At 71.7% G+C, this 114,083-nt stretch carries 98 protein-coding genes and 2 pseudogenes (2 of these 100 cut by a window edge); 57 read left to right on the forward strand and 43 right to left on the reverse strand.

Annotated features, from left to right (window positions below; translation table 11 throughout):
• Both AB0B50_RS27640 and AB0B50_RS27645 read right to left on the reverse strand, forming a co-directional pair.
• On the reverse strand, positions 1–35 hold the beginning of the coding sequence (locus tag AB0B50_RS27640) for a GrpB family protein (RefSeq protein ID WP_362337794.1). 496 nt of this gene lie to the left of the window's left edge; the window shows 35 of its 531 coding nt (coding positions 1–35); it begins with the start codon at positions 33–35; its stop codon lies beyond the left edge, outside the window.
• A gap of 53 nt (positions 36–88) precedes the next feature.
• Entirely contained in the window at positions 89–1,090 is a 1,002-nt protein-coding gene (locus AB0B50_RS27645) for a LacI family DNA-binding transcriptional regulator (RefSeq protein WP_362337427.1), read from the reverse strand.
• A gap of 139 nt (positions 1,091–1,229) precedes the next feature.
• On the opposite strand from AB0B50_RS27645, the gene AB0B50_RS27650 reads away from it, so the two are divergent.
• Complete coding sequence (locus tag AB0B50_RS27650; protein WP_362337430.1) at positions 1,230–2,171, forward strand: carbon-nitrogen hydrolase; 942 nt, start codon at positions 1,230–1,232, stop codon at positions 2,169–2,171.
• A gap of 444 nt (positions 2,172–2,615) precedes the next feature.
• Here the strand turns inward: AB0B50_RS27650 and alaS are convergent, their stop codons facing one another.
• Positions 2,616–5,261, reverse strand: a complete 2,646-nt coding sequence (gene alaS / locus AB0B50_RS27655; RefSeq protein WP_362337433.1) for an alanine--tRNA ligase — start codon at positions 5,259–5,261, stop codon at positions 2,616–2,618.
• 54 nt (positions 5,262–5,315) lie between these two features.
• The gene (gene tsaD, locus AB0B50_RS27660) at positions 5,316–6,377 is read right to left on the reverse strand and encodes a tRNA (adenosine(37)-N6)-threonylcarbamoyltransferase complex transferase subunit TsaD (RefSeq protein ID WP_362337797.1); all 1,062 of its coding nucleotides are present in this window, start codon (positions 6,375–6,377) and stop codon (positions 5,316–5,318) included.
• A gap of 334 nt (positions 6,378–6,711) precedes the next feature.
• Here tsaD and AB0B50_RS27665 point away from each other — a divergent pair, with 334 nt between their 5' ends.
• Positions 6,712–6,900 (forward strand): DUF1272 domain-containing protein, encoded by a 189-nt coding sequence (locus tag AB0B50_RS27665; protein WP_362337436.1) that lies wholly within the window; start codon positions 6,712–6,714, stop codon positions 6,898–6,900.
• Between the two features lie 36 nt (positions 6,901–6,936).
• Here AB0B50_RS27665 and AB0B50_RS27670 read toward each other — a convergent pair whose 3' ends face one another.
• From AB0B50_RS27670 to AB0B50_RS27680, 3 genes are all read right to left on the reverse strand, one after another.
• Positions 6,937–7,830, reverse strand: a complete 894-nt coding sequence (locus AB0B50_RS27670) for an endo alpha-1,4 polygalactosaminidase (protein ID WP_362337439.1) — start codon at positions 7,828–7,830, stop codon at positions 6,937–6,939.
• A gap of 17 nt (positions 7,831–7,847) precedes the next feature.
• Positions 7,848–8,738, reverse strand: coding sequence for an SGNH/GDSL hydrolase family protein (locus tag AB0B50_RS27675; protein ID WP_362337442.1), 891 nt, complete (start codon positions 8,736–8,738; stop codon positions 7,848–7,850).
• Between the two features lie 84 nt (positions 8,739–8,822).
• Positions 8,823–9,353, reverse strand: a complete 531-nt coding sequence (locus tag AB0B50_RS27680; protein WP_362337445.1) for a hypothetical protein — start codon at positions 9,351–9,353, stop codon at positions 8,823–8,825.
• A 190-nt stretch (positions 9,354–9,543) separates the two neighbouring features.
• Between AB0B50_RS27680 and AB0B50_RS27685 the strand changes: the two genes are divergently transcribed.
• Together AB0B50_RS27685 and AB0B50_RS27690 are read left to right on the forward strand one after the other, a co-directional pair.
• Complete coding sequence (locus AB0B50_RS27685) at positions 9,544–10,689, forward strand: hypothetical protein (RefSeq protein WP_362337448.1); 1,146 nt, start codon at positions 9,544–9,546, stop codon at positions 10,687–10,689.
• A 99-nt stretch (positions 10,690–10,788) separates the two neighbouring features.
• The gene (locus tag AB0B50_RS27690; RefSeq protein WP_362337451.1) at positions 10,789–11,211 is read left to right on the forward strand and encodes a hypothetical protein; all 423 of its coding nucleotides are present in this window, start codon (positions 10,789–10,791) and stop codon (positions 11,209–11,211) included.
• Positions 11,212–11,831: 620 nt separating this feature from the next.
• Here the strand turns inward: AB0B50_RS27690 and AB0B50_RS27695 are convergent.
• Positions 11,832–13,685: an ATP-binding cassette domain-containing protein gene (locus AB0B50_RS27695; RefSeq protein ID WP_362337454.1), complete on the reverse strand. Its 1,854-nt coding sequence runs from the start codon at positions 13,683–13,685 to the stop codon at positions 11,832–11,834.
• 212 nt (positions 13,686–13,897) lie between these two features.
• On the opposite strand from AB0B50_RS27695, the gene AB0B50_RS27700 reads away from it, so the two are divergent.
• On the forward strand, positions 13,898–14,668 hold the full coding sequence (locus AB0B50_RS27700) for an SDR family oxidoreductase (RefSeq protein ID WP_362337456.1): 771 nt from the start codon (positions 13,898–13,900) through the stop codon (positions 14,666–14,668).
• A gap of 77 nt (positions 14,669–14,745) precedes the next feature.
• Here the strand turns inward: AB0B50_RS27700 and AB0B50_RS27705 are convergent, their stop codons facing one another.
• A complete protein-coding gene (locus AB0B50_RS27705) occupies positions 14,746–15,645 on the reverse strand; it encodes a LysR family transcriptional regulator (RefSeq protein WP_362337459.1) in 900 nt (299 codons plus the stop codon).
• Between the two features lie 96 nt (positions 15,646–15,741).
• Here AB0B50_RS27705 and AB0B50_RS27710 point away from each other — a divergent pair, with 96 nt between their 5' ends.
• Positions 15,742–16,230 (forward strand): NUDIX domain-containing protein, encoded by a 489-nt coding sequence (locus AB0B50_RS27710; protein ID WP_362337462.1) that lies wholly within the window; start codon positions 15,742–15,744, stop codon positions 16,228–16,230.
• Between the two features lie 54 nt (positions 16,231–16,284).
• Here AB0B50_RS27710 and AB0B50_RS27715 read toward each other — a convergent pair whose 3' ends face one another.
• Complete coding sequence (locus tag AB0B50_RS27715; RefSeq protein WP_362337465.1) at positions 16,285–16,770, reverse strand: cupin domain-containing protein; 486 nt, start codon at positions 16,768–16,770, stop codon at positions 16,285–16,287.
• A gap of 81 nt (positions 16,771–16,851) precedes the next feature.
• Here AB0B50_RS27715 and AB0B50_RS27720 point away from each other — a divergent pair, with 81 nt between their 5' ends.
• On the forward strand, positions 16,852–17,703 hold the full coding sequence (locus AB0B50_RS27720) for a LysR substrate-binding domain-containing protein (RefSeq protein WP_362337468.1): 852 nt from the start codon (positions 16,852–16,854) through the stop codon (positions 17,701–17,703).
• A gap of 20 nt (positions 17,704–17,723) precedes the next feature.
• Here the strand turns inward: AB0B50_RS27720 and AB0B50_RS27725 are convergent, their stop codons facing one another.
• From AB0B50_RS27725 to AB0B50_RS27765, 9 genes are all read right to left on the reverse strand, one after another.
• The gene (locus AB0B50_RS27725; protein ID WP_362337800.1) at positions 17,724–18,875 is read right to left on the reverse strand and encodes a DUF6596 domain-containing protein; all 1,152 of its coding nucleotides are present in this window, start codon (positions 18,873–18,875) and stop codon (positions 17,724–17,726) included.
• Between the two features lie 17 nt (positions 18,876–18,892).
• The gene (locus AB0B50_RS27730) at positions 18,893–19,300 is read right to left on the reverse strand and encodes a YciI family protein (RefSeq protein ID WP_362337471.1); all 408 of its coding nucleotides are present in this window, start codon (positions 19,298–19,300) and stop codon (positions 18,893–18,895) included.
• Positions 19,301–19,424: 124 nt separating this feature from the next.
• Complete coding sequence (locus AB0B50_RS27735) at positions 19,425–21,425, reverse strand: ATP-binding cassette domain-containing protein (protein WP_362337473.1); 2,001 nt, start codon at positions 21,423–21,425, stop codon at positions 19,425–19,427.
• Between the two features lie 91 nt (positions 21,426–21,516).
• A complete protein-coding gene (locus AB0B50_RS27740) occupies positions 21,517–23,313 on the reverse strand; it encodes an ABC transporter ATP-binding protein (RefSeq protein WP_362337476.1) in 1,797 nt (598 codons plus the stop codon).
• 83 nt (positions 23,314–23,396) lie between these two features.
• Positions 23,397–24,575 carry a lanthionine synthetase LanC family protein gene (locus tag AB0B50_RS27745; protein WP_362337479.1) on the reverse strand — a complete coding sequence of 393 codons (1,179 nt, stop codon included), beginning with the start codon at positions 24,573–24,575 and terminating at the stop codon, positions 23,397–23,399.
• A gap of 205 nt (positions 24,576–24,780) precedes the next feature.
• Entirely contained in the window at positions 24,781–24,957 is a 177-nt protein-coding gene (locus tag AB0B50_RS27750; RefSeq protein WP_362337482.1) for a hypothetical protein, read from the reverse strand.
• A 49-nt stretch (positions 24,958–25,006) separates the two neighbouring features.
• A complete protein-coding gene (locus AB0B50_RS27755) occupies positions 25,007–25,252 on the reverse strand; it encodes a hypothetical protein (protein ID WP_362337485.1) in 246 nt (81 codons plus the stop codon).
• Between the two features lie 107 nt (positions 25,253–25,359).
• Positions 25,360–27,981 carry a lantibiotic dehydratase gene (locus AB0B50_RS27760; RefSeq protein WP_362337488.1) on the reverse strand — a complete coding sequence of 874 codons (2,622 nt, stop codon included), beginning with the start codon at positions 27,979–27,981 and terminating at the stop codon, positions 25,360–25,362.
• Between the two features lie 32 nt (positions 27,982–28,013).
• A complete protein-coding gene (locus AB0B50_RS27765; RefSeq protein ID WP_362337491.1) occupies positions 28,014–28,940 on the reverse strand; it encodes a thiopeptide-type bacteriocin biosynthesis protein in 927 nt (308 codons plus the stop codon).
• 184 nt (positions 28,941–29,124) lie between these two features.
• Here AB0B50_RS27765 and AB0B50_RS27770 point away from each other — a divergent pair, with 184 nt between their 5' ends.
• Positions 29,125–29,907 carry a helix-turn-helix transcriptional regulator gene (locus tag AB0B50_RS27770; RefSeq protein WP_362337494.1) on the forward strand — a complete coding sequence of 261 codons (783 nt, stop codon included), beginning with the start codon at positions 29,125–29,127 and terminating at the stop codon, positions 29,905–29,907.
• 65 nt (positions 29,908–29,972) lie between these two features.
• On the opposite strand, the gene AB0B50_RS27775 is transcribed toward AB0B50_RS27770, so the two are convergent.
• Entirely contained in the window at positions 29,973–32,057 is a 2,085-nt protein-coding gene (locus AB0B50_RS27775) for a tetratricopeptide repeat protein (RefSeq protein WP_362337497.1), read from the reverse strand.
• Positions 32,058–32,483: 426 nt separating this feature from the next.
• Between AB0B50_RS27775 and AB0B50_RS27780 the strand changes: the two genes are divergently transcribed.
• Positions 32,484–35,570 carry an AAA family ATPase gene (locus tag AB0B50_RS27780; protein WP_362337500.1) on the forward strand — a complete coding sequence of 1,029 codons (3,087 nt, stop codon included), beginning with the start codon at positions 32,484–32,486 and terminating at the stop codon, positions 35,568–35,570.
• 61 nt (positions 35,571–35,631) lie between these two features.
• Positions 35,632–35,898, forward strand: a complete 267-nt coding sequence (locus AB0B50_RS27785; RefSeq protein WP_362337503.1) for a hypothetical protein — start codon at positions 35,632–35,634, stop codon at positions 35,896–35,898.
• Positions 35,899–36,432: 534 nt separating this feature from the next.
• Here the strand turns inward: AB0B50_RS27785 and AB0B50_RS27790 are convergent.
• Both AB0B50_RS27790 and cynR read right to left on the reverse strand, forming a co-directional pair.
• Positions 36,433–36,948 carry a lytic polysaccharide monooxygenase auxiliary activity family 9 protein gene (locus AB0B50_RS27790; RefSeq protein ID WP_362337506.1) on the reverse strand — a complete coding sequence of 172 codons (516 nt, stop codon included), beginning with the start codon at positions 36,946–36,948 and terminating at the stop codon, positions 36,433–36,435.
• Positions 36,949–37,043: 95 nt separating this feature from the next.
• Complete coding sequence (gene cynR, locus AB0B50_RS27795) at positions 37,044–37,964, reverse strand: transcriptional regulator CynR (protein WP_362337509.1); 921 nt, start codon at positions 37,962–37,964, stop codon at positions 37,044–37,046.
• Positions 37,965–38,100: 136 nt separating this feature from the next.
• On the opposite strand from cynR, the gene AB0B50_RS27800 reads away from it, so the two are divergent.
• From AB0B50_RS27800 to AB0B50_RS27850, 11 genes are all read left to right on the forward strand, one after another.
• Positions 38,101–38,730, forward strand: a complete 630-nt coding sequence (locus tag AB0B50_RS27800) for a carbonic anhydrase (RefSeq protein ID WP_362337512.1) — start codon at positions 38,101–38,103, stop codon at positions 38,728–38,730.
• Between the two features lie 58 nt (positions 38,731–38,788).
• Complete coding sequence (gene cynS / locus AB0B50_RS27805; protein WP_362337515.1) at positions 38,789–39,259, forward strand: cyanase; 471 nt, start codon at positions 38,789–38,791, stop codon at positions 39,257–39,259.
• 119 nt (positions 39,260–39,378) lie between these two features.
• Positions 39,379–40,143, forward strand: coding sequence for an aminoglycoside adenylyltransferase family protein (locus AB0B50_RS27810; RefSeq protein ID WP_362337518.1), 765 nt, complete (start codon positions 39,379–39,381; stop codon positions 40,141–40,143).
• Between the two features lie 235 nt (positions 40,144–40,378).
• Positions 40,379–41,674 (forward strand): extracellular solute-binding protein, encoded by a 1,296-nt coding sequence (locus AB0B50_RS27815; protein ID WP_362337521.1) that lies wholly within the window; start codon positions 40,379–40,381, stop codon positions 41,672–41,674.
• Positions 41,671–42,645: a sugar ABC transporter permease gene (locus tag AB0B50_RS27820; RefSeq protein ID WP_362337524.1), complete on the forward strand. Its 975-nt coding sequence runs from the start codon at positions 41,671–41,673 to the stop codon at positions 42,643–42,645. Before AB0B50_RS27815 ends, AB0B50_RS27820 begins: the two co-directional genes overlap by 4 nt.
• Positions 42,646–42,658: 13 nt before the next feature.
• Positions 42,659–43,471: a carbohydrate ABC transporter permease gene (locus AB0B50_RS27825; RefSeq protein ID WP_362337526.1), complete on the forward strand. Its 813-nt coding sequence runs from the start codon at positions 42,659–42,661 to the stop codon at positions 43,469–43,471.
• Positions 43,472–43,506: 35 nt separating this feature from the next.
• Complete coding sequence (locus tag AB0B50_RS27830; RefSeq protein ID WP_362337529.1) at positions 43,507–46,677, forward strand: alpha-mannosidase; 3,171 nt, start codon at positions 43,507–43,509, stop codon at positions 46,675–46,677.
• Positions 46,678–46,865: 188 nt separating this feature from the next.
• Positions 46,866–48,647, forward strand: coding sequence for a hypothetical protein (locus AB0B50_RS27835; protein ID WP_362337532.1), 1,782 nt, complete (start codon positions 46,866–46,868; stop codon positions 48,645–48,647).
• A complete protein-coding gene (locus AB0B50_RS27840) occupies positions 48,644–49,537 on the forward strand; it encodes an ROK family protein (protein WP_362337535.1) in 894 nt (297 codons plus the stop codon). Before AB0B50_RS27835 ends, AB0B50_RS27840 begins: the two co-directional genes overlap by 4 nt.
• A gap of 127 nt (positions 49,538–49,664) precedes the next feature.
• On the forward strand, positions 49,665–50,738 hold the full coding sequence (locus AB0B50_RS27845) for a LacI family DNA-binding transcriptional regulator (protein ID WP_362337538.1): 1,074 nt from the start codon (positions 49,665–49,667) through the stop codon (positions 50,736–50,738).
• Between the two features lie 303 nt (positions 50,739–51,041).
• The gene (locus AB0B50_RS27850) at positions 51,042–51,944 is read left to right on the forward strand and encodes a Tn3 family transposase (RefSeq protein WP_362337803.1); all 903 of its coding nucleotides are present in this window, start codon (positions 51,042–51,044) and stop codon (positions 51,942–51,944) included.
• 37 nt (positions 51,945–51,981) lie between these two features.
• Here AB0B50_RS27850 and AB0B50_RS27855 read toward each other — a convergent pair whose 3' ends face one another.
• From AB0B50_RS27855 to AB0B50_RS27870, 4 genes are all read right to left on the reverse strand, one after another.
• Positions 51,982–53,196, reverse strand: coding sequence for an aminotransferase class I/II-fold pyridoxal phosphate-dependent enzyme (locus tag AB0B50_RS27855; protein WP_362337541.1), 1,215 nt, complete (start codon positions 53,194–53,196; stop codon positions 51,982–51,984).
• 117 nt (positions 53,197–53,313) lie between these two features.
• A complete protein-coding gene (locus AB0B50_RS27860) occupies positions 53,314–54,573 on the reverse strand; it encodes an FAD-dependent oxidoreductase (RefSeq protein ID WP_362337544.1) in 1,260 nt (419 codons plus the stop codon).
• Between the two features lie 16 nt (positions 54,574–54,589).
• Complete coding sequence (locus AB0B50_RS27865; RefSeq protein ID WP_362337546.1) at positions 54,590–57,712, reverse strand: amino acid adenylation domain-containing SDR family oxidoreductase; 3,123 nt, start codon at positions 57,710–57,712, stop codon at positions 54,590–54,592.
• Between the two features lie 79 nt (positions 57,713–57,791).
• The gene (locus AB0B50_RS27870) at positions 57,792–58,466 is read right to left on the reverse strand and encodes a hypothetical protein (protein WP_362337549.1); all 675 of its coding nucleotides are present in this window, start codon (positions 58,464–58,466) and stop codon (positions 57,792–57,794) included.
• Between the two features lie 696 nt (positions 58,467–59,162).
• Between AB0B50_RS27870 and AB0B50_RS27875 the strand changes: the two genes are divergently transcribed.
• From AB0B50_RS27875 to AB0B50_RS27895, 5 genes are all read left to right on the forward strand, one after another.
• Positions 59,163–59,876: a hypothetical protein gene (locus tag AB0B50_RS27875; protein ID WP_362337552.1), complete on the forward strand. Its 714-nt coding sequence runs from the start codon at positions 59,163–59,165 to the stop codon at positions 59,874–59,876.
• A 184-nt stretch (positions 59,877–60,060) separates the two neighbouring features.
• Positions 60,061–60,432, forward strand: a complete 372-nt coding sequence (locus tag AB0B50_RS27880) for a hypothetical protein (protein WP_362337555.1) — start codon at positions 60,061–60,063, stop codon at positions 60,430–60,432.
• A 100-nt stretch (positions 60,433–60,532) separates the two neighbouring features.
• The gene (gene secD, locus AB0B50_RS27885; protein ID WP_362337558.1) at positions 60,533–62,881 is read left to right on the forward strand and encodes a protein translocase subunit SecD; all 2,349 of its coding nucleotides are present in this window, start codon (positions 60,533–60,535) and stop codon (positions 62,879–62,881) included.
• A gap of 476 nt (positions 62,882–63,357) precedes the next feature.
• Complete coding sequence (locus AB0B50_RS27890) at positions 63,358–63,534, forward strand: hypothetical protein (RefSeq protein ID WP_362337561.1); 177 nt, start codon at positions 63,358–63,360, stop codon at positions 63,532–63,534.
• Positions 63,535–63,656: 122 nt separating this feature from the next.
• Positions 63,657–63,860 carry a hydrophobic protein gene (locus AB0B50_RS27895; RefSeq protein WP_362337563.1) on the forward strand — a complete coding sequence of 68 codons (204 nt, stop codon included), beginning with the start codon at positions 63,657–63,659 and terminating at the stop codon, positions 63,858–63,860.
• 58 nt (positions 63,861–63,918) lie between these two features.
• Here the strand turns inward: AB0B50_RS27895 and AB0B50_RS27900 are convergent, their stop codons facing one another.
• A complete protein-coding gene (locus tag AB0B50_RS27900) occupies positions 63,919–65,403 on the reverse strand; it encodes a pyridoxal phosphate-dependent aminotransferase (protein WP_362337566.1) in 1,485 nt (494 codons plus the stop codon).
• Positions 65,404–65,662: 259 nt separating this feature from the next.
• On the opposite strand from AB0B50_RS27900, the gene AB0B50_RS27905 reads away from it, so the two are divergent.
• Entirely contained in the window at positions 65,663–65,815 is a 153-nt protein-coding gene (locus tag AB0B50_RS27905) for a hypothetical protein (RefSeq protein WP_362337569.1), read from the forward strand.
• Positions 65,816–66,013: 198 nt separating this feature from the next.
• Positions 66,014–66,718: a DUF1326 domain-containing protein gene (locus tag AB0B50_RS27910; RefSeq protein WP_362337572.1), complete on the forward strand. Its 705-nt coding sequence runs from the start codon at positions 66,014–66,016 to the stop codon at positions 66,716–66,718.
• Between the two features lie 160 nt (positions 66,719–66,878).
• On the opposite strand, the pseudogene AB0B50_RS27915 reads toward AB0B50_RS27910, so the two are convergent.
• Positions 66,879–67,520: pseudogene (locus AB0B50_RS27915) on the reverse strand (AfsR/SARP family transcriptional regulator); the annotation flags it as partial.
• Between the two features lie 311 nt (positions 67,521–67,831).
• Here AB0B50_RS27915 and AB0B50_RS27920 point away from each other — a divergent pair.
• Positions 67,832–68,206 (forward strand): hypothetical protein, encoded by a 375-nt coding sequence (locus AB0B50_RS27920; RefSeq protein ID WP_362337575.1) that lies wholly within the window; start codon positions 67,832–67,834, stop codon positions 68,204–68,206.
• A 20-nt stretch (positions 68,207–68,226) separates the two neighbouring features.
• On the opposite strand, the gene AB0B50_RS27925 is transcribed toward AB0B50_RS27920, so the two are convergent.
• Positions 68,227–68,859 (reverse strand): TetR family transcriptional regulator, encoded by a 633-nt coding sequence (locus AB0B50_RS27925; RefSeq protein WP_362337578.1) that lies wholly within the window; start codon positions 68,857–68,859, stop codon positions 68,227–68,229.
• 79 nt (positions 68,860–68,938) lie between these two features.
• On the opposite strand from AB0B50_RS27925, the gene AB0B50_RS27930 reads away from it, so the two are divergent.
• A complete protein-coding gene (locus AB0B50_RS27930) occupies positions 68,939–69,874 on the forward strand; it encodes an oxidoreductase (RefSeq protein WP_362337581.1) in 936 nt (311 codons plus the stop codon).
• Positions 69,875–69,886: 12 nt separating this feature from the next.
• Here the strand turns inward: AB0B50_RS27930 and AB0B50_RS27935 are convergent, their stop codons facing one another.
• From AB0B50_RS27935 to AB0B50_RS27945, 3 genes are all read right to left on the reverse strand, one after another.
• Positions 69,887–70,714: a DUF1206 domain-containing protein gene (locus tag AB0B50_RS27935; protein WP_362337584.1), complete on the reverse strand. Its 828-nt coding sequence runs from the start codon at positions 70,712–70,714 to the stop codon at positions 69,887–69,889.
• Between the two features lie 62 nt (positions 70,715–70,776).
• Positions 70,777–71,238 carry an STAS domain-containing protein gene (locus AB0B50_RS27940; RefSeq protein WP_362337587.1) on the reverse strand — a complete coding sequence of 154 codons (462 nt, stop codon included), beginning with the start codon at positions 71,236–71,238 and terminating at the stop codon, positions 70,777–70,779.
• A 131-nt stretch (positions 71,239–71,369) separates the two neighbouring features.
• A complete protein-coding gene (locus AB0B50_RS27945; protein ID WP_362337590.1) occupies positions 71,370–72,350 on the reverse strand; it encodes a helix-turn-helix domain-containing protein in 981 nt (326 codons plus the stop codon).
• A 70-nt stretch (positions 72,351–72,420) separates the two neighbouring features.
• On the opposite strand from AB0B50_RS27945, the pseudogene AB0B50_RS27950 reads away from it, so the two are divergent.
• Positions 72,421–72,753, forward strand: a pseudogene (locus AB0B50_RS27950) (cupin domain-containing protein); the annotation flags it as partial.
• A 275-nt stretch (positions 72,754–73,028) separates the two neighbouring features.
• On the opposite strand, the gene AB0B50_RS27955 reads toward AB0B50_RS27950, so the two are convergent.
• Positions 73,029–73,598 carry a TetR/AcrR family transcriptional regulator C-terminal domain-containing protein gene (locus tag AB0B50_RS27955; RefSeq protein WP_362337593.1) on the reverse strand — a complete coding sequence of 190 codons (570 nt, stop codon included), beginning with the start codon at positions 73,596–73,598 and terminating at the stop codon, positions 73,029–73,031.
• A 207-nt stretch (positions 73,599–73,805) separates the two neighbouring features.
• Between AB0B50_RS27955 and AB0B50_RS27960 the strand changes: the two genes are divergently transcribed.
• Together AB0B50_RS27960 and AB0B50_RS27965 are read left to right on the forward strand one after the other, a co-directional pair.
• Positions 73,806–74,405, forward strand: a complete 600-nt coding sequence (locus AB0B50_RS27960) for a DUF4389 domain-containing protein (RefSeq protein ID WP_362337596.1) — start codon at positions 73,806–73,808, stop codon at positions 74,403–74,405.
• Positions 74,406–74,774: 369 nt separating this feature from the next.
• The gene (locus AB0B50_RS27965) at positions 74,775–75,323 is read left to right on the forward strand and encodes a DUF1062 domain-containing protein (protein WP_362337599.1); all 549 of its coding nucleotides are present in this window, start codon (positions 74,775–74,777) and stop codon (positions 75,321–75,323) included.
• Between the two features lie 118 nt (positions 75,324–75,441).
• Here AB0B50_RS27965 and AB0B50_RS27970 read toward each other — a convergent pair whose 3' ends face one another.
• The gene (locus tag AB0B50_RS27970; protein ID WP_362337602.1) at positions 75,442–76,221 is read right to left on the reverse strand and encodes an SDR family oxidoreductase; all 780 of its coding nucleotides are present in this window, start codon (positions 76,219–76,221) and stop codon (positions 75,442–75,444) included.
• 81 nt (positions 76,222–76,302) lie between these two features.
• Between AB0B50_RS27970 and AB0B50_RS27975 the strand changes: the two genes are divergently transcribed.
• A complete protein-coding gene (locus AB0B50_RS27975; RefSeq protein ID WP_362337605.1) occupies positions 76,303–76,968 on the forward strand; it encodes a nitroreductase in 666 nt (221 codons plus the stop codon).
• Positions 76,969–76,975: 7 nt separating this feature from the next.
• Here AB0B50_RS27975 and AB0B50_RS27980 read toward each other — a convergent pair whose 3' ends face one another.
• Positions 76,976–77,557: a TetR/AcrR family transcriptional regulator gene (locus AB0B50_RS27980; RefSeq protein WP_362337608.1), complete on the reverse strand. Its 582-nt coding sequence runs from the start codon at positions 77,555–77,557 to the stop codon at positions 76,976–76,978.
• 97 nt (positions 77,558–77,654) lie between these two features.
• On the opposite strand from AB0B50_RS27980, the gene AB0B50_RS27985 reads away from it, so the two are divergent.
• The 3 genes from AB0B50_RS27985 to AB0B50_RS27995 all read left to right on the forward strand — a co-directional run bounded on the left by AB0B50_RS27985 (position 77,655) and on the right by AB0B50_RS27995 (position 80,758).
• Positions 77,655–78,788 (forward strand): alpha/beta hydrolase, encoded by a 1,134-nt coding sequence (locus AB0B50_RS27985; RefSeq protein WP_362337611.1) that lies wholly within the window; start codon positions 77,655–77,657, stop codon positions 78,786–78,788.
• A gap of 17 nt (positions 78,789–78,805) precedes the next feature.
• Positions 78,806–79,543 carry a hypothetical protein gene (locus AB0B50_RS27990; RefSeq protein ID WP_362337614.1) on the forward strand — a complete coding sequence of 246 codons (738 nt, stop codon included), beginning with the start codon at positions 78,806–78,808 and terminating at the stop codon, positions 79,541–79,543.
• A gap of 102 nt (positions 79,544–79,645) precedes the next feature.
• Positions 79,646–80,758, forward strand: coding sequence for an ABC transporter substrate-binding protein (locus AB0B50_RS27995; protein ID WP_362337617.1), 1,113 nt, complete (start codon positions 79,646–79,648; stop codon positions 80,756–80,758).
• Positions 80,759–80,776: 18 nt separating this feature from the next.
• Here AB0B50_RS27995 and AB0B50_RS28000 read toward each other — a convergent pair whose 3' ends face one another.
• Together AB0B50_RS28000 and AB0B50_RS28005 are read right to left on the reverse strand one after the other, a co-directional pair.
• Positions 80,777–81,430, reverse strand: coding sequence for a M23 family metallopeptidase (locus AB0B50_RS28000; protein WP_362337620.1), 654 nt, complete (start codon positions 81,428–81,430; stop codon positions 80,777–80,779).
• 65 nt (positions 81,431–81,495) lie between these two features.
• Positions 81,496–82,440 (reverse strand): beta-ketoacyl-ACP synthase III, encoded by a 945-nt coding sequence (locus AB0B50_RS28005; RefSeq protein ID WP_362337622.1) that lies wholly within the window; start codon positions 82,438–82,440, stop codon positions 81,496–81,498.
• Positions 82,441–82,555: 115 nt separating this feature from the next.
• On the opposite strand from AB0B50_RS28005, the gene AB0B50_RS28010 reads away from it, so the two are divergent.
• The 3 genes from AB0B50_RS28010 (at position 82,556) to AB0B50_RS28020 (ending at position 85,121) form a co-directional block, all read left to right on the forward strand.
• Complete coding sequence (locus tag AB0B50_RS28010; protein WP_362337625.1) at positions 82,556–83,182, forward strand: TetR/AcrR family transcriptional regulator; 627 nt, start codon at positions 82,556–82,558, stop codon at positions 83,180–83,182.
• A gap of 105 nt (positions 83,183–83,287) precedes the next feature.
• Positions 83,288–83,833, forward strand: coding sequence for a hypothetical protein (locus AB0B50_RS28015; RefSeq protein WP_362337628.1), 546 nt, complete (start codon positions 83,288–83,290; stop codon positions 83,831–83,833).
• A 142-nt stretch (positions 83,834–83,975) separates the two neighbouring features.
• Positions 83,976–85,121 carry a hypothetical protein gene (locus AB0B50_RS28020; RefSeq protein WP_362337631.1) on the forward strand — a complete coding sequence of 382 codons (1,146 nt, stop codon included), beginning with the start codon at positions 83,976–83,978 and terminating at the stop codon, positions 85,119–85,121.
• Between the two features lie 41 nt (positions 85,122–85,162).
• Here AB0B50_RS28020 and AB0B50_RS28025 read toward each other — a convergent pair whose 3' ends face one another.
• A complete protein-coding gene (locus tag AB0B50_RS28025) occupies positions 85,163–86,734 on the reverse strand; it encodes a sigma-70 family RNA polymerase sigma factor (RefSeq protein ID WP_362337806.1) in 1,572 nt (523 codons plus the stop codon).
• Between the two features lie 299 nt (positions 86,735–87,033).
• On the opposite strand from AB0B50_RS28025, the gene AB0B50_RS28030 reads away from it, so the two are divergent.
• From AB0B50_RS28030 to AB0B50_RS28070, 9 genes are all read left to right on the forward strand, one after another.
• The gene (locus AB0B50_RS28030; RefSeq protein WP_362337634.1) at positions 87,034–87,429 is read left to right on the forward strand and encodes a hypothetical protein; all 396 of its coding nucleotides are present in this window, start codon (positions 87,034–87,036) and stop codon (positions 87,427–87,429) included.
• A gap of 161 nt (positions 87,430–87,590) precedes the next feature.
• Positions 87,591–89,018, forward strand: a complete 1,428-nt coding sequence (locus AB0B50_RS28035; protein WP_362337637.1) for an MFS transporter — start codon at positions 87,591–87,593, stop codon at positions 89,016–89,018.
• A gap of 113 nt (positions 89,019–89,131) precedes the next feature.
• Entirely contained in the window at positions 89,132–90,724 is a 1,593-nt protein-coding gene (locus AB0B50_RS28040) for an FGGY family carbohydrate kinase (RefSeq protein WP_362337640.1), read from the forward strand.
• A gap of 2 nt (positions 90,725–90,726) precedes the next feature.
• Complete coding sequence (locus AB0B50_RS28045) at positions 90,727–92,400, forward strand: glycerol-3-phosphate dehydrogenase/oxidase (RefSeq protein WP_362337643.1); 1,674 nt, start codon at positions 90,727–90,729, stop codon at positions 92,398–92,400.
• Positions 92,397–93,971, forward strand: coding sequence for an FAD-binding oxidoreductase (locus tag AB0B50_RS28050; RefSeq protein ID WP_362337646.1), 1,575 nt, complete (start codon positions 92,397–92,399; stop codon positions 93,969–93,971). The genes AB0B50_RS28045 and AB0B50_RS28050 overlap by 4 nt, the downstream gene beginning before the upstream one ends.
• Positions 93,972–93,979: 8 nt before the next feature.
• The gene (locus AB0B50_RS28055) at positions 93,980–94,645 is read left to right on the forward strand and encodes a glycerol-3-phosphate responsive antiterminator (RefSeq protein ID WP_362337649.1); all 666 of its coding nucleotides are present in this window, start codon (positions 93,980–93,982) and stop codon (positions 94,643–94,645) included.
• 7 nt (positions 94,646–94,652) lie between these two features.
• Positions 94,653–94,955, forward strand: coding sequence for an antibiotic biosynthesis monooxygenase family protein (locus tag AB0B50_RS28060; protein ID WP_362337652.1), 303 nt, complete (start codon positions 94,653–94,655; stop codon positions 94,953–94,955).
• A complete protein-coding gene (locus tag AB0B50_RS28065) occupies positions 94,952–96,094 on the forward strand; it encodes a zinc-binding dehydrogenase (RefSeq protein ID WP_362337655.1) in 1,143 nt (380 codons plus the stop codon). Before AB0B50_RS28060 ends, AB0B50_RS28065 begins: the two co-directional genes overlap by 4 nt.
• Positions 96,095–96,127: 33 nt before the next feature.
• On the forward strand, positions 96,128–96,751 hold the full coding sequence (locus AB0B50_RS28070) for a hypothetical protein (RefSeq protein ID WP_362337657.1): 624 nt from the start codon (positions 96,128–96,130) through the stop codon (positions 96,749–96,751).
• Between the two features lie 7 nt (positions 96,752–96,758).
• Here AB0B50_RS28070 and AB0B50_RS28075 read toward each other — a convergent pair whose 3' ends face one another.
• Positions 96,759–98,198 carry an SLC13 family permease gene (locus AB0B50_RS28075; protein WP_362337660.1) on the reverse strand — a complete coding sequence of 480 codons (1,440 nt, stop codon included), beginning with the start codon at positions 98,196–98,198 and terminating at the stop codon, positions 96,759–96,761.
• A 207-nt stretch (positions 98,199–98,405) separates the two neighbouring features.
• Positions 98,406–99,260, reverse strand: a complete 855-nt coding sequence (locus AB0B50_RS28080) for an IclR family transcriptional regulator (RefSeq protein ID WP_362337662.1) — start codon at positions 99,258–99,260, stop codon at positions 98,406–98,408.
• Between the two features lie 97 nt (positions 99,261–99,357).
• Between AB0B50_RS28080 and AB0B50_RS28085 the strand changes: the two genes are divergently transcribed.
• Both AB0B50_RS28085 and AB0B50_RS28090 read left to right on the forward strand, forming a co-directional pair.
• Entirely contained in the window at positions 99,358–100,530 is a 1,173-nt protein-coding gene (locus AB0B50_RS28085; protein ID WP_362337665.1) for an aminotransferase class V-fold PLP-dependent enzyme, read from the forward strand.
• Complete coding sequence (locus AB0B50_RS28090) at positions 100,523–103,432, forward strand: FAD-linked oxidase C-terminal domain-containing protein (RefSeq protein ID WP_362337669.1); 2,910 nt, start codon at positions 100,523–100,525, stop codon at positions 103,430–103,432. Before AB0B50_RS28085 ends, AB0B50_RS28090 begins: the two co-directional genes overlap by 8 nt.
• 3 nt (positions 103,433–103,435) lie before the next feature.
• On the opposite strand, the gene AB0B50_RS28095 is transcribed toward AB0B50_RS28090, so the two are convergent.
• Complete coding sequence (locus AB0B50_RS28095) at positions 103,436–104,065, reverse strand: non-oxidative hydroxyarylic acid decarboxylases subunit B (protein ID WP_362337672.1); 630 nt, start codon at positions 104,063–104,065, stop codon at positions 103,436–103,438.
• Between the two features lie 56 nt (positions 104,066–104,121).
• Complete coding sequence (locus AB0B50_RS28100; RefSeq protein WP_362337675.1) at positions 104,122–105,561, reverse strand: UbiD family decarboxylase; 1,440 nt, start codon at positions 105,559–105,561, stop codon at positions 104,122–104,124.
• 106 nt (positions 105,562–105,667) lie between these two features.
• Here AB0B50_RS28100 and AB0B50_RS28105 point away from each other — a divergent pair, with 106 nt between their 5' ends.
• The 4 genes from AB0B50_RS28105 (at position 105,668) to AB0B50_RS28120 (ending at position 110,344) form a co-directional block, all read left to right on the forward strand.
• Positions 105,668–106,549, forward strand: coding sequence for a LysR family transcriptional regulator (locus tag AB0B50_RS28105; protein WP_362337678.1), 882 nt, complete (start codon positions 105,668–105,670; stop codon positions 106,547–106,549).
• A 177-nt stretch (positions 106,550–106,726) separates the two neighbouring features.
• Positions 106,727–108,256 (forward strand): MFS transporter, encoded by a 1,530-nt coding sequence (locus AB0B50_RS28110; protein WP_362337681.1) that lies wholly within the window; start codon positions 106,727–106,729, stop codon positions 108,254–108,256.
• A gap of 150 nt (positions 108,257–108,406) precedes the next feature.
• Complete coding sequence (locus tag AB0B50_RS28115; RefSeq protein ID WP_362337684.1) at positions 108,407–110,032, forward strand: AMP-binding protein; 1,626 nt, start codon at positions 108,407–108,409, stop codon at positions 110,030–110,032.
• A gap of 84 nt (positions 110,033–110,116) precedes the next feature.
• Positions 110,117–110,344: a hypothetical protein gene (locus AB0B50_RS28120; protein ID WP_362337687.1), complete on the forward strand. Its 228-nt coding sequence runs from the start codon at positions 110,117–110,119 to the stop codon at positions 110,342–110,344.
• 75 nt (positions 110,345–110,419) lie between these two features.
• On the opposite strand, the gene AB0B50_RS28125 is transcribed toward AB0B50_RS28120, so the two are convergent.
• Positions 110,420–113,275, reverse strand: coding sequence for an ABC transporter substrate-binding protein (locus AB0B50_RS28125; RefSeq protein WP_362337690.1), 2,856 nt, complete (start codon positions 113,273–113,275; stop codon positions 110,420–110,422).
• 381 nt (positions 113,276–113,656) lie between these two features.
• Between AB0B50_RS28125 and AB0B50_RS28130 the strand changes: the two genes are divergently transcribed.
• On the forward strand, positions 113,657–113,791 hold the full coding sequence (locus AB0B50_RS28130; protein ID WP_362337693.1) for a hypothetical protein: 135 nt from the start codon (positions 113,657–113,659) through the stop codon (positions 113,789–113,791).
• An 87-nt stretch (positions 113,792–113,878) separates the two neighbouring features.
• Positions 113,879–114,083, forward strand: partial view of a hypothetical protein gene (locus tag AB0B50_RS28135; protein ID WP_362337696.1) — the 5' portion only. The gene runs 122 nt beyond the window's last position; the window shows 205 of its 327 coding nt (coding positions 1–205); its start codon is at positions 113,879–113,881; its stop codon lies beyond the right edge, outside the window.

Genomic DNA, 114,083 nt, shown 5'->3' on the forward strand with positions numbered 1-114,083 from the left:
GCCCAGTGCGGGGAGTGGTCGCTGACCACGATCATGTCGCTCACGGCGCAAGTCTCGCACGGGCAACGGAGGTGCCTTGGTGGGGAGTTCAGGCTCCCCCGAGCGTGGAGGCGCGGGCCTGGAGGGACCACTCCTGGTCGCGCACCGTGTCGGGCCCCGCGCGGTCGGCGAGGATGTCGCAGAGGAGTTCCGCGCAGGCCCGGCCGTACGCGGCGGGCCGTAGGTCGACGGCCGTGATCGGCGGGCTGGCGCCACGGGTCGCGGTGCCGTCGACGCAGGAGGCGACGAGGAAGTCCCGCCCCACGGTGCGGCCGAGGGCGGCGGCCGCGTGCAGGACGCCCGGTGCCGCGCCGTCGGGGGCGCAGATCACGGCGTCGATCTCCGGGTCGGCGGCGAGCAGCGCCAGGGTCGTCTCCTCGGCCTCGCGGGCGGTGGCGGCGAAGGAGACCGTGCGCCGGTGCACCGGGGTGCCGTGCGCGCGGCCCCACTCCTCGGCCGTGGCGTTCAGGGCCGCGGCCCAGGCGGAGGTGTCGGCGGGGGCGAGCAGGGCGGGGCGGCGGGCGCCGAGGTCGCGGACGTGGTCGAGCAGCGCGGCCAGCGAGGCGGAGTTGTCGCAGACGACGGCGCCGCTCGGGGCGGGCGCGGGCCCCAGATAGCGCTCGCCGGTCACGACGGGGATCCCGGCGTCGAGCAGCGCGGGCACGGCGGCGTCGCCGACCTCGGGGTCGATGACGAGGAGTCCGTCGACGCGCGAGGTGAGCTGGCCCTGCGCACCGCCTGCCGGGGCCAGGAGCACGACGTCGAGCCCCTCCTCCTGGGCACGGCCGACGGCCCCGAAGGCGAGGTTCATGTAGTAGTCGAGCCGCGTCGCGGTCTGCGGCAGATGCAGCCCGATGGCTCCGGTGCTGGCCCGGCGCAGCCGCCGGGCGGCGCTGTTGGGCCGGTATCCCAGGCGGTCGGCGGCCTCCCTGACCCGGTCCCGGGTGGCCTCCGCCACCCGTCCCGAGCCCTGCAGGGCGTCGGAGACGGTGCTCTTGGAGACCCCGGCGGCGCGGGCGACATCGAGGAGGGTCACGGCTCGGGCGTTCACGTGACGGAAGTCTAGACGTTCGCGCCGGACCTTGCCGGAACGTTCCGGCAAGGTCTACATTCCGTTGTGCCGGAACGTTCCGGCACAACGGCGTGGACCTGCGCCGTGCCGCTGCTCCCCGCACCCGTCTGGAATCCCCATGCGTCTGATCACCGCGTACAACCCGCCCGCGTCCCCGACCCGGACCCGCCCCGCCGAGCGGGCCCCGCTGCGCGTCGCCGCCGTGCAGCAGCGCTGGCACCGCGACCCCGCCGAGCACCGCGCGGCCCTGCGGGAGGGCATCCGCCTCGCGGCGGCCGAGGGCGCGCGGGTGGTGTGCCTGCAGGAGCTGACGCTGTCCCCGTACTTCGCGGTCGTCCGCAAGGCCGACCACCCGGCGCCCGCCGAGCCCGAGGACCTGACGACGGGACCGACGTTCACCTTCGCCGCGGAGGTCGCCCGCGAGTACGGGGTGTACGTCCATGCCTCGCTGTACGAGAAGGCCGCGGCGCCCGGCGGCGAGGACGACGGCCTCGGTTACAACACGGCGATCCTCGTCGCCCCCGACGGCACGCTCGCCCAGCGGACCCGCAAGACCCACATCCCGGTCTCCGAGGGCTACTACGAGGACCACTGGTTCCGCCAGGGCCCGGCCGAGGACGCCTTCCCGCTGGTGAAGGTCGACGAGGCGAACCTCGGCCTGCCGACCTGCTGGGACCAGTGGTTCCCGGAGCTGGCCCGCGCGTACTCGCTGGCGGGCGCCGACGTCCTCGTCTACCCGACCGCCATCGGCTCCGAGCCCGGCCATCCCGGCTTCGACACCCAGCCGATCTGGCAGAAGGTCATCACGGGCAACGCCATCGCCAACGCCACCTTCATGATCGTCCCGAACCGCATCGGCGCCGAGAACGGCCTGACCTTCTACGGCAGCTCGTTCATCGTCGACCCCTACGGCCGCGTCCTCGCCCAGGCCCCGCGCGACGAGCCCGCGGTGCTCGTGGCCGACCTGGACCTCGACGCCCGCCGCGACTGGCTGGAGCTGTTCCCGTTCCTGGCCACCCGCCGCCCCGACGCGTACGCGCCGCTCACGGTGACGGACTGACACGTCCGGAGCGGACTCGGCAGCGGGGGAGGGGAGCGCGTGGCGGCGGCCACGGGCTCCCCTTCGGAGCCGCCCTCTTCGAAGCGGGCGCCCGCCCGGGAAGCGGCTCCGGCCGGTGGCAGGTCGCCCCGTCCGGTGACCGGTGACCGGTGGCCGGTGCCTGGTGGCCGGTGGCCGGTGGTGAAGCGTGCCGGGTCCGTCGCGATCGCCGAGGACCTCCTCGGCGATCGCGACGGCTTCCGCCCGGTCGCACGGTCAGGACCGGGCGGTCCGTGCCGGTGGCGATGCCCGCCGCCGGCTCCCCTCAGTTGGGGTCGCTGCCCGCTTCCGTCAGTCAGGGGCACTGCCGGCTCCCGTCAGTCGGGGCCACTGCCGGCTCCCGTCAGTCGGGGCCACTGCCGGCTCCCCTCGACCGGTGTCACCGCCCGCTCCCCTCAGCCGGTGTCACCGCCCGGCGACGAAACCCGGCAGGTCCGTCAGGATCGCCTTGAGGTCCGCGGGGGCGATGCCGCCGCCCTGGGCGATCTCCGGGGAGCCGCCGCCCCGGCCCGCGAGAAGTCGCTTGACCATCGCGCCGGCGCCCAGGCCCGTCGCGCGGGCCGGGGCGTTGAGGGTCAGGACGAGGCCGCCCGCGGTGGTGGCGACGGCCACCACGCCGGGGCGCTCGTGCGGGAGGCGGTCGCGGACCGCGAGTGCCAGGGCGCGGGCCTCGTCGGCCGCGCCGTCCACGGTCTCGGTGACCACCAGCGTGTCGCCCGCCTCGACGGCCCGGCCCGCCAGGTCGCCCGCGCGGGCCGCCGTGGCGCGGTCCTTGAGGCGGGCGTTCTCCCGGTCGGCGGCCTTGAGCCGGTCGAGCAGGCCCGCGATCCTGTCCGACAGCTCGGCGCGGGGAGCGCCCAACTGCTCGGCGATCCGGGTGACCAGGTCCCGCTCGCGGGCCAGATAGCCGAAGCCCTCGATGCCGACGGCCGCCTCCAGACGGCGCATCCCCGCGCCGACCGAGGACTCGGCGGTCAGGGCGACCGTGCCGATCTGCGCGGCGTGCTCGACGTGGGTGCCGCCGCACAGCTCGCGCGACCAGGCCCCGCCGATCTCGACGACCCGCACCTTCTCGCCGTACGTCTCGTCGAAGAGGGCGAGCGCGCCGATCTCCTTGGCCTCGGGCAGCGTCATCCAGCGCACGCCGACCGGCAGGTCACGGCGCAGCGCGCGGTTGGCGGCCTCCTCGACCTCACTGCGGACGGCCGCGGAGAGGGCGCCGCGCCAGGGGAAGTCCAGGCGGAGGTAGCCGGGCCGGTTGTAGGAGCCGGACTGCAGGGCGGTGGGGCCGAGCACCTCGCGCAGGGCGGCGTGCAGGACGTGGGTGCCGGAGTGGGCCTGCCGTGCGCCGAGCCGCCACTCGGGGGCGACGGCGGCGACCACCGGGTCCCCGACGGCGAGTTCACCCGCGGTCACCCGCACCCGGTGCACCACAAGGCCGGGCAGCGGCCGCTGGACGTCGATGACCTCGGCCTCGCCGGACGCCCCTGAGATCCGGCCCGCGTCGCTGTCCTGGCCGCCCGACTCGGCGTAGAAGGGGGAGCGGTCCAGGACCACGGTGGCGAGCTCGCCCTCGCGCGCCACCGGGACGGCGCCCTCGGCCCCGAGCACGGCGAGGACCGACGACTCGGTCGTCAGCGTCTCCCAGGCACGCCAGTCGGTCGGGCCGTGCGCGTCCAGGACGGAGCGGAGCGCCGACGTGTCCGACGCGCCACCGGACTTGCGGGCGCGGGCGTCGGCGCGGGCCCGCTCCCGCTGCTCGTTCATCAGCGTGGTGAAGCCCTCGCGGTCGACCTCGACGCCCTGCTCGGCGGCCATCTCCAGGGTGAGGTCGATGGGGAAGCCGTAGGTGTCGTGGAGCAGGAACGCCTGCGCGCCCGGCAGCGAACGGCCGCCGTCCGCCTTGACCTCGGCGACGGCCGTGTCCAGCACGGTGGTGCCCTGTTTGAGGGTGGCGCGGAAGGCGTCCTCCTCGCCGTACGCCCGGTCGGCGATGCGGGCGAAGCCGTCGGACACCTCGGGGTAGCTGGGTGCCATGCAGTCCCGCGCCACGGTCAACAGCTCGGGCAGGGCGGGGTCGTGGAAGCCGAGCCGGCGCATGGCCCGCACCGAGCGCCGCAGGATGCGCCGCAGGACGTAGCCGCGCCCCTCGTTGCCCGGAGCGGTGCCGTCGGCGAGCAGCATGAGGGCGGTGCGCACATGGTCGGCGACCACGCGGAGCCGCACGTCGGCCCGCGGATCGGCGCCGTAGCGCACCCCGGCGAGCTCGGCCGCGCGGTCGAGCACGGGGCGCGTCTCGTCGATCTCGTACAGGTTGTCCTTGCCCTGCAGGAGCGTCGCCATCCGCTCCAGGCCCATGCCGGTGTCGATGTTGCGGCGGGGCAGTTCGCCCAGAATCGGATAGCCGGACTTGCCGGGCCCCTCGCCGCGCTCGTACTGCATGAAGACGAGGTTCCAGAACTCCATGTACCGGTCCTCGTCGACCGCGGGCCCGCCCTCGCGGCCGAGCGCGGGGCCGCGGTCGTAGTACAGCTCCGAGCAGGGTCCGCAGGGACCGGGCACCCCCATGGACCAGAAGTTGTCCTCGTCGCCCCGCGCCACGATCCGCTCGTCGGGCAGCCCCGCCACCTCACGCCAGATTGCGCGGGCGTCGGCGTCGGAGTGGTGGACGGTCACCCAGATCCGCTCGGGATCGAGCCCGTAACCGCCGTCGTCCTGCGCCGCGGTGGACAGCTCCCAGGCGTAGGCGATCGCCTCTTCCTTGAAGTAGTCCCCGAGGGAGAAGTTACCGTTCATCTGGAAGAACGAGCCGTGCCGCGTGGTCTTGCCGACCTCTTCGATGTCCAGGGTGCGGATGCATTTCTGCACGCTGGTGGCGCGCGGCCACGGCGCCTGCTGCTCACCGGTGAGATACGGCTTGAACGGCACCATCCCCGCGTTGACGAACAGCAGGGTCGGGTCCGGGGTCGGCAGCGGCGCGCTGGGCACGACCGTGTGGCCGCGCGCGGCGAAGAAGTCGAGGAAGCGGCTGCGGATCTCGGCGGTACGCAAGGTGGGTCTGCTCCGTGGGTCGGCGCTCAGAGAGTGGGTCTCGGCGGGCTGTGCTCAGACGGGGACAGGGGCCGCGGGGCGGGCCAGTGGGGTCAGCGAGGCGTACTCCAGCGGCGCCGACGGGTCGATGGACACGTTCAGCGGCGCGGGTTCGGCACCGGCGCGCACCAGTTGGTCACCGACGGCCGCGATCATCGCGCCGTTGTCGGTGCACAACGTCATGGGCGGCACGCGCAGTTCGAGCCCGGCCGCGGCGCACCGCTCCTCCGCCAGGGCCCGCACCCGCGAGTTCGCCGCCACCCCGCCCACCACGATCAGCGTTTTCACGTCGTACGCGCGGCAGGCCGCGAGGGCCTTGCGGGTCAGTACGTCCGCGACGGCCTCCTGGAGCGCGGCGGCCCCGTCGGCCACGGAGACCTCCTCGCCGCGGAGACGGTGCTGCTCCACCCAGCGGGCCGCGGCCGTCTTGAGCCCGGAGAAGGAGAAGGCGTACGGATCGTCGCCGGGCCGGGTCAACGGGCGGGGGAAAGTCACGGCCTTCGGGTCGCCCTCGCGTGCCGCGCGGTCGATCGCGGGACCGCCCGGGTAGGGCAGGCCGAGGATCCTTGCGACCTTGTCGAAGCACTCGCCGGCCGCGTCGTCGAGCGTGTCGCCCAGGTGCAGGATCGGCTCGCGCACCAGGTCCCGTACGAGAAGCAGCGAGGTGTGACCGCCCGAGACGATCAGCACGACGCACGGCTCGGGCAGCGGGCCGTGTTCGAGGGTGTCCGCGGCGACGTGCCCGGCCAGGTGGTGCACCCCGTACAGCGGGACATCGGCGGCGTAGGCGAGGGTCTTGGCACCGGCCAGGCCGACCTGCAGCGCGCCCGAGAGGCCGGGCCCGGTGGTGACGGCGACCGCGTCGATCTGGGAGAGGCACAGGCCCGCCTGGTCCAGGGCCTGGCGCACGACGGGGTTGAAGGAGTGCAGATGCGCGCGGGCCGCGATCTCCGGCACGACCCCGCCGAACCGTGCGTGCTCGTCCATGCTCGACGCCACCACGTGCGCGAGCAGCTCGCCGTCGCGCACGATCCCCGCGCCGGTCTCGTCGCAGGACGACTCGATTCCCAGGACCACTGGTCCGCCCACTGCACATCTCCTTCTGCGTCATTGCTGCAACTGCAATATATGTGCAATAAGGCCCGGGCCGGGATCCGCATGTCCGTGGAGGGCCATGCGCTCGGCGGACTGATCCTCAACACCGCAGGGAAGGCGTTGAGGCATCGCGCTGTGAGCCGGGCGGGGATCGTGGCCCGATCGTAGGGATCTTTGGCCCTCCAGGGCGCTTCCGGGGAGGCGGCGGCCACGGAGGATGAGGGCGCGGTCGGCCACGGTGCCCCGCGGCGTCGTGGCTCTGTGGCCGCGCGCCTGGCTACGAGTGGCCTCGGGCCTGGACTCGAAAGGACGACGAATGGCTCTGGAGATGCGCGACCGCTGCGAGCGGTGCGAGGAGGCGGCCCTGCCGCACGACGCGCCCGCCCGTATCTGTTCCTACGAGTGCACGTTCTGCGTGCCGTGTGCCGACGCCATGCGGGACGTCTGCCCCAACTGCGGGGGCGAGCTGGTCACCCGCCCCCGCCGAGCGGTGGCCGCCGCCTGAGGGCATCCCGCTGCCGGCCGGTCGGCAGTGCTGGTATCAGCAGTGCCGATACACGTACCCGTCCTCGTCGGCGGGGCGGACGTCGCGGTCGCGCAGGGTGATGGACAGGCCCTTGCCCCAGGTGCGGCAGGCGGTGTCGAAGTCCTTCTTCTCGTACTCGATGTCGAAGACCTTCCCGTCGTACGCCGACGCGAAGTCGGAGCACTCCTTGTAGGCGGCGCACTCCTCGGTCACGGCGAAGTCGAAGCCGATCCGGTCGCGCCGCTCAAGGAGATCGGTGGTGTTCTTCTGGGCGATGGCCAGGCCCTGGTCGTGGGCGCGGCGGGCCAGGAGCTCGGCGAAGGCCGCCGCGTCGTCGGGGGTGAGGCGGTCGTCGGAGCGTTCGTAGGAGTCGAGGTTGTCGGGCTCGACCGCGTCGAAGCCGGCCTTCGCGCAGCCGTCGATCCACTTGCCGACGATCTCGGCGAGCTGCGTGCGCTTCTTGCCGGTGGAGATGTCGAGCAGGGGCTCCTGCCAGTCCTCGTCGACGACCGGCTCCCCCTCGTCGTCGCGCAGGATCAGCGCGGGGTGCTCGCGTTCCCACCAGCGCGCGGCGTCCTTGCCGGGCTGGGCCTGGAAGGCGTTGACGTAACAGATGCTGTAGAGGCCCCGGACGGGATCGGCGGTGCGGTCGCGCGAGACGGCGCGCACCTTGGACGGGGGCGGGTAGGGGCCGCCGAGCTGGTAGTCGAAGGGAGCGTCGACGGGGGGCTGCCGGATGCTCCGGCTCTCGCTCTTCTCCCTGCCGTTGTCCTTGTCCTCTCCCTCGCCGCCGGAAGAGCAGGCGGCGAGGGAGAGGAGCAGCGCGCCGGCGACTCCGGTTCGCGCGATGTCCGTCATCCGCACGGCGCGGTTGTCACTGGTCCTGGTACGCGACTTGATCCCGATCACCTGACCAGGATCGCAGGTCAGGGAAGGTTCAGAACCTTCTCCGTCTGCTCGGCCATCCCCGCCTCACCGGCGGCGTTGGGGTGCACGGGAACGAAGTTCGTGCCGAACAGGACCGGCTCGATCCACCGCTGGTCGGCGGGACGGCAGGCGTCGTGCGCGTCGGAGGCGGCGGCCATGTCGACGAACGTCGCGCCGGTCTCCCCGGCGGCCCGCTGCGCCGCGCCGTTCAAGTGCGCCTGCAGATCGCGCAGGTAGGGGATGTCCCCCTCCGCGACGGGCAGCTTGGCGAAGCAGCCCGGCACGGCCTTGGCGGGAGTGATCCACGGGTAGCCGAGGATCGCGACCTTCGCCTTCGGGGATCTGGCCTTGATCTGGTTGAGGGCGGTCCTGATCGCCGGGTACGTCTTCGACTCGACCTGGTCCTTGAAGGTGTTGCCGTAGATGTTCTTGCACGGGCTTCCCTTGCCACCCGTGACGATGCCGGCGCTTCCGCAGGCGAGGATGGCGCCGATGAAGGTGTTGTTGTCGTTGCCGCCGATGGTGAGCGTCACGAGCTCCGTGTCGTTCTTGAGGGCGTCGAACTGCGGGGCCACGCCCGGGTATTGGGACGTGGTGAAGTCCTTGGTCTGCGCGCCGCCGCAGGTGACGTCCGTGAGCTTCGCGCCGAGCGAGGCGGCGAGGAGGTGCGGGTAGTTCTTCGTCGTACGGGCGCACAGCAGGGGTGCCTGGGGATCCAGGGGGAGCACGCCGGACCCGGCGCTGTAGCTGTCACCGAGGGCGACGTAGCGCAGTGGTTCCGAAGCCTCCGGGGTGTCGGCGGCGGCCGGTCCCGCGCCGAGGCCGAGGGCGGCGATTCCGGTGACGGCGGCAAGGGCCGCCACGGTGCGATGCTGTGCGGGCATCCGCATGAGCGTTCTCCTCCGGGCAGGGTCCGATCGGGCAGGTCTTCGCAGTCGGAGCCTGGGCACCGTAGTTGAGGATTCGACGGCTCACTACGTGTGGGGATGCGTATCCGTGGGGGGAGTTTTGGCATCTGCGTGACAAGGGAGGTCGGTCAGGACCACCATCTGATCGCTCGCGGCGTCGAACCCGAGGACGGGACGACTGCCGTCACCACCCTCGGCATCCATCAGCACCGGCTTGCCCAGTCGTCGGCCGATCGCCGAGAGGAAGCCGCAGAACACGTCGAGTCGTTGCTGGCCCTGGAGTTCCCGCAGGTCGACATCGAAGTCGATCTCCTCGGCCGCGTGGAAACGGAAGATCGCCAGCACATCGGGGGTCGGCCGGACCCGGAGCTGCGGGCACTCGGCGTCGTCCGGCCGGGACAGCACCGACTCCGCCCGAGGCAGCGGAAGCACTGTGTCTCCTTCGGAGTACCGGTACTGCCAGCCGTTGACCTCGACGAGGTCGAGGACGGCCTGCCAGTCGTCCACCGAGGTCTCCGGAACGTACACATCCGGAAGCGTTCCCATCACGTCGGCACAGAAGGCGCACTTGACGTCGTCCCACAACAAATCAGCCACCCCACCATCCTGCCCGCCCCGCTCCCACGGCACGGGCGGGGGCCCTCACCGAGGCCGTGATCATGTCCGTCGCGTCCCGAGACGTGCGTAATGCGTGGAGGGCGTGGGGAAACCGTGGGCGGGGTAGCGCTGTCATCGACAGGTTCACGGACCATACTGGTCGGGCCCCGACCACCGACAGAACGACTCCATGGCCAAGAACAGCTCCTCCACGATCACCGTCCCCGACGCCGTGTGGCTCGGGCGCGGGCGCCACCTCGGGCCCGAGCCCGAGCAGGACGTCCGACGCAACCTGATCGCCCTCAAAGCGGCGGGGGTGCTGGACGACTTCCTGGACCTCGACCCCGTCGAGGCGGCACGGTCCACCGTCCTGCACCCGCGCGACGAGTCCGCCGACCCCGGTCCGACGGCCCGCCGTGTCTTCGAGGCCCGCTGGCGCGTGGCCGACGACGTCACGGTGCGCGCCCAGTTGACCACGTACGACGCGGAGACCCGCCGCAAGGAGGGCGACGGCGTCACCTGGGTCCTCGCCGCCGAGGCGGAGCGGGCCTGGGACGCGCACTGGCCCTCGCCCGCCACCATGTTCTGGCCGGACAGCGACCGCGTCCCCTGGGACCACGACACCGTGCCCGGCGTGCGGATGCGGACGACGAACCATCTGCCCAAGGACGACGACGAACTGCGCCAGCGACTGCGGGACTGCACCCGGCAGAGCTGGTACATCCATGTCGTGGTGCACGAGGCGATGACGCCGGACGCGAAGGGGCAGCAGCCGCTGTCGGCGTTCCTGCCGCCGAGCCTGCGGCACCGGGTGGTCGAGCACCGGGGCACGCCGGAGCAGGCGCAGATCGCCGACTTCGCGATGAAGCGGGTGCTCGGCGTGCGGATGCCGCGCGGCGGCGCCGTCGTCCTGCCCACGGATCCGCAGACGCAGGGGTACGAGGCGGAGCGTTTCACGGTGCGCAGCGTCTTCCTGGACGGCTCGGAACCCACCGAACTCCTCGACAGGATCAAGGAGTTCGCGGCGCTGCCGCGACCCCTGCCGGCCGGCGCCGAGCCGGCCCTGACGCGGCTGCGCCAGGGCTGGCACCTGCTCACCCCGGACGAGGAACTGGCCCACGCCCAGGACATGGTCACCAAGTACGCGGAGGCGCTCGACGCCATGACGAAGTCCCGTGACCTGTACCAGGAGGCAGCCGAGGCGGCCCAGGCGGCGCTGGCCGAGGTGACGGGCGGCGACGGCGTGCCCCCGGCGCCGGGGACGGCCAAGTCGGAGGCCTCACCGCTGAGCGCTCTGACGAAGGCGTTCGGTCGCTTCAGGGACCCGAAGAAGTGAGCCCTGTTCCGTGAGCCGCTCCCCTTCGGGGAAACGCGGTCGTGGAGCACACCGGGTATGGGGGAGAATCTCCAGGTTCACTTGAGTACCAGGAGATTCATGCACAAGCGTCTGCCCCTGCTCACCGCCTGTCTCGCGCTCGCCGCTCTCGGCGCCACGGCATGCGGCTCGTCCGGTGACGGTGGCTCGAGCGCGTCGGAGGCACGGGCTTCCGCGTCCGCCTCCGCGTCCGCCTCGGTGGCCCCGTCAGGGAGCCCGTCGGCGGCCCCCGACGAAGTGCGCGGGCTGACGAAGCTGTCGGCCGCGTTCTATCTCAGGACGATCCGGAAGCACTACCCGGACCTGGACGGCATCGGCGACGACGTGCTCGTCGCTCATGGCGACGCGCTCTGCAGGGCCCGTGGCCAGGCCCTCGTCGACCAGGCCATCAAGACCAAGAAGGAACTCGGCCTCACGGGGAAGCAGGCTTCGCAGATCCTCGGCACGGCGCACGGCGCGTGCGGCAGGAACGCGTTGGGCTGAGGGTCGGCGATGACGGCAGGCGGGGGAGCTGGGGGAGCACGTCGTCACCGAGGTCGTCCCTGAGGGATTCCCCCGTACGTACGCGTCTTTCATGCGTGGACCGTGGAGGAGGACCCGGGACCGCGGCGGACGTGGCGGGAGACGGCCGAGGCCGCAGGTGCGCGGTACCACGCCGAACTGGCGGGCAGAGCGCTCCGGAAGGAAATACTCAGCCCGCCCGTCGGGGATCAGTGGCAGACTCCTGTCGCGGAGGCCGACCCCGCAACCCGGCGGGGCCTGGCGGACATTCTGGCGAGTGCCACAGCCCCGGGCCGGGCGATCTGTTTCAGCCATGAGCTCGCCAGAACCCTCTTCGACGAGAGGCCCGAGGTCCGGAAGTCCGCGCTGCCGGCTCTGGAAGCGGTCCGCATCCACATGGGCGAGGAGTGCGGGGGACCGGAGCACTGGTGGCCGGAAGACCGCACTCGGGTGGTCGGATGCGACTGGGATCTGAGCTCGACCTACGTCGCCTGCTCCGAAGAACTGGCCGCCCGGCTTGTCCGCAGCGACTTCATCGAGGCCCTCAGGGTGGCCCCCCACGGCCCGCGTCGAATGACGGCTGCGGCATCATCAACCCCCTCTCACCGGTCCTTGGCCAGGGCGACCAGTTCCGCGAAGAGGCCGCCGGCGTGCGCCAGGTCCTCGTACGTTCCCTGCTCGATGACGCGGCCCCGGTCCATGACGAGGATGCGGTCGGCGAGGCGTGTGTTCTCCAGTTGGTGGGTGACCACGATCGTCATGCAGGTGGCGGCGATGCGTTTGATCTCCAGGAAGATCTGGTGTTCTCCGCGTGGGTCCATTTGGGAGGTCGGCTCGTCCAGGATCAAGAGAGGGGTTCGGCGGTACAAGGCCCGTGCGCAGACGAGTCGTTGCCACTGGCCCCCGGAGAGCTCGGCGCCGCCGAAGAGTTCACGGGCCAGCAGCGTGTCGAGCTGCTTGGGCAGTTTCTCGATCGCTTCCCGCATCCCGACCGCGTCGACGGCCTTCCACACCAGGTCGTCGTCGAAGGTCTTGGGCTGGCCGAGGGTGATGTTCTCGCGCGTACGCAGCGGCCAGCAGGCATAGTCCTGCGGGACCAGCGCGGTGCGTGACCACACGGAGTCGGGGGAGGCGTCGGCCAGGTCGATGCCGTCCCAGCACACACGCCCCTTGTCGGCCAGCAGGATTCCGGTGATCAGCTTGGCGAGCGTGGACTTCCCTGACCCGTTCTCGCCGACGACGGCCAGGATCTCGCCGCGGCGCAGGGTGAGCGAGACACCGTCGACGGCGGGTTCGTCCTTGCCGGGGTACCTGTAGACGACCTCGTCGAGGCGGATCTCCTCCACCCGCTCGGGGATGGTCGAATCGCCGCGCTGGGGAGCGCGTTCGGTCGCCATGTCCAGGAACGACCGCATGTCGGCGAGGTACAGCGACGTGTGGAACAGCGCGGCGCCGTAGATGACGAACTGCGACAGCGCGGCCAGGGTGGTCTGGACGGCGACCACCGCGGTGGCCGCCACCGGAAGCGCGACACGGCCGGTGGTCGCCAGCCACGCGAGGGTGGCCCAGGTGCAGAGGAGGAAGACCCCGCCGAGGGCACTGGTCGCCAGGACGATGCGCAGCATGCGCGGCGCGGCGGTCAGGGTGCGCTCGTCGATGCGCTCGGACAGGGCCCGGTACCAGTAGATGACGTAGTCGGTCATGCCGTTGGCGCGGACCTCGTCCCCGTGGCGGGGGAAGGTGGCCCACCACCGCATCATGCCGCGTACGTTGCGGTCACCGACGTTGGCGTAGTGGGTCTCGTAGTCGACGCGTGCGGAGAGCACGGCGCCCAGACCTGCCGGGAGTACGGCGAGCAGGAGCAGAGGCAGCATCATCCAGTGCAGCAACGTGATGACACCGCCCGCGGCGATCATGCGGACCAGGGCCGCCATGAACCGCTGGGCGTCCGCGACCATCAGCCGCGTGCGCGTGACACCGACCTCGGCCGCCTCCTGCCGGTCGGAGAATCCGGCCTCCCCGTACGTGGCGGCCTCGACACGGCACACCGCGGAGACGAGGGCGACGTCCGCCTCCGTCATCAGGAGCGGCGTGATCCTTCCGTCGGCGTAGGAGGACAGCGCGCCGCTGATACGGCCCGCGCTCGCGGCCGCGGCGACCACGACCAGGGCGGGCAGCGCGGCGTGCAGACGTTCGGACACCTGCCCGCTGCCCAGGATGTGGGTCATGGCCTTCGCGGTGAACGCGAGGAGCAGGGCGGCCGAGGCACCGGCGAGCGCCTGGCAGGCGAGCAGCAGCGCGGCGGCGGTGCGGTCCACGGTCCATGCCATGCGGGCGGTGTGCCGCAGCACCGAGGGGAGCCGCCCGCACATCTTCTTGAAACTGGCCTCTGCCAGCGGGTTCTTGGCCTGCTTCCCCCCGAAGGAGAGGCGGGCGGGGGGAGGAGGGGGTGGCATCCCCCCGTTCGAGGTCGCGGCGTCAGCAGCAGTCACCTGCATCCCTCCCAGAGGTCGAACCTCGCACACCACGGACGTCGGGGGCGCCCTATAGGGGCTGCTGATATTTCGTCTTTGCCGCGCGTTCTTTTCCGTCCGTACGGTGAAACAGCTCGCCGAGTACTTCTCCGTCGGGCAGTTGACCCTTACGCAATGTTGAGAGGAACGCAGGAATGACCACGATCGAGAACGGTTCCGGGACGCGGGAACTGAAAGGAAAGCGGGCCCTGGTCACGGGTGGCACCCGCGGCATCGGGGCGGCCGTCGTGCGCCAACTCCTGGACGCGGGTGCCGAGGTGCTCACCACCGCACGGTCGGTGGCGGGCGAGGCGCCCGAGGGTGCCGGTTTCGTGGCGGCCGACGTGCGGACCCGGACCGGCGTCGAGGCGCTCGCCCTGGCCGCGCAGGAGCGGCTCGGCGGGGTGGACATCCTGGTCCACAACGCGGGCGGGGCAGGCCCGTTCAAGGGTGCGCTGGCCATCCCCGACGAGGAGTGGCAGAACGCCCTTGATCTGAACTTCCTGGCCTCGGTGCGGCTGGACGCGCTGCTGGCACCGGGGATGCGGGAGAGGGGTTCGGGGGCGGTCGTGCACGTCTCATCGGCGGCGGTGCCCACCGCGGCACCCCCATTCCTGCACTACGTGGCGGCGAAGGCGGCGCTGGAGGCCTACAGCCGGGGAATGGCCGCGGAGTTGGCCCCGTTCGGCATCCGGGTCAACACCGTCTCGCCCGGCCGAACCGCCACCCCTGGCGGTGAGCGGACACGGGAGCAGTGGGCACGCCTGGACCAGGGGCCGGGCCAGGACACCACCACCCCTCCGCTGGGGCGTGACGGCCGGCCCGACGACATCGCCGACGCGGTGTTGTTCCTCCTGTCCGACCGGGCGAGCTGGCTGACCGGGAGCAGCCTCGTCGTGGACGGCGGCGAATTCCCCAGGGGCTGACACCGAAAGGAACAAGGAATTCCGGAGTCCTGGCCTCGACGAATAGGGACCAGTGGGACTCGCCTTCTTCTCGGCCGTCAGGGCTTCGGCGAGAAGGAGGCGGATTTGAACCATGTCTCTTGGCGCAGGAATTCGAGCAGCGTTGTCTCCGCCGGGCCCGCGCCGGGCCGGACCGCGGCGACGACGGGCTGGGAGACGGCCGGGAACACCGGGCGCGCGAGGTGCTCGTGACCGTGCGGGACCGCGGAGGCCGGGACGAGCGTCACCCCGAGGCCGTGCGCGGCCCAGCGCACGGCCGTCGCCGTCTGGGACACGCGGGCGACGGTGGCCGGGGTCAGGCCGTTGTCCCGCAGGACGTCCTGCAGTACGCCGTCGAGTGCGCTGTTGTGGTCGAACCTCACCCACGTCTCCTGGCCCAGAGCGCTCAACTCGACCCGTTCCAGCGCCAGTTGTGGGTGCCCGGACTCAAGGACCACGACGAACTCCTCGTCGCCGAGGTGGTGACCTTCGTAGACGGCTTCCCCGCACGGCCCGGCCATCAGGGCGAAGTCCAGCACGCCCCGGCGCGCGAGGCGCTCGAGCTCGGCGCGGTTCGGCTCCTCGAAGACGGTGACCTCAAGGCGCGGGAAACGGCGGCGCAGCGAACCCAGGGCGCCCGGCAACTGCCGTGTGCCGAGGCCCATCTGCGCCGCGACCACCAGCTCGCCGACCAGTTCGTCGGCACCGGCCCGCGCCGTCGCCCTGGCCCTCCGTGCCGCGCGCACCGCGGTCTCCGCGTCCCGCAGGAACGCGCGGCCGACCGAGGTGGGCACAAGGCCGGTCGGCGTGCGGGCGAAGAGCTCCACGCCGAGTTCGCGCTCCAGGCCGCGGATCTGCTGGGACACCGACGGCTGAGCGACGTGCAGCCGCTCTGCCGCCGCCGTCACCGAGCCCTCCTCGGCAACGGCCAAGGCGTACTCGAACTGGCGAAGGCTCATGGGCTCCCGTCCCCTCCCTGCTGCGGGCCACCCCGTTGTCGTCGTGGCATGAGTAGCAAGAGGCAGGAGGCTCCCGTTATTTCATAGAGTTCGATCATGTCTTCGCTGAAGTTGCGCCACTCGGTTCGTGCGGTCCTCCTGGACGAGGAGGACCGCGTACTGCTGTGCCGGTGTCTGGTCCCTGGCGGCGAGGTCGTCTGGATCACTCCGGGAGGCGGCATCGAGGAGGGGGAGACGGCGCACGCGGCGCTGCGGCGCGAGCTGCACGAGGAGGTCGGGCTCGTCTTCGACGGCCCGCTGCGGCATGTGTGGCATCAAGAGCTCGTCGGACCCGGGTACGCGGAGGGCCACGACGGAGTCATCAACGACTACTTCCTGGTACGCACCACGGCATTCGAGCCGGGCGGCGCCCTGTCGAACAGCGAGCTCGCCGCGGAGAACATCACGGCGTTCCGGTGGTGGCGGACGAGCGAGATCGCCGACTGGCGCGGGCCGGAGCTGTTCGGTCCGCGCGACATGGCGACTGCGCTGAATGCGTTGATTGCCGAGGGAGTTCCCGACCAGCCGCTCCTTCTTGGTCTGTGAGCCTTGGTCTGTGAGCTTGGTCCGTGAGCTTGGTCCGTGTGCCGTGGGCCTCCGTCAGGCGAAGTCGATGGCGGGCTCGGTGGCATAGCGGCTCATCGTCCGGATGTTCGCCTGTGGGGTCATTCTCCCGCCGTCGGCCGTGATGCCCTGCAGATCACGGAAGTACTGCACGTACAGATCCGGCGTGAAGATGCTGAGCATGACGGCCGGTTGGTCGGACGCGTTGGCGAAGGTGTGCGGGGCGCCGGGCGGGACCATCACGAACGTGCCTGCGGGCGCGTCGTGTTCGGAGTCGCCCACAGTGAACCGCACCGTGCCGGAGAGGATGTAGAAGCCCTCGTCGTGCCGTGCGTGACGGTGCTGAGGCGGGCCCGGGGTGCGCGGCGCGAGGACGGACTCGGTGACCCCGAGGCGGTGTTCGGTACTGCTGCCGTCCTCCAGGACGCGCATGCGCGTGGTGCCGAGAAGGATCGTCTCGCCGTCGTCCGGGCCGACCACCGAGACGGCGGGGACTTCGGTCTGTGGTTCATCAGTCGTCATGCGTCGATTCCACCGCCGAGGTGGCTCGGCTGTCCAAGACCCGATCCGCGGCCTCGATACCGTACGGGTATCGTGCGCGCCATGGACCTACGCACGCTGCGCTACTTCGTGGCGGTCGCCGAGGAACTCCACTTCGGACGGGCCGCCGTCCGTCTGCACATGAGCCAGCCGCCGCTGAGCCGGGCCATCAAGCAACTGGAGAAGGAAGTCGGCGCCGCCCTCCTCGACCGGTCATCGGCCGGAGTCGCGCTCACCGCGGTGGGCGCCGTCCTGCTCGACGAGGCGCGCGCCCTGCTCGACCACGCGGACCGGGTACGCGTACGGGTCGCCGCGGCGGCCGGGTCCGCGATCCTCACCGTCGGCATCCTGGGGGACAGCACCGACCCGGACGCGACACGCCTCGCCGACGCCTACCGCCGACGGCGCCCGCACGTCGAGGTCCGCGTCCGCGAGACCGATCTCACCGACCCCACCTGCGGGTTGCACACCGGAGCGGTCGATGTCGCCCTGACCCGGGGGCCGTTCGACGAAACCGGCCTGACCGTGCGGGAGGTGCGCGCCGACCCGGTGGGCGTGCTCCTGCGCTCCGACGATCCGCTGGCGGACAGCGCCGTTCTGAAGTCGGCCGACCTCGCCGACCGCCGCTGGTTCCGCTTCCCGGAAGGCACCGACCCCCTCTGGCAGGCGTATTGGCACGGTGACGAGCCGCGCGAGGGGCCAGTGGTGCGAGCCGTCCAGGAATGTCGGCAGGCCGTTCTCTGGAACGGCACGGTCGGCATGACGCCCCTGGTTCACGAGCCGGTACCAGGGCTCACCGTGGTGCCGCTGACCGACATGCCGCCGAGCCGCGTGGTGGTGGCATGGAACGACGGCGACACGAATCCTCTGGTGCGCTCCTTCGTCCAGAGCGCGATCATCGCCCACCGGCACTGATGGGCGTGGCGTCATGCCCGTCAACGTACCTGTTGCCGACCGGAGTTGATCCGTGCCGCCTGGCGCGTCAGGTGGTCGCGTTCGGCGAGGTTCTGTGCCTTCTGTGCGGCCTCCGCGTACAGCCGTGCTGCCGTCCTCAGGTCGCCGTCGCGCTCGTGGAGGTACGCCGCCGCAGCGGTGTGACGAGGCAGCGACGCGTCCAGTTCCGCCAGCGCCGCCAGGCCCGCGCGCGGTCCGTCGGCCTCGCCGACGGCCACCGCGCGGTTGAGCCGGACGACCGGGCTTTCGGTCAGGCGGGCGAGCTCGTCGTACCACTCGACGATCTGCACCCAGTCGGTCTCCCCGGCGGTGGGTGCGTCCGCGTGGAGCGCCGCGACGGCGGCCTGGGCCTGGAACTCGCCGAGGCGGTCGCGGGCCAGGGCCGCCTGCAGGACGGCGACGCCCTCGGCGATCGATTCCGTGTCCCACCGGCTCCGGTCCTGCTCGGCGAGCGGCACCAGGCACCCGTCGGGCGCGGTCCGCGCGGCGCGCCGGGCGTGGTGGAGCAGCATGAGGGCGAGCAGCCCCGCCACCTCGGGATGGTCGATCGCGGCCGCGAGCTGCCGGGTGAGGCGGATGGCCTCGGCGGCGAGGTCGACGTCGCCGGAGTAGCCCTCGTTGAAGACCAGGTACAGGACGCGCAGCACGGTCGCCACGTCGCCGGGCCGGTCGAAGCGGGCGCCGGAGACCGTGCGCTTGGCGCGGCTGATGCGCTGCGCCATGGTCGCCTCGGGCACCAGGTAGGCCTCGGCGATCTGGCGGGTGGTGAGGCCGCCGACGGCGCGCAGCGTGAGCGCGACCGCGGACGACGGTGTCAGTGACGGGTGCGCGCACAGGAAGTAGAGCTGGAGCGTGTCGTCCGCGGAGGCCGCGGGCCCCGGCGTCGGTTCCTCGTCCACGCGGTCCTCACGCCTGCGCCGCGCGGTGTCCGCACGCGTCGCGTCGAGGAACTTGCGCCAGGCCACGGTGACCAGCCAGCCCTTCGCGTCGCGCGGAGGGTCGGCGGGCCACACGCGGATCGCTTCGACCAGCGCGTCCTGCACGGCGTCCTCGGCCGCCGCGAAGTCGGCTCCGCGGCGGACGAGGACGGTGAGGACGTTCGGGGTGAGGCTCCGGAGCAGGGCCTCGTCCATGGGGGACACGGGTGGGGTCACTCCGTGACGGTGTGCGACGCGGACAGGAAGGGGCGCAGCTCCAGCCACTCGTGGATCGGCTTGCCGCCCGCTCCGGGAGCGGCCGACAGCTCCCCGGCCAGTTCGAGGGCGCGCTCGTAGCTGTCGACGTCGATGACCATCCAGCCGGCGATGAGGTCCTTGGTCTCGGCGAACGGGCCGTCGGTGACCGGCGGGCGGCCCTCGCCGTCGTACCGGACGAACGTCCCCTCGGGAGCGAGCGCCTGGCCGTCGACGTACTCACCGGTCTTCTCGAGCCGGTCCGCGAAATCCCGCATGTACTGGATGTGGGCCGAGATCTCCTCCGGCGTCCACTGGTCCATGGGGGCGTCGTTCACCGCGGTCGGGGCGCCGCGGTAGTGCTTGAGCAGCAGGTACTTGGCCATGGTGTCTCTCCTTGGTGCGGCTGCGACCCATTGTGGTCGCGTTCACCCCTGGGACGGAGCCGGTCGCGGGTTCTCGACATCGCCGCTCAAGATTCTTTCGGTTCGTGCGGACGGCGCCCCTGACTCATGACGCGCTGCCGCGCATACCCAGGCGGTACAGCTCGGCGTACAGGCCGTCGTGGGCGAGCAGCCGGTCGTGGCTTCCCCTCTCGCGGATCGTCCCCCCGTCGAGGACCACGATGAGGTCCGCCATGCGTACGGTCGCGAAGCGGTGGGAGACAAGGACCGTGACGGGCGGGGCGGCCGAGGTGCGGGAAGCCGCCGTGAACCGCGTGAACAGATCGTGCTCGGACGCCGCGTCGAGACTCGCGGTCGGCTCGTCGAGGATCAGCAGCGCGGGCCGCTCCCGCATGGTCGCGCGGCTCATGGCGACCTTCTGCCACTGGCCGGTGGACAGGTCGACGCCGCCGGGGAAGGCCGCGCCGAGCTGGGTGTCCAGGCCCTGCGGGAGCAGGGCGGGGAGCGCCGCGCCGCCGCCACGGCGCAGCGCTCCGTCCACGGCGTGCGGGGCGTCGGCGCGCGGCAGGTCGCCGAGGCCCACCGCGGTGCGCAGGGTGAATTCGAAGCGCTGGAAGTCCTGGAAACAGGCGGTGAGCGCCCGGCGCCAGGCGTGCACGTCGAACGTGGCGATGTCCGTCCCGTCGTACGTGATGGTCCCCGACGTCGGCTCGTACATCCGGCACAGCAGCTTGGCCAGCGTGGTCTTGCCCGCCCCGTTCTCGCCGACGACGGCGAGCGTCGTCCCCGCGGGGACGCGCAGGCACACGTCGCTCAGGACGGGCCGTTCCGCGCCCGGATACGTGAACGACACGTGGTCCAGGACGAGTTCGCCGCCCGGCCGCGGCGCCGTGCGCGCCGATCCCGGCCGGGTGGCCGCGTTCTCCGGGAGCGCCGCGTGGTCGGCGAGCCACAGGAAGTGGCCTGCCGCGCGCAGGGCGTGCTGCAGCCACGAGCCGAGCGCGACCATCCCCGACACGGAACCCAGGAGCTGCGCGCCGAGCACGAGGGTGAGCACCACGTCGCCGGGCGTGCCCTGGTCCCTCGCCACCGCGACGATGGCCAGCAGGACCCCGCCGAGATACCCGGCGGCGAAGACCAGCCAGCCGCCGCCCGACCACACCGCCGCCCGGGTGTCGGCCCTGCCGCGGTGGCGGACGACGTCGTCGTGCAACGCCTCGTGGCGGCGGGCGAGTTCGTCGGCGAGGCCGTAGATCCGTATCTCGCGGGCGGCCTCGGGGGAGCAGGACAGTTCGAGGAGGGTGCGGCGCAGCCGGTCTGCCTCGGCCGTCTCCGCCTCCGCGCGCCCGATGAGTGTGTTGCCCCGCTGGGCCGCGGCGACCGTCGGCAGCGCGAAGAGCGGCAGGGCGAGCAGCGCGGGGTGGACGGTGACGAGCAGCGCCAGGGTGGTGCCGAGGCCGAACAGCGCCCGCAGGTTCTCCACGAGCGCGCCGAAGGCCCCGCCGAGCTGCCCGCGGTGGGCGCGCAGCAGGTCCATGCGGTCGAGGTAGCCGGGGTGCTCGTGGTGGGTGAGGGCGGGGATGCCGCCCGTCAGCCGGATGAGCCGCCGGTCCAGGTGCAGCCCGACCTGCTGCTGGAGGTGGATGCGGAGCGCGGAGACGAACGCGCCCGCCGCGTACGTGGTGACGACCGCGGCGACCAGCAGCGCGGCCGCGGTCAGCGCGGGCCGCAGCTCGTGGCGGAGCGCGGCGTCGGTGGCCTCACGGATGGCGAGACCGCTGACGACGCCGCAGCCGCCGACGACCGGGGCGAGCGCCAGGACGAGGACGGCCCTGCGGGCGTCGGCATGGAACGCGGTGACGATCAGCAGGGCCCCGGCCCGCAGGTGCGTGCGGACCTGACGCAGGGGGCGCTCGTCGGGCGTGGGCGGTGTCTTGGGGGTGGCGCCTTCCTGGGTACGGGGTGTCTTGGGCGTGGGTCCCTCCCGCGTGGGCGGCGTCTCAGGCGTGGTGCCTTGCCGTGTGGGGGGTGTTTTGGGCGTGGCGCCCTCCCGCGTGGGCGGTGTCTTGGGGGTGGCGCCTTCCTGGGTACGGGGTGTCTTGGGCATGGGTCCCTCCCGCGTGGGCGGCGTCTCAGGCGTGGTGCCTTGCCGTGTGGGCGGTGTCGTGGGCGTGGCGTTCTCCCGCGTGCCCGGCGTCTCAGGCATGGGTCCCTCCCGCGTACGCGGCGCTCTGCAGTGCGAACGCCCTTGCGTACGGGCCGTCTTGGGCGACGAGTTCCTCGTGGCTGCCCTGCTCGACGATGCGGCCGCCGTCCAGGTAGCAGATGCGGTCGGCGAGGCGTACGGTCGCGAACCGGTGCGAGATCAGGACGGTCGTGAGCCCTCGGGTGAGGTCCAGGAACCGCTCGTACAGCTCGGCCTCGGCCCGCACGTCCAGGTGCGCGGTGGGCTCGTCCAGGACCAGGACCCGGGCGCCGTGCTCCACCGCGTACAGGGCCCGCGCCAGGGCCAGCCGCTGCCACTGTCCTCCCGACAGGTCCGTGCCGTCGGTGAAGCGCCGGGACAGGGGCGTGTCCCAGGCGAGGGGCAGCCCGGCGAGCACGGGGTGGAGACCCGCGAGGCCCGCGGCACCGGCCAGGGCCGAGTCTCCCCGGGGGCGGTCCACCGCGCCGAACCCGACGTTGTCCCGCGCGGGAAGTTCATAGCGTACGAAGTCCTGGAAGACCACGGCGAGTTGGCGACGCCATGCGTCGACGTCGAAGGCCCGCAGGTCACGGCCGTCGACGGTGACGAGCCCCGCCACCGGGTCGTAGAGCCGGGCGAGCAGCTTGACCAGAGTGGTCTTGCCCGCGCCGTTGCCGCCGACCACGGCCAGCGAACTGCCCGCGGGGAGCCACAGATCGAGCCCGTCGAGCACGGGGGTGCCGGCTCCGGGGTATGCGAACACCGTCCCCTCGAAGCGGATCCCGGCCCGCGGCAGCCCCGCGGCCGGACGCACGCCGCTCACCACCGTGTCCCGCTCCGGGAGCGCGGCCACCTCGAGCGCGGGCGGCACGGCGGCGCTCGCCCGGGTCAGCGTCCACTGCAGATCGCCGAGCCAGCCCAGCGCGGCGGTGCCGACGACGGCCTGGAGGAACACCGTCGTGCGGGCCACCCCGACCTGGCCGTGGGCGGACTCCACGGCGAGCGGCACCAGGACCGCCGCGTGCGCGGAGGCAAGGAGGACGAACGACACCGTGCCGCTCGCCGCCGCCCGGCCCCGCCCCGCGCCCACCTGCCCCACGCCCGTCCGCCACGCGCGCGTGAAGCGGTCCACCAGCCACGGGGTCAGCCCGAAGACGCGGATCTCCTTGGCCGCGGCGCCGCCGAGCGCCACGTTCCGCACGTACTCGGCGTTCCGCAGCTCCGTCGTCGAACCCGCCTGGACGTCCACCGCGCGGCGGACCTCACGGTCCCGCCAGACCCCCGTCAGCGTCCACGCCGCGATCAGCGGAAGCGGCGCCCACCAGTGGAATCCCAGGAGCAGCACGGCCGACGTCGCCCCCGCCAGACGTGCGGAGACGAGTGCCGGGAGTGCCGTCACCGCCTGCGCCACGGGAAGCGTTCCCGTGCTCTGCCCCTGGGCGAGCAGCAGCCGGTCGGCGACCTCCGGGCTTTCGAGTGGCGCGATGCCCGCGGGGCGCAGCGTGCCGCGCAGGACGAGCCGCGCGGTGCTGCCCGCCACCCGTCGGCCGAGCCGGCACGCGGTGAGCTCGACGGCGGGCTCCACCAGGATGCTCGCCACATACACGGCGCTCACCACGGCGAACGCCACCAGCACACCGTGCCCCGCGGCCGAATCGAGCCCGCCCGTGGCATCGGGCAGCCGGCCCACCAGCACCCCGGTGCTCAGCATCAGCGCGGGCGCCAGGGCGGCATCGACGAGCACCAGCGCGAGCAGTGCCGCGGTCAGGGGCAGCGAGGCGTGGGGCAGCAGCCGGAGCAGGGAACGCACGGGCTTCGGCGTCGGCCCAGGTGTCGGTGCTGGCGTCGGTTTCGGTGCCGACGTCGGTGTCCGCGTCGTGGGGCGCATCGCCGTCACCGCAGCCCGAAGGCGGGCAGCCAGGTGCGGTTGCCGGTCTCCAGGGTGAGCAGCGCGGCGCACGCGCCGGTGGCGCCGGTCAGCAGCGTGCCGTCCCGCTCCGCGAGCTCCGCCACCTCTTCGAGCCGCTCCACGAGACGGCCCACCAGACGGTCGCGCAACGCCGCGGCCCCCGGCAGGCGCGCGTGCCGGTCGAAGGCGTCGCACACCAGGGCCAGGCCCGGCAGCCCGTGGCACAGCGTCAGATCGGGCCGGTCGGCCTCCTCGTCGTAGCCGCGCAGGAAGGACGCGGCGACGTGCAGCGCGAACTCCCGCAGCGGCGCGTCGTCCAGGACCCGTCCGGTCTCCCACAGCGCCCACGCGATGCCGGGCGTTCCGTAGCACCAGGTCAGCGGGCGGCTCGGCAGGTGCGCCAGGTCCCCGGCGGGCGGCCACGCGATGACGTTGCGGACCCCCGACTCGTACCGCGTGAGATACCAGGAGGCCAAGTGGTCCAAGGACAGGGTCAGTTCAGGGGTGAGGCCGGTCGCGTCCGCGGCGCGGCACATCGCCAGGGCGACCCCGGCGGCGCCGTGCGCGGCACCCGAGTTGACGCGGCCGTGGTTCCAGCCGCGCATGTCCTCGCCCTTGTACTGGCCGACTCGCAGGCGCGCAAGGCCGACGCCGTCGCACAGCGAGGTCAGGTGCCCGACGGAGTGCGCGAGATCGCCCCGGGTGCACGCGGGATCCGAGGCCAGCGCGAGGACCGTCCCTGCCGTACCGGTCACCAAGTCGTAGTCGTACCAGGCCAGTTCCCGGTCGTGCCAGCGGCCCGCGGAGCCCGCCAGTTCACGGAAGGCGAGGCCCGCGAGACCGCCGAGTCCGGGCCAGACGGCCGCCGCGGTGCGCAGGCCGAGCAGATATCCGCCGAGCCCCCAGCCGAACAGGCCCGGGTGAGTGCAGCCGTGCCGGAGCTGGCGCAGCCAGGCGGCGAGGGCCCGGGACGGGGGCGTCTCCACCGGTGGTGGGCCGCCGCCGGTCGAGGTGGCCGCCGCGGTCAGGGCGGCGAGGACGGCGGGCCCGAAGTCGATGCTGTACTCCTCGCCCTGCTCGCCCTTGGGCGCGAGCGCGGCGAATGCCGTCAGGACATGGGCGGACACGGAAAGGGAGGTCGGTATCCGGTGGGTGGTGGTCATGGGGCGGCGGCCTTTCGCCGTGAGTCTTCGTGAAGCGATCAGGAAAGAGGGAGCGGTGGTGGCGCGAGAGGCGAACACGGCGCGGGCCGCCGAAGCCGATCGGCGTATACGGCTCCGGCGGCCCTTGTGCGGGGTGGGAGCGTCCGCCGGTCACTCCGGCGTGTCCGGCGGACAACCCCGCACGCTTCGCTGGGTCAGCGTGCCGTCACTGGGTGCAGGGGCAGGAGCCGGTGCACTTCGTGGCCGCGGTGCATCCCTGGGTGGTGCCCATGGTGCCGACCTTGAGGAGCTGCGCGTCGTCGAACTGGGTCTCCAGCTGGTCGATGAGCGCGTCGACGTCGTCGAGTACGAAGGAGTCGTTCTCGGTGGCGTTGTTGTCCATTGCTTTCACCTCCTTTCCATGTCCGTCGGGCGGGTGGAGCGTGGCGCCCCTACTGGGTGCACGGACAACTGCCCGTGCAGCCACCGACCTTGGTGCATCCCTGGGTGGTGCCCATGGTGCCGACCTTGAGGAGCTGCGCGTCGTCGAACTGGGTCTCCAGCTGATCGATGAGCGCGTCGACGTCGTCGAGCACGAATGCCTCGGCAGTGGTCACCTCACCGTCCATTGCTTTCACCTCCTTTCCGTACGCGTGGAGTTGTGGGTACTGCCACCGCCAGGACACGACAGAGGTCATGACGGGACAGCGTTCAGGGACCGGTCGCCAGACCGGTGAGTCGCACGTATCGGTGAGCCGCACGGACTGGTGAGCCGCACGGACCCGCGGGCCGCCCGGCCCGCGGATCACACCGACCGATGGATACGGACCAACAGCTCCGCGGTCACCGGCGCACCGGCCGGGTCGGCGAGGTCCGCGACGAGCAGCTCGCTGGGCGAGGGCAGCATCTCCTCGGCCACCGCGGTGCCGCCCGCGGCGAAGGCAAGGTCGCCCGTCCGCTCCAGGACAGACAGCGCGTGCAGGCTCTCCAGGTCGCACGGCAGTGGCGAGTCCGCGCCGCTCGCCGCCGACAGGAAGACCCAGCGGGGCAGGCCCAACCGCTCGCGCAGCCGCGTGAGATGACGGGCCCGGTCCAGCTCATGGGCGGTGGTCGGCGGGAGCGCGGCCACGGGCACGCGCCACTGGGCGGCCGAAAGGACCAGCGAACCCGCGACCGTGATCCTGGGGACGTACTCCCGTTTGGGCAGGGCGCCCAAGGAATGCCGCAGCCGACGGCGCCGGGCCGAGTGCTGTGGCGACGCGCCCAGCAGCAGCGAGGCAACCTGGTCCCAGGGCCGCGGCGCGTTGCGTGCCGAGTGGTACAGGGGGCGGATCGGCCCGGAGCGGTCGCTCACGACGACCCGCGTGCCGTTCCACCGGGCGGTCAGCTCGTCCAGCGGCACGAAGCGCGGCCGCGCGCCCGGCGGCCCCTCGCAGTACCCGGGCAGATCCGGGTCGCCGGTCCAGGAGCCGGTGTACAGGGGCCTGCGCACGGCGTTGGCGGCGAACCGGGACAGGGCCGGGAAGAGCAGTTCGACCGAGGGCACCCCGCTCTCCCGGTCGAGCCGCCGCAGGAACGCGCGGTACGCCTCCACCTGGGGGAGCCGCCCGTGCAGCCGTTCCAGCGCGCCGACGAACCGGGCGTCGTACACGCCCGCGGGCACGGTGACGTCGAGCGCCCAGTTCGGTCCGGGCAGCGGGCGTACGACACAGTCGAGTGGCCAGGCGGGCCGCGCCTCGGGGGCGCCGAAGCGGTCGAGGACGTCCCGTCCGATGTCGATGGAGGCGCCGTCGCACACGTCGTCGATGCGGCTGTCGAGCCAGTCGACGAGTCGCGCGTACCCCGATCCGGGCGTACGGGGCTCCGGCCACTCCGCGGCGGGAACGTGGACGCTCACCGGTGTGTCCCCGGTGGCGGCGAGCCGGTCGCGCAGGATGTTCAGGATCGATCGGTCCTGTCCCGTCACGAAGTCCGGTGCCGCGGCCGGGCCGGTTTCCGCGTCCTCGTCCATGAGCGCGTGCAGGCGAAGGGCCTGCCCGATCGCCGCGCGCAGGGCCATCAGGTCGGTGCCCGGCAGCGCGCCCGGCATGCGGCGGTAGACGTCCAGATAGCCCCCGTCCACGCGCTCGATCGGTGTGTCGTCGGTGTGCTCGGGCGTCGCTGCGTGCCAGGGGCGCCGGCGTTGCCGGGTGGGCGGCCGCAGCTGCAGCACGCCCATCTCCGCAAGTCGGAGCAGGAATTGGCGCAGGACGGCCCGTTGCCCCGCGTCGGCGGACGGCGGCACCAGCGCGGACTCCAGCTCGCCGAGCGGCACGGCGCCGCGCCGCAGCGCCGAGTGCAGACGGTTCACCAAGGGGGTGCGCCGGATGCGTACGGGTGTGAGGAGCGTGTCGTCACCGGGCTCCAGCGCGAGGGCCTCCAGGTGGCCGGACGCCACGCGCAGGAACGGGTTGAAGGACACGCGGGTGGCGGCGTCGAGGAGAGCGGGGGAGCCGGGAGGGGACGCGTCGCCGGGCAAGGCGGGATCCGCGGCGGCGTCTTCGGGCGCTGCGGCTTCAGGCTTGGTGGCTTCGGTCTTGGTGTCTTCGGGCCTGGCGTCCTCGGGCCTGGCGGAGCCGGGATTGGCGGGGTCGGACTCGGCGGGGTCGGGCTCGGCGGAGTCGGCCGAGGCGGCGTCGCCCGAGGCGGCGCCGGAACCACGTACCCCTGCCCCTTCCCGCACCGACCGCTCCTGGAGATTCTCCGTCCAGTCGGTGGCCACGTCGGCGGTGAGCGTGAGCGGACGCGCCGGTCCGGCAGGTCCGTCCGCCACGCCCACCACGGCCACATGGCCCAGCCAGCCACGCGGGGTGACCTTCACCGCGCCGCGGGCGATCATCCGCCACAGGTAGTCCGCGCGTTTGCGCATCTGACGGTCCGTCCAGGGACGTCCCGCGGCGAGTCGTTCGGCGACCTCGGCGCCCACCGGCAGTGTGCCGTCGAGCAGGGCCTGCCGCCCCATCGGTGAACCCCGCAGCAAGGCATAGCCCGCCGGGGCGAGTCGTCGCTTCTCCGCGTCGAGGCGTCGCGCGACGTCCTTCCTGAGCCCCTCCAGCACACCGGCCTCCGCGTGCGCCCCCGTGAGGACCCGGGCCAGCGCCCCCTCGGGCGTCACACGGCGGGCCACGGCGACGAGCCGCCGATGGTCCGCCTCGGCGAGCGGGCGGCCGCGGTGCAGCCGCCGCCGCGCGGACAGCGCGAGACGGCGCTCTGTGACGGTCAGCGCGGGATGGGGGACGAGGGCGGTGCCGATGACGTCGGCGAGACGGGCGCTCATCCGGGTGAAGTCGCCCTCGGTGCGCTCCAGTTCGGAGATGAGGCGGAACAGGTCCGGCGAGCCGCCCGCACACCACAGCCGCATCGGCAGCCCCGCGGTCCGGAGCAGCACGGCGTCGCGGTACGGGCGCGCGCCCCCGCCGCTCACCGCTGTTCACCGCCCGGTCGTGCCGTCAGCGCCTCCGCGATGAGGGTCTGCCGCAGGATGGACAGGCCCGCACGGTTCCAGTGGAAGACGATGACGAACGCGGCCGCCTCGCGCGGCCCGATGAGCGCGTTCCCCGCGGTGAAGTACGTACGGAGCCATTGCTCGCCTGCCTCCGCCACGGCCGTGCGGAACTCCTCGGCCTGCTTCACCGCGCTGTCCGGCAGGCGCGCGGTCAGGGAGTCCGGGTCGGTCCAGCCCGCGCGCAACGCGGCCTCGATCCGGGCCGCTTCGGCCGGCAGCCCCGCGGTGCCCGCTCCGTGCCCGAGCGCGGCGAACCGGCGCCCGGTCTGGCGGCGCAGCCGGTCCCACACGTCGAGGTCCTCCCAGCCGACGATCTCCAGGGCGTCGAGGAGCGCGCGCACCATCAGCAGCGACATGGCCCACGCCGGGCGGGCTCCCGCACCCTCCCGCCCGGCGGGGCGGTCCTCCGGGGCACCGTGAATGCCGGCGCTGTGAAAGCCGAGCCAGGCCAGCGAGTCGGCGGTGAAGACCCGGTGGACGCTGCGCATCGACACCGGACCGCCGAAGAGGAACTCCTCCGGCTCGTACACCCCCGCGTTCCAGTCGGCGACCAGACCCTCCTGGTGCCAGTACGAGAGCCGCTGCCGCAGCAGGGCGTCGACGTGCGCGCGGGACGCCCCCGCCTGGAAGCGCATCCGCACCCCCGGCTGCTTGTGCAGGAAGAAGAACTCTTCGGCCCGCCCGTCGGCCAGCAATTCGCGTGCGGTGCCGAGGAGTTCGGCGTAGAGGTCCATACGACGGCCCCTGGCGGGCGCCACACCGAAGTGCAGCCAAGCGCCCGGATGGCGCCGCGCGACCGGAGTCACGATGTCCGGTGTGCGCAGACAGCCGCTGTCGTCCATGCCCCTCACCCCCGTGAGACGGAACGCGGCTCACTTCCGGCCGCGTTGCCAGACTGCCGTCCCGCAGGCGGCGGGGGTATGCGTACCTCTGCGTAGCGGGTGGCCGGTCCCGGCCCTTGACAGACGAGGCCCGTCTCCTCTAATCCGGTGATGGTGCGGAGAGAGGGGGCTTTCCGTGTCCTGCATGTCAGCGCGCGACTACCAGCGCATGCTCGACCTCACCGTCGCCGTCCTGAACAGCCGCCAGTCCACGCTGCCGTGGCCGCTGGTGCGCGAAGAACTCGGCGACGTCCTCGACAGTCACGCGAAGGTCCTCTTCGCGTCGCGCGACTGGCCGGAGCCGGACACACCGGTACCGTGCCCGCCGTCCACGGCAGCTGTCGACGTGCGGATGCGCACGCTGGACGAGACGCTCCACAAGCACCCGCTCGTACGCCACTACCGGCGCACGGGGGACCGCTCGCCCTTGACCGACCGGGAGTTCGGCGGCGGACGGCCCTGGCCGGACGCGGCGGCGCAGAGCGCCTTCGAGAGGGCGTTCGCGGCGGACCACCACTTGGCGCTCCCGCTGCCCGCGCCCGCAGGCGCCACCCACCTGATCATGCTGGGCAGGTCGGGCGAGTCCTACGGCGACCGCGACGTGGAGTTCGCGGGCCGGATCCAGCCCCTGCTCGCGGCCGTCGTCGAGCATATGACCCATGCCCGGCGGCTGCCCGCGGCGTCCTGGGGCGAGGGGCCCGAGGACACCCTGGACCGGGCTGCCGAGTACGGCCTGACACCGCGCGAGACGGTGGTCCTGACCCTGCTCGCCCAGTCGCTCACCGCGGACACCATCGGGCGCAGGCTCGGCATCTCGCCGCGCACCGCGCACAAGCACCTGGAGAACGTGTACCGCAAGCTCGGCACGGGCGACCGCCTGGCCACCGTGCTGCACGCCCGCGAGGTGGGCCTGCTGCCCGGCCGCTGAGAGGTTCGGCGGCCGAGCGGCAGGGCGACCGGGCGGCAGGGCGACCGGGAAGCCGGGCGGCGGCCTCAGGGGTCGTCGGTCTCGCACTCGGCGAGGCGGGACCTCAGCTCGTCCCGGTCCGCGCCGGGCAGACCCAGCGCCGCGGCGTAGTCGGCGCGTGCCGCGGCCGTCCGTCCGGCTCGCTGATGGACGTACCCGCGGTTGTAGAGCAGATCCGGATCGTCGGCGTCGAGCGCGATGGCGTGCGTCAGGTCGTCGACGGCGGCCCGGTCGTCCCCGGCCTCGTGCGCCAGGGCGGCACGGCCCGCCAGGGCGCTCACGAGCCGGGGATCGGCGGCCAGCGCCCGGTCGAAGTCCGCGCGGGCCCGCGCCTCGTCGCCGCTGTGCAGGGCGAGCAGACCGTGCGCGCACACCAGACGTACGTCATCGGGATGGCGCCGCAGCCCTTCGAGGATGTGGATCCGCGCGCCCGCCGGCTCGCCCTGCTCCAGCAGGAGTCCCGCGAGACTCGCCCGGACGTCGGGCTGGTCGGGGTCGAGATCCGCGGCGTGGCGCAGATCGGTGAGCGCGCCCACGGGGTCCCCCAGCTCCAGGCGTACGTCGCCGCGGTTGAAGTACATCTCCCAGTAGGGAGGTGCCAGATCGATCGCACGGTCGTAGTCGGCAAGCGCGCCGCGCACGTCGCCGACGCGTCGCCGGACGCCGGCCCGGTCGACGTAGTGCTCGGGGTGGTGCGGATCCATCGCGACGACCGCGTCGAAGTCGGTCAGCGCTTCGTCCAGTCGACCCAGAGCGGTGTACACCCTGGCCCGGTTGTGCAGGAGCACCGAGCGGTGCAACAGGTGGCTGCCGTCCGGGAGTTCGCGGCACATCCGCTCCATGCCGCTCTGGATCAGGCGCAGGGCCTCGGCGGGGCGTCCCAGATGGGTCTCGGCGAGCGCGAGGCCGTTCTCCTGGAACGTGGTGTGGAAGGCCCGCTGTTCGGGATGCGGCCACAGGGAGGCGAGGGCGATCGTGTTGTTGAGAAGTGCCTTCGCGGCCAGGTGGTCGAGGCGGCCCGGCGGATGGAAGCGGGTGTGCAGCATGGCCAGTGAGTAGCCGGTGACCAGATGGACGAGTGGATCCGTGGACCGCTCGCGCATGGTCAGATGCAGCCGCTCGGCCTGCTCCGTGTCGCCCAACAGGGTCAGGGCGACGGTGACTTTGGTGTGCAGGCCAAGGCGCAGACCGAGCGGCGCGTCGTCCCCGGCCGCGTCCTGAGCGCGCCGCGCGACGTCGAGCAGCGCGTGATAGGCGCCCAGGTTCAGCGCGTGCTCGGCGGCCGCGAGCAGGACGGGTGCGGCCTTCGCGGGGTCGCTGCCGTGTTCCAGGTGGTAGGGCAGGGCGCCGAGCCCGAGGCTGAACTCCCCCTTGTCCACGAGGCTGTGGAGCTCCGCGGCGCGATCGTCGTGCAGTCGGGCCCGGACGTCCGGGGCGGTCTCCTCGTAGGCGGTCTGTTCTCCGGGATCGTCCGAGACGCCGTCGCGCGCGACGAAGGTCCGGGCGAGGGCGGTCCGCTTCCGCGGGGGGATGAGCTCCGGGGGTGTCGGTGGGACCCGTAGCGCGTAGCGACGCAGTGCCCCCGCCAACTCCGCGGCCGAAGCGTCCAGTTCTGTTCCGGTCGTACGTACGACGATGGTGATGCGCTCGGGATCCGTGCGACGCAGCAGCACCGCGAGGAACTCCTGGTCCGTCGGGTCGGCCGCGTCGACATGTGCGAAGTCCAGGACCAGCGGGCGCCGTCGGTCGAGCCTCGCGAAGGACAGGAGGAGCTCCACCACGCCGTGTGCGAGGCGGCGCGTGCGGGTGCGGGGGTGCAGCCGGGTCCGTTCGGCGGGCGCGGCCCGCGCGGTGAGGGTCTCCGGTGGAGCGGTGACGAGGCCGCGCAGCTCGGGAGCGAGCGCGAGGACCTCCACCTTGTGCCGGTCGAGCAACTCCGGCCGGATCGCGTCGATGTGAGGAGCCAGGGAGCGCAGCAGGCTCCCCGCCCCCGTGTACGGGCCCCGGAGCCGCCGATGGCAGTCGACCGAGACGTCGGGCTCCGTCTCCCGTGTCGTCCCGCTCGTTCCGCCACCGACGCGAGGCCCGGTCAGCCACAGATGTGTGCTCATGACGCCGCGCCTCTCACGGGGCCGTCGGGAGGACGTAGGCGGCGGACGAGGCGATCCGGAGGGTGCCCGGACGGCGTGGAGCTATGAGCTTCATGACAAGAGTTCCTTTTCTGTACCGGGAGCTGCCCCCTCTCCTGCCGATGCCGGAGAGGGGGCAAGGTGCGGAGGCTCCGTCTGCCGACCGCACGCCCCCATGATTCGAGGCGCACCGGCCCCCGGCATGGGGATCCCGCCCCCGCTTTTGTCGGCTGGTACGGACCGCTGAGCTCCGGCGCCGCCGTCGGCGGAATTTTCGGGGGAATTCTCGGGGCGGGCTGAACAAACGGCCGTCGGGGCCCGTATCCACTCAATGGCGTCCGGGCAGCGAGCAGCGGATGCGGCTCGGACGTGGGTCGTACTGGCAGGAAAAACGGGGGACAGGACGCCATGGACGTACGGGACAGGACATCGATCGTCTTCGGACGAGATTGTGAACTCGGTCTGCTCGATCGGGTGTTGGGTGCTGCGCGGGCACGTGAGGGAGGAGCGGTATTCCTGACGGGAGAGGAAGGGGCGGGCAAGTCGAGCCTGGCCGCGGAGGTCGCCGAGCGCGCGTCGGCCCGCGGGATGCGCGTCCTGCGGGGCCGCGCCGGCACGATCGGGCAGCGCGCCGCGTACCGCCCGCTGACCGAGGCCCTCGTGGAACTCTCCCGCGACGGGCGGCTCGACCTGGAAGCGGCGCGTCTGTGCCGCGCGGCCCTCGCGGGGCTGACCGGGCGGTCGGATACCGAGCGGCCGGAGACCGAGGCTGGCTGTGACGCGCCGGGGGCGGGCTCGCTCGTCGTGCTCGGGGAAGCCGTGCTGCGCGCGGTCGCGGCGGCCGGGCGCGGCCGGGGCTGTCTCCTCGTCCTGGAGGATCTCCACGACGCGGACCATCTCACCCCGGCGATCGTCGAGTTCCTCGTCGATCACATCGCGCAGGAGCCCGTCGCCCTTGTGGTGACCCTGCGCGGCGAGCCGTGCCCCGCCCTGGAGCTGGCACGCGCGATCGCGCGCCGGGGCGGCGCGAGCCTCGTCGCGCTCGACCGGCTCGGCCGCTCGGACGTGCGCCGGCTGATCGCGCACCGGCTTTCGGCCCGCCCCGAGGAACTGCCGGAGACACTGACCGGGCACGTCCTGGCGCAGAGCGACGGTAACCCCTGGCTCGTCGAGGAGCTGCTGGCCCATCTGACCGACGCGGGAGCCCTCGCGTACGACACCGAGGGCTGGCGCCTGTCCGACCACCCGGGCACGGCCGAGGTCCCCGACGCGCTGGTCACCAGCATCGGGCGGCGCGTCGAGCGGCTCGGCGCACGGGGGCGCGAGCTGCTGTGCGCGGCGGCGGCCATGGGTACCCGTTTCCCCGCGCCCGTGATCCAGGCGGCCACCGGCATGCCGGACGACGAGGCGCTCGGTCTGCTGCACGCCGCCCTCGCCGCCGGGCTCATCGGAGCCGATGAGCCCGCGCCCGACTGGTTCGCGTTCCGTCACCCGCTGACGGCCCGCGCCCTGTTGCGCACGCTCACCCCGAAACAGCAGGCTCGCACGGCCCGCCAGTGCGCGGGCGCGGTGGAGGACCTGCACCCTCAACTCCCGGCCGAGTGGTGCTTGATGGCCGCGCGGCTGTGGTCCGCCACAGGGGAGCGGATCACGGCCGCCGGGCTGTACGCACGGGCCGGGTCCCGCGCCCTCGCGCAGGGCGCGGCGACGGCGGCGGCCGACGCCCTTGACAGGGCCCGAGCCCTCCTGACCGGGGAGGACCCGGCGGGCGTCGGCCCCGCCGACCCACAGCAGGCGGTTCCTTACGCGCACGTCCTCGACCTGCTCCTGAACGCGCTGACCGAGGCGGGCGAGAGCGAGCGCGCCTGGCGGTTGCACGGGGCGGTGGACGGGGTGTGCCCCGCGGCGGTCGGCGCGGAACGGGCGGCCGGACTGCATCTGCGTCTTGCACGGGTCGCCGCGGCCTGCGGCCGCGAGGAGGCAGGGCGGGCCCAACTGAGCGAGGCCCGCCGCCTGTTGGGCGCCGACCCGGATGCGTACGCGGTCGTCGACGCGGCCGAGGCCGTGCTTGCCCGGCAGGCGGGCGAGGTCTCGGCGCGCGAGGAGGCCCGCGCCCGCCGGGCCGCCGCGACGGCCGAGCGCACCGGGGCCTGGGAGGCGGCCTGCCAGGCCTGGGACGTGCTCGGCGTCCTCGCCAGGTCGCGTGACGTGCAGGAATCGACGGTCTGCTTCGACCGGGTCCGCAATGTCGCGGAGCGGCACGGGTTGCCGTTCTGGCGGCTGCGCTCGCTCTTCAGGCTGGGCGGGGACGACTGGCTCACCGAAGGGGACGTCGCCCGCCTCGAACACGCGCGGCGCGAGGCGGTGCGGCTGGGCGCAGGGGACATCGGGGCGTCGGCGGAGGCGGACCTCGCGCTGTGGCTGGTGCTCAGCGGCCGGTTCGAGACCGCGGCCCAGCTGATCGACGCCTGCTGGACGCGTCCTGACGGACCGCGCGACGAGGACCGTACCCGACAACTCCTGGCCGCTGAGGCGGTGTTGGCGGCGCACCGAGGCAAGCGCGCCAGGATGGACCAGGCCGTCGCGGAGTTCCATCGCAGGGGCGGTGACCGCTCCCCGCTGGCGACGCTCACCGCCGGACTCGCCAGGTCGTTCTGCGCGCTTCTGGAGGAGGACCGGGAGCGGGCCCAGGAGGAGCTGGTCCGCACGGAACTGCGCGGTGCGGGGCACCCGTTGGACGGCCGGCAGGGGCTGCGGCATCTGCTCGACGCGTTGCGTACGGGGGCCGGGGGCGGCGCAGAGGAATCGCGGGGCGGCAGGCGCGGGAGGTCCACCAAGGGGGCGAGTTCCAGGGGAACGCACGCCGAAGTGACCACCCCGCGGCAGCGGCATGAGATGTCGGCACGGCCCGAACTCCCCGACCCGGAAGCCCCGTTGTCCCGCCTGCGCTGGAACCGGCACTTCACGCTCCTCGCCCGCGCCGTCCACCTCGGCAGGGCGGGCCGCCGCGACGAGGCGGAGGCGGCCGTGCGGGCGGCCCGCCACGCGGCTGCCCCGTTCCCGCTGGCCCACCACCTGGGCCTGCGCCTCGTCGCGGAGGCGGCTCTGCGCGACCACTGGGGCGAGCCGACGGCGTGGCTGCACCGGGCCGAGGAGTACTTCCACCAGGCCGAGCTGCCCGTCGTGGCGGGCGCCTGCCGCGGGCTGCTGCGCAGGAACGGCGTGGCGGTGCAACAGCGCCGCAGGGGCGCGGACGCGGTGCCGCGTCCGCTGCGCCAACTCGGCGTCACCGTCCGCGAGTACGAGGTCTTCCGTCTCATGGCGCCCCGCCCCGCCAACCGGGACATCGCCGACCGCCTCTACATCTCACCGCGTACGGTCGAGAAGCACGTGGCCAGCCTCATCCTGAAGACGGGCCGCCCGAGCCGCGCGGCACTGAGCGAGCTGGCCTCGACGGTGCTGCTCGACGACGGGGAGGGCGCGACGGACGGGTGACGGACGCCCCGCTGACCGCCCCGCCGGGAACCGGACCTGGAGTGCGTTCCTGCGAGCTGTAGTGAGCGACTCCGGTGGGCAGTTCCGTCTGGAACAACGGCCGGACCCGGTGGCGGGGCCGGGCGACGCGGTGGTGGGACCGGGTGGCGCGGTGGTGGCACTGGTCGGTGGCGGTGGTCGCGCCGAGCGGATCGCCGTCCCCGCCGATCTCCTGCTTCCGGTCCCGGACCCCCTGTCCTGGCAAGAGGCCGCCGGGTTCCCGGAGGCCTTCGGCACGGTCCACGGCCTGGGACGCCCTGGTGCCCCAGGCTCAGGTGCGCGCCGGTGACCATGTGCTGATCACGGGCGCGGCGGGCGGTGCGGGAACGGCCATGGTGCAGGTCGCCGCCGCCTCCGGTGCGCATGCCGTGGACAGTGTGCGCCGGCCTGCTGCGCAGCCGCGGCAAGGTGCTGATCGTCGGCGTTCAGGCCGGCGCCGCGGTGCCGCTGCGCATGTTCGATCTCACGCTGGTGCGCGGCCAGTTGATCGGAACGACCGTCCGCGGCCGCACACCCGCGGAGAAGGCCGTACTCGCGGACCTCGTCCGCACCTCGTCCGCACCTCGGTCGCTCGCCTGTTCGCCTGCTCGCCGCCGGATGTCTGCGGGTCCCGGTGGACACGGCCGTACCCCTCGACCGGTACGCCGACGCGTACGCCCGGCTCGCGGGACCGGGCGAGTTCGGCAAGATGAACCTGACGCGCGAATGACCGACCGGGCGACTGACCCCGCCCCGTCGGACCATGAATCGGTCCGACGGGGCAGGTGTGGCATCGGCCTCGGTGCATACCGCCGACGTCAGATGCCGAGGTCAGATGCCGAGGTCAGCCTTTGATGTTCACGTCGATACAGGCATAGAAGGCGTTGGCGGTGTCCGCGATGTTCCACACCGCGAGGACCTTCTGCTTGCCGGTGAGGCCGCCGAAGTCGACGGTGTGGGTGACCGTCTCGCCCGGCTGGGCACCGCCGTCGTCGACCTCGGCGATCTTGTTGCCGCCGACGAAGTACTGCCAGGTGCTGGTGCTGTGACGTGCTGTCAGCTTCCAGCTGAACTCCTGGGAGGAGCCGACGTCGGTGACCTGCCAGCCCTTGCTGTCGTCGTCGAGCTCCTTGAACCGGGCGTTGCCGCCGCTGCAGGTCGTCTGGCCCTTGGGGCCCTCGACGCTCTGCGGCTCATGGGTGATCTCGCCGCACGAGACGGTTCCGGCCGCGCACTGGGCCTGGCGGCTCGGGGGTGCGTTGACGTAGCCGTGGGCGCCGGCCGGGGTGACCGAGGCCAGGACCAGCAGCGGCGCGCAGCCCGCGCCGACGACAGCGGCCAGTTTCCGCTTCGAATGCATCTCTGCTCCCTCTGGGTGGGGGGATGAGGGGGAAGAGACAACCGGGCGCCTCGGTCGACTCATTGGCCTAGACCTTACTGATTGTCAGAACTCCGTCAACCCTTCAACTGGTGTTCGTGGGGGAGAAGTTGTTCCCGTGACCACTCGTGGGTCAGCTCCGTGAAGGCCCGAGCCGCGGCGCTCCGGTAGCCGCTCTCCCTGCGCAGCAGCGTGACCGTCCGCGGGGGCGGGGCGGGTTCGAGCGGGACGGTGCGCAGGCCGGGGTGGTCGCGGGTCAGGGCGTCGGGCAGGACGGTGGCCAGCCGGGTGTGCCGGACGATCTCGGTGAGCGCGTTGATCGAGGTGGCCTCCACGGCGACGTCCGGCCGTACCTCGTGTCGGGCGAAGTGTGCGTCGATGTGCACGCGCGTGGCGAAGTCGCCGCTGAGCAGGGCCAGTCGGGTGGTGGCGAGCTCGTCGAGGGGCAGGGGGGCCGACCGGTCCGCGTGCGGATGGAGGTCGCCCACGACGAGGCTGAGCGACTCGGTGAACAGGTCCGTCGCGGACAGGCCCGACAGGTGCGGGCCGTGGAAGGCGATGCCGAGGTCGAGCTCGTCGGCGAGGAGGTCGGGCTCGATGCGGTCCTGCGGCAACTCGCGCAGGTGCAGGGCGATCCCGGGATGGCGCTCGTGCAGCAGGGCGGTGAGCGGCCCGACGAGGTAGGTGGTGAACGTCGGCGTGATGGCCAGGCGCAGGGTGCCGCGCGACAGGTCGGTCACGTCGTGCACGGCGCGCTCGGCCGCGGCCAGGTCCTGCAGGGCGCGGCGCGCGTGGGGGAGATAGGCGGCACCGGCGTCGGTGAGGCGGACCGTGCGGCCGCCGCGGTCCAGGAGCGGGACGCCGACCGCACGCTCCAGCTGACGGATCTGCTGGGAGAGCGTCGGCTGGGAGATGTGCAGCTCCTCGGCCGCCCGCGTGAAGTTGCCGTGCTCGGCGACGGCGAGCAGATACCGCAGATGTCGCAGTTCAGGGGCCATGCCCTCAACTATAGACACAGCTATAGATGGCATCGATAGAAGTCATGGACATTGCGTCTTGGACGCTATACGCGCAGGTCATGCATGGTGGATCTCGTCAGCCCGACAGGGCGGACGCCTACCGAAGGGAGTGACCATGCGAGACCTCGCGGCGGGAGTGCAACGCTTCCAGCAGGACGTCTTCCCGGCCAAGGCCGAGCTGTTCGCACGCCTTGCCACCCGCCACACACCGGACACGCTGTTCATCGGCTGCTCGGACGCCCGCGTCGTCCCCGAGCTGATCACCCAGCGCGAGCCGGGCGAGCTGTTCGTCATCCGCACCGCGGGCAATCTCGTCCCGGCCCATACGCCGTACGCGGAGGGAATCGCCGCGAGCATCGAGTACGCGGTGGCCGTCCTCGGCGTCACCGACATCGTGGTGTGCGGCCACTCGGCCTGCGGGGCGATGACCGCTCTCGCCGAGCGCCGGGACCTGACCGGCGCACCGGCCGTCGCCGACTGGCTGCGCCACGCGGACGCCGCCGTGGCCCGCACGCCCGACTCCGCGACCGGCGCCGAGCGGGTAGCCGCCCTGGTGCGGGACAACGTCCTGGCCCAGCTCAACCACCTGGCCACGCACCCCTCGGTGGCCAGGGCCCTGTCCCGCGGCGCGCTCACGCTGCACGGCTGGGTCTACGACATCGCCACGGGTGCCGTGGAGGACCTCACCGTCAAGGGCGCCGTCGAGGAATTCACTGCCGCCACCACCGCCGCGACCGCGGCCTGAACCACCCCCCCTCGCGGCAGGACCCTTCCTGCCCGTATCCCGAAAGGACACCCCTCTCATGATCCACGCCCAGTTCGACGCCACCGCCCGTCAGGACCTCGCCGTCCGCGCCGTCGAGGCCAAGGTGCGCAAGGACCTGTCCTGGCAGCAGATCGCCGACGCCGCCGGTCTCTCGGTCGCCTTCGTCACCGCCGCGGTCCTCGGCCAGCACGCCCTGCCCGAGCCTGCCGCCAAGGCCGTCGCCGAGCTGCTCGGTCTGGACGACGACGCGGTGACGCTGCTGCAGACGATCCCGACCCGCGGCTCGATCCCCGGCGGCATCCCCACCGACCCGACGATCTACCGCTTCTACGAGATGCTCCAGGTCTACGGCACCACCCTGAAGGCCCTGGTCCACGAGCAGTTCGGCGACGGCATCATCAGCGCCATCAACTTCAAGCTCGACGTCAAGAAGGTCGCCGACCCCGAGGGCGGCGAGCGCGCGGTGATCACCCTGGACGGCAAGTACCTTCCCACCAAGCCGTTCTGACCCAGGTGGCGGCCGGGCCCGGCGTGACGGCCGGGCCCGGCGGGTGTCTACGATGCGTGACTACGTACTGGCGTGACCCGCGGTGCGAGGCACGGGACGTGTGACGAACGGAGCGGCAAGTGACGCAGACCGACGACGTGGTCCGCCTGGTCGGCGACGTGCTCGGCGCGGACGACATCGTGGGCGTCTACCTGCACGGCTCGGCCGTCCTCGGCGGTCTGCGTCCGCACAGCGACATCGACGTCTTCGTCGTGGCCCGGCGGCCCACCACCGCCGGGCAGCGGCAGGCCCTGACCGACGGTCTGCTCGCGATCTCGGGCAGCGGAGCGCCGGGCGAGCCCCTGCGCCCCGTCGAGCTGACCGTCGCCGTCCAGGGCGACATCCGCCCCTGGACGTACCCGCCCCGCTGCGAGTTCCAGTACGGCGAGTGGCTGCGCGACGCGTACCTGCGGGGCGAGACCCCGGAGCCCGAACCGGCCCCCGATCTCGCGCTCCTGGTGACGATGGTGCTGCGGGGCCGCGCCGCCCTGGTGGGACCGGCGCCGGACGAGGTGCTCGACCCGGTCCCGCCCGGGGACGTCACCCGAGCGATGGTCGCCGGCGTCCCCGAGCTGCTCGCCGAACTCGACACCGACACCCGCAACGTCCTGCTCACCCTCGCCCGCATCTGGACGACCCTGGCCACGGGCGACATCAAGTCCAAGGCGGGCGCGGCCGATTGGGTCCTGCGGCGGCTGCCCGCCGAGCACCGGTCGGTGCTGGAGCGCGCCCGCGCCGTCTATCTCGGGGACGAGGAGGAGCGCTGGGACGATCTCCTGCCACAGGTGAAGCCGCACGCCCGGTACGTCGTGCGGGAGATCCAGCGACTGGCGCCGCAGGGCTGAACCCCCGACTGGAACCACCGAGTGAACCACCGGCTGGAATCACCGGCTGGCTCCTCGACTGGAATCACCGGCTGGACCACCCGGCCTTGCAGAGGACTGAACCTCCGTACACGCAAGGGACGTTCGCAACGCGAGCGGTTCGCGACCCATTGACATCCGACTCGGCCGCGGTGATGCTCCATCACGCCCGTGTTAACGATAACAGCGGGCCGAGGCACGCCTGAGGGAGTCATCCATGTCAGGTAGTCGTCCCCGTTCCCTCGATCGCCGCACCCTGCTCCTGGCCGCCACGGGCGCCACCGCCGGCGCCCTCGCGACCGCCTGCGGCACCGCCGAGGGGCAGCCCCGGGGCAAGGTCGCCGTCCTCGGCGACAGCGCGGCGTGGGAGAAGCCCATGGCCGCCGCCGGGTCGGCCATGAAGTCGGTGGCGGCACTGAGCCTGGTGCCTGAAGTCAACCCGTCCCTGGAGTCGTTCGAGCAGATCGTCAAGTCCTCGCTGCGGACCGGCAAGACCCCCGACATGCTCAAGTACTGGTCGGGCTACCGCCTCCAGGACCTCGCCCGTACCGGCGGCATCGTCGACCTGACCCGGCAGTGGGAGGGCGCCGTCGCCAGGGGCTGGGTCGACGCCTCCCTGCGCGGCGCGTTCACCTATCGGCGGCGGGTCTACGGCCTGCCGATGAACCTCGCGTACTGGGTGTTCTTCTACAACCCCGACGTCTTCCGCGAGCACGGCCTGAAAGTCCCGGAGACCTGGGGCGACTTCCTCACCGCCTGCGCACGCCTGAAGAAGGACGGCATCGTCCCGCTGCACGGCACGGCCGACGGGCGCTGGCCCTCCTTCATCTGGTTCCAGGAGATCCTCAGCCGCCAGGACCCGCGGTTCTACGAGGACTTGATGAACGGCCGTGAGCGCTACACCGACCCGCGCGCCGAGCGGGCCCTGCGCACCATCGCGTCCTTCTTCGACAAGGACTGGTTCACGCCCATGGACATGAACCACAACGACGCGGCCGCCGCGATGCTGCGCGGCAAGGTCGGCATGGTGCCCTGCGGCACCTGGCTCGGTTCCACCCTCGCGGCCGCGGGCGGCAAGCCCGGCAAGAACCTCGACGCGTTCGTGCTCCCCACGGCCGACGCGAAGGCCCGCCCCAGCGTCATCTTCGAGTCCAGTGCCCTCGTCGCCACCGTCAAGGGCCCCGACCGCACCGAGGCGTTGAAGGCCACCAGGACCTGGCTGCACCCCGCGGTCATGAAGGCGTTCTCGCACACCCTGCAGGACGGCTGCCCCAACCCCGAGGTCGAGCCCGCCAACCTCGTGATCGCGGGCCTCGCGAAGAAGGTGCGCGGCGACAAGCTGTGGCTGCTCAACCGCTTCTGGGAACAGGGCCCGCCCGAACTGGTCGAGGCGACCGTCGACGACCTCGCCGGATTCCTCCTGAACCCGTCCTCGTACCGCAAGACGCTGCGCACCATGCAGGACCGCGCCGACGAGGCATGGCGCGTGTGGCGGGAGGCGGAGGAGACATGACCGAGACCGTGACCCCCGCGCACGGCGCCGCGAAGCCCGTGCGCGTCCGCCGCAGGGTGCCCACCCGCACCCCGCACCAGGCCGCGAAGGCGGGCGGCGGCAGGCTCGGTGGCCCCCTCGCCGCCCTGCCCTGGGCGCTGCCCGCCTTCGCTTTCGTCGGTGTCCTGCTGGTGTATCCGTTCTTCCGCAGCGTCTACGGCAGCTTTTTCGAGGACAACGGCTTCACCAGCAGCTTCACCGGGTTCGACAACTACGCGCGGCTCGCCGACGACCCGATCTTCGGCCGGTCGGTGCTCAACACCCTGATGTGGGTGGCCGGCACGCTGCTGCTGCCCGTGCTCGCCGGGCTCCTCATCGCGGTTGCCACCCACCGGATGCGGTTCGGCGGCATCGCGCAGCTGATCATCGTGCTGCCGTTCGCGATCTCGGGGGCCGCCACCGCCGTCCTGTGGAACTTCATGCTGACGTCGGACGGTGCGGTCAACCAGGTCCTGCGCGGCATCGGCCTGGACGGCTGGGCGCAGACGTGGCTCCTGGAGTGGCCGCAGAACACCCTCTCGATGATCGTCGCAAGCACCTGGCAGGCGACCGGCCTGAACGTGGTCCTCTTCGCGATCGGGCTGCGCGCCATCCCGCGCGAGACCGTCGAGGCCGCCGAACTGGACGGCGCGAGCGGCTGGCGGATGTTCCGGCACATCACCCTGCCCCAACTGCGCGCCGTGACGGTCGTGGTGGTCGGGATGGCGATCGTGAACAGCCTCAAGGCGTTCGACATGATCTGGATACTCACCAAGGGCGGCCCGTCCCGCTCCTCGGAGACCCTTGCCCTGAGCATGTACCGCGAGGCGTTCCGGCTGTTCCACGTGGGCTACGGCTCGGCCATCGCACTCGTCCTCTCGGTGATCGTCGTCGCCTCGTCCTGGATGTACCTGCGCCGCCAGATGCCCGACACCGGCACGGCCAAGAGCTGAGGAGGGGAGCCCCATGGGACGCGCGGTACGCAACCTCTTCGTCGCCGGATGCGTGGTGCTCTGGCTGGTCCCGCTGTATCTGCTGATCGTCAACGCCCTGACCCCGGCGGCCGAGTACGCGGGCAAGCCCGAGTGGACCCTCCAGGGCTTCGACCTGTGGGAGAACGCGCAGACTGCCTGGGACGTGGCGGGCATCGGCGACAGTTTCCAGGCCTCGCTGCTCTACGCCGTCGTGTGCGGCCTGGTCGCCGTCCTGGTGGCGGCCATGGCGGCGTTCGCCGTCGTCGTGCTGCCCATCCCGAAGCCCGCGTTCTGGTTCTGGCTGATCTACTCCGGCACGCTCTTCCCGCTCCAGATGTTCCTCGCACCGCTCTTCGGCCTGTACGCGGACACCAACCTGTACGACACCAGGCTCGGCCTGATGCTCGTGTACGCGGCCTGGGCCGTGCCGTTCGCCTTCTTCCTGATCCGCAATCAGATGACGACCATGTCCGCCGAGTTGACGGAGGCGGCGCTGATCGACGGCGCATCCTTCCGGCGGATCTTCTGGCGCATCCACGTACCGCTGATGAAGGCGGGGCTCGGCGCGGCGTTCATCTTCCAGTTCACGGCCGTCTGGAACGACCTGCTCCTCGGCATCACCCTCAGCCGCAGCCCCGACGTCCAGCCGGTCATGGCCGCCCTGAGCACCCTCAACAACGCCTACTCCTCGACGGGTCCGCCCGTCATCCTGGCCGGCGCGCTGATCGTGTCCGTGCCGACCCTCCTCCTCTTCCTGGTGTTCCGCGGCCTGTTCCTGCGCGGCATCACCGCATCCGCCCGCTGACCCGACCGCCGCCCCCACCCCCGGGAGAGATCCGCATGACGACACGGGCACTGGTCCGCACCACTGACTGGGACAACGACCGGATCCGCGACAGCCTGCGCTCCGGCGTGGTCTCCGCGGAGGGCAGCCTGCCCGACGGCGCCGTCCTGCGGCTCACCGAGGAACCCCTCCTGCGGCGCGCCGATGACGGCACGCTCCTCCAGTCGCTGCGCGTCGATCCCGTCAACGGCACCGCGATCCCGGACCAGTTGGGTGTACGCACGGAAGCGGGGACGGCGCTGCGCGTCGAGCGCATGGCGGGGCCAGGGCGGTCCGTGCGGCTCCTGCTGCCCGCCGTCGAGGCGGCGACCCGCGTCACCGTCGGCCTCCCGGACGGGCATGACGGCATCGACGTACCCCTGACCCCGCAGCGCCGTTGGACCCTGCACCTGGTCCACCACTCCCACCTGGACATCGGCTACACCGACCCCCAGGGTCGCGTCCTGGCCGAGCACCTGTCCTTCCTCGACTCCTGCCTCGAGCTCACCCGCGCCACCGACGACTGGCCCGAGGAGTCCCGATTCCGCTGGTGCGTCGAGTCGTTGTGGTCCTTTCGGCAGTGGGCCGACGCCCGCCCCGCCGAGCAGGTCGAGGAGTTCGTGCGCCGGGTCCGCGAGGGCCGCATCGAGCTGACCGCGCTGCCCTTCAATCTGCACACCGAGACCTGTTCCACGGACGAGCTCCACGAACTCCTGCGCCTGGCACGCTCCGTGCGCGACGAGCACGGTGTCGACTTCACCTCCGCCATGCAGACCGACGTGCCCGGTGCGGTCGTCGGCCTCGTCGACGCCCTCGCCGCGGCGGGCGTCAAGTACCTGTCCGTGGCGCACAATTGGGCCGGACGCTCCGTACCCCACCTGGTCGGCGGCGAGAAGCTGCCCCGCCTCTTCCGCTGGCGCGCGCCCAGCGGCAACAGCGTCCTGGTCTGGGTCACCGACACCCCGCACGGCCTCGCCTACATGGAAGGCCCGCTGCTCGGCTTCGACACGAACTACGCGGACGTCGACGATCTGCTGCCCGCCTATCTGACCTCCCTCGCCACCAACCCGTACCCCTATCGCGGCGGCATCTTCGGCTGGGCCATGGACCACACCGAGGTCAAGCGCGAGCCCTACCCCTGGGACGTCCTCCACCTGCGCGTCCAGGGCAAGTTCGGCGACAACGCGCCGCCGCGGCGCATCATCGCCGACACCGTCCGCCGCTGGAACGACACCTGGGCCCACCCCCAGCTGCGGCTCTCCCGCAACGAGGACTTCTTCACCGACGCCGAGGCCAGGCTCGGCAGCGAGATCCGAACCTTCGAGGGCGACTGGACCGACTGGTGGGTCGACGGGGTCGGGTCGGGGGCGTTTCCCCTGTCCCTGGCCAGGACCGCCCAGTCCGTGGTCGCCGACGCCCAGACCATCGGCACGTTCGCCGCCCTCCTCGGCGCCACGGGGGCCGAGGAGGACGGCGCGGACGCCGCCGGGGTCTACGAGGCGGTGTCGCTCTTCGACGAGCACACCTGGGGCGCCGGCGACCCGTGGACCCACGGCGACGAGGGCGGCCACTCCGGCGAGCACCAATGGCACTGGAAGTACGGGCAGGCGATGCGCGCCCACGACGACGGCAACGCGCTCCTCGCCCGCGCGAGCGCCCGCCTCGGACAGTGGCTCGCCGCCGCGCCGGACGCCGCCGCGACCTACCACGTCGTGAACACCTGCTCCTGGCCCCGCACCGACGTCGTCCGCGTCTTCCTGCCGGAGAGCACCGTGCCGCTGGAGCGCCGGGTGAGCGTCCGTGACGCCCGCGACGGACGCCGACTCGCCTACGAGGAACAGCCGCAGACCAACGACGACCACCGCGACGCAGGCCGCTTCCTCCTCGTCCGCGTCGACGACGTGCCGCCCGCGGGGACGGTGCGCCTCGACGTCGTCGCCGTGGCCGAGGACACCTCCCCGGACGCGGAAGCCACGACCGTGAAGGCCGCCACCGGCTGGAACCCGACCGGCGGCACCGAACGCGAGGACCCGGCCGAGAGCGCGGCCGAGGCCCTCGCGCATCCCGCTCCGACCCTTCTGGAGAACGAGCACTTCGCCGTCCGCGTCGACCTCGCCCATGCCTGCGTCGCGTCGATCGTCGACAAGCGGACCGGCCGCGAACTCGTCCGCGAGAACGCCGTCGTCGGCTTCAACGGCTACATCCACGACAGCTACACCACCGCCGGAGCCTTCAACCACAACTCCAGCCGCACCACCGCGTCCGAGCGCCTCGAACACCTAGGCGCCCGCGCCGTGGCGCCGCCCGCCGCGCTCATCGCCCGCCGCTCCACCGCCTCCGGCGAGTCGATCACGTACGAGACGCGTCCGGCCGGCGCCAATCGGCTGCGCACTACGCTGACCCTGCCGCACGGCGTGCCCCGCCTCGACATCGAGAACCGCCTCGACAAGGACGCCGTTCTCGGCAAGGAGAGCGCCTACTTCGCCTTTCCCTTCGCCTTCGACGACCCGGTCGTCCGCATGGAGGCCTCCGGCGGGGCCACGGGGAGCGGCCTGCCTGTGGTGCCGGGCTCCGCCCTGCACATGCGGGCGGTGCGGCGCTGGGTGACGCTCCACGACGACGACCTCGCGGTGGCCTGGTCCACGCAGGACGCGCCGCTCGTGCAGTTCGGCAACATCGCCCTGCCGTACGCGCCGTTCCCCAAGACGATGGGCCACGACGAGCCCGCCACCGTCTTCTCCTGGATCCACAACAACCTGTGGGACACCAACTTCCCCAGCCGGCAGGGCTTCGAGTTCACCTTCCGCTACTCCCTCGCCAGCGGCTCCAGTGCCGACGGCCTCGGTCCGCACACGGCCGCGGCCTGGAGCCGCCCGATGCGCGCCGTCCGGGCCAGGGGGATCCCGGGCGGCGCGCGGGAGCGCCACGCCTTCGTCGACGTCGGGGACCGGCGGGTCCGGCTCGTCGGCGCCATCACGCCCGAGCCCGGTCATGTCCTGCTGCGGCTGCAGTCGTTCGCCGAGGAGCCGCTGGCCTGCCCCGTGCGCGCGCACTTCCCGGTCGCCGCGGCGTACCGCGCCGACTACTTCGGTACGGCTGCGGGCGGTCAACTGCCGTGCGTCGATGGCGAGGTGACGGTGGATCTGCCCGCGCTGGGGACGACCGCGGTCCTCTTCGTACGTCCCTGAAGTCCCCTCCGTCCTTGAAGTCCCTCCGTCCTTGAAGTCCCTCCGTCCGTGAAGTCCCCCCGTCCGTGAAGTCCCGGTCCCGTAGTCCCGGTTCTGAAGTCGCCCGTCCCTGAACCACCGGTCGTGAAGTCCGCCTCCGATGACCGCCCCCGAGCGTTGTTCCCGTACGTCCGCACGAAGGAGAACGTGTGTACCGGCTCGACCCGCGCTACGCCCCCGCGCCGGGGGCCGTCCTCGCCACCGGCTGGCAGGCCGTCGCCGCGCAGCTGCCCCAAGGCCCCGCGACCGTCGCCGTGGACGGGCCGCCGACGGTGGACTGGGACGCCCTGGCCGCCCGCCTGACCGAGGGGCTGACCGCGCGCGGCACCGCCGTGCGGACCCTCGACCTGCGCGCCCACCACGCCACGCCCGCCGAGGTGCGCCGACGCACCGAGTCCACGGAAGACGCCCAGGACCCCTACTACTGCCGACTCGCCGAGACCTCGCTGCGCGACCTCTTCGACGACCTCCCGCAGCCGCGGCCGCCGGTGGGGCGCGAACTCCTGCTGGTCGTCGGCCCCGGCGCCGCGCTCGTCCCGCACGACCTGCTCTGGTACGCCGACCTGCCCAAGCGCCACGCCGAGGCCGCCGTGACCGCGGGCACCGGACGCAACCTCGGACTGCCCGCCGGTGAGGGCGACTTGAGGCGCCTCTTCTACATCGACTGGCCCGTCCTCGACCGCCACCGCGACGCCCTCGCGCCCCGCGTGGACGCCTGGCTGGACGTCCAGGACCACGAGAGCCCCACCTCCATCGACGGCGCCGGACTGCGCGCCACCTCGGCCGAGCTCGCCCGCCGCCCGGTGCGCACCCGCCCGTACTTCAACTCCACGCCCTGGGGCGGGCATTGGGGGCAGCGTGCGCTCGGGTTCGCCCCCGGGGCCCGCAACACCGCACTGGGCTATGAACTCATCGCCCCCGAAGCGGGAGTTCTGATCGGCACCCACCCCGGCCAACAGGTCGAGATCCCCTTCCAGTTGCTGTGCGTCCTGCACGCCGACGACCTGCTCGGTCCCCGGGTCCGGGCCCGCTTCGGCACGTCCTTCCCGATCCGCTTCGACTACCTCGACACCGTGGGCGGCGGCAACCTCTCGGTGCACTGCCACCCCAAAGAGCCGTACATGAGGGAGAGGTTCGGCTGGGCCTACACCCAGCACGAGACGTACTACATGACCCTCGGAGGACCCGACACCCGCGTCTTCCTCGGCCTGCGCGAGGACGTCGACCTGGACCTCTTCCGCAAGGAGATCGAGGAGGCCGCGCACGACGGGGTGCCCATGGACCCCGAGGACCACGTCATGACCTTCCCCGCCGAACAGGGCCGCCTCTTCATGATCCCGGCGGGCACCCCGCACGCCAGCGGAGCGGGGAACCTCGTCCTGGAGATCAGCGCCACGCCCTACCTCTACTCCCTGCGCTTCTACGACTGGCTGCGCCCCGACGCCGACGGCAATCCACGCCAACTCCCGTACGAACACGGCCTCGCGAACCTGGAGACCGGGCGCCGAGGAGCGGCCGTCGAGCGGGATCTCGTCCAGGAGCCGCGCACCCTGCGCCGAGGAGAGGGCTGGCGCGAGGAACTCCTGGGCGCGCTGGAGGAGATGTTCTACGAGGTGCGGCGCTACACCCTCGACACGGACGCCGTGGCCGACGACGACACGGCGGGCCGTTTCCACGTGCTGAACGTCGCGGAAGGCGAGGGCGTCGTGCTGTACACGGCGGAGGGGGAGCGGCACACGCTCTCGTACGCGGAGACGCTGACGGTGCCCGCCGCCGTCGGCCCCTACCGCATCGCCGCGGTCGGCGAAGGCGCGGTCAGGGTCGTCAAGGCGCTGGTCCGCTCGGACGAACCCGGAGTCCGCCCCGGCCGCCCCCGAGTCCGTCCCGACCACTCCGGAGTCCGCCCCGGCCACTCCCGAGCGGACGCATGAGGCCCGTCCTGGAGCTCGGCGGCACCCATGTGACCGCGGCGCTCGCGGATCCCGCCACGGCGACCGTGACCCGGCGCGTCCGCCGCCCCCTCGACGCCCGGGGCACCGCCGAACACGTCCTCGGCACGGTCGTGCGCTGCGCCGGGGACCTGGACGCCCCGGCAGGCTGCGTATGGGGAGTCGCGGTGCCGGGCCCCTTCGACTACGACAAGGGCATCGCCCGCTTCCGGGGCGTCGGCAAGTTCGACGACCTCTACGGCATCGACGTACGCGCGGTGCTCCTCGACGGCATCTGGCCGCGCCCCGCGGACGCGGTGTTCCTCAACGACGCGCACGCCTGCCTGCTCGGTGAGTGGCGGGCGGGCGCGGCGCGAGACCACCACCGCTGCGTGGGCATCACCCTCGGGACGGGCGTGGGTTCGGCCTTCCTCGTCGGCGGCGACATCCGGCACGAAGGCACCGGCGTGCCGCCCCAGGGCCGCATCGACCTCGTCGAAGTGGGCGGCAGACCGCTGGAGGACTCGGTGTCGCGGCGAGCCGTCCTCGCGCGCTACGGCCGCGGAACGGACCGCGCCGTGGACCGTGCCCTGGACGTGGACCGTGCCCTGGACGTCGGTGATGTCGCCGCGCGCGCGAGGGCGGGGGAGCGGCATGCGCGGGATGTCCTCGACGAGGCGTTCACCACCCTCGGCGCCGTACTTGCCCCGTTCCTGCGGGACTTCGACGCGACGGCGCTCGTCGTCGGCGGTGGTATGGCCGCCTCCTGGGATCTGCTGCGGCCTGCACTGCGCGCGGGCCTGGGGGATACTCCGGTCACGCTGCGCGCCGCGGCGCTCGGCGAGAACGCGGCGCTCGTGGGGGCGGCGGCGCACACGGCTGCCGCGCGCTGAAGCGGCGTAGGCGTACGAGAACGAGCGCCGCCCGGACAGGCACGATTGCCGAACGGACTCGATTGCCGACCGGACTCGATTGCCGACCGGACACGATGACCGAACGGAACGGAAGGACACCCGCACCATGCCCGGACCGCCGGAGCCGCACAGCGGTCGGCCGCAACGCGACGCCAGGAGCGGCCAGCCCACCCTGCGGGACGTCGCCGAGCGCGCGGGCGTCAGCGCGATGACGGCGTCCCGGGTGCTGCGGGACGACCCGCAGGTGCTGCCCGCCACCCGCGAACGGGTCCGCGCCGCGGCCACGGCGCTCGGCTACCGCCCCAACGAGGTCGCCCGCAGCCTCAGGCTCGGCCGGGGCAGCGGCCTGGTCGGACTCGTCGTCACCAACCTCGCCAACCCCTTCTACTCGCGCCTCGCCCTTGGCGTGGACTCCGTGGTCGCCGAGCACGGTCTGAAGACGGTCATCGGCAACACGGGGCAGGACCTCGACGCCGAACGGGAACTGGTCTCCGACCTCGTGGCCCGCCGCGTCGACGGCATCATCGCCGTGCCCGCGGGCGCCGACCAGCGCCACCTCGCCGCGGCGGCCGCCGACGGAGTGCCGGTGGTGCTCGCCAGCCGCCCGCCCGAGGGCTTCGCCGCGGACTGCGTCCTGGTCGACGACTTCGGGGGCGCGCGCGACGCCACGGCCCGCCTCCTTGGCCGCGGCCATCGCCGCATCGGTTTCCTCGGCTCGCCGCCCGCCGTCTACACCGGTACGGAGCGCGTGCGCGGCTACGCGGCCGCCCTTACCTCGGCGGGCATCTCCTTGGACCCCCGCCTCGTACGCCAGGGCCAGACGGAACCGGACGAGGCCACGCGCGCGGCGTCCGCGCTCCTCGCGCTGCCCGACCCGCCCACAGCGCTGTTCTGCTCCAACAACCGCAACACGATAGGAGCCTTCCGCGCGATCCGCGCCCTGCGCGCGTCCGGCGGTCCGCCCGTCGCGCTCGCAGGGTTCGACGACTTCGAACTCGCCGACGCGCTGGGCCTCGCCCTCACCCTTGTCGCGTACGACAGCGACGAGCTCGGCAGGGCCGCGGGCCGCCTGCTCGCCGACCGCCTGCACGACAGAAGGCGGGGCGTCACCGGAGAGACGGGGCCGAGACCGCCGAGGCATGTGGTGGTGCCCACCAGCCTGGTGGAATACGGAACTTGATCGAGCCCTAGGGGCTTCCTGGGAACCTCCTGAGAACTTCCTGGGAGGCCCTGCGCTCCCGAAGCTGCCGCGAAGCGACAAGTAGCGGTACGTAATGGTGTGGCGAAGGGTGGCGCCTGTTGACGCTCGGGATTCGGGGGTTCTTGAGGGGTGGGGTCCTGGCTCAGAGTGACGGCTGTCATTGGCAGTTGAGGCAGGAGGGGCACATGCGCCAGGAGTGGGAGCCGGAGGGTCTGATCGAGGCCGGGCAGTGGTCGGCGTACGACTGGTCGGGCAGGGCCATCAGCCGTCACCGGATGGAGGATTCGGGCAGCGTACGGGTTCCACGAGTGCACGACGCAGGACCAGGCGGGCCTCGCTGAATGGCCGGCCGCGGAGTTGTGCCCGGTGGAGCTGTCACGGGAGCGGCTGGCGGAGGCGGTGGTGGCACGCTGTCGCAAGAAGTCGATCGAGCCGCCAGCCCCGGCGAAGGTGGCCAGGGTGGTGGGCTCGGCGGTCAGCACTTTCGAGAGCCGGTTCTGCGGGACCACCATGGGGCGGCTGTCTGCGATCACCCGCACCATGCTGGATGAGCTGGTCGCCGAGGACGACAGGGGAGATGGCACCGCGAGTGTGGGCGGCGGGCAGACCTTCTTCAACCGGGCCAACTTGCGCGCCGCCTTGGTGCGGCTGGTGAACGCCACTTTCACCGCACGGGACGAGCGATGGCGGGGGGCGGGCTCGTCATGTGCGTCGGACAGCAAGAAGTTCGGGTCGTGGTCGACGAACCTCATGGATCTGTTCTACGGCAAGGACGGCGACCTGACCGGCGACGACAAGGAGAGCCAGGAGGTCTCCATGCTCGCCCTGCACCTTGTCCGGAGCAGTCTCGTGCACGTCAACACGCTGCTGCTGCAAGAGATCCTGGCCGAGCCCAAGTGGGCCGAGAAGCTCACCGACGTCGACCGGCGGGCCCTGTCCCCGCTGTTTTGGACGCATGTGAATCCGTGCGGCCGGTTCGAGTTGGACATGGGCAACCGGCTCGGCCTGTCCTTTCCGGCCGTGCCTCAGCACGCTCCAGCACGCCGGATTCCCGAACCGGAGAGCGAGGAGAGCTCCGCCACCGAAGTTGAGAATGCCGTCGGCCCCGGTGCTGCCCCACGGCAGGTGCCGAAGCCGACGACACGGGTGGGAGGCCAGCTGAAATGGGTCGGAAGCGTGCCGTAGGAGCGGATGAGCGGTGGGCTGTTCGGCGCTACTGGACTCAGCCACTGGACGCTCGGCCGACAGGTGCAACCTCGACATGATGAGCGACGCGGTGCATGGCTTCCTTGAACTGCTGGGTGTCGGCGAGAGTGGAGAGGCGGATGTGGTCGGTTTCGGTGTGGTGGAATCCTGAGCCGGGGGCGACGAGGACGCCGTGCTCGCGCAGCAGGGTGTGGGCGAATGTGCTGTCGTGTCCGCCCTGGGGGATGCGGGGGAAGAGGTAGAACGCTCCGTGGGGCCGTGTGCAACTGATGCCGGGGATGTCGTGCAGGGCTTCCCAAGCGGCGTCGTGGCGTCGGCGGAGGATGCCGCCTGGTCCGGTGAGATGGGTCTCGGTCTGGTGGATGCGGCTCAGGGCGGGGGCGATGGCGTGCTGGGCCGGTGTGTTGGGACATAGCCGGAGGGACGCGAGCAGGGTGACGGCCTCGCTGTAGGCGCGGGTGGTGGAGTGGGGGCCGCTGAGGGCCATCCAGCCGGCGCGGAATCCGGGCACGCAGTGCGTTTTGGACAGCCCACCGAAGGTGAGGCACGGCAGGTCGGGAGCCAGACCGGCCAGGGTGGTGTGCTGGGTGTCGTACACGATGTGCGCGTAGATCTCGTCGGACAGGAGCAGGAGTTGACGTTGCCTGGCGATGTCCGCGAAGACGTGGAGGATGTCGGCGGGCCAGACGGCGCCGGTGGGGTTGTGCGGGGTGTTGGCCACCAGGGCGACGGTGTGGTCGCTGGTCTTCGCCCGCAGGTCGGCGAGGTCGGGCAGCCAGTCGGCGTGTTCGTCGCAGCGGTAGTGGACGGGGGTGCCGCCGGCCAGGTGGACGGCGGCTGCCCACAGCGGGTATCCGGGGGTAGGCAGCAGGACCTCGTCGCCGGGGTTGAGCAGGGCCTGGAGGGCGAGGAGTATGAGTTCGGAGACGCCGTTGCCGAGGTGGATGTCGCGTGGTTCGAGGGTGGTGAGGCCGCGGTCGCGGTAGTAGGCGGCGACCGCTGCGCGGGCTTCGGGCAGGCCCTGAGCGGGGCCGTAGCCGCAGGATGCCGTGAGGTGGTGGCGCACCGCGTCGGTGACGGCGCGTGGTGCGGTGATGCCGTGTGCGGCGGGATCGCCCAGGTGCAGGCGGATGACGTGGCGGCCTTGCCGCTCGAGTTCGTCGGCGAGGCGGGGCAGAGCGCCGCGTAGCTCGTAGGAGAGATGGGACAGATGTGTTGCGGGCTGGAGCACGGCGGTACCTCCGGTAGCCGTGTCGGGAGGCGCCGGCCGGACGGCCTGGACCGGGGAGGTGGCCGAGGCCGCTGGGCAGCGCGGTGAGCAGGATGCGAACAGGGGGGTTTCCTTGCCCTATGTGGTGAGGGAGTTGAGGCGGGTTCCGGCGGCGCACAGCGGCCGGAGGGCTTCCAGGGCGGAGCGGACGGCCCCTTCCTGGCTGTCGGCGTCGTCGAGGTAGCTGCCGGTGTAGTACACGCCGCACTGGCCTTGCTGGCTACGGAGTTGTTGCGCGGCGAGCTGGCCGGGGACGGTGGGCCTCAGCTGTTGGAAGTCGGCCGTGGCGATGATGTCGTCCGGTGGGGTGCGGTGGGTGATCCAGCTCTTGAACACATCGGCGCCCAGCACGGGGCCGAGCCAGCAGGTCATTTCCGCCCACTGCCCGTCGCTGGTGGTGCACACGCTCGACCAGTGCGCGCGGTCGGCGGGCATGTGGCGTGGATCGCGGTGCAGCGCAACGGTGGTGGGCGTGTAGTCGAATGCGGCCAAGGCTGCTGACGGGGCGTGGAGTTCGGGGCAGTGGTGCAGGAGGCGTGCCGCCTGCGGGGCGGGCAGGGCCAGGACGATCGCGTCATAGGCGGTCGTGCCGCCGCTGTGGATCACGGCAGGCCGACCGGTCGTGGTGTCCAGGCGGCGGGCAGGCGTGCCATAGCAGACGCGACCGTGAAGGGATGTGGCCAGGCGTTCGACGAGTGTGTCGATGCCGTGGGTGAGGACGTTCCATGTCGGCGCGGTGTCGGGGGCTTGGGATGGAGTGCGGGTGGCCCAGGCTGCGGCGGCCCGTGCGGGCATGCGGGCGGCCTGGTCGAGGGTGCAGCCGACGAAGGAGGCGCACCAGGCCAGGACCGCGTCGCGCAGGAGGTGCTCGGGCAGGTCCAGGGGCGCGGTCAGGTCCGCGACAGTCGTGGCGTGCGGTCCGTTGTCGGCTTCGAGCTGGGCGGCCTGGGCGAGGAAGGTGCCGAGGGCCTCCCAGGCCGGTCCGGTCAGTGGCTTGCGGCCGTTGGCCGGGTCGGTGAGGGTGTGGGGGGTGACGAGGAGGGGTTCGTCTCGTCCGGCGTGCAGGAGCGTCGTGGTGAGCGGCACGGCGGTGGTGTCCTCGGCGGTGATGCCCAACGCCCGGGACAGGGCGGTGTGGTGGGGGTAGGCGGTCGGGGACAGGAACTGGGCGCCGAGGTCGACCTGGAGGGTTCCGTGCTCCTTGGTCGTGACGGGGACGGTGCGGATGTTGCCGCCGGGGCGGTCGGTGGCTTCGTAGACGGTGACATGGTGGTGTTCGTCCAGGAGCCAGGCAGCGGTCAGTCCGGCGATGCCCGCTCCGATGACGGCGATGCGCATGAGGATGCCTTTCCGGTCAGGTGTGCACACGGACGCGGGCGGGTGCGGGGGGCTGGAGGAAGCCGGAGTCGACGAAGTACCGCAGGTAGGAGTCGAGGAGGCCGGCGTCGACCGGCGGACAGGTCAAGTCGGAGTCGGCGATGGCCTGTTCGAAGTTGCGGCGGCTGAAGGCGGGGAAGGTGCCGGCGAAGTACATCTCCTTGACGGAGAGGGTGGAGCGCCGGGCCGGTTCGATGAACATCGGCATGAACGGCGCCATCGGCTGGCCGGGGTCACGGGCGGTCAGGTCCGCCATGTACGCGACCCATCGCTCGTAGGGCACGGTTTGCACCGGGTAGCCCTTGGCCTGGAGCCGTTCGACCAGGAGGGACAGGCGGGCGTCGTGGGCGTTGGTGATGTGGTGCACACGCCCTTCGGCTCGGCGGTGGGCAAGGATGTGCACGATGGCCTGGGCGGTGTAGTCGACCGGGACGAAGTCCAGCGGGAGCGCCATGTCGGGGGCCAGGCCGGTTTCGGCGATGCTGCGGAACAGAGCGCACATCATGGTGTCGGTGTTCCAGATGCCGCCGGTGCGACTACCGGTGATCTCGTAGGGGCGGTGGATGGCCACGGCCAGGCCCTGGTCGGCGGCCTGGGCGACCAGGCGTTCGGCGACCCACTTGGTCTCCGGGTAGCCCAGGGAGATGCGGTCGCCGAAGTCCAGCGGGGTGTCCTCGTCGAGGTGGCGGACCCCGGCGATGCCGAATCCGGCGATGACCGCGATGGACGACACGTAGTGCAACACCTTGGGCGGTCCGCTGCGGGCCAGGTCCAGCATGGTGCGGGTGCCGCCGACGTTGATCGCTTCGAGTGCGGCGTAGGGGTAGGCGAAGTTCACCCGGGAGCCTGCGTGCAGCAGTGTGTCCGCTGACTCTCCCAGCTCGCGGAAGGCCGCCTCGCTGAGCCCGAACCGGGGCGCCGCCAGGTCACTGGGAACGATCGTGACCCGCTCGTGGACGCGGGTGGGATCGAGGCCGTAGCGACGCATGCGGGCTGCCAGCCGTCGTCGTCCCTCCTGTTCGTCCCCGGCGCGGACCAGGCAGTGCACCCGCTCGGCGACATCGTTGTGAAGGAGGGCGTCCAGCAGATAGGTGCCCAGGAAGCCGGTGGCGCCGGAGAGCACGACGCGGCGCCCGCCCGATGGCAGGTCGGGGGCGGTGGTGAAGCGCAGCTGCGGGTCGAGGTGGGAGACGGCCTCGAAGTCGACCGCGGCCTCGCCGGTGTCCGCCTCGGGGGTGTTCCGCAGTTCCTCGATGCGTGCCGCGAAGGTGCGTACCGTCGGATTGGCCAGCAGGGTGCGGATCAGATGACGGCTGTGTTCGGGGCACAGGGCGAACTGGGCTCGGCAGCGTGCGGCCAGCTGGGTGGCCTGCAGGGAGTGGCCGCCCAGTGCGAAGAAGTCGTCGTCCCGGCCGATGCCGCCGGTGATGCCCAGGATGTCCGCCCAGACGTCGGCGACATCCTGTTCCACCGGTGTCTGCAGTGCCGAGTCGGTGTGCCGGCCGGTGGCGGTGTGCTGGGTGGCTTCGCGGGCGAGCTGATCGCGGTCGATCTTCCCCGAGCGCGACAGGGGCATCCGGGGGCGGACGAGGATCGGGTTGGGCACCATGAAGACGGGGAGCCGATCGCGCAGGAACTCCCGCAGGGTCCAGGAGAGTTGACCAGGATCGGCCCCGTTGTGCGGCGTGATCCAGGCCAGGAGCCGGTCGTTGCCACCCTCGCCCTGGGCCATCACAGCGGCCTCGCGGACCTGGTCGTGGGCACTGAGGTGCACCTCGATCTCGTCCAGCTCGATCCGGTAGCCGCGTACCTTCACCTGCCGGTCGGTACGGCCCAAGAACTCCAGCACCCCATCGGGCCGCCAGCGGGCCAGATCCCCCGTCTTGTACAGGCGTCCCGCCGCATTCGCTCCGAGGTGGTCGGGCACGAAACGGTTGCTGGTCAGCTGCTCGTCACCGAGATAGCCCAAGGCCACACCGTCACCGCCAACCCAGAGTTCCCCGGCCTCTCCGACCTCGGCCAGGGTGCCGTCAGCGCGCGTCACATAGGCGGTGGAGTTGGCCACCGGCGTCCCGATCGGCACCGTCTCAGCCTCCGGCGGCAGCTCGGTGACGGGGTGCACCGTGGACAAGGAGGAGTTCTCGGTCGGGCCGTAGCCGTTCAGGAACGTCTCCGGGCGGCCGTGGGCAAGGACCTGCCGGACCGCTTCGGGTGAGAGCGCGTCACCTCCCGCGATCAGACACCGCAGGCCGGTGAACATCTGCGGCCCTACCTTGGCCATCTGATGGAACAGCCCGGCGCTCAGCCACATCACACTCACCCGCTCGGTGCGCAGCGTCTCCGCCAGGGCGTCCGCGGACAGCAGCGTGTCCACCTCCGCGAGGACCAGCCGGGCCCCGTTGAGCAGCGCGCCGAACCACTCGAAGCACGACACGTCGAACGTGGGGTTGGTCGTCGCCAGCACCACATCGTCCGCCGTCAACCGCAGGCGCACATCCCCGTGGCAGACCAGCCGTACCGGGCCACGGTGGGGCACCACCACCCCCTTGGGCACCCCCGTCGACCCGGACGTGAAGATCACGTAAGCGGGGTCGTCCGCCCCGACGCGCACACCGTCCGAGACTCCCGTGCGCTCGAACGCCGCGTCCACACAGACGATCCGGGCTCGCCCCTCGCCGAGCCGCCGGTCCCGCTCGCTTGCGATCACTGTCCGGGCGTCGGCGTCCTTGAGGATCCGCAGCAGGTGATGTTGCGGGTAGTGCGGATCGAGTGGCAGATAGGCCGCCCCGGCCCGCATCACGGCCAGCACCGCCGTCACGCACGCCACCGACCGCTCCATCAGCACGCCGACGACGTCTTTGGGCTTCACTCCCGTGTCGACGAGGTGATCCGCCAACCGGGCAACCCGGTCGGCCAGTTCGCCGTAGGCGAGTCGTTCCGTGCCCTGGCACACGGCGGAGGCTTCGGGCGTGGCGGACGCTTGACGTGCGAAGAGCTCGGGCACCGTCGCGGTGCTCGGATAGTCGGTGGACACGTTGTTCCACTGGCGTACGAGGTCGTGGTGGTAGGGGGTGGTGGTGCTGTGCGGTGCGGTTGCCATCAGTGCTTCCTTGCCGGGTGTGTCGGGAGCTTCCTTGCCTGGTGCGGGGGAGGGGGACAGTGAGGGACAGCGGAGGGCGTCAGTTGGTGGAGGCGGAGGGCTGGACGGCGGCCGCCCAGAAGCGGGAAAGGACGGGTTCGACCTGGGCGATGCCCCGCTCGACAGCGGCCGGTTCTTCTCCCTGGGCCAGTCCGTAGGCGGCCACCTCACGCGCTTCCTCGATGAAGCGCTCCGGAGGGGTCTGGAACAGCGAGAAATAGTCGATGACCGGCTGCGGCAGCGGTGCCTCGTGCCGCGTCAGCTCGTCCGCCAGCGCGGCACAGCTGCCGCACCACAGCAGAAGATCCGCCCGCACCGCACCGGCGGCCTCGGCCGGACCGGCCCGCATCGCCAGCCACGACATGAAGGAACCGAAGTCGCGCATCCCCCTTGCCGGTTGTCGGTGCCGCAGCTCCTGCTCGCTCAGGCCCAGTGCCTCGGCACAGGCCAGCAGCGGAGCCTCGCAGTCCAGCACCAGACGTGCCAGATCCACGAAGTACCCGGCAACCGGCTGCACGGGGCAGCGCGCCGCCAGGGTGGCGAACGCCGCCACCTCCGCGGCATGCGCGTGAAACTCGCCCACGACGACCCGCGCCACCTCGGCCGGCCCCGCCCGCCCCTGCGAGAGCGCCGCGACCAGAGGATTGCCCCGCACGTGCGTGGCCGTATCCGGAGTCGAGTGCTTGAACAGGACGTCAACCTCGTCGTACGACATGAGACTCTCCCTCGTGGCATGACGGTGTACGTCGCAGCGAACGGACTGGGACGGGATGGGGTGCCGCGGCGGTGAGAATCGCCGCTCGGAACGCTCCTTGCCGCCTACACCGAAGCCACTCGGGCGTGCGGACCCGGTTATGACGTGAACAGCTCATAAACAGAGCAGGGGATGTGCGGCGCATCATTTCCACGGCGCGGTGCGATGAGTGACACCGCGTGCGCGCCCCGGGCAGGCTGGGTCGACTCGCCCGCTGGGGCGGACACAGTGCAGCCCAACATGCGCCCGGCCCCTGCGCTGAGACGCAGAAGGAAGGCTGACACCCCGCTCGATCACGCGAGTGCCGGCAAGCGTTCGTCTGATGCCAGGGCCTGCGGGTGTCCAATGAACCCGGCCATTTCGGGGTGCCTATCCAATGAGATCCGATGGTGGATGACGACAGGGTTTGATGGCAGCCGGGCTCCGGACTCTCCACGCGAAACGGGATCACACGGCGAATCTGGTCCACAAGCGGGTGTCGACCGACCAGTAGCCGACCGACCGGCAGAACCTCGTCCTGACCGAGGCCCGGATCGAGGACCCGGTGATGTTCGAGGAACAGGCCGGCACCTCCAGCCGCCTCCACCGTCTGGAACGGCCGAAGTTCGGCGAGCTGCTCACCTACGCGCGGCCGGGGGCGTCGTGTACATCTCCGAGATGTTCCGCCTCGTGCGCGGCACCCAGCACATCCTCGACGTGCTCGACGTCCTGCACCGCGGCCGCCTCGCCCTGCGCATCCACGACGGTGCCTTCTCCGCCATGGACCTCACCGCGCGCCACCCGCGCACCGGAGAGCTGCAGTCCACGGTGAAATTCATGGTGCAGACCCTCGCCGCCGCGGGGGAGCTCCAGCGCGACCTGCAGCGGGAGTTGACGTACGACGGGCTGCGGGCCGCCGAGGCCAGGGGCAACAAGGGCGGGCGTCGCCCGGTCATCACGACCCGTAAGGTCGACGGTGTGCGCGCGGCGTACCTCAAGGGCCGTACCATCGCCGCACCGGCCCGCGAGCACAAGGTCAGCCGCGGCGCCATCCGCACGGCCGTCGCCGATCTCTTGCCCGAGCACACGTCCGTCAGCCACGAGGCCACCCCGGCTCCAGAGCCGATTGTGAGCCTCGACATGCCGGGCAAAGTCGCCGACCTCCTTCGCCCGGCCGACCTGGACCCCGCTGAGAAGGCCGCACTCGATCAGGGCCTGACCGTACGGCGCGGCCAGGGTCACATGCTTCGCGTCCGCGCCACATACGCGGTCCACCGCCAACTCCTCGCCCACTCTCGACGGCTCGACGGCGCCTCGGGCGCCCCAGCAATCCCGGCGCAGCGCAAGGCCTGCCGCGAGTACGAGAATCGCGTCAACGCCCTCGATCCGTGACCGGGCCCGCGCCCGACGCCCAGAGAACCATTACCAGAGCATCACCCTCGGCTACCTGTCGCTTCGTGGCAGCTTCGTTAGCGCAGGGCCTGGAAACGCGGAACGGACCGGGGGCCCTCATACGTTGAGCAGGGCGGGGCCACGCCGTGCGCACCCGACGAGCACCGGAGGGACGGGGGGACGCGTGCCGCAGCAGAGCCGCTCCGCGCGCCTGGCCGCGTCCGCGCTGACCCTTGTCGTCACCGTCCTCGCGCTGTTCGTCCCGGTGGCCGGGGCGCAGGGCATGCCCACCGACGGGCCGCTCACCCACCACATGGTGGTGGCGCACGCCGGACAGGGGGCGGGACCCGACGACGTCCCGGCGCTCCACGTCGCGGTCACGCACCGGCCCGACGCCCACATCCCGGGCCCGCAGCCTGCGGGCCCCGCGCGCACGGCCGTCGACGCGGCCCCGCGCCGCGCCCTGGGCGGGCCCGACACGCGCCCCGCCACCGCACTCGTGCCGCCGGGCAGCCCGGCCGAGTCCGCCGCCCCGCGCGGCCCGCCCCACCGATGAGCACGCAGACCGTCATCGACGCCTGACCCTTCTGACCCGGCGCACACCGCGCGGGGCCGGTCACGCGTCCCTCAGCCCTGCCCTCATCGTGGAGTTACGCATGTCTCGCGCACCCTTGTCCCGCGCACCCTTGTGGAGGGCGATCGTCGCGTTGGCGGCCGTTGCCCTGTCCCTGTACATCGCCCTCACCCAATCCGCCCGCCTCGGCCTCGATCTGCGCGGCGGCACCCAGATCGTCCTGGAGACCCGGGACTCACCCACCGTCAAGGCCGACGCCGCTTCCACCGATCGCGCCCTGGAGGTCCTCAGGCAGCGCGTCGACGCCCTCGGCGTCTCCGAACCCGGCATCGCCCGCTCCGGCGAGAAACGGATCATCGTCGAACTCCCCGGAGTGCAGGATCCGCGCAAGGCCGCCGAGGTCATCGGCCGCACCGCACAGCTCACGGTCCACCCGGTGACGGGGGCGTCCGCCGACAAGGGCTCCGCGAAGCCCGAGGCCGACGGATCACGCACGCTGCCCGACCCGGACCAGCCGGGCAATCACCTGAAGCTGGGCCCCACCGCCCTCACCGGCGAGGGGGTCGAGGACGCCGAGGCGGTCCTCGACCAGCAGTCGCTCAACGGCTGGATGGTCTCCCTCGACTTCCGCAAGGGCGCGGGAGACACCTGGGCGAAGATCACCTCGGACGCGGCCTGCGCGCCACAAGGCGCTCCGGAACGCCGCGTCGCCATCACGCTCGACAACAAGATCATCTCGGCCCCCGGTGTCAACGCGGACGTGGTGTGCGGGACCGGCATCACCGGCGGCTCCACGCAGATCAGCGGCGACTTCGGCCAGGCGGAGGCGCGCGACCTGGCGGCGCTCGTGAAGGGCGGCGCGCTGCCGGTGCCCGTCGACGTCGTGGAGCAGCGCACGGTCGGCCCGACGCTCGGCGCCGACGCCATCGAGGCGAGCACCAAGGCCGCGGTCATCGGCATCGCCCTGACCGCACTGTTCATCACCGTCGTCTACCGGCTCCTGGGCGCGCTCGCCGCCTTCGCCCTCGCTCTGTACGGCCTCATCTCGTACGCCGCTCTGGTCGCGCTCGGCGCGACGCTCACGCTGCCGGGGCTCGCGGGGTTCGTCCTGGCCATCGGCATGGCGGTGGACGCGAACGTGCTGGTCTTCGAACGGGCGAGGGAGGAATACCTGGGCGTTCGTTCCAGGGACTTGGCGAAGCCGGTGAAGACCGGCTTCGCGAAGGCATGGAGCGCGGTGATCGACTCGAACGTGACGACGCTTCTGGCGGCCGGTCTGCTGTTCTTCTTCGCCACGGGCCCGGTCAAGGGCTTCGGAGTCACCCTGTGCATCGGCGTTCTGGCATCGATGCTCACGGCGCTCGTGATCACCCGTGCGCTCGCGGACTTCGCGGTCGCCCGCAGCTTCGTGCGCAAGCGCCCTGGCCTGACCGGCATCGCCTCGACGGGTCGCGTCCGCACATGGCTGTCCCGCCGCAACCCGAACCTGGTCCGCCACCGGCGCCGCTGGCTGGGCGCCAGCGCGCTCCTGGTGGCGGTGGCCGTCGCGGGCATCTTCATCCGTGGCCTGGACTTCGGGGTGGAGTTCACCGGTGGCCGCCTCGTCGAGTACAGCACCAGCAGGCCGGTCGACGCGGACACGGCCCGGAACGCCGTGTCCGACGCGGGGTTCCCGCGCGCGGTGGTGCAGGAGTCCGGCGACGGCGACATCACCGTTCGCACGGAGAAGCTCACCGACGACGAACAGCAGCGCGTCAAGGCGGCCTTGGAGAAGCCCGGCGGCACGGTCACGGTCGAGCGCGACGAACAGATCGGCCCGAGCCTCGGCAGCGAACTGCGCCAGAAGGCGCTTCTGGCCCTGGGCATCGCGGTGGCCGCGCAACTGCTCTACCTCAGTGTGCGGTTCCGCTGGACCCTGGCGGCAGCGGCGGTCTCGGCCATGGTCCACGACGTCCTCCTCGTGGTGGGCCTGTTCGCCTGGCTGGGCAAGCCGGTGGACAGCGTCTTCCTCGCGGCTCTGCTCACGGTGATCGGCTACTCGGTGAACGACACGGTGGTCGTCTTCGACCGCGTACGCGAAGCACGCCGCCGAGACCCACGGGGCAACCTGGAGAAGACGGCCAACCGCGCGGTGGTCCAAACGCTCCCGCGCACGGTGAACACGGGCATGGGAGCCCTCTTCATCCTGACCGCACTGGCGGTACTGGGCGGCGACTCGCTGGCGGACTTCTCCGTGGCGCTGATCGCGGGCGTCCTGGTCGGCATGGCCTCGACGATCTTCACTGCGGTCCCGATCGCCATCGCCCTGGAACACCGCAACCCTGCACCGCCCCCGGCACGCGGCCGCCGCGGCGCGACGGAAGTCCCCGACGGATACAGCCCGTTGGAGGCACGGAGGAGGAAGGAGAGGGGCACGGGCGCGGTCGTCTGAGCCCGCACGAACGGTCCTGAGGCCGAGGGCAGCGTCCATCGCAGCTCCGCGATGGACGTTCCTGGCATGCCGAGAAGCCGCCGACGCCGAAGCCGAAGCCGCCGACGCCGAAGCCGCCGACGCCGAAGCCGTAGCTGCCGAAGCCGAAGTCGCTCGACGGTCTGCTCAGCGGCATCTGTTCCCGGGCGTCGCACCTCATCCGGCGTCCGCCGGACCGGACGCGTTCCCGCTCTGGCGGCGCCTCGCCGGAAGTCCGAATGATCCGCAGTTCCTGGAGGAGCTCGCCGTAGTTCCGATCGGCCCCGAAAGGGATGGCTGCTTGCGACCTCTCCAAGACGTGCGGTCAGGGCTATCGTCCGCTCTGCCGCCCCGGTCCCCGGCCGCATCCCTTGGTTGTCGCGCCCCAGGGCGCGCCCCACGCGGGCACCCATGCGGCGCCCGTCCCGCCGCACGCATCCCTCGGCAGGCGGTACACCATGTACGCGCTGATTGTTCTCGTCCCCTTCGTCCTGCTCGCCACAGTGATGGGCCTGTCCTGGTGGGAGGACCGCATCCTGCCACCGAGCGATCCGGCCGATGCCTCCTTCATCGCTCCGACAACCTCATCAGACCCGCGCCCGGCTCCCGACCCCACACCACTCAAGACCCGTTGACGGCAGGTCAGGGCGAGCGTTGACTGACGGCACGGCGTAGGGCCATGCCACTCCGAACCGTTCGGGCGACGCATTCCACCTTCCCGTTTCGCCCAGTCCCCGCGGATACCAGGAACCACTCCATGCGAACCGGAGGCCCGGCGATGCTCATGTGGATTCTTCTCCTCCTGCTGATCCTGGTGATCTTCGGGTTCGGCTTCGCCATGCAGATCCTCTGGTGGGTCGCGGTCGTACTTCTGGCTCTCTGGATCATCGGCTTCTTCATGCGAGGCCGCGGCGGCGGACGCAGTGGCGGCAGGCGCCGGTTCAGCCGCAGCCGCGGGTGAACCCGCACAGCCGCCCGGAACAGGCGGCTGCAGGGCGAGGGCGCACACACCGGGCGCGTCAGCGGCCGCTGTTCCCCCACGGAGCCAGGAGGTCGGCGATCCTCCGTACCGACGCGATGACCTCGGTGGTGTCGACGGCCGTGTAGCACAGCCGGAAGTAGCCCGGCTCGGCGCACGACAGGAGTTGCCCCGGGAGCAACTGCACCTGGGCGTACGTGGCGACGTACCAGCGCAGCCACTCCTCCTCGCTGGAGATGTTCGGGAAGAGGATCGGCAGCGCGGCCGTCCCCTTCTTCTCGACCTCCGCGCTCTTCTCGGCGAACGGCTCCGGTACGCGGTCGAGTTGCGGAAAGTGCGGCCCGGTCTCCGGTGGGATCACCGTGCCCGCCGGCGGCAGACAGGCGCGCAGGTCGAGCCAGAAGAACTGCGCCGCGTTCTGCCCTTCGCGGTGGCGGTACGGGATCCCACCGTCATCGAGGGCACGGCGGGTTTCCTGGAACGCGGTCGTCAGCCAGCCCCGGTACTGCTTCATCAGCTCGAGCGGATAGCTCTTGCCGTCGGTGGCGGTCGCCAGCATCTTCCCGATGACGAAGTGCTTGAGCGAGTCGAACGGGCTGAACCAGGAGAGGGAGTTCTGCTTGTCCTTGATGCCCTGCATGGCCTGATGGACCACCGGCGACTTGGAGATCACGACTCCGGCCTTAAGACCGGAAATCCCGAAGTCCTTGGCGAATGAATACACGACGTGGACCCGGTTCTTCGCCTCCGCGTCGTTCCGGTAGGCGTCCAGTGCCAGGGCGCTGACGAACTCCGGCCGGGCTCCCGTGAGTTGGGAGTGGGCGTAGATCTCGTCGGAGATGATGTGCATGCCCGTCTCGTCGAGCACCCATCGGTAGATGCTCTCCAGCAGGTCCTTGCCGTAGTTGTCGCCCAGCGGGTTGTTGGGGTTGGTGAGGACGAGCAGCTTCGGCGGCTCCGGCTGGGTCCGGTAGGTGTGTTGCAGATCTTCCAGGGTGAGCTCGAAGTTCTCCCTTCCCCTCTCCTGGAGATGAACGGGAACGGTGACCAGTTCGGGCCGTTGCTCGAAGGACCAGTTGAAGCCCTGCCAGTAGGGGGCGGGTAGCAGCACCCGGTCGCCGCTCCGCAGGACCCCGCCGTCCTTGAGCGCGAATGCCAGGCACTCCAGGGCGGCCGACGCACCCGATGTGCCGAAGACGTCCTCGCTCTTCAGGTCCGGGGAGAACGTCGGGCGGAGCGTTTCCGCGATGTTGTGGCGGATCTCCGGACTGCCGTACGAAGGGGCGTACTTGACGTCTTTCTGCTCGAGGACGCCGAGCCTGTCGAAGACGTTGTCCCGCAGTGATGGATAGACCAGCACGTTCTCCGCCGTGGCGAGGTTGACCACGTCCGGGTAGAGCTCCTGGTGGACGGCCAGCCGCTGCTCCGGGTCGGCGGCCCCGGCGAGCAGTGCCGTGATCTCCTCGGGGCTCCGGCCCTCCGGACCCTGCTGCGGTTTCGTGTTGCCCTTCGCGTTCCTGGCCATCGTGGATTCCTCACTCGACAGGTGCGCTTTTCTGACAAGCCCCCATCTTTCGTGAGGATCACGGAGGATGAACAGGACGCGAACCGGCCGACCGCTTTTGCTTCCGCGGCGCCGACGGTCGGCCCGTCGGTCCTTCGGCTCCGGACGCCGGACCACGCTGGGCATTCAGGTCGGACGACCGCGCCCGCATCCTGAGAAGGAGGGGGACTGGGAGTGCCCGTGCCGTATCGAGGGACTGGACGACTCCGCGGTGTGGACCTTGTACGGCGTCGGCTCTCTGCAGGCGCTCACTCAGGCCACCGAGGTCTTGCGTCGTGTGCTGACCTCCGCTGCCGTCGACCAGGCGCTGACCTTCCACTGGGATGGCGAGCGCGGCGACCAGGCGCTGGCTGTCACCGACATCCTGTGGTGACCTCCGGAACGACGTGACCGCTGTGCCGATGTGCGGGAAGAGCGTCATGACCCGAACCGGCGCGAGCGGGTGCGTTCTGATTTCCGCATCAAGGAATACCCCCTGGGGGTACTTGACGTGTGTGCATGGCGAGTCGTAGCCTCATGCTCGTCAACGAGTTATACCCCCCGAGGGTATGACCAGGGTCTGGAGGACACCATGTGTACGACGCCCGTCGCGTCTCGGAGAGACTCAGCCACCCCCGTCGTCGTCCGCGCCGGCGCCGACGGCACGCTCCCCGACTGGCACTTAAGGGGTGAGTGGTTCGACGTCTGCAGCTGTGCGCTGCCCTGCCCGTGCACCTTCGCCCAGGCGCCGACCCATGGGGACTGTCTCTTCACTCTCGTCTGGCAGGTCCACGAGGGGCACTTCGGGGACGTACGTCTGGACGGGCTCGGCGTGGTCGCGCTCGGGGAGTTCGCCGGGAACATGTGGGTCGGCGACCCGGATGCCACGATGAAGGTGATGCTCTACATCGACGCCAAGGGCGACGCGGCGCAGCGCGATGCGCTGGAGCAGATCTTCGCCGGGCATGTCGGCGGCTGGCCGGGCCAGTTCGGTTCGCTCATCAGCGAGTTGCGCGAGGTGCGGTACGCGCCGGTTCACTTCGACGCGGCCGAGGACCTCACGTACTGGCGGGCCACTGTCGCCGACAAGGTCGCCGTCGGTGCCACCGCGCTCACCGGCCCCACGGCCGATCCCTCCCGGCGCGTCCAGCTGATCAACGCTCCCGGCGCCGAGGTGGGGCCCGGTCAGATCGCGACCTGGGGCGTCGTCGACGGTGATCACGCGGAGGGCTTCGACTTCTCCCATGAATACCGCGGGGGATCGAGCAAGCACTTCCCCTTCGACTGGCGGCCGTGACCTCGGCCCGACCCGACGCCGCCGCGCGTATCAAGCCCGCAGCCGCGCCGCCTCGGCCGGCGAAGAGGCCGGGAGGAGCCGGCAGTTGGCGGGGTGCGGGTGGCGGGGCAGAGGCCACGGGTGGAGGGGCCAACGAGGGGTCGGCCGTGAGGATCCGCTGGTGCAGTTCCCGCAACGGCGCCCCGGGGTCCACACCGAGCTCGTCGGCGAGCCGGTCCCGGGTGCGCCGGTAGTGGCCCAGCGCGTCGGCCGCCCGCCCCGATCCGTGGAGAGCGAGCATCAGTTGACCGGCGAGTCGTTCGTCCAGCGGGTGCCCCTCGGCCCTCGCGGTCAGCTCGGCCAGCAACTCCCCATGCCGGCCCTGGCGCAGGGCGAGGTCGTTGCGGTCCAGCTCGGCGGAGAGCCTTTCGCGTACGAGAGTGTCGCGCAGCGCACCGAACCAGGGCGTGTCCAGGGCGGCGAACGGCTCGGCCCGCCACAGGCCGAGCGCCTCCTCCAGCAGGGCCGCGGCGCGCCGGGGCTCCTCGGCGGCCCTGGCCTCCGCCACCAGGTCGCGGAACCGGTGCATGTCCACCGCGGCGGGGTCGACGGTGAGTTGGTAGCCGCCGGGCTCCTTCTCGATCCGCGCCTCGGCACCCTCGATCCGGAGCAGGGCGTGGCGCAGGCGGGAGAGATAGCTGTAGAGCGTGGTGCGGAACCGCTGCGGGAGGCGGTCCGCCCAGACGCGGTCGGCCAGTTGGTCCACCGAGACGGTGCGGTTGGCGTCGACCAGCAGCGCCGCGAGCACGGAGCGCTGCCGCATGTGCCCGATGTCGAGGGACCGGCCGCCCACCCGGACCTCGATGTCACCGAGCACCGTGAACTGAGCCGCCACCGCCCGGACCTCCTGTCGCCAGGGCCACCCTGACCTGGTGATTCAAGGTCTGTCCAAGGTTTGGCCACAGTCGGCCGGAAACAGTGGGCCGTGCGGTGCCCGTACGGGGGCGGGCACCGTGTCGACGACCGTTCCAGGGAAGGAGTATGCGGTGCTCAGGAAGTTCCTCACCACCACGGCGGCCACGGGGTTGGCCACGGCAGCGGTGCTGGTCGGCACGGCCACGGCGGCGCCGAGCGGTGCTCAGGCATCGGCGAAGGCGCAGGGGGAGGCGCAGGGGGAGAGGCAGGGGGGAGAGGCAGGAGGAGACCCGCGCCGGATGCGCGATCACGCGCTTCGGCCACACCGGTTACAAGACCTGCTCCAGCGATGTTCTGGACATTCGCTGGGCGGCGGGGCACTCCGAGACGTTCGTCATCGGCACCAACTACAAGGTGTACCGGATCTCGGCGTCCTCGGGCGGGTGGAAGAGCATGGGCGGCACGGCCACCAACGTCGTGGACGCCTTCTACTCCGGCAACCGGCCGACCGTGAAGGTGGTCAACGCCAACGCCTCGCACAAGTACTGGTGCAACTCCTACTCCAGCGGCTGGAGCGGCTGGTACGCCTGCTGACCCAGGGGTGTGAGCGGCCTCTACCGCGCCTCGACCGCGTCCAGCGCCGGGGAGATCACTTCGAAGGCCCGGTCGAGGAGGTCGGCCGGGTCCTCGGCGCCGTCGCTGTCGCTCCAGCGCTGCAGCACGGCGTCGAAGGCGTTGAGCGCCATACCCGCGGCCAGCCGCGGGTACAGCTCCGCGGCAGGGGCGAGCCCCAGGCGGCTGCCCAGCTCCTCGGTCAGATCGGCCCGCCACTGCGCCTGCCGCTCCAGGAAGCGGGCGAGCAGGGCGGGCGTGCGCAGGATCAGCTGGACCACGCGCAGGGCCCGGTCGGAGTGGTGACCGGAGCAGGCGGCGAGCGGGACACGGACGGCGTGCAGCAGCGCCGTCGAAGGACGCTCCTGGGCGGGGCGGTCCGCGAGCTCCGCGCGCATGCCGGTGCCCATGTCGGCCAGGAACTGGACGACCACGTCCTCCTTGGACGCGAAGTACCGGAAGAACGTGCGCCGGGAGACGCCGGCGGTGGTCACGATCTCGTCGATGGTGACCGCGTCGAACCCCTTCGACGCCAGCAACTGCAGCGCGGACTCGGTCAGTTCGTCCGATACGAGACGACGCTTGCGCTCGGCCATGGTCACTTCTGGGCGGGAACTCACCCGGCCATCGTACATGCCACTCCTTCACGCGATGCCCTCCATGGCACTCGGTATCGCATTGACACTGAGTGCCATCAGGTGCAGTGTGTGCCACATGACGCAGCAGCACTGGACCACCGATCAGATTCCGGACCAGACCGACCGGGTGTTCGTCGTCACCGGGGCCAACAGCGGCCTGGGTCTGGCGACCACCCGCGCGCTCGCCCGGCGGGGCGGCCTCGTGATCCTCGCGGTGCGCGACGAGGAGAAGGGTCGCAGGGCGGTCGCCGGCATCACCGCCGAGCAGCCGGACGCGCGCCTGGAGGTGCGCAGGATCGACCTCGCCGACCTCGCGTCGGTCCGTGCCTTCGCCGACGGGGTGTGCGCCGACCACGCCCGCCTGGATGTGCTCATCAACAACGCCGGGGTGATGGCGCCGCCCCGCTCGCTCAGCGCGCAGGGGCACGAGCTGCAGTTCGCCGCCAACCACTTGGGCCACTTCGCGCTCACCGGCCTGCTGCTCGACCTGCTGAGCGCGGGGCTCGACTCCCGTGTGGTGACGGTGAGTTCGGTCAACCACCGCCAGGGGCGTCTCTTCTTCGACGACCTCGACGGTGAGCGCGGCTACAAGGCCATGACCTTCTACAACCAGTCCAAGCTCGCCAACGCCGTCTTCGGACACGAGCTCCACCGCCGCCTGACCGAGGCGGGCAGCGGTGTGCGCAGCGTGCTCGCCCATCCCGGCTACACCGCGACCAATCTGCAGCTGAACGGTCCGATCGGCCTGTGGCGCGTGGTCTTCGGCCGCATCGGCAACCCGCTGTTCGCCCAGAGCGCCGACGCCGGCGCGCAGTCGCAGCTGTACGCGGCGACCGATCCGGGCGTGCGGGGCGGCGAGTTCATCGGCCCGGACGGCATGGCGGAGCTGCGGGGCGGGCCGAAGCGGGTGGAGCTGTCGCCCGCCGCGGCCGACGAGGAGACGGGGCGCCGGCTGTGGGAGGTGTCGGAGGAGCGGACGGACGTACGGTTCGTGTTCCGGGCGCCGGTCTGAGGCGACCGCTCGTCAGAGCCTGCGCCACCGCGCGTTCACCCAGGAGAAGAGCCCGAACGCGCCGAGGCCGAGGGCGATCAGCGCGAGCAACCAGGGCCCGGCGACGGTGTCGGCGAAGGACCGCAGGGTGTTGTCGATGCCCTTGGCCTCGCCGGGCTCGTGCTGCAGTGCCGCGGAGACGGCGAAGCCCCCGGCCACGGCGAACACGACGCCTCTGGCCGTGCCGCCGGTGACGCCGAGGACGTCGGCGCCCTGACGCGCCCGCCGTGGCATCTCGGCCAGGCGCAGCCGCTCGCGGAACTTGCGCAGCAGCGCGCGCCCGGCGATCCAGAGCCCCGCCCCGAGCACACCGGCGCCCGCGGCGGCGACGATCCACTGCCCGGCCGGCCAGTCGAGGACCTTGGCCGTCACGTCCTTCGTCTGCCGGTCGCTCGCTCCGCTGCCGCTGCCCTGGTCGCCCGCCGCGAACGCCAGGACGGAGTACGACACGAAGCCGTAGAAGAGACAACGCGCCCCCGCCAGGGCCCGCTTGCCCGCGGAGCCGCCGTCCGGTCCCGCCTGTCCGAAGAAGACTTCGGACAGCCGCCACAGTGCCATCCCGGCGAGCGCGGCGCCGAGCAGCCACAGCAGTACGCCGCCGAAGGGCCGTTCCGCGATCTCCGCCAGCGCGCCGCCGCGGTCGGCTTGTTCGCCGCCGCCGTCGTGGAAGGCGATCTGCAGCGCGAGCGCGCCGATGAGGAGGTACAGCACCCCGCGGCCGACGAACCCCGCGCGCGCCACCGCGGCGATTCCTCGCCCCTTCGCCGCCCGCCGGGCCCGGTTCTTTCCACGCGCTGTCATCGTCACCGCAGGAAGACGCATGGCTCCCAAGTGCCCCCAGGGAGGCGCCTCATGCCGTCGTGTCAGCTGTATCCGCTCGTGGTGCCCGTCCGCACGCAGGGGGTCGGTGCGCAGGCCGGGACCGTGAAGGCCCGGTCGAGTGAAGTGATGCGCAGCAGACGCCAGTTGCGCGCACTGCCGGGGACGAGCCACAAGCTGCCCTCGTTCCTGATCACTTGTCGGCGGATCCGGACCAGCAGTCGCAGCCCGCCGGCATCCATGAAGGTCACCATTCGCAGATCCGCGACGACCTGCAGGCCGACGCGGTCCAGGAGTGCCGTTACACGGGGGGCGAGCTCCTGGTCGGCCCAGGCATCGAGTTCACCCCAGAACGCAAGGACATCAGTGCCGTTCACCACGCGGTGACGCAGGCCGAAGGTGAAGTCGGCGGTGCCCGTATCCCAGTCCAGCAGTGTCCCGTCTCCTTCACAGAGAGTAATCAAATGGCGGTGGCGCGGCGTGCAATGACCGGCGCCGGACGCCACCGGGGTCCTGGGCGGCACCGAGTTCGTATGTCCATTGTTCCCGCTCAGCGCCGTTCGTACCCTCGTTCGGCAGTAAGATTGACCGAGATGTAGAACTGATCGGACATCAACTCGATGACTACGCAGCGTAGTTATGATTGAGGCAGTTCTCGCGGTGCCGCGTGGAACGCCCGGCGGTAGCCGCCCGGTGTCGTCCCGAGGGCGCGCAGGAAACGCCTGCGCAGATTGGTGGCCGAGGAGAGCCCGGCGCGCCGGGCCACGGCATCCAGGGGGAGGTCGGTGGACTCCAGCAACTCCCGGGCCGCGCCTATTCGTTGGGAGAGCAGCCACTGACCGGGGCTGACGCCCAGCTGGTCGGTGAAGCGGCGGGCCAGGGTGCGCCCCGATATGCCCACGTGAGCGGCCAAGTCCTCGATGCCTATCGGCTCGTCGAGGTGCTCCGAAGCCCAGGCGAGGAGGGGCGCGAGCGAGCCGTCGACCTGGGTGGGGTGCGCGGGCGCCGCGTACTGGAGCTGGCCGCCCTCGCGATGAGGCGGCATCACCATGTTCCGTGCGACGTGCGCGGCGTACGCGGCGCCCTGGTCGGCGCGCACCACGTGCAGACAGAGGTCCACGCCCGCGCCGGAGCCCGCGCTGGTGGCGACGTCGCCGTGATCGACGTACAGCACATCGGGATCGACCCGCACGGCAGGGAAGCGCTCGGCCAGTTGGTCCGCGAGCGCCCAGTGCGTGGTCGCGCGCCGCCCGTCGAGAAGCCCCGCGTGCGCGAGCGCGAAGGCGCCCGAACAGATGCTGAGCATCCGCGCCCCGCGGCCGTGCGCGCGCCGCAGGGCACGGAGCACGGCGGGGGAGGGGGTCTCTTCGGTGGGCTGCCACCCGGGGATGATCACGGTGTCGGCCCGGTCGAGCGCGTCGAGGCCGTCGGTCACGACCATGTCGTACCCGGCGCGCGTCGGGACGGGGCCGGGGCGCTCCGCGCACACACCGAACCCGTACCGCGTCGCGAGCCCGCGCCGCTCGATCCCGAACACCTCCGCCGCGCAGGCGAGTTCGAAGGTCGACTGCGGTGCGTGGACGAGGGTGACGACACGGTGCGGGGCGGAAGCGGGCATGGCAGAAAAGTACCCCGGCATGACTTTCCTGACACTCGGCGGGGTGTCCGCGACCGGAGAGGCTGGTGCCATGACGACAGAACAGAACACCTCGGCCGGCTACGTCCGGTCGGCCGTGCGGGACGCCCCCACCCGCGACCTCTTTCCCGGCATCCGCCTGCGCACCCTGTGGCGGGGCGAGAACGGCGCGCACGCCCACGTACTCGAAATGGATCCGCACTCCCACTGGGAGGGCGTCGACGTGCACGAGCCCGGCCCGGAGGAGGTCTATGTGATCTCCGGAGTCTTCAACGACGGCGAACGCGACTACCCGGCAGGTTCGTTCATCCACGCACCCGCGGGCTCCTCGCACGTCCCACAGACGACGACCGGCTGCTCGCTGTTCGTCTTCTGTCCGGCGGGCCGGCCGCGGAGGACGGGGCCCGACGCCACACCCAGGACGTCGAGCGGCGCTCGCGTCGCCGGGCTCGGGTAGAAGCCGAGGGACTCCCCGGCGGTGTCGCGGGCCTCGGCGTCGGACTCGTCCTCGTCGAACGCCGGGGCCTGCCGCCGGGCGTCGCAGGACTGCCGATCGCGTATCAGCGCCGAGGACTTGGCGGTCGCCGTGGTCGACGAACTGGAGCGCCGTAGCGGCGCTTCGTCAGGTTCCGCTTCTCGTGGTCGGTGGAGCCTGCGGGATCAGGCTCCGTGGCGGGCCCGTTCGAGGCCGTCGAGGATCAGGTCGAGACCGAACAGGAACTCGTTGCCGCGGTCGTAGTCCGGCTGGAGGAGGTGCTCGGCGGTCGCCTCCTGGAGCGAGAATCCGTAGATGTAGCTGTCCAGGACGGACACCACGTGGGCGGTCAACTCGGTCGAGAATCCCGCCCCTCGGAGTGTTGCGATCACGCTGTCGTGGTGGCGCAGAGTGGCGGGCCCGGGGGTGGCCCGCGACTCCATGAGGCCCGTCGCCCAGGGGTGGCGCGACATGACCGTGCGGGCCGAGACGGCCCGGTGGCGCATGGCCGTCCGCCAGTCCGCCTCGTCGGCCGGAAGGTCGATCTCGGCGAAAACGGTGTCGATCATGCCGTCGAGCAGGTCGACCTTGTTCGCCACATGGCGGTACAACGACATTGCCTCGACGCCGAGTTCCACGCCGAGCTTGCGCATGGTGAGCGAGTCGATCCCGCTCGCGTCGGCGAGGGCGATGGCGGTCCGCAGCACACGATCCCTGGTCAGCGGGGGGCGGGGTGCGGGCTCAGGGCGGCTCATCCGCGTCCTCCGGTCCTGTGCCTTGACATGCTTACGGTGTAAGCGTACGACTTACAAAGTAAGCTTACGTTGTAACGGGCCGATGACGGTGTCCGAGCAGCGCAGACCGAAGGGCCCGTACCGGGGAGCAGGTCGCCTGCGGGTCACGCATGCGGCGGCGCGCAGTCGCCGCGCTCATCCATGCAGTGCCGTCCTGAGGAGGGCACCATGACACTGGCCGCTCCCTACCCCACTCAACTCGAACTCAAGGGCACGCGTCGCATAGCCCGCTGGCGGCCGCTCGTACAGTGGCTTCTCGCGGTTCCGCAACTGCTGATCGCCTACGTGCTCAGCCTGTTGCGCGAGGTGCTGACCTTCATCGCCTTCTTCACCGTGCTGTTCACCCGGCGCATCCCGCGTCCGCTCTTCGACGCGATCGCCATGACCTTCCGCTACGAGTGGCGCGTCGCGAGTTACGCGCTGTTCCTGCGTGAGGATTACCCGCCCTTCGACTTCCAGTCCGCCTCCGGTGACGACGGTCTCGATCCGCGCACCGTCGTCACGTTCGCCTACCCCGAGCGGATGTCGCGGTGGCAGCCCCTGATCAAGTGGCTGCTCGCCGTTCCGCACTACCTGGTGCTGTTCCTGCTGAGCATCGCAGCGACGGCTGCCGTGATCGGCGGCTTCTTCGCCGTGCTCATCACCGGCGAATATCCGCTGGGGATCCGCGACTTCGTCGTGGGCGTGTACCGCTACAACCTGCGCGTGCAGGCCTACGTCGGTCTGCTCACCGACAGTTACCCGCCCTTCAGCCTGCGGGCCGACTGACCGAGCGGCCGTGCCGGGGACGTCGCCGATCGACGCGAAGCCGGTGGCCAGGGAGTTCACCGGGCGCCCGCGTCCGGGAAGTCGGGCGACGACGTCCGGGTTCCGGGGCGGCCGCCCGATGGGCTTGCCCGCCGTGACCTCCGTATGCCGCGGCACGTAACGCTCGTACCGCAGCGGGCCGTCGGCGCTCGAAAACCAGTGGAACGGCGCCGCCGGCTCCCGTTACCGTGCTGCCGACCCAAGTCGTCCAGGCAAGGACGTGCCGTTGTACACCCTGTGAGACCTCCCAAGCGCTGAACCGTCGCGCGTCGCGCTCATGCGCCGCGCTGCTTTTTGCTGCGGACTTCTCACTGGAACCGGTGTACATCTGTGCTCAACAACTGGGTGGTCGCTCCCACCTGCCTGCCTGCCGTTCTCCGTCGATGCCACACGTGCGCGTCCGGGCGCTTCCGGGCGAACGGCAAGTTTCGCGTCAACGCCAACCACAAGCGCATCGACGCCTGGCTCCTGGTGCTCTGCGCCGCTTGCGGGGACACGGCGAAGCTCACGGTCTTCGAGCGGATGAATGTGCGCTCCGTACGGCCCGAGCTGCTGGACCGGATGCATGACAACGACCCGTCCCTGGCAGCCGAGTTGCTCCAGGACCCGGTTCTGCGGCGCCGCAACCGCATCGCCCTCGACTGGGACGGGGCCTGGCGCCTCGACACCGGCGGATCGGATCACCTGGACGACGAGGTGATCGACGTCTCGGTGCGCTTCGCGGCGCGGATACCTGTCCGGCCGGTGCGGCTGATCGCTGAAGGGTTCGGTCTGCCGCGGGCCGAGGTCGAGAGACTGATCGGGGAGGGGAAGCTCGTCTCGGCAGTCAAGCTGAGCGGCAAGCTCTCCGGCGACTTCACCTTCATGCTCAAACGCTGACGCGTTCGCCGCACAGGGCGCTGGGACGCCCGTCGCGCGGGAGCATGTCTTCCGATGCACCGCGCGACGGGCGACCCGACCGGCGCTGAGCGCCGCTCCTTTGGGCTCGACTGCGGTCTCAACCGGTGGCGATCGGCCCGAGGTAGGTGCCGCCGGAGACGTCGATGGTCTGTCCGGTCACCCAGCGCCCCTGCGGGCCCGCCAGGAAGCCCACCACGTCCGCGACGTCCTCCGGCTCGCCGATCCGTCCGAGCGCGGTGATCGACTCAAGTCCCGCCACCGCTTCGGGAACCTCGGCGTAGTGGGCGATCATGTCGGTCAGCACCACCCCGGGTTCGACCGTGTTCACGGTGATCCCACGCCGGCCCAGTTCGTTGGCGAGCGACGGGCTGAGCGCGGCCAGCGCCGCCTTGGTGAGGGTGTAGCCGATCTGGAGGGAGTTGGCGATCCGGGTGGCCGCCGAGCCCATGTTGATGATCCGTCCGCCGTCCCGCAGCAGTGGCAGAGCCCGCTGGACCACGAAGACGGGCGTACTCACGTTGATCGCCAGCAGTCGCTCGAACTCCTCCTCGGTGAGCTGCCCGATCGAACTGGCCGAGTGGATACCCGCGTTGTTGACCAGGATGTCCAGGCCGTCCGCGCCGTGGTCGGCCAGCCCGGTCGTGAGCCCCTCGAACAGCCGGTCCACCGCACCGCTCTCGCCGAACCGGGCCCGCACCGTGAACGCCCGGCCGCCGGTCTCGGTGATCCGCTCCACGGTCTCCTTGCCGGCCGCGTCGTTGCCGCCGTAGTGGACCGCGACCAGCGCCCCTTCGGCGGCGAGCCGCAGGGCGACCGCGCGCCCGATCCCGCGCGAGCCACCCGTCACCAGTGCGGTCCTGCCGTCCAATTCCCCCATGAACGCCTCTCCCCTCGTGATGCTCGATATCGACCGCTGCATACGGTAGTCGGGACCGGTCGAGCGAGGGGGCGCGGGGGCGTGGATGTGTATGAGGCCGTGGACAGTCGCCGGGCCGTACGTGCCTTCAGTGATGAGCCGGTACCCCACGAGGTACTTGAGCGAGTGCTGACCGCGGCAGCGCGGGCTCCGTCGAGCGGGAACCTCCAGCCGTGGCGGCTGTACGTCGTGAGCGGCGAGCCCTTGGCCGAGTTGAAGAGGCGTGCGACGGCCAGGGCACTGGCGGGCGACCCGGGTGACGACCGGGAGTATCCGATGTACCCGGCAGAGCTGATGTCGCCGTATCTGGACCGGTTCTCCGCCGCGGCCGCTCAGCGGTACGCGGCCTTGGGGATCGAGCGTGACGACCCCGACAGGCCCATGAAGATCGCTGCCTTGAACACGGGGGCGTTCGGGGCGCCGGTCGTGCTGTTCTGCTACGTGGACCGGACGATGGGCCCCGGGCAGTGGGCCGACGCGGGGATGTACCTGCAGACGGTCATGCTGCTGTTGAGGGCGGAAGGGCTGCACAGCTGTCCTCAGGTCATGTGGACCATGTATCGCAGGACGGTGAGCCGGGCCGTCGGGGCCGATGACGGGCTTGTTCTCATCTGTGGTGTCTCGGTCGGTTTCGAGAACGGCGGTGCGCCACGACTGCGCACCGGGCGGGCCGGCATGGCCGAAACGGTGACCTTCATCGGGATCTGACGGCTGTTCAGGTCGCGAGCTGGGCGGCCGCCCCGTACACCGTGTCCAGAAGGCCGTTGACGAAGCCGTCGAGGTCGTCGAGTCCGGCGGCCGCCTGGGTGGCGGGACCTGCGGCCACCAGGTGGGGGAGCGCGGCATGCAGGGCCAGCGTGACGGTGGCGGCGCGTTGCGGGGTCACGGGCAGGCCCGCGCTGCGCTGGGCGTGCTCGAAGTATGCGAAGTCGGCGGCCGCGAAGGCGTCGAGTGGCTCCGCGAGCCACGGGGTTCGCGTCGCCTCGCGCTGCAACTCCAGCAGAGCGAGCACCCGCACGCGGCCGGGCCCCACGACGTGCTCCAGGAGCGTGCGCAGCAGGGTGGTCAGGCCCTCCCGGTCGACGGGCGTGGGTCTGGGGATCGCCTTGTACAGCTCGATGATGCGCTCCGTGCCGGCTCGCAACAGCGCGTCCCTGGTGGGGAAGTAGTTCTTGGTGGTGCCCAGTGGCACATCCGCGACGGCGTCGACGGCCCGGTGCGTCAGGCCCCGGCTGCCGGATTCCGCCAGTACGTCGATGGCCGCGTCGCCCAGTCGATCCCGTCTTTCCTGATTCACGTATTCAAACTACCCCATCCGTGGTACCACAGATGGGGTAGTTCGGATGAGGCGTCGAGTCGGATGTCGAGTCGGATGTCGAGGGGGAGTGGTTCCGGTGGCTGTGGGCTATCTGGCGACCGTGGTGCTGGCCGCGCTGATCGTGGTGTTCTGCCTGGTTCGGATCCGTGGGCCGAAGCCGCTCTTCTACTTCAGCTACCGGCTCGGTCTGGTCTTCAACGAGATGCCGTTCGTCGTCATCTACGCGCTGGTGGCGTCGACGGCGCTGGCTTTCGTGGAGGGTGACATCGCCACGGTCGCCGACCGGGTGGCCGTCGGTCTGGCCGCGGCCTCGGTCGTCGGGCTCGTGGTGGTCGCCCGGCGCGGGATGCGGACGGCGTCCGTGGTCGGGCTCGCCCTGGACGAGGCGCTCGGCGTCGGTACGGGCGCGCGCCGCCGCCCGCCGCTGGCGCGCATTCTGCTCAGGCCCATGTTCCGCCGCCGTCGTGACGTCAGGCGGGTGGGCAACCTCAGCTACGGGGACGCGGGCCGCCGCAACCTCCTCGACGTGTACCACCACCGCTCGCGCCCCGAGGGCGGCCCCGTGCTGATCCACTTCCATGGCGGCCACTACGACCAAGGCCGGAAGAACACCCAGTCGCTGCCCCTGCTGTACCGCCTCGCGAGCCGCGGCTGGGTCTGCGTCAGCGCCAACTACCGTCTAAGCCCTGCCTTTTCGCACCCCGACCATCTGATCGACGCGAAGAAGGTCATCGCCTGGGTGCGCGAGCACGCCAAGGAGTACGGGGCGGACCCCGCGGCGGCCGTGTTCGTGTCGGGGAGCTCCGCCGGCGGCCACATGGCGGCGCTCGCCGCCCTCACCCCCAACGAACCCGCCCATCAGCCCGGGTTCGAGGAGGCGGACACCTCGGTGACCGCCGCCATCGTGCTCAACGGCTGGCTCGGGGCGTACTTCGACGAGGACCCGGCGACCTCCCCGGTGAACCTCGTCCGGGCGGACGCGCCACCGTTCCTCGTCGCGCACGGCGACCTGGACGAGCTGGTGGACACCGAGAACCCGAAGGCCCTCGTCACCGCCCTGAGCTCCGTCTCCACCTCGCCGGTCGTGTACGCCGAACTCCCGGGCGGACACCACGCCTTCGACCTCTTCCACTCCTTCCGTTTCGAGGCGGTCATCGACGGCATCGAGGAGTTCGCCGCGTGGGTGCGGGTGGGGAAGAGGGAGATCTAGGGGACAGCGTCACGGCCGTGACCATCAACTCTCGTACGAACACCGCGAACTCCGGCTCCGGCTTCGGCTCCGACGCGGGCTCCGGCTCCGACTCGGGCTCGGACTCGACCGAGGGCGCTGTCAGGGTCGAGTCCGGGCAGGGGCGCGTCGCTCGGCTCGTCAGCGACATCGTCGCCCTGATGACGCCCGTCCTGACGTTCGCGGTCCCGGTGGTACTCGTCCGGGCCGACGCGGTGGGCGAGGGGTTTCTCTTCCTCAACCTGTTCTCACCGTTTGTGAGCTGTCTCGTGGCGGCCTACGCCCCCATGGGGTGGCACGCGCGTTTGCACGAGGGTGACCTGCTCTCCGCCCGCACCCTCACTGGACGGCGCACCGTCGACCTCTCCCGGCTCACCAAGGTCGGTCGGCTCGAAGTGCCGGGCCAGACCCGGACCGACGACCGGCTGATCCTGACCGACGCGCACGGCGTGCGGCTCATCCTGAACAACCTGGCGGGCGGCAAGGACACCGTCGACGGGCTGGTCCGCCGCGCGCTGCTCGCGAGGCCGCAGGGCGCGGGAGTGGTGGTGTCGGACCGCGCCGCCGAACGTCTCGACCTGCAGGCGGAAGTGACCCGGCCGCATGGCCGCCTCAAGGCAGGCCGGAAGGTCCGCGAGGGATTCATCGGGTTCGTGCCGCTGCTGTCCCTGTTCGTGGTGGCGCCGGTCACCTTCGGCCTCTGCGTCCTGGCCTGGCTGCTCGCCGCCGCCAACTGAGCCGGATATTCGGTTGCTTGACGGCGGGGCGGCCGATGCAATGTCCGGCATGATCGGCCAGGTGCGCCCGGCATGGAATCGGTACACGGGAGACGCCCACGTATGAGTACGTCACCATCGGAAGCCGGCGCGGAGCGGCCTGGCGCGGCACCCGTCCGGATCGGCGCTCTCGTCCCGCTGAGCCGCCCCGGCTGGGTCGAGGCCGGTCAGCATCTGCTCGCCGGGCTCGAGTTGGCCGTTCGGGACGTCGACGACGGCGGCGGGATCGGCGGAAGGCCGCTCGAACTGGTCGTCCGGGACACCGCGGCCGACCCCGAGAAGGCCGCGGCGGCTGTGGGCGAACTGGCCGAGCTGGGTGTGGCTGCTGTGGTGGGGGAGTATCACAGCGTCGTCGCACGCGCCGCCGCCGCCAGGGCCGATGCCCTCGGGCTGCCGTACCTCTGCTCGTCGGCCGTTATCGACGCGCTCACCGCGCATCCGACGGAATGGGTCGCGCGCCTCGCCCCGGCTCAGTCCCGCGGCTGGCAGCTGTACGCGGACTTCCTCCTCGGCGCGGGGCACAACCGTGTCGCCGTGGCCGCACAGCCGAGCGTCTACTGGGCGACAGGGACCCGCATTCTGCGGGACTACCTCACTCCACGCGGCGGCACCGTCATCGAACTCGACATGGGTGCGTCCAGCGCCACGGCCGTGGCGGAAGAACTCGTCGCCCATCGCGCGACGGCCCTCCTGCTCCTGGTCGGCTTCCCGGATCCGGCCGTGCCGATCGTCCGGGCGGTCCGCCGTGACCAGCGCCTCGCCGACGTCCTGATCGGTGCTCCTGCCGGGCAACCGGAGTTCGCCGAGTGGGCGGCGTTGCTGGGGGACGACGGGGCGGGGGTCCCGTTCCTGCGCTATCGGCCCGAGCGCCTCACCCCGCTCGGGGCGCGAGTCGAGAAGGCCCTGCGCGAGCGGCTTGGCCAGGTGCCCTCCTTCGTCGGCTTCGAGGGGTACGACACCGTCGCCGTCCTCGCCGAAGCGCTGCGCGCCCACGGCACGGACCGGCCACGCATCGCCGAGTTCTGGCCGCGCGTCGCGGTCGAAGGCACCCGCGGGGAGATCCAGTTCTCGCGTACGCCGGGCATCGGCGTGTGGCAGTGGGCCTGGCCGCCCATCCAGGTCGTCGACCGGGATCCGGCGGAGCCTGATCGCTTCCGGGTTCTGCACGCGGGCTGAGCGCCCCGTACCCCGGTCTCACCAGAGGCGGGCGCCCCGCCGAGCCAGGTAGCGGACGGGATTGACGTCCGATCCGTAGTGGCGCCGGGCCCGTATCTCCAGGTGGAGATGGGGCCCGGTGGCACGTCCCGTGGCGCCGCTGCTGCCCAGCCAGGCCCCGGTGTGGACGCGGGCGCCCTTGCGGACGCCGATGCGGGAGAGGTGCGCGTACACCACGAAGTGTCCGTCCGGCATGCGGATGGTCACGGCGTTGCCGTACGCGCCCGACCAGCGGGCCAGCACCACGACTCCGCCGCCCACCGCGTACACGGCGGTGCCGCTGGGGACCGCGAGGTCGATGCCGGTGTGGTACCCGGCGAGCCAGTTGCCCCGTACGCCGTAGCGGGTGGTGACCCGATAGCGTCTGCGCAGCGGAAGGGCGCATCGTCCGGGAGGCCCGACCGGGGCGATGCCGCGGTCCGCGTCCTCGGGGATTTCCCCGTCGGCGTCGGCGAGCGCCGCCTCGAACTCGGGGTCGTAGGTGGCCGTGCAGGAGTCGTCGGACCCGCTGTCGGCCCGTGGCCCGGTCGCCCCCATGGAGAGGGCGCCGCCGGCCAGCAGCACCGCGGCCATGCCCAGTGCGTCACGTCGTGTGGTGCCCGCCTGGCGCGGGCTGTCTATGTCGTAACCCATCGCAGCCAGCAGACCGTTCGGCGCGAGTGAACGCACGCTGACTGCGCCATCCGGCGTACAAGGTCTCAGGGGCAGGCCACGACCTGCCCCGCCCAGGACAGGCCGCCGCCGAAGGCGAGCAGGAGGACCGGGGCGCCCGCGGGGACCTCTCGGCGTTCCGTCAGTTTGGAGAGGGCCAGGGGGACGGACGCGGCGGAGGTGTTGCCGGAGTCGACGACGTCCGTGGCGATCACCGTGTCCTCGGACAGGCCGAGTTGGCGGACGACCGCCTCGATGATGCGCAGGTTCGCCTGGTGGGTGACGACGCCCGCGAGGTCGGCGGGGGTGAGTCCGGCGCGGGCGCAGGCGTCGCGGGCGATCTCGGGCAGGTGGGCGGTGACCCAGCGGAAGACCGTCTGGCCTTCCTGGGCGAAGTGCGGGTGCCAGTCGCCCTGCAGGCGCACGGCGTTGCCTCGGGTGGGGTCCGAGCCCCAGGCCACCGGGCCGATGCCCGCCTGCTCGTCGGCGCTCACCACCGCGGCGCCCGCGCCGTCGCCGAGCAGGACGCAGGTGCTGCGGTCGGACCAGTCGGTGACGTCGGACATCTTCTCGGCGCCGATGACCAGCGCGTGCCGGGCGGCTCCGGCGCGTACGGCGTGGTCGGCGCCGGCGAGGGCGGTGGTGAAGCCCGCGCACCCGTTGTTGAGGTCGTAGGCGACCGCGGAGGGGATGCCGAGGCGGGCTGCGACCTGCGCGGCGGTGGACGGGCAGCGGTCCATCGCGGTGCAGGTCGCCACCGTGACCAGGCCGATGTCCGACGGCTGGAGTCCGGAGGCGGCCAGGGCCTTGCCCGCGGCGGCGGTGGCCAGGTCGGTCACCGACTCGTCCGGCGCGGCGATGCGGCGGGTGGCGATGCCGGTCCTGCGGCGGATCCACTCGTCGCTGGTGTCCACCAGGCCCGCCAGGTCGTCGTTGGTCAGGACGCGGGCGGGCTGGTAGTGGCCCAGGGCGGTGATGCGGGATCCGGACACGGCGATGCTCCTAGGTGAGAGGGACACGGCTGGGCTGAGCTGTCGCTGAGCCGTCCGGAATATAGCAACCGATCGGTCGGAAGCTAAATGGGTGGCGGTTGGTTACGATGACCGCATGAGCCCCCGTAAGTCCGTCGCCGAGGCCCGCAGGACGCGGGAGCGCATCGTGGACCGTGCCATCGCCCTCGCCTCCGTAGAAGGTCTTGAAGGGCTGACCATCGGCCGCCTCGCCACGGACCTCGGCATGAGCAAGGCCGGAATCCTCGGGCACTTCGGCACCAAGGAAACCCTCCAACTCGCCGCGCTCGACGGGGCGTCGGCGGTCTTCTCCCGGACCGTGTGGGAGCGGGCGCGGCACGAACAGCCGGGGCTGCCCCGGCTGCGGGCGGTGTGCGAGGCGTGGAGCTCGTATCTGGAGACCGAGCGGGAGATCTTTCCCGGCGGCTGCCTCTTCACCACCGCTGCCGTCGAGTTCGACGCGCGGCACGGCGCGCTGCGCGACGCGGTGGCCCGGCTGTTCAGGGTCTGGCGCCGACGTCTGGCCGGGGAGGTGCGCACCGCCGTCGAGGCCGGTGACCTGCCCGCCTCGACCGACCCCGACCAGGTCGCGTACGAACTGGGCGGCCTCTACCTCGCCCTGAATCAGGAGATCCAGCTCTTCGGCGACCCGGAAGCGGCGACCACGCGCACGCGAAAGGCCCTGGACAGGCTCCTGGCGAACACCGTCACGCCCACCGTGTGACGGTGAACAGCTGTGCGGCGGAGGCCAGTTGATGCCGCCCGAAAGAACACTGGATGTGCGGGTGCGCGGCCTCGGGGTCGTCGGGGTGGAGGGAGAGGGCGGATCGTGGATCAAGAGGCGGGTCGATGGGTGGGGCGACGGATGGACCAGGGCGTGGCGGTCGGCTTTCTGCGGATCGCCGCCGCCGAACGAGATCGCGTGGTCGGGCAGCGGCCCTCGGAGGCGCGACTCGTGCGGTTGGGGCTCGATGCCCTGCTGGCCGACGTCGAGTCGCCCTCGCTCGCGATGCTTGCCGGGCTCGGGCGCGACGAACTCGGTGAGGCGCGCGAGCTGTTCGACCTCGTCGTCGAGGAGCTGGGGCTCGTGCCGATCGCCGAAGGGGATCCGGCCGACGCCCGCTGGACCGTGGCGCGCTGGTGGGCGGGCCGCATCGTGGCGGGTGACCTCGATCCGGTCCGCGGAGCCGGGCTGATCCACGCGGAGGCCGCCGAACTCGGATACCCGGCCGCGCTGCAGACGATCGTCGACCTGGCCACGGAGATCATCGTCCAGGAAGAAGGCTTCGTCGTCCCGCAGCGGATGAGCGACGACATCGTCTCCGCCACACGGAACCATCTCCGCGATGGGGGTCACCGAACGGGCCGTGCTTGAATCGACCACGCCCCCTTGGTTCCGCGGCGGCGCACAACCCAAATATCCCTTATGGGGCAGCGGGTGCAGCCCAGTTGGCGCGGCGGGCGTGAGATGCGGATACGGTGCTGACGTGATGATCGAGAGGGAGGGGACCGGGACCATGCCTGGAACCGTGCTGCTCATCGCGGCCGCCCCGGTGGGCAAGGGGCGTCTCGTGGACGCGGCCTCCGTGCTTCCCGTCCTCGCGGCGGTGCCTCCGGAGACGCTCGCCGGGACGCCGACCGCCAGCATCGTGGAACTCGCGGACCCGCTGGACCCGCAGACCGTGCTCACCCGGCTGCGGGCCGCGGCCATGGCGCAGGGACCCCTGACCGTCTGCCTGATCGGACAGGTCCATCTCGACCGGCGCCAGCGGCAGTTGCACGTGGCGCTCGCCCGCACCACCACCGCGACGGTGCGGTACACCGGATTCCCCTGGCACTGGATCACGCAGGAGCTGCGGATCCGTCCCGCGGGCACCACCACGCTCCTCGTCGACCTGCACACCGACCAGGAGAGCTGGCAGCACCTCACCGAGCACCCCATCGACGCGGGCCCCGGCGTCGCGCTGTACGGCCGCATCGCCCCGCCGGCCCGGCGTCGTACGCCCGCGATCCCCTCGTACATGAAGGCGCTCGCGACGATACTTCGCAGCGGTCACAGACCGCCGCTGCTCCCACTCCACCAGCAGGCCGCCGCCCAGAGCGTCGAGGACGGCGCCCAGGACCTGCTGCCGGCCCGCGACCCCGGCGCGCCCTCGCCCGTCGTGCCCGGCCCGCACCACGCCCACCAACCGCAGCCCCCGGTCCAGGAATCGGCCCGGCAACCGGCCGAGCCGGCCGACCCGCACGCCGCGATCACCGCCGCCGTCGAAGCCGGGCGGCACGGTGAGGCCGCCGCCCTCGCGGCGTCGTGGGAACAGAACGCGCTGCGCACGCACGGCCCTGGCTCGAAGGAGGCCATCCACTGGATGGAGGTCCGCGCGGACCTGGCCAGGTTCGCCGGTGATCCGGCGCGCAGCTGCGAGACCTGGCTCGCGGTGGCCTCGGCCCGTCTCACCGCCGGTCAGGCCCCCGACTCCCCGGACGTGGAGGCCGCGGTGGACCGGGCCCATCACCTCTGGGACCGGGTCCGCGACCCCGACGCCGTGCGCGCCCTCGGCCCCGCCCTGGTCGCTCTGCGCCGCCAGGTCCCCGGCCGCCGCCGCGACACGCTGACGCTCGCGCAGCGGCGCCTGGAGCAGTTCCACAGCCAGCACGTCGGCTGATCGCGCGCCGCCCCGCCTCGGGGCGGCGGGGCCGCGGAGCCTCAGAGGGCGGTGCCGAACGCCTGCGTCCACCACGGGCCGCCCGACCCGTTGTGGATGCCCACGCCCATCTCCTTGAAGTCGCAGTTGAGGATGTTGGCGCGGTGCCCCGAGCTGTTCATCCACGAGTCCATCACCGAGGCCGGGGTCTGCTGCCCGCGCGCGATGTTCTCGCCGTACGTGCTCCAGCGGTAGCCCGCGGCCGTGATCCGGTCGCCGGGGTCCGTGCCGTCCGGGCTCGTGTGGTCGAAGTAGTCGCGGGCGGCCATGTCCTGGGAGTGCTTGGCGGCCGCGGTGGCGAGCTTGTCGTTGGAGCGGACCGGGCCGCACCCCGCCTTGGCGCGCTCGGCGTTGACCAGCGAGACGACCTGCTCGGCGGCGCCGCTCGGCTTCGGCGGCGCCGGGTCGGGCTTCTCGGGCTTCGGGGTCGGCTTCGGCTCGGGCTTCGCCTTGCTGGGGGTCGGGGAGGGCTTGGGCTTCTTCTTCTTGGTCTTGCTCGGGGTGGGCTTCGCGCTGGGGGACGCGGAGCGCGTGGGGGAGGGGGAGGCGCTCTTCGAGGCCGAGGGGCTGGTGGGGGAGGCCGGGGCCGCCGCGGTGGACGGTGCGCTCTCGTCCGTCTCCGGACCGGTGAGGAGATGGATCGCCGCGCCGCCCGTGACGAGGGCGACGACCGCTGCGGCCACCCCGGCCGTGCGGCGCTGACGCCGGGCGCGCTCGCGGCGGGCCTGCGCCCGTGCGGAGATCGGCGCCCCGCCGCCGTGACCGGAGGAGGGGAGGGAGGCGGCCGACCCGACGTTGACGAGGTCGGGCGGTGCGACCATGGCCGCGAGCGCGGCCCCCGCAGGCACCAGGCCAAGGCCCACGAGGAGACCCTCGGCGGGCACCAGGTTCGACCAGTGGCCCTCGCACGCCGAGCAGCCACGGGCATGCCGGGCCAGACGCTTGCGCCACAGCGCGGAGGGCACACCGTCCCAGCCCGCGGTGATCTGCCGCAAGCCCGCGCACGGCGGGTTGGCGGACAGGGCACGGACGACGACGCGGGCCGTCTCCAACTGAGCCTTCATCCGCTGCACCCGCACCGCCGCGTGCTGCGGGGACAGCTCGAGGGCGTCGGCGACCTCCGCCCGCGTCAGCTCGCCCGCGGACTCCAGCCACCACAGCGAAAGGAGCGCCCGGTCGTCCTCGTCCAGCCAGCGGGTGGCCTCGGCGGTCTCCCTGCGCTGCCCGGAGAGCCCGAGGCGGGCGATGGTCAGGTCCACGAAGTCCGCGCCCGGATCCACCACGTCGTACGCGTCCACGAGACCGCCACCGGCGGGTATCGCACCGGAGGTGCGCTCGCGCCAGTGGCCGCGTATCTGGTTCATGGTGATGGCGACCAGCCAGCTGCGGAACTTCTCCGGGCCGCGCAGCCCGTCCAGGCCGCCGAGCACGCGGAGCATGGTCTCCTGCACCACGTCGTCCACGTCGGCATGGCCGTTCATGGCCCGCCCGACGATGTTGTAGACCAGCGGCAGGTACTCCGCCACGAGCGCGTCCTGCGCCTGCTGGTTCCCGTCCTGCGCTGCCCTGATCATCGCGACTTGGCGTTCGCTGCTCACGCTGTGACCACTTTCTGTGTGGGGGGCTGTCTCCTGTGACAAAGAGGAGACGCGCGGCCAGGGCCCGGATAACAGAAACCGGCCGACTGCGTGCTGCCGCCTCCGGGAGTGCCCTCCCGCTGCCAGCGGCCGTCCACTATGCCGTGCCGTCCGTCCGGCCCTCACACGGGGTGGCGGGCGCAGCCATCGCGGTGAACCGCCGAGCGAGTCCGCGAGACATGGCCCTTCACCGGGAAGAGCCGTAGCACTCGGACCCCCTGAACAAGGAGTCGCACATGCCTCGTCGTCTCGCCGCCACCGCCCTGACGGGCCTCCTGGCGGCCGCCTTCCTGACCCCGGCCGCGGCAGCGACCGCGGCCACCGCCGCCCCCGACCCCTGCGCCGCCGTCGAGGACCAAAGAGAGGCCGGGCTCTGCTACTTCGAGCTCGCCCAGACCATGGAGGACTGCTCGCCCGAGTGGAAGCGCGCCATGGCCAAGGTCCTGGCTTCAGGGGCCATCCAGTTCTTCGTGAACCCCTTGGAGCACTGCGGTCCCTGCGGTGGAGAGCGCACCGTAGGCCACGGAATCCTCTCGGGAAGCCACGGAAACCTCCCGGGAACCCACGGAAACCTCCCGGGAAGCCACGGAAACCTCTCGGGAACCCACGGAAATCTCCTGGCGAACTCTTGACGCCGCCGACAACCCGTTCTTAACCTCGCCCTGTAGTTCTTGCCGCGGCGTCGACCGCGGTGCTTTGGCAGGCACAGACAAAGACCACCTGTCGGTGGTTTCGTCGTGCCTGCTTTTTGTTGTCGTCGTGCCACCGGCGGGTCTTTCCCGAAGGCGGATTCATGGCACAACGTACGAGCGTCAGAGGCGTCGCCGACGTCGTTGCGCTCATCGACGGGCTCGGTGCGATAACCGGCCGGGCGCGCGTGATCTGGTTCCTCGTGTTCGGCGGGCTTTTTCTCGACGCCTATTCCAACGCCGCACTGAGCGCCGGGCTCGGCCCCATGACGACGCAGATGTCGCTCAGCAGCACCCAGATATCGATCCTGACGGCCACCGCGCCCGCGCTCGCGATCGTCTTCAACCCCGTGGGCGGCTGGCTCGCCACGCGGGTCGGCCGGGTGCCCCCGCTGCTCGTCGCCAAGGTCTTCGCCGTCGCGGGTGCCCTGCTCGCCGCGTTCGCCGGTGACTTCACCACGGTCTGGCTCGGCCGGGTCATGGTGGGCATCGCGTACGGCATCGACTTCGCGGTGGCGATGGCGCTGCTCGCCGAGTACACCCCCGCCAAGCTGGGCGGCCGGCTCAACCTGTGGCAGGCCGTCTGGTACACCGCCACCACCAGCAACCTCGCGCTTGCCCTGGTCTTCTTCCACCTCGACGTCGGCGACGACATCTGGCGCTGGTCCGTGGGCTCGGCCGCCGTGGTCGCCGCCGTGCTGCTCGTCCTGCAGTGGCTGAAGCTCGTCGAGAGCCCCGCCTGGCTCGCAGGAAGGGGCCGCCTCGACGACGCGGTGCGGGGCCTGGACCGGATCTACGGCATCAAGGCGCAGGTCGGGAAGCCCGAGGGGGACGGGCGTGCCGAGGCCGTGGCGCCCGCGATCGGGATGCGGCAGGCCGGGCTGCTCTTCAAGGGCGAGTACCTGCCGCGCACCGTGCTCTCCTCGGTGATCTCCCTGGCCCAGTCCATGCAGTACTTCGCCGTCGGCTGGTACCTGCCGGTGATCAGCCTCGCCATCTTCGGCGAGAGCTTCGAGAAGGCCACCATCGGCTCGATGGTCTTCAACGCCTTCGGCATCATCGGCGGACTCGTCTCCGCCTACTTCGGCCGCAGACTCGGTCTCCGGCTCAGCTCGGCCGTCGGCTTCGCGGGTGTGTTCGTCGCCCTGATCGCCATGGGCCTGACCTTCGGCAGGATCCCCCTCGCCGTGGCGTTCCTGCTGCCCGTCGTGTTCATCCTCTGCCACTCCGCGGGGCCCGGCGCCAACGGCAAGTCCATCGCCGCACTCTCGTACCGGAGCGACGTACGCGCACTCGGCACCGGCGTCACCGGCATGGTCGGCAGCTTCGGCAGCGTCGCCGGGCTCTACCTCTTCCCGCAGATCAAGGACGCGCTCGGGCTCGGCCACACCTTCCTCGCGCTCTCCGTCGTCCCGCTGCTCGGCCTGATCACCTGCCTGGTCATCAAATGGGACCCCACCAAGGCCGCCTCGCCCGACGAGAGCGCGACCGCCGCCGCCCCGACACCCGACAGGGCCCCGGCCGCGCCCTGACCGACGAAGGCCCCCGCGCGCCCCACGATGGTCCCGCTCCCCGAGCCCTTACTGACCCGAGCCCTTACTGACCCGAGCCCGCACTGACCCGAGCCCGCACTGAAAGGCCTGCAATGACGCAGACGTCCCACGGCGCCGCACGACGGCGTGGTGTGCTCGCCATCGACGAAGGAACCACGGGCACCCGAGCCGGCGTCGTGCTCGACTCCGGCGCCGCCCACCAGGTCTTCTACCGGCCCATCAAGGTCGACCACCCGGACGAACTCTCCGTCGAACAGGACCCGATGGAGATCTGGACCGCCACCCTCGACGTCGCGAGGCACGCCATCGGGCGGGCACACGAGGAGGGCATCGAGATCACCTCCGTCGCCCTGTCCACCCAGCGGGCCACCGCGCTGCTCTGGGACCGCGTCACCGGACGCCCCCTGCTGCCCGCCGTCGTGTGGCAGGACCGGCGGTACGCGGACGAACTCGCCGCGTACGAAGACGAATGGGACGCCAGGCTGATCGCCCGGCAGGGCCGGCCCGTCGGCTCCCGCGCCCCCTTCCTGTGGGCCGCCCGGCAGATCGCCGAGCACCCGGACGTCGCCGCCGCGCACCGCGAGGGCAGGCTCTTCTTCGGCACCGTCGACACCTGGCTGATCTGGCGCCTCACCGGCGGCACCGTGCACGCCACGACGCCCACCAACGCGGCCTCCACCGGCGGCCATCTGCTCACCGAGCACGCCTGGGACGAGGAGTGGATCGCCGCCCTCGGCTTCCCCGTCGAGCTGCTGCCCGAGCTCCGCGCCGACGACGCCGGGTTCGGCCCGACCGACCCGGACGCCCTCGGCATCTCCGTCCCGCTGGCCGCGTCCATGGGCGACCAGCACGCGGCGCTGATCGCGCTCGGCGGTCTCGACGCGGGACAGGGCATGTGCATGTACGGGACCGGCGCCTTCGTGGACGCCGCGACCGGCCGGCGCGCCGCCCTGCCCCGGCCCGACATCACCGGAGTCGTCGCCCAGCCCGCCTTCCGGCAGGGCGGCACCACGCACTACAGCCTGGAGGCCTACACCTCCACCGTGGGCTCCGCGCTGCGCTGGCTCTGCGACGACCTCGGCCTGTTCGCCTCGCCGCAGGAACTGACCGAGCTGGCAGGGCAGGCGGGCCACCGGCCGGGCCGCACCCCCTGGTTCGTCCCGGCCCTCGCGGGGGTCCGCACGCCCGTCTGGCACCCGGAGGCCACCGCGGCCCTGACCGGCCTGACCCTCGCGACCACCCGCGCGGACGTGGCCCGCGCGGTCCTCGACGGAATCGCGCACTCCGTGTGCGACCTGATCGACGGCGTCGCCGACACCATGGGCGCCCCCTTCCAACGGATCGGCCTCGGCGGGGGAGTGTCCGGCAGCGACGCCCTCATGCAGGCCCAGGCCGACCTCACGGGCCTGCCCCTGGAGCGGGTCACCGACTCCGCCACGGCCAGCCTGCGCGGCACCGCCTACCTCGCCGGTGTCGCCCAGGGCCTGTGGTCCTCGCTCGACGAGGTCGTCGAGGCCCAGCCTCGCGGCCGGATCTTCACGCCCACCGTCCACCCCGACGAACGCACCGCCCGGCGCGCGCGATGGCGGCGGCTCCTCGGCAGTCATCTGTCGGACCCCGCACTCACCGCCCCGAAGGCACCGCCGACGGCCCCCGCGCCGTCACCCCGAACCACCAGGAGTTGATCGTGATCACCATGCCCGCCCGCAAACCGGGACGCAGCGCCGCGGCCACCCGCCGCACCCCCCTGCTGCTCGACCGCACGGGCATCAAGCGCCGCCTCGCCGACGACACGTACGACGTGCTCGTCATCGGCGGCGGCATCACCGGGGCGTACACCGTCCTGGACGCCGTCTCGCGCGGGCTGCGCGCGGCCCTCGTCGAGAAGGACGACTTCGCCTCCGGCACCTCGTCGAAGTCGTCGAAGATGGTCCACGGCGGCCTGCGCTACATCGAGCAGGGCAACGTCAATCTCGTACGCCACTCGCTCCTGGAGCGCCACCGTTTCCGCAAGAACGCACCCCACCTCGTGCACCGACTGCCGTTCCTCTTCCCGATCCTGGAGAAGGAGGGCGTATTCGACCCGCGCCTTGCCAAGGGGTTCGAGGGGCTCCTGTGGACGTACGACCTGGTGGGCGGCTGGCGGATAGGCAAGCTGCATCAGCGCCTGACCGTCCCCGAGGTCCTCTCGCACGCGCCGACGCTGCGGGCCGACCACCTCAAGGGCGGCCTCATGTACTTCGACGCGCGCACCGACGACGCCCGGCTCGTCCTCACCATCGTCCGCACCGCGGCCGCCCTCGGCGCCACCGTGCTCAACGGCGCGAGGGTGGAAGGGCTGCTCACCGCGGGCGGGAGGGTCGGCGGTGCCCGCGCCACCATCGACGGCGACGCCATCGACATACGTGCCCGCGCCGTCGTCAACGCCACCGGCGTGTGGACCGATCAGGTCGACGCCATGGCCGACGAGGGACACCGGCCCCAAGTGCGGCCCGCCAAGGGCGTGCACATCGTCGTGCCGTGGGACAAGGTCCGCATCGACTGCACCGTCACCGTCCCCATCCCCGGGCGTGCGCGCCGTGCCACCTGCACCCGCTGGGGCAACAGGGTCGTGCTCGGCACCACCGACGAGGACTACCAGGGCTCCGCCGACGACGTGCACTGCACCCGGCAGGAGATGGACTTCCTCCTGGAGGGCGCCAACACCGCCTTCGAGGGCAAGCTCACCCCCGACGACGTGGTCGGTTCCATCGGCGGCCTGCGCCCCCTGGTCGGCGGCAAGGAGGGCACGACCCTCGACATGCGCCGCGACCACCACATCACCGTCGGCGCCGGAGGCATGGTCACCGTCACCGGCGGCAAGCTCACCACCAGCCGGCACATGGGCGAACTCGTCGTCGACAAGGTGATGGCCGTCCTCGGCCACAAGGCCAGGAGCCGCACCGCCACGCTGCCGCTGCTCGGCGGCGCGGGCTACGACTCCGAGGCGGTCGCCGCGTCCGGCGGCATCGCCGCCCACCTCGGCGAACGCTTCGGCACCGAGGCCCGGTTCGTCGGCGACCTCATCGCCGATGACCCCTCCCTCGCCGAACCGGTCGTCGAAGGCCTGCCCTACACGCGGGCCGAGGTCGTCTACGCCGCCCGCGCCGAACTGGCCCGCTCCGTCGACGACGTCCTCTCCCGCCGCACCCGGGCCCGCCTGTTCGCCCGCGACGCGTCCGCCGATGCGGCTTCGGCCGTCGGCGCGCTGCTCGCCCGCGAACTGAACCTCACCGAGGCCGAGACGGAGCGCTCCGTCGCCGAGTACCTCGCGTCCGTCGCCCACGAAAAGTCCGTACTCCTCGAAGGAGCCGCAGCATGATCAGCCGTCAGACCATCACCCACCCCTTCAACCGGGGCAACTACACCGTCGGCGCCCCCAGCCAGGCCAAGTGGGCCCGCACCACGCCCATCGGAGACGGCGAGGCCGCTCTCCAGAGCGACCCGGTCGACGTCCCCGAGCAGGTCGTCGACGCCCTGCGCGCCGCAGCCCGCGCCGTGCACGTCGAGCGCGACGAGGTCGTCACCCGCACCCGCGACTGGTGGGCGGGCTCGATGATCGGCGAGACCGAGGGCCGCCCGGCGACCCCGCACGCCGTCGTCGTCGAGGCGGCCGACGCCGACCAGGTCGCCGCCGTGCTGCGGATCTGCCACGACGCGGGCATACCCGTCACCCCCTCCGCGGGGCGCTCCAACGTGACCGGCGCGGCGCTGCCCGTTTTCGGCGGCGTCGTCCTCGACGTCTGCGGCCTCGACCGGATCTCAGGGTTCGACGCCGAGTCGAACATCGTCGACGTCCAGGCCGGCATGTTCGGCGACCTCTTCGAGAAGCAGCTCCAGGAGGAGTACGGCGTCACCACCGGGCACTGGCCCTCCGCCTTCGCCGTCTCCACCGTCGGCGGCTGGATCGCCTGCCGCGGCGCCGGTCAACTCTCCACCCGCTACGGCAAGATCGAGGACATGGTCGTCGGCGTCGACGTCGTGCACGCCGACGGCACCCGTGCCACCTACGGCGACTACGCCCGCGCCGCCGTCGGCCCCGACCTGCGTCAGCTCTTCGTCGGCTCCGAGGGCACGCTCGGCGTCATCGTCTCCGCCCGCCTTCGCGTGCACCCGCTGCCCACCTACGCCGACGCCGTCGCGTACGGCTTCGCGACCTTCGCCGAAGGCCTCGACGCCTGTCGCGAGATCATGCAGCGCGGCGCGACACCGGCCGTCCTGCGCCTGTACGACGCCCTGGAGTCGGGCACCCACTTCGGGCACCCCGACACCAACCTCCTGCTGATCGCCGACGAGGGCGAACAGACCGTCGTCGACGCCTCGATCAAGGTCGCCGCCGAGGTGTGCGAGGCCCGCGCCACCGCGCTCGACGGCAAGGCCGTCTTCGAGCGCTGGCTGGACGAGCGGATGCTGGTCGGCAAGTCCTCCGACGGCTTCACGCCAGGCCCCGGATTCGTCGCCGACACCCTGGAGATGGCCGCATCCTGGAAGGACCTGCCCGCCATCTACGACGAGGTGGTCGCCGTCATCGAGTCGGTGCCGGGCACCCTGGCCGCCTCCGCCCATCAGTCGCACGCCTACACCGACGGCGCCTGCGTCTACTTCTCGCTGCGCGGCGACGTCGCGCCCGAGGCGCGCCGCGACTGGTACCGCTCCGTGTGGGACGCCGCCAACGCCGTCCTCATCGAGCACCGCGCCGCCCTCAGCCACCACCACGGCTGCGGACTGCTGCGCGGCCCCTACCTGGAGGAATCCCTCGGCGCCGCCTTCACGACCTTCGTCGCGGTGAAGAACGCCCTCGACCCCGCGGGCATCCTCAACCCTGGCAAGCTGGGCCTCCCCAGCCGCTTCGGCACCTCCCCGCTGAGCCACGCGGCCACGTCACGAGCCTAGGCAGCCCCATGAACCCGTCCCCCCGGTCCCGGCCGCTCGACGCCCGGCTGGCCACGGCCTTCGCCGAGGTGCCGGTCGTCGCGTCCATCGTCGGCGCCCAGCCGCTGCGGCAGTTCCTCACCGCACCGGCGAAGGTGTGCATCCTCGCCTCCTTCTCCGTCGGCCAACTGCCCCAGGTCGTCCCGGCGCTGCGCAAGGCGGGCAAGACCGTCTTCGTGAACGTCGACTCCAGCCCCGGCCTCGCGCAGGACCGGGGCGCCCTCGACTTCATCAAGGAGATGGGCGCGAGCGGGGTGGTGAGCACCCGGCTCGCCCTCATCGAGAAGGGACGGCCGCTCGGCCTGCTCACCGCGCAGAAGGTCTTCGTCACCGACCGCTCCAACCTGCGCAGGAGCATGGACGCCATCTCCCGCGGCATGCCCGACCTGGTCGAGGTCATGCCCGCACCGATCGTGGCGCGCATGACCCCCCAGGCGCGCCGCGCCATGTCGCCGACGGTCGCCGCCGGCTTCGTGGAAACCCCCGCGGACGTGGCCGCCGCACTGGCCCTCGGGTCGGTCGCGGTGGCCACGTCCGACCACCGCCTGTGGCGTGTGAGCCGCGAAGAACTGCCGCGTGCCACCGCCGACAGGCCCCTTGAACAAGCCGACAGGCCCCTTGGACAACAGGAGTAGAACCACCGTGAGTTACGTCGTCGTGGCCCGCTACCGCACCCTGCCGGACCAGGAACGAGCCGTCCTGGAGCTGCTCGACACCATGGCCGAGGCCTCACGCGCCGAGCCCGGATGCCGCCGCTACCGCGTCCACCAGGGCACCGAGGACCCGCGCGCCGTCCTTCTCTACGAGGAGTACGACTCCGCGGCCGACTTCACCGCGCACTGCGCATCCGCCCACTTCCAGGACATCGTGCTCGGCAAGGTCGTCCCCCTCCTGGAGAGCCGCGACGTCCTGCGCTGCGCACCCCGCGAGGAGGCCGGCGCATGAGGACGACCGCCGCCGTCCTGCGTGACGTCGTACACGAACGCCCCTACCAGGACAGCCGCCCCGTGACGGTCGAGGAACTGGAACTCGGCGCGCCCCGCGAGGGCGAGCTCCTGGTCCGCGTCGCCGCCGCGAGCCTCTGTCACTCCGACCTCTCCGTCGTCAACGGCGACCGGGTCCGGCCGCTGCCCATGGCGCTCGGCCACGAGGCCGTCGGTGTCGTGGAGGAGACCGGGCCCGGCGTCCACCGCGTGGCGCCCGGCGACCACGTGGTGCTGGTCTACGTGCCCAGCTGCGGTTTCTGCGCGCGCTGCGCCGAGGGCCGCCCGGCCCTGTGCGACCGCGCGGCCGCGGCCAACGGCTCGGGCGGCCTGCTGCACGGCCCTTCGCTGCTCACCGACGCCGCCGGGCGCACGGTCCACCACCAGCTCGGCGTCTCCGCCTTCTCCTCCCACACCGTCGTCGCCCAGGAGTCGGTGGTGCCGATCCCCGACGACGTGCCGTTCACGGTCGCCTCGATGTTCGGCTGCGCGGTGCTCACCGGGGCGGGCGCCGTCATCAACACCGCGGCCCTGCGGCCGGGGCAGTCCGTCGTCGTGCACGGCCTCGGGGGTGTCGGACTGTCCGCGGTGCTCGGGGCCCGCGCCGCCGGAGCGTACCCGATCGTCGCCGTCGACCCGGTCGCGGAGAAGCGGGCGCTCGCGCTGCGGCTCGGTGCCACGCACGCGTACGCACCGGGCGAGGCCCTGATCGCCACCCGTGATCTCACCGGCGGCGGCGCCGAGTTGGCCGTCGAGGCGGTCGGCAGCCCGGCGGTCATGGGTGCCTGCCTGCAGTCCGTGGCGCGCGGCGGCCGTGTCGTCTCGGTCGGCCTGCCCGCCCCGGACCGGGTCCTCGACGTGCCCGCCCTCGCCTTCGCCGGGGAGGGGAAGTCCCTGCTCGGCTCGTACATGGGCGACGCGGTGCCGCGCCGCGACATCCCCCGCTTCCTCGACCTGTGGCGCGCGGGCCTGATGCCGGTCGAGGAGATGCACACCGGCACGGTCGCCCTGTCCGGGATCAACGAAGCCATGGAGGAACTGGCGTCGGGGCGGGCGATCCGCCAGGTGGTCGACACCTCGGGGTTGTTGATCTCGGTGTGAGGTGTTCCTCGGGGGAGCGGTAGCGTCCCTGTCGTGGGAACGGACATTCACGGCGGAATCGAGTACCGCCATCCAGCGGCGGGCACCGACTTCTACGAAGGCGAGCCCTGGATCGTGGCCATGGACCTGTGGCCGTTGTACGACGAGGTCGACTACGCGGCCTTTGGGTGCCTCTTCGGCGTGCGCAACGACGCGGGCTACCGGCCCCTCGCCGCCGGGCGCGGCCTGCCCGACGACCTGTCGAGCGGGCTGCGCGAGGACTTGGAGCTCTGGGTGGCCAAGGGCCGGTTGCTGGATGCCACGTGGGTGAGCTGGGCGGACCTTGCGGGGCTCGATCCGCAGGCCGGTCCTGACCGCTATGTGGGCCGGCTGTCCTGGCAGCAGGCGTCGAGCCCGTACCTCCAGCACCGTCGGCTGCTGCCCGCGCGGTGGCCCGAGGAGGTGGTGGCGATGGCGGGGCCGCCACCACCCGGCCTCGACGCGGCGAACCGTCGACTGGAGTGGACCGTCAGGGACGTGGTGTTCCGGTACGAGCCGCTGACGGCCGGTTCGATCCTGGGCACCGGAACCCACTGGCCGCACGTCTTCGCCGTGATGAAGGCCTTGGCGGGCCGCTTCGGCGACGACGGGGTACGACTGGTGGTGGCCTTCGACTGACCTGCGATCAGAGTGAGCTCGGCACCACGAAGAGCCCCCACGTGACGAGCGGCCCCGCCACCGCGATCCCCAGCCCCCACGCCATGAGGCGCCGGAAGACGAAGTCCCTTTGGTTTTCTGGGGTGTTGGCGGTCACCAGGGCGCCGCTGGTGGAGAAGGGCGATGCGTCGACGATGGACGAGGAGATGGCCAGCGCGGTGATGAGCCCTACCGGCCCCACGTCGCCGTCGAGCAGGAACGGCACCGCCAGCGGGATCAGGGCGCCGAGCATGCCCGTGGTGGAGGCGAACGCGGACGCGATCGCGCCGATGAGGCAGATCAACAGCGCACCGAACAGCGGCGCCTGGATGGACGCGACCTGCTTGCCGAGATAGTCGATGGTGCCCATGCGCTCCATCTGGCTCACGTACGTGACGATGCCGCAGACCAGCAGCACGGTGGACCACGCGCACCGGTCGACCGCGCCCTTGGCCGACTTTGGCGAGGCCAGGGAGAGCACGACGGTGACGGTGAGCGCCATCAGCCCGACGTCCAGGTCGAAGAAGAGCGCTCCGACGACCAGGCCGAGCAGTCCGAGGAGGGTGAGGGCGCGCGGGCCGTCCAGACGGAGGGGCTCGGGTGGCGCCGTGGCGGTGACAGGCGCTGTGCCGGGTGCGGCGACGGGAACCGTGCCAGGCGCGCTGACGGGTGCCGTCCCGGGCGCGGTGACCGTCAGGGTCGGCCCGGTGCCGCCCGCCGTCTTGGCCCCGGTCGCGGGCGGGCCGCCGCTCGCCCCGGCGCCCTCCGTCCCCCGACCGCTCGTGCTGCCGCCGCCGTCGCCCTCGTACGACTGCGCCCGTTGCCCCAGCAACTGCCGTCCGCCGAAGGCGAAGAAGATGATGGCGCACAGGGCGGCGTTGAAGAGGAACGAGGCGGTGAACAGCAGGGCAGGGTTGCCCGGCAGGTCGTTGCGTTCGACGACGCCGTTGGTGATGCTGCCGAACACGCCGATGGGGGAGAAGCCCCCCGCGCTGGCGCCGTTGGCGATGAACAGGCCCATGAGTACGGGGTTGATGCCCTGGGCCACGGCGAAGCCGAGGCCGATGGGCGCGATGATCCCGACCGCCGCGGGGGTGACGGCGCCGACCGCGGTGAGCAGGGCGGTGACGAGGAACATCACCCAGGGGATCAGGGCGATCCGTCCCCGCACGGCCTTGACGGCCGCGTCGACGAGCCAGTCGACGGTGCCGTTGTTCTTCGCCATGGCGAACAGCAGCGTGACGCCGACGAGGACGACGAACAGGTCGCCGGGGAAGCCGGAGAAGATGTCGTCCGTGGACTCGCCCGCGACCGTGGAGCCGACGATGAACGCGGCCACGATGGCGAGCGCGCCCAGATGGACGGAGGTGAAGGTGGCGATGGTGAAGATCGCTAACAGGGCGACGACGGAGATGAGTTGATCTGACACGAGGGCTCCCTTGCGGTGGGCCGATGGCCGGGTCGCGGTGTGCCGTGGCGCGTGACGTGGGGGTGCGCGCGGCACCGGAGGGAGCGCGGTGCGAAGCGGCGCACGGCGTCCACCCCTGAGGCGCGGGGGCGCAGGGGTGGGGGAGTTATTCCGCCAGGCGGAAGACGGCTTTCGCAAGGGGAGTATTGGAGGGCTTCTCCGGGGTCGTCAAGAGCTGCGACGGATTCCGTCGGAGCGGGCCGAACCATCCGTGCGCGCCGCCGAGCCGCCGCCGATGTGCCTCGCCGCTCCGCCGCCGGGGCCGCCCGCTCCGTCCTGTCCCGAATGCCCCAACGCGGCGCTGACCTGCCGCGCCGTCTCGCTGACCAGTGCGCCGTGTGCCTCCCTCGCCTCCGAAGTCATCCGGCTGGTCGGCATGTTGACGCTGATGCTGGCGATCGGCAACCCCGCCCCGTCGAGGACCGGGGCCGCGACCGCCGACACGTCGGTGCGCCACTCGCCGCTGTTGGTCGCGTATCCCCGCTCGCGGATCAGGGTGAGCTCGTCGAGCAGTCGGTCCCGCTCCGTGATGGTCGAATCGGTGAACTCCTCCAGGCCGTCCGCCAGATGGCGCTCGATCACCTCCGTCGGACTCGACGCGAGCACGGCCTTGCCGTTCGCGGAGGCGTGGATGGGCAGATGGGTGCCGAGAGCCAGGATGATCCGCACCGGCTTGGACGTCTCCAGGCGCTCGATGAGCACCACCTTGTCGCCGTTCGGGACGGTCAGGTGCACCGTCTCGTCGATCCGTCGCCGCAGCTCTTCCATCAGCGGCACGGCCACGTCGCGCAGCCCCAACTCGCCGGTCGCACGCCGCCCGACCTGCAGCGCCTTGGTGGTCAGCGCCCAGCGGGTGACCTCGCCACCGGCGGGCCGGATCCAGCCCGCCGTGTGCAGGGTGCGCAGCGCGCGCTGGGCGGAACTCTTGGGCAGGTCCAGGGCGCGGGCCAGCTCGGCGACGCCGATCGGCTGCCGCGCCGAGACCTCTTCAAGCACCCGAAGTGCGTTGAGGACGCTCTGCATCCGTTGACTCCCCCTGCGCTCGGCTCCTATGCTCCGCGTGCCACCTTACGACACATCGTGCCACAATGCGGCACGCTTCTCAAGGGAGTTGGCCACAGTGACCTCTCGAACCGGGCGGCACTTCTTACAGATTCCAGGCCCCACCAACATCCCCGACCAGGTGCTCCGCGCCATCGCGGCGCCGACCATCGACCACCGCGGCCCCGAATTCGCCGCGCTCACCACCGAGTTGCTCGCCGCGCTGGGGCCCGTCTTCGGGACCTCGGGCCCCGTCGTGGTCTTCCCCGGGTCCGGCACGGGCGCCTGGGAGGCGGCCCTGGTCAACACGCTCAGCACGGGGGACCGGGTGCTGTGCGTCGAGACCGGCCACTTCGCCACGCTCTGGCAGCGCATGGCCGCCGACCTCGGGTTGTACGTCGACTTCATCCCCGGGGACTGGCGCCACGGAGCCGACCCGGAAGCCATCGCCGAACGCCTCGCCGCCGACACCGTCCACACCGTCAAGGCCGTCTGCGTGGTGCACAACGAAACGTCGACCGGCGTCACCAGCAGAGTGGCCGAGATCCGGCAGGCGATCGACGCGACGGGGCACCCCGCGCTGCTCCTCGTCGACACCATCTCCTCGCTCGGCTCCATCGACTACCGCCACGACGCATGGGGCGTCGACGTCACGGTGGCCGGATCCCAGAAGGGGCTGATGCTCCCGCCGGGCCTCGGCTTCAACGCCGTCAGCGACAAGGCCCTCGCCGCCTCCCGCACCGCACGGCTGCGCAGGTCCTACTGGGACTGGCGGCCGATCATCGAGGCGAACCGGCGCGGCTTCTTCCCCTACACCCCCAACACCAACCTCCTCTACGGGCTCGCCGAAGCGCTGCGCATGCTGGAGGCGGAGGGGCTCCCGGCGGTGTTCGCGCGCCACGACCGGCACGCCGAGGCCACCCGAAGTGCCGTACGCGGCTGGGGACTTGAGGTGCTCTGCGCGGACGAACGCGAGTACTCGTCCTCGCTCACCGCCGTCCTCCTGCCCGACGAGCAGGACGCCGACAAGGTGCGGGAGATCATCCTGGAGCGCTTCGACATGTCCCTGGGGGCGGGGCTCGGCAAGCTCGCGGGACGGATCTTCCGGATCGGTCACCTGGGCCACTTGAGCGACCTCGCGCTCGCGGGCACGCTGGCCGGCGTACAGATGGGCCTGCAGCTGGCCGGCGTACGCATCGACCCGAGCGGACTCGCCGCCGCCCTGGACATCCTGCGAGAGCCTCATGAGTGAGGCGCGCGCGGAGAGCCTCCGGCACAAGCTCACCCAGGACCTCGACGGTGAAGTCCAATTCGACGACTACACCCGGCACTTGTTCGCCCGGGACGCCAGCATGTACGCGATCACGCCCCTGGGCGTGGTCTTCCCGCGCGACGCCGACGACGTCGCCGCCGCGGTCGCCGCGGCCGCGTCCCACGACGTACCCGTGGTGCCGCGCGGAGCGGGCACGAGCCTGGCGGGCCAGACCGTCGGCCCCGGCCTCGTCCTCGACCTGTCACGCCATATGAACCGCATCGTGGAGCTCGACCCGAGCAGCGGAACAGCCCTGGTGGAGACCGGCGTCGTGCAGGACCAGCTCAACCGCGCCGCGGCCCCCTGGGGCCTGATGTTCGGCCCGGACACCTCGACCAGCAACCGCGCCACCATCGGCGGGATGATCGGCAACAACTCGGCCGGCAGCGGCTCCGTGCGCTACGGCATGACCATCGACCACGTCCGAGAGCTCGACGTCGTGCTCTCGGACGCGACCCGGACCCGCCTCGCCCCGGTCGACGAGGCCGAACGGGCGCGCAGGGCAGGGCGGGTCACCTTGGAAGGCGCCCTCTACCGCGAGCTCCCCGAGATCGTCAGGGTCAACGCGGCGGCGATCTCCGAGGGCTTCCCCGCCCACTGGCGGCGCGCCTGCGGCTACCGCCTGGACCGGCTCGCCCGCGAGGACACCTCCTTCGACCTGGCCAAGTTCGTCGTCGGCTCCGAGGGTACGCTGGCCGTGGCGACCACGGCGCTGGTCGACCTGGTGCGCAAGCCGAGCCGCACGGTGATCGCGGTGGGCCACTTCACGTCCGTGGCGCACGCCATCGCGGCGACGGAGGACGCCCTGGCCTGCGACCCGTCCGCCGTGGAGCTGATGGACCGCACGATCCTCGACCTCTCCCGCCGCAAGATCGAGTACGCGGCGCTCGGCCACCTCCTCAAGGGCGCACCCGAAGCCCTGCTCTTCGTCTCCTTCACCGGCGACGACGAGGCCGAACTCGTCGACCGCATGCGGCGGTTGACGGCGCTCTGGTCCCGGCACGGCCACGGCTACCACACCCTGCAGGCGGTCACCCCGGCCCAGCAGGGCTCGCTCCTGAAGGTCCGCAAGGCGGGCCTCGGCCTGCTGATGGCCGCAAGCGTCGGCACCAGGCGCCCGCTCGCCTTCGTCGAGGACACGGCGGTCGACCCCGCCCATCTCGCCGACTACACACGGCGGTTCAAGGACGTCCTGGACCGGCACGGCATGACGGCCGGCTTCTACGGCCACTGCTCGGTCGGCTGTCTGCACATCCGCCCCTACCTCGACCTCGCCGACCCGGCCGACGTCGGCAGGATGCGTGCCGTCGCCGAGGAGATCAAGGACCTCGTCGCCGAGTACGGCGGCGTGAACTCCAGCGAGCACGGCGACGGTCTGGCACGCAGCGAGTTCAACCGCGAGATCTTCGGCGACAAGCTGTACGAGGCGATGCGCCAGGTCAAGCACCTCTTCGACCCCCACGGCATCCTCAACCCCGGCAAGATCGTGGACGCGCAGCCCATGACGGACAACCTGCGCGACGCGACCCTGAAACCCGCCGAACCCCTGCGTACCCGCCTGGCCTTCGAGGTCGTGGGCGGCGGCGGGATGCGCGCTGCCGCCGACCGGTGCATGAACATCGGCCTGTGCCGCAAGACCGGCAGCGGCGCCATGTGCCCCTCCTACATGGCGACCCGCAAGGAAGAGGACTCCACCCGCGGCCGCGCGGGCGCCCTGGTCAAGGCCCTGTCCGAGCCCGACCCGCGCACGGCACTCGGCGACGAGCGGCTCCACGAGATCCTCGATCTCTGCCTGATGTGCAAGGCCTGCAAGAGCGAATGCCCCCTCGGCGTCGACATGGCCACCCTCAAGAGCGAGACCCTCTCCCACCACCACGACCTGCACGGCGTTCCCCTGCGCAGCCGCCTCTTCGGCGCGATCCGCGTCCTCAACCGCCTGGGCTCGGCGACCGCGCCCCTGTCCAACCTGCCGGGCCGCATCGCACCGCTGCGCCGCCTCATGGACCGCCTGATCGGCATCGCGCCGCAGCGCCCGCTACCGGTCTTCGTCCGGCAGAACCTGCTGCGCTGGTCACGCCGCCGCGCCCCGGCACCGCACACGCCCACCCAGGGCACGCTCACCTACCTCGCCGACTCCTTCACGACGTACACCGAGCCCGGCATCGGCCGCGCCGCCATCGAGCTCCTCGAACTGGCGGGCTGGGGCGTGCGGTTGGAGAGCGGCGGCTGCTGCGGACGCTCCAGTCTGTCCAAGGGCCTGGTCGACGACGCGAAGAACAAGGCACGCGGGCTCGTGCACCGACTGCACGAGTCGACCGACCCCGGCTCGCCGATCGTGGGCTGCGAGCCCTCCTGTCTGATGACCCTGCGCGACGAGCACAAGGCCCTGTTGCCCGACGACCCCGCGGTCACGGATGTCGCCGGGCGGGTGCGCCAGGTCGAGGAACTCCTGGTGGCGGCCATCGACGCGGGCCGCCTGCGGCTGCGCGAGGACTCCTGGCTCGCCGGCCGGGCGCTCCTCTACCACGGCCACTGCCACCAGAAGGCGGAGGTGGGCACGGCCGCGACCGTCGCCCTCCTGGAACGCATCCCCGGAGTGACGGTCACCGAACTGGACGCCGGCTGCTGCGGCATGGCGGGGTCCTTCGGCTTCGAGTCCGAGCACTACGAGACGTCGATGACGGTCGGCGAGGACCGACTGTTCCCGGCGATCGAGGCGGAACCCGCCGAGACGGTCGTGGTCGCCACGGGCGTCTCCTGCCGCCAGCAGATCTTCCACGGCACGGAACGCGACGCCTGGCATCCGGTGCAGCTGCTGCGGGAGGTGGTCGAGGCGCCGTGAGCGTCACCCGCGGGAGGGCGCCTCGGCCGTGAGGCCCGCGAGACCCTTGCGGGCCTCGGGCAGTCCTTGCCAGCGGCGGGCCGCGGGCGCCGCCAGACCGAACTGGTCCAGGACGCGGGCGACGATGTGGTCGACGATGTCGTCGATCGAGCGGGGGTGGTTGTAGAAGGCGGGCACGGGCGGGAGGATTGTCACCCCCTGACGCGCCAGCGCGAGCATGTTCTCCAGATGGATCTGGCTCAGCGGCATCTCGCGGGGGACCAGGACGAGGCGCCGCCCCTCCTTGAGGGTGACGTCGGCGGCCCGGCCGAGCAGGGTGTCGGCGTACCCGGTCCGGATCCCGGCCAGCGTCTTGACGCTGCAGGGGACGACGACCATGCCGTCGGTGCGGAACGACCCCGACGAGATGGTGGCGCCCTGGTCGTTCGGCTTGTGGTGCACGTCGGCGAGGTCTTGGACCTCACGGACCGTATAAGGAGTCTCCAACTCGACGGTGGAGCGGGCCCAGTTGCTCAGGACGAGGTGCGTCTCGACGTCCGGCAGGGCCCGCAGGCCTTCGAGGAGGCGGATCCCGAGGATCGCTCCGGTCGCCCCGGTCATCCCGACGACCAGACGCTTGGTGCGTGCGTACATGCTGTCTTCTCTCTCCGCGGGGCCGGGTGTCCCCGCGGGCCTCTCCACGGACCGGTTCACAGGGGCAGCAGCCCGCTCCACCGGTCACGGACCTGCGCGCGGTAGGGCTCGTCGAAGCGGTTGGACGGGGCGAACTGCTCCTTCCACGCATAGGGTTTGCACGCGTCGATCAGGACGATGCCCATGGTGCGGTCGCCGCTCTCGCGCTGGTGCGGGGACAGGCGCGGGTCGATGTCGCTCGTGGTGGAGCGGATGGTGTGCAGGGAGGTGGCCGGGTCGACACGCGTGCAGATCGCCCACATCACGTGGTTGAGGTCGGTGACGTCGATGTCCTCGTCGACGACGACGAAGTAGCGCTCCATGCCGCCGCTGCGACGCCGTCCGGCCGCGGCGACGAGCGCCGCCATGGCGTCCTGCGGGCCGGTCTGCTCGATCGATACGACGATCATCAACTGGCGGGCGAAGGCCCAGACACCACGGATGTTCCGCACACCGGAGGCCTGCAGATGGTCCCAGGTGAGGCTCGCCGAGTAGAGCGGCACGGCCTGGTCGCCCGCCGTGATGGTGGGGATCATCGGGGGAGCACCCAGGATGATGGGGTCGTCGCGGTGCATGATCCGCTGTACGCGTACGACGGTCTCGGGGCCGGAGTGCGTGTAGTACCCGGTCCATTCGCCGAACGGGCCTTCGTGGGCCGACTCCTCCTCCACGGGCGGCATCTCGCCCTGGATGACGATCTCGGCGTGGGCCGGGATCGGCAGATCGCTGCCCGGGGCCCGCACGACCTCGACGGGCGCCCCGCGCAACCCGCCGGCCAGGTCGTACTCCGAGATGCCGTAGGGAGCCGCCATGGCCGCGGCCGTGGTCAGCACCGGATCGCATCCGACCACCACGGCAATGGGACAACTCTCCCCGCGCGCCCAGTACTTGGCGGCGATCTCCCGGGCGTGCCGGTTGCCCAGCATCCACAGCGACAGACGGTCCCTGCCCTGCACACAGGCCCGGTAGGTGCCGACGTTCACCCAGCCGGTATCGGGATCACGCGTGATGACCATGCAGGCGGTGCCGATGTAGCGCCCGCCGTCGCCTTCGTGCCAGCGCGGGGTGGGAAACAGCGTGAGATCCACGTCCGCGCCTTCGAGGACGTTCTCGAAGACGGTCGCGTCCTCGACCTCCTGGGGCGGGACGGCATCCAGGTTCTTGATGCCGTCCTTCCAGGCCTGCACGATCTCCAGTTTCGAGGCATCTGCGTCGAGGCCCAGAGCCACCGCGCAACGCGCCGCCGTACCCATGTAGTTGGTGAACACCCGGAAACCTGAAGGGTGGCCGGGAATGTCGTCGAAGAGCAAGGCGGGGCCTTCCTTCTCCGCGGAAAGCTCGGTGACGCATCCGATTTCCAGATCCCACTGCGCGCCGGAAACGGTACGTACGTCGTCCTCGTGGATTTCCCGCTTCAAGTGGCCGATGTAATCGCGCAGATCGCGGAATCGAGACATGGAAATGCCTTGCCCTTCGGATGTTCGGTCGGTGCGTCTCAAGAATGCGCCCGAAGGGCGGGGCAAGTAAAAGTACTGAATCTACTCCGAGTTAGAATCCGAGGTTATGGAACTGCGGCAGTTGAAGTATCTGGTCACCGTGATCGAGGAAGCGAGCTTCACGCACGCCGCGTCCCGTCTGCACGTCACACAGCCCGGAGTGAGCGCGCAGATCAAGGAGTTGGAGAGGGAAGTGGGGGAGCGGCTGCTCGACCGGCAGGGGCGCACCGTGCGCCCCACCGCGGCCGGTGAGGCGCTGCTCCCCTATGCGCGGGCCGCCCTGGAGGCCGTCGAAGGGGCCCGCGCCGTCGTCGGTGAACTCACCGGCCTGATCCGCGGCCAGGCTCGGTTCGGCACCGTCACCTCGATGACACCGGTCGACCTGTCCGACCTCTTCGCGGCGTTCCACGCATGCCATCCGGGCGTCGCGCTCTCCCTCACGGAGGCCCCCGCCGACCACCTGCTCCAAGGACTGCGGGCCGGCCGCCTGGACGCGGTGATCGTCGGCTCCGTCCCGCTGCCCTCCGACACCGGGACGCAGGTGATCGCCGACGAAGCCCTGGTCGCCGCGGTCCCGCCCGGTGACCCGCTCGCCGAGCGCGCGGAGATCACGCCCGACGCCCTGCGCACCCGCCCGCTGATCTGCCTGCCGCGGGGCACGGGTCTGCGCACGTGCGCAGACGAGGTGTGCACGGCCGCGGGCTTCCGGCCGAACGTCGCCTTCGAGACCGGGGACCCGGACATGGCGGCCCGCTTCGCCCGCCACGGCCTGGGCGTCGCCCTGCTCGCGGAGGCCACCGCCCGCAGGCACGAACCCCATGTGCGGACGCTCACCTTCGCCCACGCGCCGCGCGCCCGCCTCCTGCTGGCCTGGCGGGGCGAAGGGCCGACGAGCCCGGCGGCCCGCGCCCTGATCCGGCACGCCCGCGCCGCGCTCCCCGACCTGTGACCCGCGTTCCCCGACCTGTGCCCCGGGTGGCCCGCCCGGCAGCGGGCGGCACTCGAACAGCGCGCGTCACTCAAATGCGGCGTAGAGCTGCCGTACGGGCGAAGGTGCGGATAAGTGGTGGGTGAGCTCTGTCGTCATTCCCCGGGCCCATGGGCCTCCGAGAGGGTGAGGTGCCCCATGCCGCACGGAGCCCCGCACGAAGGCCCGGTCGCCGGGGAGCCCCCGATGCCCAAGAGCGGGCGGTGGGCGATGCTCGCCGTCCTGTGCGCCAGCCTCCTGCTGGTCGCCATGGACGCCACGATCCTCAACGTCGCCCTGCCGTCCCTCATCGACGACATGCGCCCCAGCGCCCTGGCGCAGCTGTGGATCATCGACATCTACGGCCTGGTCCTCGGCGGTCTGCTCGTCGCCACCGGCGCCATCGGCGACCGCTACGGCCGCAAGCGCCTGTTCGTCATCGGCTTCGTCCTCTTCGGCGTCGCCTCCGTGGTGGCCGCGACCGCGACGACATCCGGTCAACTCATCGCCGGGCGCGTGCTGTTGGGCATCGGTGGAGCCATGGTGATGCCCAGCACACTCTCCCTGATCAGAAACATCTTCGAGGACCCGCGGGAACGCACCCTGGCCATCGGCATCTGGGCCGCCGTCGCCGGGGCGGGCGCGGCCGTCGGGCCCCTGATCGGCGGTGCGCTCGTCGGCGCGTACGGCTGGTCGGCGGCCTTCTGGGTCAACGTGCCCGTCGTCGTGATCACCGTGATCGCGGCCGTCCGTCTCCTGCCCGAGTTCAAGGCCGCCGGAAGCGGTCCGCCGGACTGGCCGAGCGCCGTCCTGTCCGTGCTCGGCGTCGTGTCGTTGGCCTGGGGCGTCAAGCACGTGGCCAAGGGCAGCCTGGCCGTCGGCGACATCCTCGTCCTCCTGCTGGGCATCGCCGTGCTCGCGCTGTTCGCACGCCGTCAACTGGGGCTCGCCGACCCGCTCCTGGACGTACGCCTCTTCGCGAACCGTGCCTTCACGGCCGCCGCCCTCGCCACGCTCATGGCCATGCTCGCCATCGGAGCGGCCCTGTTCCTGATCTCCCTGTGGCTCCAGTACGTCCACGGGTACTCGCCGTTCGCCGCGGGCCTGCGCACGCTCCCCGCGGCCCTCGCCACGCTCGCGGGCTCCCTGCTCGCGCCCCGCCTCATGGAGCGCGTCGGGGTCCGCGCGGTGATGGCGCTCGGTCTCACCGGGCTTTTCGTGGGGTTCCTCGTCCTCGCCCTGTCGCCCGAGCCCACCACCTATCCGTACGTCGCCGTCGTCCTCGTCGCCATCGGCCTGGGCGACGGCCTCGCCATCACCGCGTCCGCCGCGACGCTGGTCTCGGCGGTCCCCGCCGAGCGGGCCGGGCAGGCGGGCGCGGTCTCCGAGACCAACTACGAACTCGGCGTCGGCCTGGGCGTCGCGATGCTCGGCTCCCTGCACGGAGCGGTGTACGCCAACCGCATGGCCGGCGAACCCGCCGCCGCGCGCGACTCGATCGGCGGCGCCTACGAGAAGTCCCGGGCGCTCGGCGGCGCGGAGGGCGAGCGGTTGATGGAGACGGCCCGCGGAGCCTTCGACAGCGCGCTGACCACCACGGCGTACGTCTCGGTCGCCATTGTCGCGGCCGTCACGCTGCTCGTCGTACGGCTGGTGCCGCGGGGGTTCAGGGCGGGTTCGGCGCACTGAGGCCTCACCGCGCCCGGCCGCCCCGCTTTGCGGACGGAGTATGAAGATTCAACTGTCCTTGCCGGTGGGGGCATGGTACTCCGTCAGGTGGTGGCCGAATGTTGGCCCCTACAAGTACACGGCTCCTGAGTGGCATGTTTGCATGTGTCCATGATCATTAACGAACAGCAGACAACCGAGCCGCGGACGTACGTGGACCGCATCCTGGGGCAGTGGGACAAGGACGAGGACGTCGAGGCACTCGTCCAAGGCACACAGCGGCTGACCCGGGGAGAGGCTCGGCAGCGGCTGTTCCGTCTGGGCCACGCGCTGCGCCGCCAGGGACTCGCGCCCGGCGACGGAGTGGGACTCTTCCTGGCCAACCGCGTGGACTCCGTCCTGGTGCAGCTCGCGGTCCATCTCATCGGCTGCCGCGTCGTGTTCCTGCCGCCCGAACCGGGCCCCGGCGAGCTCGCCGCCCTGGTCGAGCAGTCCCGGGCACGCGCCGTGGTCACCGACCCGCTCTTCGCGCGGCGGGCCGCCGACGCCGCCGGGCGCAGCGTCCACGCCCCCGTGCTGCTCGGCCTCGGGCCCTGCGAGGAGGAGTGTGCCGACCTGCTGGCCCTGGCGGACGAGTGCCCGGCGGAGCGCCCCGACGGCGTGCCCGCCCCGGCGGCGGACGAAGCCGTCACCGTCCTCTACACCGGCGGCACCCTGGGCCGCCCCAAGCTGGCCGCACACACCCACCGGCTCTACAACGTGCTGGTGGACCTGATCGATGACGCCCCGCAGGACCCCGACTTCACGGGCTTCTTCCCGACCATGGACCCGGGCACGGACCGGGTGCTCGTCTCCACGCTGCTCACCCACGGCAGCGGCCACCTCACCTCGCTCCAGGCGCTGGTGACAGGGTCCGCCCTCGTCGTGCTGCCCGAGTTCGAGGCGGGCGCCGCGCTGGAGGCGCTGCGCGAGGAGCGGATCACCGCCACCATGTTCGTCCCCCCGATGCTGTACGCGCTCCTCGACCACCCGGAGTGCGTGCCGGGCGCCCTGCCCGCGCTGCGCCGGATCGTCGTCGGCGGCGCGGCCTCCTCGCCCAGCCGCCTGCAGCAGACGGTCGAGGTCTTCGGTCCGGTGCTCAGCCAGGGCTACGGACAGTCGGAGGCGCTCGGCATCGCCGCGTTCGACGCGGAGGAGCTCGTCGAGAAGGGAGCCGAGCGGCCCGAGCTCTGGCGCAGCTGCGGCCGCGCGATAGCCGACACCGAGATCGAGATACGTGGCGAGGGCAGCACGGCGGCGCTGCCGGTGCGGCAGGTCGGCGAGGTGTGCGTCCGGGGCGAGACGGTGATGCTCGGCTACTACGAGGACCCGGAGCGCACCGCGGAGGCACTGCGGGGCGGCTGGCTGCGCACCGGGGACATGGGCTACCTCGACGCCGAGGGCTACCTCTACCTCGTCGACCGGGCCAAGGACATCATCGTCACCGGCAGCACCAGCGACAACGTCTACTCCCGGGTCCTCGAGGACTTCCTGCTCACGCTCCCGGGAGTGCGCAACGCGGCGGCGCTCGGTGTCCCGGACGAGCAGTACGGGGAGGCCGTCCAGATCTTCCTGGCCACGGCCGAGGGCGCCGACGTCGACCCGGACGCGGTCGGCGCCGCGGTGACCGCCGAGCTGGGAGAGCTGTACACGCCCCGGAAGACGATCCTCCTCGACGCGCTGCCGACGACGAAGGTCGGCAAGGTGGACAAGAAGGCCCTGCGCGCCGCGTGGGTGCCCACGCCTGCCGCGAGCTGACCCCGCCGAGATGCCGCCAATCCGGCCGGGCGACCGCTACGAACCCCCTGCGACCAAGAGCCCATGGGCAGTAGGGAGTTACTCATGAAGCGGAACACCACCACCTCGGGTCGCAGGCGGGTCAAGAGGTTCGCCGCGGCACTCGCCGCCGTCGGCGCCCTCGTGGGCGGCGGGCTCGCCATGGCGGCCCCGGCGAGCGCGGACACCTTCTGCGGAGCGACGGGGGACGGCGGCTTCGGGTGTGTGATCGACCAGGGGGACGGAACGTTCAAGATGGTCAACAGCAACGGGGACATCGTCTACAACTGGTGACCTGACGACGGGCGGACCACGACCGGCTCCTGCCGGTGTGCGTCCGCCCGTCCGCGTACCGAAATCAGTCCGAACTCACCCGCGTACGTACGAGTTGATCGGCGAGAGCCCGGTCAGATCGACCTGCAGGCCGCGCAGCGCCGGTGAATACAGGTAGGTGCGCCGCGGCACGTACACCGGTACCGCCGCCGCCTGCTCCATCACCAGGCGGTTGACCTCGGACCACAGCTTGCCCGCCTCCTTGAGGTCCGCCGCGGCGTTCGCCGCGTCGATCGCCCGGTTCACCTTCTTGTCGTTGAGGCGGCTGTAATTGCTGGACGTCTCGGCGGAGTTGCGCCCGTCGAAGTAGTCGGGCAGGTAGGTGGAGGCGGTGGGCATGCCGCCGCCGACGGCCATGCGGAACATGTCGTACTTGCCGCGCGCCGCGTCGCTCCAGAAGGTGGTGGCCGGTACCTGCTTGACCGTCACCTTGAACCCGGCCTGCTCCAGGCCCGCCCGCACGGCTTCCGCGCGCTCCTTGTCCATTCTGGTCTCCGGGTGGGCGAGGGTGAGGCGGTAACCCATCTCGTCCGCCTCCTGGAGGAGCAGCCGGGCAGCCTGGGGGTCGCCGTTCTTGCCCGAGTGATGGACGTCGAAGTCGTGGGACCCGCGCACCCCCGGCGGCATCAGGTGAGAGATCGGACGGCCGTTCCCACCGCTCGCCTTGAGGACCTGGTCGCCGGGAAGCGCGGTGGCGATGGCCTTGCGTACGCCGAGGTTCTTCACCCTGGCCGTGTTGATGACGTACGACTGCGCGTACCAGGTGGGGAACTCGACGGACTTCGCGCTGCCCGCCGGACCTCCCATGATGCCGGCCGGATCGTCGGTGCCGGTGAAGGTCATGAACGCCTCGCCTGCGGGCGCCGAGCCGATGCGGTGCCGGATCTCCTGGAGCTGCAGGCCGGTCTGGATCCGGTAGCCGTCGGGGTACGCGCTGCGCACCGGGTCGGTTTCCTTGCGCCAGTTGGGGTTGCGGGTGAGGGTGAGGTTCCTGGCGTCGGTGGTGTCGCTGATCTGGTACGGACCGGTGGACGGCACGGGCTCGGAACGGTCGGACCCGCCGGTGGTCCCCTCCGGGAGCGGCGCTCCCGTCGGTCCCGCGAGGGCGACGTTGAAGTCCCGGTGGACGCCTGCGAGATGGAAGACGATCGTGCGGTCGTCCGGCGTCTCGATCGCGCCCTTCCTCGGGGACTTGGCGTCGGCACCCTTGGGGCCGTACAGGAACGTGCGCAGGGTCCGGTCGCCGGTGGCCAGCTCCGGCCTGAGGGTGCGCTCGATGGCGTACCGGAAATCCTTGGAGCGCACGGGCGTTCCGTCGTTGTACTTGAGCCCGCTCTTCAGCCTGAACGTCCAGTCGCGGCCGTTGGTCGTGCGCCCCGCGCCCTCGGAGAGGTCGCCGACGACCTTCACCGAACCGCCGGGTTCGGTCTTGAACGTGGTGAGTCCGCGGTGCACGAGGCGGGCGAGCTGGTGATCGGCGCTTGCGGGCCACATCAGGCCGGGGTCGAGCGAGGTGAACTCCTGCGGTTCGAGGACGGTGATCCTGCCTCCCTTGCGGGCGCCCTTGACGGCGGGGGCGGGGCCCTTGGACTCGGCCAGGGTGCCGAGGGTGAGGCCCTGCGTCATGGACTGGGTGACCCCGTCGCTCAGGACGTCGCCGCCGTCGTGAGAACTGCCGTTCCCCTGCCCCTTGGAGTCGTCCCGGCCGTCCTCCGACCCGTCGCCGAACGGATTGAAGATCGTGAGGGCGGTCACCAGCGCGCCCGCGGCCACCGCCACGACCGCACTCGTGCTCCAGACCTTCGCCCGTGACCTGTCGGCCGGGCCGGAGGGGCTCACGAAGGTGACGGGGGAGGGGACTTGGTCGTACGGGGACGGGCCGGTGGCCGGGGGCGTCGACGCTGCGGGGGCCGATGGTGCGGGGGCCGACGGCGTGGGAGCCGCGGTTGCGGCCGTCGGCGGGGCCTGCGGCATCGGGGGAAGCGGCGGCGCGAGGTTGTAGGAGGTGGGGGAGGCGGGCGTGGGCCGCGACGGGGCAGGGGCGCTCGGGTTGCGTGCGCCCAGGGCCTCCAGGGCGTCCCCAGCCTCCTTCGCGTCCGGCCGGTCGCCGGGCTGCTTGGCCAGCATCCGGCCGACCAGGTCGTCCCACTCGGGGGCGAGGTCCGGGCGGCGGGCCGACGGTCGGTCCGGGGTCTCGTACACATGGCCGTGCATCAGGGCGGCGGCGGAGTCCGCGTCGAACGGCGGTGTGCCCGTGAGGAGTTCGTGCACCATGCAGCCCAGCGAGTACACGTCGCAGCGGCCGTCGTGCGCGCCCCGCGTGAAGCGCTCCGGCGCCATGTAGTGCAGGGTGCCCACCGGAGCGTCGGCCGTGCCGGTCAGATATCCGGCCGTGGCGGTGGCGTCGAGGAACTTGGCGATGCCGAAGTCGAGGACCTTGACCGTGCCCTCGTCCGTCACCATCACGTTCGCCGGCTTGATGTCCCGGTGGACGATGCCCGCCCGGTGCGCGGTGGCCAGGGCCCGGCAGACCTGCGCGGAGATCACGGCGACCCGCTCGGGCGCCAGGGGCCCCGTCTCCAGGATCAACTCCCTTACGGTGCGCCCGGACAGCAGTGGCATCACCAGATACGGGACGCCGTCCGCGGACCCGTGGTCGAAGACCGGCACGATGTACGAGCTGTCGAGGGCCGCCGCGGCCCGTGCCTCGCGGACGAACATGGCGAGGAAGCGCTCCGCCTCGTCCGGTGTCGTTCCGCGCGGCGTGCTCAGGACCTTGACGGCGACGCGCCGCCGCAGCCGCGAGTCCTCGGCCCGCCACACCTCGCCCATGCCGCCCGCGCCGATGCGCTCCCCGAGCGTGTACCGGCCGTCCAGGACCGTGCCCTGCATCCTCGCCTCCCCCGTCGACAGGGCTTCCTCGCCTGTCGTTGATCCTCAACCTACCGTCGGGAGGCGGGGGTTGTTCGCGCAGGGGCTTGTGCGGGGGCTTGTGCGGGGTTCGCGCGGGGCCCGGCGGCCGAGCATGTGCGGGCGAACCCAGCGAGGTCCCGGCCGCGTACGGCATGGTGCACAGTGCTCCGGCGGTCCCGCGGCGGATGCTGATGCCTCCCTGTGGAGGAGAGGCCCGTGAGTGATCCCGACCCCTGAGTGCCGCCGAGGCCGACGTCTGTCTCGGTAGGTGCCGCAGGGACCGTTGGCGCCGCAGGCACCGTTGGCTCCGGAGGTGAGGCCGTTCCGGCCCCCGGGGTCATCGGCATCGGACTCGCCGCGGTGCTGATGTTCGCGCTCGCCCAGGGATCGTGGCAGTGGTTCGCCACGTTCATCGGGGTGACGCTCCTCGCGGTGATGAACGCCTTCCAGCGACGGGCGCGGTGGACTCCGGACATCCGCTCGGCATACCTGTGAGGCCTGGTCGCGTACGCACTGGTCATCGGCCTGTGCACGGCCATCGCACTCGCACCCCTGCTGCAGCGCGAGGCCTGGCTGCTCCCGATGCCGGACACACGCGACACGTGCGGGCGGATGGGCCGCTACGAGGCGCTTCGGGCGAAGGCCGAGCTGGGGAACCTGGGCGGCAGCGACGGCGCCGCCCTCGCGTACGCGCAGGAGGTCCGGGCCGACGAGGCCGTCGCCGATCGTCTGTCGGCCACGACGACTCTGTGGCTGCCGGTGTACGGGCTGGGGGTGGCGGTGCTGG

It is taken from the genome of Streptomyces sp. NPDC041068 (assembly GCF_040647455.1).
Classification (GTDB): domain Bacteria; phylum Actinomycetota; class Actinomycetes; order Streptomycetales; family Streptomycetaceae; genus Streptomyces.

What these genes read in the sequence shown, in the direction of transcription:
- AB0B50_RS27650 (WP_362337430.1), top strand. Translation starts at nt 1,230, where the DNA reads ATGCGTCTGATCACCGCGTACAACCCGCCCGCGTCCCCGACCCGGACC.
- AB0B50_RS27665 (WP_362337436.1), top strand. Translation starts at nt 6,712, where the DNA reads ATGGCTCTGGAGATGCGCGACCGCTGCGAGCGGTGCGAGGAGGCGGCC.
- AB0B50_RS27675 (WP_362337442.1), bottom strand. Translation starts at nt 8,738, where the DNA reads ATGCGGATGCCCGCACAGCATCGCACCGTGGCGGCCCTTGCCGCCGTC.
- AB0B50_RS27685 (WP_362337448.1), top strand. Translation starts at nt 9,544, where the DNA reads ATGGCCAAGAACAGCTCCTCCACGATCACCGTCCCCGACGCCGTGTGG.
- AB0B50_RS27690 (WP_362337451.1), top strand. Translation starts at nt 10,789, where the DNA reads ATGCACAAGCGTCTGCCCCTGCTCACCGCCTGTCTCGCGCTCGCCGCT.
- AB0B50_RS27695 (WP_362337454.1), bottom strand. Translation starts at nt 13,685, where the DNA reads ATGCCACCCCCTCCTCCCCCCGCCCGCCTCTCCTTCGGGGGGAAGCAG.
- AB0B50_RS27700 (WP_362337456.1), top strand. Translation starts at nt 13,898, where the DNA reads ATGACCACGATCGAGAACGGTTCCGGGACGCGGGAACTGAAAGGAAAG.
- AB0B50_RS27705 (WP_362337459.1), bottom strand. Translation starts at nt 15,645, where the DNA reads ATGAGCCTTCGCCAGTTCGAGTACGCCTTGGCCGTTGCCGAGGAGGGC.
- AB0B50_RS27710 (WP_362337462.1), top strand. Translation starts at nt 15,742, where the DNA reads ATGTCTTCGCTGAAGTTGCGCCACTCGGTTCGTGCGGTCCTCCTGGAC.
- AB0B50_RS27715 (WP_362337465.1), bottom strand. Translation starts at nt 16,770, where the DNA reads ATGACGACTGATGAACCACAGACCGAAGTCCCCGCCGTCTCGGTGGTC.
- AB0B50_RS27720 (WP_362337468.1), top strand. Translation starts at nt 16,852, where the DNA reads ATGGACCTACGCACGCTGCGCTACTTCGTGGCGGTCGCCGAGGAACTC.
- AB0B50_RS27725 (WP_362337800.1), bottom strand. Translation starts at nt 18,875, where the DNA reads ATGGACGAGGCCCTGCTCCGGAGCCTCACCCCGAACGTCCTCACCGTC.
- AB0B50_RS27730 (WP_362337471.1), bottom strand. Translation starts at nt 19,300, where the DNA reads ATGGCCAAGTACCTGCTGCTCAAGCACTACCGCGGCGCCCCGACCGCG.
- AB0B50_RS27735 (WP_362337473.1), bottom strand. Translation starts at nt 21,425, where the DNA reads ATGCCCAAGACACCCCGTACCCAGGAAGGCGCCACCCCCAAGACACCG.
- AB0B50_RS27745 (WP_362337479.1), bottom strand. Translation starts at nt 24,575, where the DNA reads ATGACCACCACCCACCGGATACCGACCTCCCTTTCCGTGTCCGCCCAT.
- AB0B50_RS27750 (WP_362337482.1), bottom strand. Translation starts at nt 24,957, where the DNA reads ATGGACAACAACGCCACCGAGAACGACTCCTTCGTACTCGACGACGTC.
- AB0B50_RS27755 (WP_362337485.1), bottom strand. Translation starts at nt 25,252, where the DNA reads ATGACCTCTGTCGTGTCCTGGCGGTGGCAGTACCCACAACTCCACGCG.
- AB0B50_RS27765 (WP_362337491.1), bottom strand. Translation starts at nt 28,940, where the DNA reads ATGGACGACAGCGGCTGTCTGCGCACACCGGACATCGTGACTCCGGTC.
- AB0B50_RS27770 (WP_362337494.1), top strand. Translation starts at nt 29,125, where the DNA reads ATGTCAGCGCGCGACTACCAGCGCATGCTCGACCTCACCGTCGCCGTC.
- AB0B50_RS27775 (WP_362337497.1), bottom strand. Translation starts at nt 32,057, where the DNA reads ATGAGCACACATCTGTGGCTGACCGGGCCTCGCGTCGGTGGCGGAACG.
- AB0B50_RS27780 (WP_362337500.1), top strand. Translation starts at nt 32,484, where the DNA reads ATGGACGTACGGGACAGGACATCGATCGTCTTCGGACGAGATTGTGAA.
- AB0B50_RS27790 (WP_362337506.1), bottom strand. Translation starts at nt 36,948, where the DNA reads ATGCATTCGAAGCGGAAACTGGCCGCTGTCGTCGGCGCGGGCTGCGCG.
- cynR (WP_362337509.1), bottom strand. Translation starts at nt 37,964, where the DNA reads ATGGCCCCTGAACTGCGACATCTGCGGTATCTGCTCGCCGTCGCCGAG.
- AB0B50_RS27800 (WP_362337512.1), top strand. Translation starts at nt 38,101, where the DNA reads ATGCGAGACCTCGCGGCGGGAGTGCAACGCTTCCAGCAGGACGTCTTC.
- cynS (WP_362337515.1), top strand. Translation starts at nt 38,789, where the DNA reads ATGATCCACGCCCAGTTCGACGCCACCGCCCGTCAGGACCTCGCCGTC.
- AB0B50_RS27815 (WP_362337521.1), top strand. Translation starts at nt 40,379, where the DNA reads ATGTCAGGTAGTCGTCCCCGTTCCCTCGATCGCCGCACCCTGCTCCTG.
- AB0B50_RS27820 (WP_362337524.1), top strand. Translation starts at nt 41,671, where the DNA reads ATGACCGAGACCGTGACCCCCGCGCACGGCGCCGCGAAGCCCGTGCGC.
- AB0B50_RS27825 (WP_362337526.1), top strand. Translation starts at nt 42,659, where the DNA reads ATGGGACGCGCGGTACGCAACCTCTTCGTCGCCGGATGCGTGGTGCTC.
- AB0B50_RS27830 (WP_362337529.1), top strand. Translation starts at nt 43,507, where the DNA reads ATGACGACACGGGCACTGGTCCGCACCACTGACTGGGACAACGACCGG.
- AB0B50_RS27840 (WP_362337535.1), top strand. Translation starts at nt 48,644, where the DNA reads ATGAGGCCCGTCCTGGAGCTCGGCGGCACCCATGTGACCGCGGCGCTC.
- AB0B50_RS27845 (WP_362337538.1), top strand. Translation starts at nt 49,665, where the DNA reads ATGCCCGGACCGCCGGAGCCGCACAGCGGTCGGCCGCAACGCGACGCC.
- AB0B50_RS27860 (WP_362337544.1), bottom strand. Translation starts at nt 54,573, where the DNA reads ATGCGCATCGCCGTCATCGGAGCGGGCATCGCCGGACTGACCGCTGCC.
- AB0B50_RS27865 (WP_362337546.1), bottom strand. Translation starts at nt 57,712, where the DNA reads ATGGCAACCGCACCGCACAGCACCACCACCCCCTACCACCACGACCTC.
- AB0B50_RS27870 (WP_362337549.1), bottom strand. Translation starts at nt 58,466, where the DNA reads ATGTCGTACGACGAGGTTGACGTCCTGTTCAAGCACTCGACTCCGGAT.
- AB0B50_RS27875 (WP_362337552.1), top strand. Translation starts at nt 59,163, where the DNA reads ATGTTCCGCCTCGTGCGCGGCACCCAGCACATCCTCGACGTGCTCGAC.
- secD (WP_362337558.1), top strand. Translation starts at nt 60,533, where the DNA reads ATGTCTCGCGCACCCTTGTCCCGCGCACCCTTGTGGAGGGCGATCGTC.
- AB0B50_RS27890 (WP_362337561.1), top strand. Translation starts at nt 63,358, where the DNA reads ATGTACGCGCTGATTGTTCTCGTCCCCTTCGTCCTGCTCGCCACAGTG.
- AB0B50_RS27895 (WP_362337563.1), top strand. Translation starts at nt 63,657, where the DNA reads ATGCGAACCGGAGGCCCGGCGATGCTCATGTGGATTCTTCTCCTCCTG.
- AB0B50_RS27900 (WP_362337566.1), bottom strand. Translation starts at nt 65,403, where the DNA reads ATGGCCAGGAACGCGAAGGGCAACACGAAACCGCAGCAGGGTCCGGAG.
- AB0B50_RS27910 (WP_362337572.1), top strand. Translation starts at nt 66,014, where the DNA reads ATGTGTACGACGCCCGTCGCGTCTCGGAGAGACTCAGCCACCCCCGTC.
- AB0B50_RS27925 (WP_362337578.1), bottom strand. Translation starts at nt 68,859, where the DNA reads ATGTACGATGGCCGGGTGAGTTCCCGCCCAGAAGTGACCATGGCCGAG.
- AB0B50_RS27930 (WP_362337581.1), top strand. Translation starts at nt 68,939, where the DNA reads ATGACGCAGCAGCACTGGACCACCGATCAGATTCCGGACCAGACCGAC.
- AB0B50_RS27935 (WP_362337584.1), bottom strand. Translation starts at nt 70,714, where the DNA reads ATGACAGCGCGTGGAAAGAACCGGGCCCGGCGGGCGGCGAAGGGGCGA.
- AB0B50_RS27945 (WP_362337590.1), bottom strand. Translation starts at nt 72,350, where the DNA reads ATGCCCGCTTCCGCCCCGCACCGTGTCGTCACCCTCGTCCACGCACCG.
- AB0B50_RS27955 (WP_362337593.1), bottom strand. Translation starts at nt 73,598, where the DNA reads ATGAGCCGCCCTGAGCCCGCACCCCGCCCCCCGCTGACCAGGGATCGT.
- AB0B50_RS27960 (WP_362337596.1), top strand. Translation starts at nt 73,806, where the DNA reads ATGACACTGGCCGCTCCCTACCCCACTCAACTCGAACTCAAGGGCACG.
- AB0B50_RS27970 (WP_362337602.1), bottom strand. Translation starts at nt 76,221, where the DNA reads ATGGGGGAATTGGACGGCAGGACCGCACTGGTGACGGGTGGCTCGCGC.
- AB0B50_RS27995 (WP_362337617.1), top strand. Translation starts at nt 79,646, where the DNA reads ATGAGTACGTCACCATCGGAAGCCGGCGCGGAGCGGCCTGGCGCGGCA.
- AB0B50_RS28000 (WP_362337620.1), bottom strand. Translation starts at nt 81,430, where the DNA reads ATGGGTTACGACATAGACAGCCCGCGCCAGGCGGGCACCACACGACGT.
- AB0B50_RS28010 (WP_362337625.1), top strand. Translation starts at nt 82,556, where the DNA reads ATGAGCCCCCGTAAGTCCGTCGCCGAGGCCCGCAGGACGCGGGAGCGC.
- AB0B50_RS28020 (WP_362337631.1), top strand. Translation starts at nt 83,976, where the DNA reads ATGCCTGGAACCGTGCTGCTCATCGCGGCCGCCCCGGTGGGCAAGGGG.
- AB0B50_RS28025 (WP_362337806.1), bottom strand. Translation starts at nt 86,734, where the DNA reads ATGATCAGGGCAGCGCAGGACGGGAACCAGCAGGCGCAGGACGCGCTC.
- AB0B50_RS28030 (WP_362337634.1), top strand. Translation starts at nt 87,034, where the DNA reads ATGCCTCGTCGTCTCGCCGCCACCGCCCTGACGGGCCTCCTGGCGGCC.
- AB0B50_RS28035 (WP_362337637.1), top strand. Translation starts at nt 87,591, where the DNA reads ATGGCACAACGTACGAGCGTCAGAGGCGTCGCCGACGTCGTTGCGCTC.
- AB0B50_RS28040 (WP_362337640.1), top strand. Translation starts at nt 89,132, where the DNA reads ATGACGCAGACGTCCCACGGCGCCGCACGACGGCGTGGTGTGCTCGCC.
- AB0B50_RS28050 (WP_362337646.1), top strand. Translation starts at nt 92,397, where the DNA reads ATGATCAGCCGTCAGACCATCACCCACCCCTTCAACCGGGGCAACTAC.
- AB0B50_RS28055 (WP_362337649.1), top strand. Translation starts at nt 93,980, where the DNA reads ATGAACCCGTCCCCCCGGTCCCGGCCGCTCGACGCCCGGCTGGCCACG.
- AB0B50_RS28065 (WP_362337655.1), top strand. Translation starts at nt 94,952, where the DNA reads ATGAGGACGACCGCCGCCGTCCTGCGTGACGTCGTACACGAACGCCCC.
- AB0B50_RS28080 (WP_362337662.1), bottom strand. Translation starts at nt 99,260, where the DNA reads ATGCAGAGCGTCCTCAACGCACTTCGGGTGCTTGAAGAGGTCTCGGCG.
- AB0B50_RS28090 (WP_362337669.1), top strand. Translation starts at nt 100,523, where the DNA reads ATGAGTGAGGCGCGCGCGGAGAGCCTCCGGCACAAGCTCACCCAGGAC.
- AB0B50_RS28095 (WP_362337672.1), bottom strand. Translation starts at nt 104,065, where the DNA reads ATGTACGCACGCACCAAGCGTCTGGTCGTCGGGATGACCGGGGCGACC.
- AB0B50_RS28100 (WP_362337675.1), bottom strand. Translation starts at nt 105,561, where the DNA reads ATGTCTCGATTCCGCGATCTGCGCGATTACATCGGCCACTTGAAGCGG.
- AB0B50_RS28105 (WP_362337678.1), top strand. Translation starts at nt 105,668, where the DNA reads ATGGAACTGCGGCAGTTGAAGTATCTGGTCACCGTGATCGAGGAAGCG.
- AB0B50_RS28110 (WP_362337681.1), top strand. Translation starts at nt 106,727, where the DNA reads ATGCCGCACGGAGCCCCGCACGAAGGCCCGGTCGCCGGGGAGCCCCCG.
- AB0B50_RS28115 (WP_362337684.1), top strand. Translation starts at nt 108,407, where the DNA reads ATGATCATTAACGAACAGCAGACAACCGAGCCGCGGACGTACGTGGAC.
- AB0B50_RS28120 (WP_362337687.1), top strand. Translation starts at nt 110,117, where the DNA reads ATGAAGCGGAACACCACCACCTCGGGTCGCAGGCGGGTCAAGAGGTTC.
- AB0B50_RS28125 (WP_362337690.1), bottom strand. Translation starts at nt 113,275, where the DNA reads ATGCAGGGCACGGTCCTGGACGGCCGGTACACGCTCGGGGAGCGCATC.